General features: G+C 68.0%; 114 protein-coding genes, 2 tRNA genes and 1 pseudogene (1 of these 117 cut by a window edge). 63 read left to right on the top strand and 54 right to left on the bottom strand.

Annotated features, from left to right (window positions below; translation table 11 throughout):
* Positions 1-493: the final stretch of a S41 family peptidase gene (locus tag J2753_RS14650; RefSeq protein ID WP_209492732.1), read on the top strand. 1067 nt of this gene lie to the left of the window's left edge; 493 of the gene's 1560 nt are visible here — the last part of the coding sequence; the start codon falls outside the window, past its left edge; the stop codon is at positions 491-493.
* 13 nt (positions 494-506) lie between these two features.
* On the opposite strand, the gene J2753_RS14245 is transcribed toward J2753_RS14650, so the two are convergent.
* A complete protein-coding gene (locus J2753_RS14245) occupies positions 507-1295 on the bottom strand; it encodes a topoisomerase DNA-binding C4 zinc finger domain-containing protein (RefSeq protein ID WP_209492731.1) in 789 nt (262 codons plus the stop codon).
* A 60-nt stretch (positions 1296-1355) separates the two neighbouring features.
* On the opposite strand from J2753_RS14245, the gene J2753_RS14240 reads away from it, so the two are divergent.
* The gene (locus J2753_RS14240; RefSeq protein ID WP_209492730.1) at positions 1356-2000 is read left to right on the top strand and encodes an HAD family hydrolase; all 645 of its coding nucleotides are present in this window, start codon (positions 1356-1358) and stop codon (positions 1998-2000) included.
* Between the two features lie 16 nt (positions 2001-2016).
* Here the strand turns inward: J2753_RS14240 and msrA are convergent, their stop codons facing one another.
* Positions 2017-2556, bottom strand: coding sequence for a peptide-methionine (S)-S-oxide reductase MsrA (gene msrA / locus J2753_RS14235; RefSeq protein ID WP_209492729.1), 540 nt, complete (start codon positions 2554-2556; stop codon positions 2017-2019).
* 95 nt (positions 2557-2651) lie between these two features.
* Here msrA and J2753_RS14230 point away from each other — a divergent pair, with 95 nt between their 5' ends.
* The 4 genes from J2753_RS14230 (at position 2652) to J2753_RS14215 (ending at position 5209) form a co-directional block, all read left to right on the top strand.
* A complete protein-coding gene (locus J2753_RS14230; protein ID WP_209492728.1) occupies positions 2652-3566 on the top strand; it encodes a CPBP family intramembrane glutamic endopeptidase in 915 nt (304 codons plus the stop codon).
* A 281-nt stretch (positions 3567-3847) separates the two neighbouring features.
* Positions 3848-4099 carry a hypothetical protein gene (locus tag J2753_RS14225; protein ID WP_209492727.1) on the top strand — a complete coding sequence of 84 codons (252 nt, stop codon included), beginning with the start codon at positions 3848-3850 and terminating at the stop codon, positions 4097-4099.
* A 41-nt stretch (positions 4100-4140) separates the two neighbouring features.
* The gene (locus tag J2753_RS14220; RefSeq protein ID WP_209492726.1) at positions 4141-5016 is read left to right on the top strand and encodes a homoserine kinase; all 876 of its coding nucleotides are present in this window, start codon (positions 4141-4143) and stop codon (positions 5014-5016) included.
* A 40-nt stretch (positions 5017-5056) separates the two neighbouring features.
* Complete coding sequence (locus J2753_RS14215; RefSeq protein WP_209492725.1) at positions 5057-5209, top strand: hypothetical protein; 153 nt, start codon at positions 5057-5059, stop codon at positions 5207-5209.
* Positions 5210-5223: 14 nt separating this feature from the next.
* Here the strand turns inward: J2753_RS14215 and pyrF are convergent, their stop codons facing one another.
* The 3 genes from pyrF to J2753_RS14200 are packed head-to-tail and all read right to left on the bottom strand — an operon-like array spanning position 5224 to position 6643.
* Complete coding sequence (gene pyrF, locus J2753_RS14210; protein WP_209492724.1) at positions 5224-6084, bottom strand: orotidine-5'-phosphate decarboxylase; 861 nt, start codon at positions 6082-6084, stop codon at positions 5224-5226.
* 44 nt (positions 6085-6128) lie between these two features.
* Positions 6129-6356, bottom strand: a complete 228-nt coding sequence (locus J2753_RS14205; protein ID WP_209492723.1) for a hypothetical protein — start codon at positions 6354-6356, stop codon at positions 6129-6131.
* Positions 6353-6643, bottom strand: coding sequence for a preprotein translocase subunit TatA (locus tag J2753_RS14200; RefSeq protein ID WP_209492722.1), 291 nt, complete (start codon positions 6641-6643; stop codon positions 6353-6355). Before J2753_RS14200 ends, J2753_RS14205 begins: the two co-directional genes overlap by 4 nt.
* 238 nt (positions 6644-6881) lie before the next feature.
* On the opposite strand from J2753_RS14200, the gene J2753_RS14195 reads away from it, so the two are divergent.
* The gene (locus J2753_RS14195) at positions 6882-7304 is read left to right on the top strand and encodes an SHOCT domain-containing protein (protein WP_209492721.1); all 423 of its coding nucleotides are present in this window, start codon (positions 6882-6884) and stop codon (positions 7302-7304) included.
* On the opposite strand, the gene J2753_RS14190 is transcribed toward J2753_RS14195, so the two are convergent.
* Positions 7301-8848, bottom strand: coding sequence for an amidohydrolase (locus tag J2753_RS14190; RefSeq protein WP_209492720.1), 1548 nt, complete (start codon positions 8846-8848; stop codon positions 7301-7303). The two genes, J2753_RS14195 and J2753_RS14190, sit on opposite strands and share 4 nt — an antisense overlap.
* Before the next feature lie 138 nt (positions 8849-8986).
* On the opposite strand from J2753_RS14190, the gene hmgA reads away from it, so the two are divergent.
* The 5 genes from hmgA (at position 8987) to J2753_RS14165 (ending at position 11557) form a co-directional block, all read left to right on the top strand.
* On the top strand, positions 8987-10219 hold the full coding sequence (hmgA, locus tag J2753_RS14185; protein WP_209492719.1) for a hydroxymethylglutaryl-CoA reductase (NADPH): 1233 nt from the start codon (positions 8987-8989) through the stop codon (positions 10217-10219).
* Positions 10220-10257: 38 nt separating this feature from the next.
* Positions 10258-10533 (top strand): ribbon-helix-helix domain-containing protein, encoded by a 276-nt coding sequence (locus tag J2753_RS14180; RefSeq protein ID WP_209492718.1) that lies wholly within the window; start codon positions 10258-10260, stop codon positions 10531-10533.
* Positions 10526-10789: a type II toxin-antitoxin system RelE family toxin gene (locus J2753_RS14175; RefSeq protein WP_209492717.1), complete on the top strand. Its 264-nt coding sequence runs from the start codon at positions 10526-10528 to the stop codon at positions 10787-10789. Before J2753_RS14180 ends, J2753_RS14175 begins: the two co-directional genes overlap by 8 nt.
* Positions 10790-10892: 103 nt before the next feature.
* Entirely contained in the window at positions 10893-11207 is a 315-nt protein-coding gene (locus tag J2753_RS14170; protein ID WP_209492716.1) for a DUF433 domain-containing protein, read from the top strand.
* Positions 11208-11209: 2 nt separating this feature from the next.
* Positions 11210-11557 carry a DUF5615 family PIN-like protein gene (locus J2753_RS14165; RefSeq protein ID WP_209492715.1) on the top strand — a complete coding sequence of 116 codons (348 nt, stop codon included), beginning with the start codon at positions 11210-11212 and terminating at the stop codon, positions 11555-11557.
* A gap of 95 nt (positions 11558-11652) precedes the next feature.
* Here J2753_RS14165 and J2753_RS14160 read toward each other — a convergent pair whose 3' ends face one another.
* Positions 11653-12168, bottom strand: a complete 516-nt coding sequence (locus tag J2753_RS14160) for a DUF5817 domain-containing protein (protein ID WP_209492714.1) — start codon at positions 12166-12168, stop codon at positions 11653-11655.
* Positions 12169-12288: 120 nt separating this feature from the next.
* Here J2753_RS14160 and J2753_RS14155 point away from each other — a divergent pair, with 120 nt between their 5' ends.
* Positions 12289-13113: an NAD-dependent epimerase/dehydratase family protein gene (locus tag J2753_RS14155; protein ID WP_209492713.1), complete on the top strand. Its 825-nt coding sequence runs from the start codon at positions 12289-12291 to the stop codon at positions 13111-13113.
* 624 nt (positions 13114-13737) lie between these two features.
* On the top strand, positions 13738-14079 hold the full coding sequence (locus J2753_RS14150) for a cupin domain-containing protein (RefSeq protein WP_209492712.1): 342 nt from the start codon (positions 13738-13740) through the stop codon (positions 14077-14079).
* A gap of 55 nt (positions 14080-14134) precedes the next feature.
* On the opposite strand, the gene icd is transcribed toward J2753_RS14150, so the two are convergent.
* On the bottom strand, positions 14135-15406 hold the full coding sequence (gene icd / locus J2753_RS14145; protein WP_209492711.1) for an isocitrate dehydrogenase (NADP(+)): 1272 nt from the start codon (positions 15404-15406) through the stop codon (positions 14135-14137).
* Positions 15407-15529: 123 nt separating this feature from the next.
* On the opposite strand from icd, the gene J2753_RS14140 reads away from it, so the two are divergent.
* Entirely contained in the window at positions 15530-16378 is an 849-nt protein-coding gene (locus J2753_RS14140) for an isoaspartyl peptidase/L-asparaginase (protein ID WP_209492710.1), read from the top strand.
* A gap of 166 nt (positions 16379-16544) precedes the next feature.
* The gene (gene map, locus J2753_RS14135) at positions 16545-17450 is read left to right on the top strand and encodes a type II methionyl aminopeptidase (RefSeq protein ID WP_209492709.1); all 906 of its coding nucleotides are present in this window, start codon (positions 16545-16547) and stop codon (positions 17448-17450) included.
* 165 nt (positions 17451-17615) lie between these two features.
* On the opposite strand, the gene J2753_RS14130 is transcribed toward map, so the two are convergent.
* The gene (locus J2753_RS14130; protein ID WP_209492708.1) at positions 17616-17816 is read right to left on the bottom strand and encodes a DUF7835 family putative zinc beta-ribbon protein; all 201 of its coding nucleotides are present in this window, start codon (positions 17814-17816) and stop codon (positions 17616-17618) included.
* Positions 17817-17935: 119 nt separating this feature from the next.
* The gene (locus tag J2753_RS14125) at positions 17936-20122 is read right to left on the bottom strand and encodes an ATP-dependent DNA helicase (protein WP_209492707.1); all 2187 of its coding nucleotides are present in this window, start codon (positions 20120-20122) and stop codon (positions 17936-17938) included.
* 332 nt (positions 20123-20454) lie between these two features.
* Between J2753_RS14125 and J2753_RS14120 the strand changes: the two genes are divergently transcribed.
* Positions 20455-20775 (top strand): antibiotic biosynthesis monooxygenase family protein, encoded by a 321-nt coding sequence (locus J2753_RS14120; protein WP_209492706.1) that lies wholly within the window; start codon positions 20455-20457, stop codon positions 20773-20775.
* A gap of 99 nt (positions 20776-20874) precedes the next feature.
* Here J2753_RS14120 and J2753_RS14115 read toward each other — a convergent pair whose 3' ends face one another.
* The 4 genes from J2753_RS14115 to J2753_RS14485 all read right to left on the bottom strand — a co-directional run bounded on the left by J2753_RS14115 (position 20875) and on the right by J2753_RS14485 (position 27110).
* The gene (locus J2753_RS14115; protein WP_209492705.1) at positions 20875-21489 is read right to left on the bottom strand and encodes a dolichol kinase; all 615 of its coding nucleotides are present in this window, start codon (positions 21487-21489) and stop codon (positions 20875-20877) included.
* Positions 21486-23285 carry a glycine--tRNA ligase gene (gene glyS / locus J2753_RS14110; protein ID WP_209492704.1) on the bottom strand — a complete coding sequence of 600 codons (1800 nt, stop codon included), beginning with the start codon at positions 23283-23285 and terminating at the stop codon, positions 21486-21488. The genes J2753_RS14115 and glyS overlap by 4 nt, the downstream gene beginning before the upstream one ends.
* Complete coding sequence (locus J2753_RS14105) at positions 23285-24142, bottom strand: CBS domain-containing protein (RefSeq protein WP_209492703.1); 858 nt, start codon at positions 24140-24142, stop codon at positions 23285-23287. The genes glyS and J2753_RS14105 overlap by 1 nt, the downstream gene beginning before the upstream one ends.
* 163 nt (positions 24143-24305) lie before the next feature.
* Positions 24306-27110, bottom strand: coding sequence for a S8 family serine peptidase (locus tag J2753_RS14485; RefSeq protein WP_209492702.1), 2805 nt, complete (start codon positions 27108-27110; stop codon positions 24306-24308).
* 117 nt (positions 27111-27227) lie between these two features.
* Here J2753_RS14485 and J2753_RS14095 point away from each other — a divergent pair, with 117 nt between their 5' ends.
* The 4 genes and pseudogenes from J2753_RS14095 to J2753_RS14480 all read left to right on the top strand — a co-directional run bounded on the left by J2753_RS14095 (position 27228) and on the right by J2753_RS14480 (position 32028).
* On the top strand, positions 27228-27371 hold the full coding sequence (locus J2753_RS14095; protein ID WP_209492701.1) for a DUF7556 family protein: 144 nt from the start codon (positions 27228-27230) through the stop codon (positions 27369-27371).
* Between the two features lie 161 nt (positions 27372-27532).
* Positions 27533-27952, top strand: coding sequence for a PPC domain-containing DNA-binding protein (locus J2753_RS14090; protein ID WP_209492700.1), 420 nt, complete (start codon positions 27533-27535; stop codon positions 27950-27952).
* Positions 27953-27971: 19 nt separating this feature from the next.
* Positions 27972-31703, top strand: a complete 3732-nt coding sequence (locus J2753_RS14085) for a DNA polymerase II large subunit (RefSeq protein WP_209492699.1) — start codon at positions 27972-27974, stop codon at positions 31701-31703.
* A gap of 17 nt (positions 31704-31720) precedes the next feature.
* A pseudogene (locus J2753_RS14480) lies at positions 31721-32028 on the top strand (DUF7130 family rubredoxin-like protein).
* Positions 32029-32464: 436 nt separating this feature from the next.
* On the opposite strand, the gene J2753_RS14080 reads toward J2753_RS14480, so the two are convergent.
* Genes J2753_RS14080 through J2753_RS14060 form a run of 5 tightly spaced genes read right to left on the bottom strand, consistent with a single transcriptional unit; the run spans position 32465 to position 36840 of the window.
* Positions 32465-34021, bottom strand: a complete 1557-nt coding sequence (locus J2753_RS14080) for a sulfatase (RefSeq protein WP_209492698.1) — start codon at positions 34019-34021, stop codon at positions 32465-32467.
* Positions 34022-34079: 58 nt separating this feature from the next.
* A complete protein-coding gene (locus J2753_RS14075; protein WP_209492697.1) occupies positions 34080-35252 on the bottom strand; it encodes an NAD(P)/FAD-dependent oxidoreductase in 1173 nt (390 codons plus the stop codon).
* Positions 35253-35308: 56 nt separating this feature from the next.
* Positions 35309-35941, bottom strand: a complete 633-nt coding sequence (locus J2753_RS14070) for an IMPACT family protein (RefSeq protein ID WP_209492696.1) — start codon at positions 35939-35941, stop codon at positions 35309-35311.
* The gene (locus J2753_RS14065; protein ID WP_209492695.1) at positions 35942-36442 is read right to left on the bottom strand and encodes an amino acid-binding protein; all 501 of its coding nucleotides are present in this window, start codon (positions 36440-36442) and stop codon (positions 35942-35944) included.
* A gap of 47 nt (positions 36443-36489) precedes the next feature.
* Positions 36490-36840, bottom strand: coding sequence for a hypothetical protein (locus tag J2753_RS14060; RefSeq protein WP_209492694.1), 351 nt, complete (start codon positions 36838-36840; stop codon positions 36490-36492).
* Between the two features lie 137 nt (positions 36841-36977).
* Here J2753_RS14060 and J2753_RS14055 point away from each other — a divergent pair, with 137 nt between their 5' ends.
* Complete coding sequence (locus J2753_RS14055) at positions 36978-37607, top strand: hypothetical protein (RefSeq protein ID WP_209492693.1); 630 nt, start codon at positions 36978-36980, stop codon at positions 37605-37607.
* On the opposite strand, the gene hisB is transcribed toward J2753_RS14055, so the two are convergent.
* Both hisB and hisA read right to left on the bottom strand, forming a co-directional pair.
* The gene (gene hisB / locus J2753_RS14050) at positions 37604-38191 is read right to left on the bottom strand and encodes an imidazoleglycerol-phosphate dehydratase HisB (protein WP_209492692.1); all 588 of its coding nucleotides are present in this window, start codon (positions 38189-38191) and stop codon (positions 37604-37606) included. The genes J2753_RS14055 and hisB overlap by 4 nt on opposite strands.
* A 533-nt stretch (positions 38192-38724) precedes the next feature.
* Positions 38725-39453, bottom strand: a complete 729-nt coding sequence (gene hisA / locus J2753_RS14045; RefSeq protein WP_209492691.1) for a 1-(5-phosphoribosyl)-5-[(5-phosphoribosylamino)methylideneamino]imidazole-4-carboxamide isomerase — start codon at positions 39451-39453, stop codon at positions 38725-38727.
* 121 nt (positions 39454-39574) lie between these two features.
* Between hisA and J2753_RS14040 the strand changes: the two genes are divergently transcribed.
* Positions 39575-41281: a DNA-directed DNA polymerase II small subunit gene (locus J2753_RS14040; protein ID WP_379809954.1), complete on the top strand. Its 1707-nt coding sequence runs from the start codon at positions 39575-39577 to the stop codon at positions 41279-41281.
* Positions 41282-41341: 60 nt separating this feature from the next.
* A complete protein-coding gene (upp, locus tag J2753_RS14035) occupies positions 41342-42022 on the top strand; it encodes a uracil phosphoribosyltransferase (protein WP_209492689.1) in 681 nt (226 codons plus the stop codon).
* Between the two features lie 67 nt (positions 42023-42089).
* Here the strand turns inward: upp and J2753_RS14030 are convergent, their stop codons facing one another.
* From J2753_RS14030 to J2753_RS14020, 3 genes are all read right to left on the bottom strand, one after another.
* Positions 42090-42878, bottom strand: coding sequence for a hypothetical protein (locus J2753_RS14030; RefSeq protein WP_209492688.1), 789 nt, complete (start codon positions 42876-42878; stop codon positions 42090-42092).
* A 40-nt stretch (positions 42879-42918) separates the two neighbouring features.
* Positions 42919-43089 carry a hypothetical protein gene (locus J2753_RS14025; protein ID WP_209492687.1) on the bottom strand — a complete coding sequence of 57 codons (171 nt, stop codon included), beginning with the start codon at positions 43087-43089 and terminating at the stop codon, positions 42919-42921.
* Positions 43090-43256: 167 nt separating this feature from the next.
* Positions 43257-45434 carry a S9 family peptidase gene (locus J2753_RS14020; protein WP_209492686.1) on the bottom strand — a complete coding sequence of 726 codons (2178 nt, stop codon included), beginning with the start codon at positions 45432-45434 and terminating at the stop codon, positions 43257-43259.
* Positions 45435-45543: 109 nt separating this feature from the next.
* On the opposite strand from J2753_RS14020, the gene J2753_RS14015 reads away from it, so the two are divergent.
* Positions 45544-46368 carry a S26 family signal peptidase gene (locus J2753_RS14015; RefSeq protein WP_209492685.1) on the top strand — a complete coding sequence of 275 codons (825 nt, stop codon included), beginning with the start codon at positions 45544-45546 and terminating at the stop codon, positions 46366-46368.
* 65 nt (positions 46369-46433) lie between these two features.
* Here the strand turns inward: J2753_RS14015 and J2753_RS14010 are convergent, their stop codons facing one another.
* A complete protein-coding gene (locus J2753_RS14010; protein WP_209492684.1) occupies positions 46434-48134 on the bottom strand; it encodes a Cdc6/Cdc18 family protein in 1701 nt (566 codons plus the stop codon).
* Between the two features lie 1304 nt (positions 48135-49438).
* Between J2753_RS14010 and J2753_RS14005 the strand changes: the two genes are divergently transcribed.
* From J2753_RS14005 to J2753_RS13990, 5 genes are all read left to right on the top strand, one after another.
* Positions 49439-50080: an Era-like GTP-binding protein gene (locus J2753_RS14005; RefSeq protein ID WP_209492683.1), complete on the top strand. Its 642-nt coding sequence runs from the start codon at positions 49439-49441 to the stop codon at positions 50078-50080.
* Positions 50081-50082: 2 nt separating this feature from the next.
* Positions 50083-50502 (top strand): DUF2073 domain-containing protein, encoded by a 420-nt coding sequence (locus tag J2753_RS14000; protein ID WP_209492682.1) that lies wholly within the window; start codon positions 50083-50085, stop codon positions 50500-50502.
* A 2-nt stretch (positions 50503-50504) separates the two neighbouring features.
* Positions 50505-51431: an OapC/ArvC family zinc-ribbon domain-containing protein gene (locus tag J2753_RS13995; protein ID WP_209492681.1), complete on the top strand. Its 927-nt coding sequence runs from the start codon at positions 50505-50507 to the stop codon at positions 51429-51431.
* Positions 51432-51501: 70 nt separating this feature from the next.
* Positions 51502-51594: a hypothetical protein gene (locus tag J2753_RS14800; protein WP_449271809.1), complete on the top strand. Its 93-nt coding sequence runs from the start codon at positions 51502-51504 to the stop codon at positions 51592-51594.
* A complete protein-coding gene (locus tag J2753_RS13990) occupies positions 51594-52376 on the top strand; it encodes a DUF7089 family protein (protein ID WP_209492680.1) in 783 nt (260 codons plus the stop codon). Before J2753_RS14800 ends, J2753_RS13990 begins: the two co-directional genes overlap by 1 nt.
* 227 nt (positions 52377-52603) lie before the next feature.
* Here the strand turns inward: J2753_RS13990 and J2753_RS13985 are convergent, their stop codons facing one another.
* On the bottom strand, positions 52604-53188 hold the full coding sequence (locus J2753_RS13985; protein ID WP_209492679.1) for a DUF7090 family protein: 585 nt from the start codon (positions 53186-53188) through the stop codon (positions 52604-52606).
* Between the two features lie 162 nt (positions 53189-53350).
* Between J2753_RS13985 and J2753_RS13980 the strand changes: the two genes are divergently transcribed.
* Entirely contained in the window at positions 53351-54028 is a 678-nt protein-coding gene (locus J2753_RS13980; RefSeq protein ID WP_209492678.1) for a class I SAM-dependent methyltransferase, read from the top strand.
* 587 nt (positions 54029-54615) lie between these two features.
* Here the strand turns inward: J2753_RS13980 and J2753_RS13975 are convergent.
* The gene (locus tag J2753_RS13975) at positions 54616-55638 is read right to left on the bottom strand and encodes an LLM class flavin-dependent oxidoreductase (protein WP_209492677.1); all 1023 of its coding nucleotides are present in this window, start codon (positions 55636-55638) and stop codon (positions 54616-54618) included.
* Positions 55639-55717: 79 nt separating this feature from the next.
* Positions 55718-56854, bottom strand: a complete 1137-nt coding sequence (locus tag J2753_RS13970; protein WP_209492745.1) for a thiamine ABC transporter substrate-binding protein — start codon at positions 56852-56854, stop codon at positions 55718-55720.
* Positions 56855-56961: 107 nt separating this feature from the next.
* On the opposite strand from J2753_RS13970, the gene J2753_RS13965 reads away from it, so the two are divergent.
* Both J2753_RS13965 and J2753_RS13960 read left to right on the top strand, forming a co-directional pair.
* Complete coding sequence (locus J2753_RS13965; protein WP_209492676.1) at positions 56962-57453, top strand: hypothetical protein; 492 nt, start codon at positions 56962-56964, stop codon at positions 57451-57453.
* 4 nt (positions 57454-57457) lie between these two features.
* On the top strand, positions 57458-58264 hold the full coding sequence (locus J2753_RS13960) for a DUF72 domain-containing protein (RefSeq protein ID WP_209492675.1): 807 nt from the start codon (positions 57458-57460) through the stop codon (positions 58262-58264).
* Positions 58265-58516: 252 nt separating this feature from the next.
* On the opposite strand, the gene J2753_RS13955 is transcribed toward J2753_RS13960, so the two are convergent.
* Positions 58517-59299: a sulfurtransferase gene (locus tag J2753_RS13955; protein WP_209492674.1), complete on the bottom strand. Its 783-nt coding sequence runs from the start codon at positions 59297-59299 to the stop codon at positions 58517-58519.
* A 161-nt stretch (positions 59300-59460) separates the two neighbouring features.
* Between J2753_RS13955 and J2753_RS13950 the strand changes: the two genes are divergently transcribed.
* Positions 59461-60324: a sulfurtransferase gene (locus tag J2753_RS13950; protein WP_209492673.1), complete on the top strand. Its 864-nt coding sequence runs from the start codon at positions 59461-59463 to the stop codon at positions 60322-60324.
* A 62-nt stretch (positions 60325-60386) separates the two neighbouring features.
* Positions 60387-61010, top strand: coding sequence for a transcription antitermination protein (locus J2753_RS13945; RefSeq protein ID WP_209492672.1), 624 nt, complete (start codon positions 60387-60389; stop codon positions 61008-61010).
* Positions 61011-61055: 45 nt separating this feature from the next.
* On the opposite strand, the gene J2753_RS13940 is transcribed toward J2753_RS13945, so the two are convergent.
* Entirely contained in the window at positions 61056-61328 is a 273-nt protein-coding gene (locus J2753_RS13940) for a DUF7553 family protein (protein WP_209492671.1), read from the bottom strand.
* Between the two features lie 109 nt (positions 61329-61437).
* Between J2753_RS13940 and uvrB the strand changes: the two genes are divergently transcribed.
* The gene (gene uvrB / locus J2753_RS13935) at positions 61438-63501 is read left to right on the top strand and encodes an excinuclease ABC subunit UvrB (RefSeq protein WP_209492670.1); all 2064 of its coding nucleotides are present in this window, start codon (positions 61438-61440) and stop codon (positions 63499-63501) included.
* Between the two features lie 35 nt (positions 63502-63536).
* Here the strand turns inward: uvrB and J2753_RS13930 are convergent, their stop codons facing one another.
* Together J2753_RS13930 and J2753_RS13925 are read right to left on the bottom strand one after the other, a co-directional pair.
* The gene (locus tag J2753_RS13930; RefSeq protein WP_209492669.1) at positions 63537-64598 is read right to left on the bottom strand and encodes a DUF7096 domain-containing protein; all 1062 of its coding nucleotides are present in this window, start codon (positions 64596-64598) and stop codon (positions 63537-63539) included.
* A 94-nt stretch (positions 64599-64692) separates the two neighbouring features.
* On the bottom strand, positions 64693-65826 hold the full coding sequence (locus J2753_RS13925) for a helix-turn-helix transcriptional regulator (protein ID WP_209492668.1): 1134 nt from the start codon (positions 65824-65826) through the stop codon (positions 64693-64695).
* 132 nt (positions 65827-65958) lie between these two features.
* Here J2753_RS13925 and J2753_RS13920 point away from each other — a divergent pair, with 132 nt between their 5' ends.
* The 3 genes from J2753_RS13920 (at position 65959) to fer (ending at position 67254) form a co-directional block, all read left to right on the top strand.
* Positions 65959-66150, top strand: a complete 192-nt coding sequence (locus J2753_RS13920; RefSeq protein WP_209492667.1) for a DUF7554 family protein — start codon at positions 65959-65961, stop codon at positions 66148-66150.
* Positions 66151-66235: 85 nt separating this feature from the next.
* Entirely contained in the window at positions 66236-66736 is a 501-nt protein-coding gene (locus tag J2753_RS13915; RefSeq protein ID WP_209492666.1) for a 2'-5' RNA ligase family protein, read from the top strand.
* Positions 66737-66864: 128 nt separating this feature from the next.
* The gene (fer, locus tag J2753_RS13910; protein WP_209492665.1) at positions 66865-67254 is read left to right on the top strand and encodes a ferredoxin Fer; all 390 of its coding nucleotides are present in this window, start codon (positions 66865-66867) and stop codon (positions 67252-67254) included.
* 40 nt (positions 67255-67294) lie between these two features.
* Here the strand turns inward: fer and J2753_RS13905 are convergent, their stop codons facing one another.
* Positions 67295-68050 (bottom strand): hypothetical protein, encoded by a 756-nt coding sequence (locus tag J2753_RS13905; RefSeq protein ID WP_209492664.1) that lies wholly within the window; start codon positions 68048-68050, stop codon positions 67295-67297.
* Positions 68051-68134: 84 nt separating this feature from the next.
* On the opposite strand from J2753_RS13905, the gene J2753_RS13900 reads away from it, so the two are divergent.
* Genes J2753_RS13900 through J2753_RS13890 form a run of 3 tightly spaced genes read left to right on the top strand, consistent with a single transcriptional unit; the run spans position 68135 to position 71763 of the window.
* A complete protein-coding gene (locus J2753_RS13900) occupies positions 68135-70261 on the top strand; it encodes a PAS domain-containing sensor histidine kinase (protein WP_209492663.1) in 2127 nt (708 codons plus the stop codon).
* Positions 70254-70697: a response regulator gene (locus J2753_RS13895; RefSeq protein ID WP_209492662.1), complete on the top strand. Its 444-nt coding sequence runs from the start codon at positions 70254-70256 to the stop codon at positions 70695-70697. Before J2753_RS13900 ends, J2753_RS13895 begins: the two co-directional genes overlap by 8 nt.
* A gap of 43 nt (positions 70698-70740) precedes the next feature.
* A complete protein-coding gene (locus J2753_RS13890) occupies positions 70741-71763 on the top strand; it encodes an A24 family peptidase (RefSeq protein WP_209492661.1) in 1023 nt (340 codons plus the stop codon).
* Here the strand turns inward: J2753_RS13890 and J2753_RS13885 are convergent.
* On the bottom strand, positions 71760-72236 hold the full coding sequence (locus J2753_RS13885) for a phosphate-starvation-inducible PsiE family protein (RefSeq protein ID WP_209492660.1): 477 nt from the start codon (positions 72234-72236) through the stop codon (positions 71760-71762). The genes J2753_RS13890 and J2753_RS13885 overlap by 4 nt on opposite strands.
* Before the next feature lie 84 nt (positions 72237-72320).
* Here J2753_RS13885 and hisI point away from each other — a divergent pair, with 84 nt between their 5' ends.
* Both hisI and J2753_RS13875 read left to right on the top strand, forming a co-directional pair.
* Positions 72321-72722, top strand: coding sequence for a phosphoribosyl-AMP cyclohydrolase (hisI, locus tag J2753_RS13880; protein ID WP_209492659.1), 402 nt, complete (start codon positions 72321-72323; stop codon positions 72720-72722).
* A complete protein-coding gene (locus tag J2753_RS13875) occupies positions 72719-73855 on the top strand; it encodes a DUF7118 family protein (protein WP_209492658.1) in 1137 nt (378 codons plus the stop codon). Before hisI ends, J2753_RS13875 begins: the two co-directional genes overlap by 4 nt.
* A 90-nt stretch (positions 73856-73945) precedes the next feature.
* Here the strand turns inward: J2753_RS13875 and glmM are convergent, their stop codons facing one another.
* From glmM to lipA, 10 genes are all read right to left on the bottom strand, one after another.
* Positions 73946-75316 (bottom strand): phosphoglucosamine mutase, encoded by a 1371-nt coding sequence (gene glmM / locus J2753_RS13870; protein ID WP_209492657.1) that lies wholly within the window; start codon positions 75314-75316, stop codon positions 73946-73948.
* 117 nt (positions 75317-75433) lie between these two features.
* Positions 75434-75982 (bottom strand): SprT-like domain-containing protein, encoded by a 549-nt coding sequence (locus tag J2753_RS13865; RefSeq protein WP_209492656.1) that lies wholly within the window; start codon positions 75980-75982, stop codon positions 75434-75436.
* 104 nt (positions 75983-76086) lie between these two features.
* Positions 76087-78033: an ABC transporter ATP-binding protein gene (locus J2753_RS13860; protein ID WP_209492655.1), complete on the bottom strand. Its 1947-nt coding sequence runs from the start codon at positions 78031-78033 to the stop codon at positions 76087-76089.
* Positions 78034-78119: 86 nt separating this feature from the next.
* A complete protein-coding gene (locus tag J2753_RS13855; protein ID WP_209492654.1) occupies positions 78120-78632 on the bottom strand; it encodes a hypothetical protein in 513 nt (170 codons plus the stop codon).
* Positions 78629-78925, bottom strand: a complete 297-nt coding sequence (locus J2753_RS13850) for a hypothetical protein (RefSeq protein ID WP_209492653.1) — start codon at positions 78923-78925, stop codon at positions 78629-78631. Before J2753_RS13850 ends, J2753_RS13855 begins: the two co-directional genes overlap by 4 nt.
* Before the next feature lie 40 nt (positions 78926-78965).
* Positions 78966-80390, bottom strand: coding sequence for a dihydrolipoyl dehydrogenase (gene lpdA / locus J2753_RS13845; protein ID WP_209492652.1), 1425 nt, complete (start codon positions 80388-80390; stop codon positions 78966-78968).
* A 2-nt stretch (positions 80391-80392) separates the two neighbouring features.
* Entirely contained in the window at positions 80393-81889 is a 1497-nt protein-coding gene (locus J2753_RS13840) for a dihydrolipoamide acetyltransferase family protein (protein WP_209492651.1), read from the bottom strand.
* A gap of 1 nt (position 81890) precedes the next feature.
* Positions 81891-82877 (bottom strand): alpha-ketoacid dehydrogenase subunit beta, encoded by a 987-nt coding sequence (locus J2753_RS13835; protein ID WP_209492650.1) that lies wholly within the window; start codon positions 82875-82877, stop codon positions 81891-81893.
* On the bottom strand, positions 82874-84016 hold the full coding sequence (gene pdhA / locus J2753_RS13830; protein ID WP_209492649.1) for a pyruvate dehydrogenase (acetyl-transferring) E1 component subunit alpha: 1143 nt from the start codon (positions 84014-84016) through the stop codon (positions 82874-82876). Before pdhA ends, J2753_RS13835 begins: the two co-directional genes overlap by 4 nt.
* A 276-nt stretch (positions 84017-84292) precedes the next feature.
* Positions 84293-85243 carry a lipoyl synthase gene (lipA, locus tag J2753_RS13825; protein WP_209492648.1) on the bottom strand — a complete coding sequence of 317 codons (951 nt, stop codon included), beginning with the start codon at positions 85241-85243 and terminating at the stop codon, positions 84293-84295.
* A gap of 115 nt (positions 85244-85358) precedes the next feature.
* Here lipA and J2753_RS13820 point away from each other — a divergent pair, with 115 nt between their 5' ends.
* From J2753_RS13820 to J2753_RS13800, 5 genes are all read left to right on the top strand, one after another.
* The gene (locus J2753_RS13820; protein ID WP_209492647.1) at positions 85359-86792 is read left to right on the top strand and encodes an MATE family efflux transporter; all 1434 of its coding nucleotides are present in this window, start codon (positions 85359-85361) and stop codon (positions 86790-86792) included.
* A gap of 561 nt (positions 86793-87353) precedes the next feature.
* Positions 87354-88103, top strand: coding sequence for a hypothetical protein (locus J2753_RS13815; RefSeq protein WP_209492646.1), 750 nt, complete (start codon positions 87354-87356; stop codon positions 88101-88103).
* On the top strand, positions 88103-90472 hold the full coding sequence (locus J2753_RS13810; RefSeq protein ID WP_321168826.1) for a DEAD/DEAH box helicase: 2370 nt from the start codon (positions 88103-88105) through the stop codon (positions 90470-90472). Before J2753_RS13815 ends, J2753_RS13810 begins: the two co-directional genes overlap by 1 nt.
* A 248-nt stretch (positions 90473-90720) precedes the next feature.
* On the top strand, positions 90721-91740 hold the full coding sequence (locus J2753_RS13805; protein ID WP_209492645.1) for a hypothetical protein: 1020 nt from the start codon (positions 90721-90723) through the stop codon (positions 91738-91740).
* Position 91741: 1 nt separating this feature from the next.
* A complete protein-coding gene (locus J2753_RS13800; RefSeq protein ID WP_209492644.1) occupies positions 91742-92494 on the top strand; it encodes a hypothetical protein in 753 nt (250 codons plus the stop codon).
* 178 nt (positions 92495-92672) lie between these two features.
* Here the strand turns inward: J2753_RS13800 and J2753_RS13795 are convergent.
* Both J2753_RS13795 and J2753_RS13790 read right to left on the bottom strand, forming a co-directional pair.
* Positions 92673-92746, bottom strand: a tRNA-Ile gene (locus J2753_RS13795).
* An 82-nt stretch (positions 92747-92828) separates the two neighbouring features.
* On the bottom strand, positions 92829-93434 hold the full coding sequence (locus tag J2753_RS13790) for an FxsA family protein (RefSeq protein ID WP_209492643.1): 606 nt from the start codon (positions 93432-93434) through the stop codon (positions 92829-92831).
* 166 nt (positions 93435-93600) lie between these two features.
* On the opposite strand from J2753_RS13790, the gene J2753_RS13785 reads away from it, so the two are divergent.
* The 5 genes from J2753_RS13785 to J2753_RS13765 all read left to right on the top strand — a co-directional run bounded on the left by J2753_RS13785 (position 93601) and on the right by J2753_RS13765 (position 96793).
* Positions 93601-93999: a DUF5778 family protein gene (locus J2753_RS13785; RefSeq protein WP_209492642.1), complete on the top strand. Its 399-nt coding sequence runs from the start codon at positions 93601-93603 to the stop codon at positions 93997-93999.
* A gap of 81 nt (positions 94000-94080) precedes the next feature.
* The gene (gene hemA, locus J2753_RS13780) at positions 94081-95367 is read left to right on the top strand and encodes a glutamyl-tRNA reductase (RefSeq protein ID WP_209492641.1); all 1287 of its coding nucleotides are present in this window, start codon (positions 94081-94083) and stop codon (positions 95365-95367) included.
* A gap of 45 nt (positions 95368-95412) precedes the next feature.
* Positions 95413-95688 carry a 4a-hydroxytetrahydrobiopterin dehydratase gene (locus J2753_RS13775; protein ID WP_209492640.1) on the top strand — a complete coding sequence of 92 codons (276 nt, stop codon included), beginning with the start codon at positions 95413-95415 and terminating at the stop codon, positions 95686-95688.
* Between the two features lie 18 nt (positions 95689-95706).
* Positions 95707-96102: an LWR-salt protein gene (gene lwrS / locus J2753_RS13770; RefSeq protein ID WP_209492639.1), complete on the top strand. Its 396-nt coding sequence runs from the start codon at positions 95707-95709 to the stop codon at positions 96100-96102.
* Positions 96103-96142: 40 nt separating this feature from the next.
* Positions 96143-96793: an HAD family hydrolase gene (locus tag J2753_RS13765; protein WP_209492638.1), complete on the top strand. Its 651-nt coding sequence runs from the start codon at positions 96143-96145 to the stop codon at positions 96791-96793.
* Here J2753_RS13765 and J2753_RS13760 read toward each other — a convergent pair.
* The 5 genes from J2753_RS13760 to J2753_RS13740 form a co-directional block, all read right to left on the bottom strand.
* Positions 96790-97506 carry an SGNH/GDSL hydrolase family protein gene (locus J2753_RS13760; RefSeq protein ID WP_209492637.1) on the bottom strand — a complete coding sequence of 239 codons (717 nt, stop codon included), beginning with the start codon at positions 97504-97506 and terminating at the stop codon, positions 96790-96792. The genes J2753_RS13765 and J2753_RS13760 overlap by 4 nt on opposite strands.
* Positions 97503-99398: a molybdopterin biosynthesis protein gene (locus tag J2753_RS13755; RefSeq protein WP_209492636.1), complete on the bottom strand. Its 1896-nt coding sequence runs from the start codon at positions 99396-99398 to the stop codon at positions 97503-97505. Before J2753_RS13755 ends, J2753_RS13760 begins: the two co-directional genes overlap by 4 nt.
* A complete protein-coding gene (locus tag J2753_RS13750; protein WP_209492635.1) occupies positions 99395-100633 on the bottom strand; it encodes a molybdopterin molybdotransferase MoeA in 1239 nt (412 codons plus the stop codon). Before J2753_RS13750 ends, J2753_RS13755 begins: the two co-directional genes overlap by 4 nt.
* A 90-nt stretch (positions 100634-100723) precedes the next feature.
* Positions 100724-101437: a class I SAM-dependent methyltransferase gene (locus J2753_RS13745; protein WP_209492634.1), complete on the bottom strand. Its 714-nt coding sequence runs from the start codon at positions 101435-101437 to the stop codon at positions 100724-100726.
* Between the two features lie 53 nt (positions 101438-101490).
* Positions 101491-101862, bottom strand: a complete 372-nt coding sequence (locus J2753_RS13740) for a DUF2267 domain-containing protein (RefSeq protein WP_209492633.1) — start codon at positions 101860-101862, stop codon at positions 101491-101493.
* Between the two features lie 135 nt (positions 101863-101997).
* Here J2753_RS13740 and cmk point away from each other — a divergent pair, with 135 nt between their 5' ends.
* The 5 genes from cmk (at position 101998) to J2753_RS13715 (ending at position 105070) form a co-directional block, all read left to right on the top strand.
* The gene (gene cmk, locus J2753_RS13735) at positions 101998-102576 is read left to right on the top strand and encodes a (d)CMP kinase (RefSeq protein ID WP_209492632.1); all 579 of its coding nucleotides are present in this window, start codon (positions 101998-102000) and stop codon (positions 102574-102576) included.
* A complete protein-coding gene (locus J2753_RS13730) occupies positions 102573-103511 on the top strand; it encodes an RNA-guided pseudouridylation complex pseudouridine synthase subunit Cbf5 (RefSeq protein ID WP_209492743.1) in 939 nt (312 codons plus the stop codon). Before cmk ends, J2753_RS13730 begins: the two co-directional genes overlap by 4 nt.
* A 40-nt stretch (positions 103512-103551) precedes the next feature.
* On the top strand, positions 103552-103722 hold the full coding sequence (locus tag J2753_RS13725) for a hypothetical protein (protein WP_209492631.1): 171 nt from the start codon (positions 103552-103554) through the stop codon (positions 103720-103722).
* A gap of 64 nt (positions 103723-103786) precedes the next feature.
* Entirely contained in the window at positions 103787-104893 is a 1107-nt protein-coding gene (locus J2753_RS13720; protein ID WP_209492630.1) for a succinylglutamate desuccinylase/aspartoacylase family protein, read from the top strand.
* A 106-nt stretch (positions 104894-104999) separates the two neighbouring features.
* Positions 105000-105070, top strand: a tRNA-Pro gene (locus J2753_RS13715).
* A 248-nt stretch (positions 105071-105318) separates the two neighbouring features.
* On the opposite strand, the gene J2753_RS13710 is transcribed toward J2753_RS13715, so the two are convergent.
* Entirely contained in the window at positions 105319-105705 is a 387-nt protein-coding gene (locus tag J2753_RS13710; RefSeq protein WP_209492629.1) for a DUF192 domain-containing protein, read from the bottom strand.
* A 74-nt stretch (positions 105706-105779) separates the two neighbouring features.
* Here J2753_RS13710 and J2753_RS13705 point away from each other — a divergent pair, with 74 nt between their 5' ends.
* From J2753_RS13705 to J2753_RS13690, 4 genes are all read left to right on the top strand, one after another.
* Positions 105780-106367, top strand: coding sequence for a DUF7097 family protein (locus tag J2753_RS13705; protein ID WP_209492628.1), 588 nt, complete (start codon positions 105780-105782; stop codon positions 106365-106367).
* Between the two features lie 47 nt (positions 106368-106414).
* Positions 106415-106867, top strand: a complete 453-nt coding sequence (locus J2753_RS13700; protein WP_209492627.1) for a VOC family protein — start codon at positions 106415-106417, stop codon at positions 106865-106867.
* Between the two features lie 90 nt (positions 106868-106957).
* A complete protein-coding gene (locus J2753_RS13695) occupies positions 106958-107512 on the top strand; it encodes a GMP synthase subunit A (protein ID WP_209492626.1) in 555 nt (184 codons plus the stop codon).
* 54 nt (positions 107513-107566) lie between these two features.
* Positions 107567-109477: a DUF2070 family protein gene (locus J2753_RS13690; RefSeq protein WP_209492625.1), complete on the top strand. Its 1911-nt coding sequence runs from the start codon at positions 107567-107569 to the stop codon at positions 109475-109477.
* Positions 109478-109574: 97 nt separating this feature from the next.
* Here J2753_RS13690 and J2753_RS13685 read toward each other — a convergent pair whose 3' ends face one another.
* Positions 109575-109823 carry a DUF3194 domain-containing protein gene (locus J2753_RS13685; protein WP_209492624.1) on the bottom strand — a complete coding sequence of 83 codons (249 nt, stop codon included), beginning with the start codon at positions 109821-109823 and terminating at the stop codon, positions 109575-109577.
* The gene (locus J2753_RS13680) at positions 109824-110213 is read right to left on the bottom strand and encodes a prefoldin subunit beta (protein ID WP_209492623.1); all 390 of its coding nucleotides are present in this window, start codon (positions 110211-110213) and stop codon (positions 109824-109826) included. It lies immediately after the preceding gene.
* Positions 110214-110464 lie beyond the last annotated feature (251 nt).

The raw sequence follows: 110464 nt of genomic DNA, 5'->3' as shown, positions 1-110464 counted from the left end.
CACGGCCGCCGAGAACCACGCGGACTACGACCTCGGTGGCTTCCTCGCCGGAGGAGAAGATTCGGAGACGCTCCGGAAGTTGCTCACCCGCGCCGAGGGGTTCGCTGACCTCGTCGACGCGAACGACGACGATGGGAGGTACGACCCCGACCGGATCGTCGTCGCCACCTCCGCGGGGACGATGAGTTCGGGCTTCGCGGTGGCCGCACAGCTAACCGCCCTCGGCGCCGAGGTGGTCGGGGTCCCCTCCGGGCAGGCGCCGATATCCTTCGGCGAAGCCGTGACCCGGGAACTGTCGAACACCGGGCTCACCGCCCGGGTCGCCTGCTCGATGTACCATTGGGTACCCGACCCGGACGGCCGCGTGCTCGAGCCGGACGCCGAACTCACCCCCGAGCGCTTCGAGCGCTACGACCGGGCGGCCGACGCCGGCCTGCGTCTCGCGTTCGACCACGCCGGCCACACGAACGGCGAGCCGCCGACCCCCCATTAACGACTGACCCCACTCAGGGGCCGCTGTAGCTCTCGGCTACCGCCCCCTCGTAGCGGTCACACGTTCCGTCGAGACAGCGCCGGCCCGCGGCCGTCTCGAACACCGGCAGTCCACAGGGACACTCCTCCACGGCTTCTCCCGCCGGAATCGAGAACGTCGTCTCGCAGTCCGGATACGCCTCGCAGCCGAGGAACGGCCGGTTCCCCCGCGAAACGACACCCAGCGGCTCCCCACAGTCCGGGCAGTTCCAGCGCCCGTCCAGCGCGTCGGCAACCGCATCCGCGAGCGAGTCACAGCGCCAGTCCACGCAGAGTTCGAACGTCTCGCCGCGCTCGACGCGCATCTTCGGGAGCCCGCAGTCCGGACAGGTCTCGTCGAGCACCGTCGCCCCCGCCGGCAGTCCGTACGCGGCGTCGCAGCCGAGACAGGCCACCTCCCCGCCCGCACGCACGAGCGCGTCGCCGCAGTCCGGGCAGTCACCTACCGGTACCCCGGCCTCCGTCGCCGGGAACTCCCGCCGCCCCGTCGGCGCCTCCGAGACCACTCGGAGTTCCTGGTTCCCGCTTCGGGCGACGACTGAGAAGGAGTCGCCTTCGGTCTCGGTCGTGAGCTCGTCAGCGCGCGTGAGCCACGCGACTGGCTGGTAGCCCCCGGAGTCATGCACCAGCACGGTGCAGTCGGGTTTGACCACGACCACCACGTAGCCGCGCTGGGTGCGCTCGTGGTCGCCCTCGAACGTCACGGTACAGTCGCCCGCGAACAGTCGGATCGTCTCTGTCACGCGCGGGAGTGGTCCCGGCATCGGCCTTGAGCGTCGGCGCGAAACCCCAAACGCGATGACGGGGCCAACAGTACGGCGACCATGGACGCCCTCCTGTTCGACATGGACGGGGTCGTGGTCGACTCCGAGGACTACTGGCACGAGGCGGAGCGCGAGGAACTACTGCCGGCGGTGCTGGACGGCGAACAGCCGGATCTGGACGAGATCACGGGGATGCCGTACCGCGAGATCTACGAGTATCTCGACGCCCACTACGAGACCACCGTCTCGGAGGCCGAGTTCGTCGACCTGTACGACGAGACGGCCGAGACGGTCTACCGCGAACGGGTCGAACTGCTCGACGGCTTCTCGGAGATTCGGGCGTCGGCCCGCGACGCCGGGGTTCCAGTGGGGCTGGTCTCCTCGTCGCCGCCGACGTGGATGGGCTACGTGCTCGACCGCTTCGACCTGGAGTTCGACCTCGTGCTCTCGGACGACGACGTGGCGGGTCCGGGCAAGCCCGAACCCCACATCTACGAGGCCGCCGCCGAGCGCCTCGGCGTCGATCCGGGCGGCTGCGTGGCTGTCGAAGACTCCGAAAACGGCTCGCTCGCGGCTGAGCGGGCGGGGATGACGGTAATCGGCTACCGCGTCACTCACAACGCCGAGACGGACCTCTCGGCGTGCGACGTGGTCTGTGACGGGTCCGAAGAACTGCGTGAAGAACTGCGAGGTCGGCTGGAGTGATCCGGCTCGGCCCTGCTCAGGTCTGCACGTTCTGCTCGAACTTCTCGCGGACCTTCTCGATTTTCGGCTGGGCGTTCATCGTGCAGTAGGCGTCGTCGGGGTTCTTCGCGAAGTAGTTCTGGTGTTTCTCCCCGGCGCGGTGGAACGTCTCGAGGGGCTGGACCTCGGTGACCACCTCGCCGTCGTAGCCGCCCTCCTCGTCCAGCGCCTCGACGTACGCCTCGGCGGTCTCCTGTTGCCCCTCGTCGTGGGGAAGGATGATCGAGCGGTACTGCGAGCCCACGTCCGGCCCCTGCCGGTTGAGTTGGGTCGGGTCGTGGACGGTGAAGAACACTTCCAGCACGTCCTCGTAGTCGAGTTCGGCCTCGTCGTACTCGATCTGGACGACTTCCGCGTGGCCGGTGTCGCCCGAGCAGACTGCACGGTAGGTCGGGTTCTCGGCGTGGCCCCCGGCGTAGCCGGAGGTCACGTCCTTGACGCCCGAGAGCTCCTCGAAGGCCGCCTCCACGCACCAGAAGCAGCCGCCACCGACTGTCGCTGTCTCGGTCATACACATAGGTAGGGCTCGAGAGCGTATGTATGTGGCGCGAGCGGCAGTTCGGCCGGCGTGGACCGCCAGGATTTATCACCTATCGAACTACTTCGGTCCGTATGCGCATCGTTCGTGAGCGAGACTCCGGTCGAGTCCGCGCGAGCATTCGGGCTGTCCTCCCCGCAGTCGTGGCGCTCGTCCTGTTTGTCGGAGCTAGCACGCTCGTCGGCGGGCTGCTCGGGGCCGGGATGGCCACGGCGACTGCGGGCCTCGTCTTCGTGTTGCTGGCGTTCAACAGCGCGCTGTACGCCGCGCTGACCGCCGGCGCCCTCCGCGGAGCCGCCTGGCTCGACCGACGGCCGTGGCGCGCGTTCGGCTTCCACGTCGACCGTCGCTGGCTCCGGAACGTCGTCGCGGGCGGAGCAATCAGCCTCGTTGCTGTGGGCGTCTCGGTCGGGTACGGCCAGTTCCGGGGGTTCAGAGCGGTCGACCTCGGTGCCGCCGGCGTGTCGGGGCCGGGGGGGTCGCTCGTGGTCGGACTCGTCGTCGTCGGCTTCCTCGTGATGAGCCTGCTCGGGAACGTGTTCGAGGAGGTGCTCTACCGCGGAATCATGCTCCGAAACTTCGTCGACGGGCTCACCGCACGCGGGCAGTCGCTCCGGGTCGCCGCCGCCATCGCGACACTCGCCGGCACCGTCCTGTTCGGCCTGTATCACGTCCCGCTGCGCGGGAACGTCGTGGTCGCCGTCGACGCCGCGGTCGTCGGCATCACGTTCTCGCTCGCCTACCTCCTCACCGGCGAGTTGGGGCTCGCACTCGGGGTACACGCCGGCCGGTTCCCGCTGAACGTCCTGCCCGGCGCCACGCTGGGACCCTTCGAGTTCCACCAGGTGCTGACGTTCAGCCAGAACACGCTGGCTGCGAACCTCGAAATTAAACTCGTTCGGCTGGGCCTGACCTGCCTGTTGCTGCTCGGTTGGTGCTCCCTGTTCGACGGCGGGGTCCGGGTCGCCCGGAGCCTTCGTCGGGAGTGAGACGGCGACTGGACGTCGCTTTCGACACGGCACCCCGACAAGACAGAACGAACTCCGCGCCGTCAACGCCGACGACGCCGAACGTAGCTGGCTGGTCGGGGAACTGACACCGTCGTGGGCCGGCGTTGGGGCACGGTGGTGCTCGCAATCGAGGGCGACGACTTCCCAGCATCCCCTGCAGATCCGCCTGCTCGCGCTCTCGGCGGCCCGGAGGGCTGCCCCGGGCCAAGAACAGAACTTGAAAACATTAAAGCGTCGTTCGGACAGAGAACACGTAACGAATGCTCCCGATCCAGGTCATCGACAGTTTCCTGCTCAACTACGAGATCGGGCAGGCGCTGTTGCTCGTGTTCGCCCTGGGAACGCTCGGCCTGCTCGGCCTCGGGTCGAAGAAGGTGCTTAGCCTCCACTTCGCCGCGTTCGGACTGATCTTCCTCATCACGCCGCAGGCGATCAACTCCCGGATCTACCTGTTCCTCGGCCTCGCGCTGCTGGTGGTCGCGCCGATGCTGTTCACGACCGCCGACGACTAACGAGCGTCACCTTTTTCGCGCGAACCACGGTACGGACCCCCATGCGAACAGTCCGGGCGCCAGCCACCAGTGCGAACCTCGGGAGCGGCTTCGACACGTTCGGCGTCGCGCTCGAGCGTCCGGCCGACGTCGTCTCCGTCGAACGCGCCGAGCGCACCACCATCGAGGTGACCGGCGCGGGCGCGCAGTTCATCCCCGAAGACCCGAAGAAAAACACCGTCGGCGCCGTCGCCGAGGCGCTCGACGCCCCCGCCCACATCCGGATCGACAAGGGCATCAGACCCGCATCCGGCCTCGGCTCCTCGGCGGCCTCCGCTGCGGGCGCCGCGCTCGCGCTTAACGACCTCTACGACCGTGGTCTCTCCCGCGAGGAACTGGTCCCCATCGCCGCCGAGGGCGAGGCGGTCGTCTCCGGCGCCGCCCACGCGGACAACGTCGCCCCCTCCCTGCTCGGCGGCTTCACCATCGCCACCGCCGACGGCGTCCGGGCCGTCGACACGAACGTCCCGCTCGTGGCCTGTCTCCCGGAGGAACCGATCTCCACGCGCGACGCCCGGGAGGTGGTCCCCAACCACGTCACCATCGAGGAGATGGTGACCACCGTCGGCAGCGCCGCGACGCTGACTCTGGGGATGTGCCAGTCGGACCCCAAACTGGTCGGCCGTGGGATGGTCGACGAGGTGGTCACACCCAACCGCGCGGCGCTGATCACGGGGTACGAGGACGCCGCCGCGGCCGCGGTGGACGCCGGCGCCTACGGCGTCACGGTCAGTGGCTCCGGCCCGAGCGTGCTCGCGGTCTGTGCCCCCGACCGACGGCGTAACGTCGCCGGCGCGATGGTCGAGGCGTTCGAAGCGAACGGGGAGAAGGCCCGCGCCTACCGCACCTGGACCGGGGACGGCGCGGAGTTCGTGTAGGAACCGAGACCGTTTTGCCGGCCGCGGCTGGGGTCGAATCATGGACACCACCGACTGGCTGCTGCTCTCGCTGATACTCGTGGGGTTCGCGAACTGGCAGGCAACGGACGCGTACGGGGGTGTGAGGATGGCCTACGGCGGTCTTGCGCTCGCGGCGTTTGTCGTCATGCTCGACCTGTCGGACAGCGTGTGAGCGAGGAGGACCGATTACCGGTACTGGTTCAGCCGCTTTTTCAGCCGCGCGGCCGCGTCGCCGGCCGCCGCGAAGTACGCCTCCTCGTCCGGGTCCCGGCCGCCGGAGGGGCCAGACACCGTGTTCCGGCCCACGTCCTCGCCGGCGAAGATGATCCCGCGCGAGGAGTTCACGAGGCCGACATCGACGCCCCAGCCCTCGCGTTCGGCGAGGCCGTGCTCCACCGCGGCCTCGGCGTCGCCGCCCTGCGCGCCGACGCCGGGGACGAGAAACGGGATCTCCGGAACCGTCTCGCGGATCTCGGCCAGTTCCTCGGGTGCGGTGGCGCCGACGACGAGGCCCACGTTGCCGTGTTCGTTCCACGTGTCCGCCAGCGCGGCCACGCGCTCGTAGAGCGGTTCGCCCGAGGCCAGTTCGAGGTCCTGTAGGTCAGCGCCGCCGGGGTTGGAGGTCCGACAGAGCACGAACACGCCCGACTCAGTCCGGGAGAGGAACGGCTGGAGCGAGTCGCCGCCCATGTAGGGGTTGACGGTGATAGCGTCCACCTCGTCCAGCACTTCGGCGTACTGGCGTGCCGTGTTGCCGATATCCCCCCGTTTCGCGTCCAGCAGAACCGGGACGCCCTTCCCGTGGGCGTAGGCGATAGTCTCGCGCAGGGAACGCCAGCCGTCGGCGTCCTCGTAGAACGCGGCGTTGGGTTTGTAGCAGGCGGCGTGCTCGTGGGTGGCGTCGATGATCCGGCGGTTGAACGCCCAGCGCGGCATGTCGTGGTCGTCGAGGAACGCGGGCAGGCGGTTCATGTCGGCGTCCAGGCCCACCGAGACGACGCTGTCGGCGTCGTCGATGCGGGCGGCGAGGTCGTCGAAGAAGGACATTACCGGGGAGGCGCGCCGCCGGAGTAAGAACCCTGCCGTTTCCGTCAGCGGTCGTCCTCGTCGGCGCGTTCGTTCGCCAGTTGGGCCTCCAACTCCGCCACCCGCGCCCTGAGCCGCTCGATCTCGGCCTCTTCAACGTCGGGTTCGCGCCACCAGCGGTAGACGAGAACCGCGATCAGCACGGGAACGGCGAGAAAGACGGCGCTCATCAGCAAGACCAGCAGGAGGATAACCAACTCCGGCCCGCCGGGGAGCGGGACCTGCAGGATCATCGTTCGGCATCGTCGTTGCTGCTCGCGGGTCGTTCGTCATCCATTTCCGCCCGTTTGTCCTCCACGGTCACCTCGTTGTGTGCGGCCTCGCTGCCGGCAGCGAGTTCGGCTTCCAGTTCGTCGATTCGGCCCTTAAGTTCGGCAATCTCGTCGCTATCGGCGCTCTCGCCGCCGATGACGCGGGTGAACAGGAACACGCCCGCGAGCACCACGGGGATACCGACCAGCAGCGCCAGCACGAGCAGGATGATCAGCAGTTCGGGGCCGCCGGGGACCTGGAGGAGCATACACGGGCAATGGGCCGTCTGGGACATGGCTCTTTCCCCCGAACGCTCTACGCGCGCTCCCGCACAGACACCGACGTGTCCCGAACGCGTCGCTTGGCCTGCCCGCGCTGCTGGACGTGCGGTTCTGTACGTGCAGGTGTGCTACCGTTCTCCGGGACGGCGACGACGCCGTCCGCGGCCCGTGTGGGGATCTGACGGGGTCAGAAGCTATTTGGCCTGATAGGAACAGTCGTCGGACATGTACGAACTGGTCCATCGGTACGCACCCTCCAGTGTCAGAGTCCGCACGGTCCTCGCGGCGCTACTGTCGGTCGTCGCCGTGCTCGGAGCGGTCGGAACGTCGATAGCGGGGACACCCCCGTCCGCGGTGCTAGCAGTGCTCGTGGCGGTCGGCGCGGCGGCGCTGGCGGTCACCCTCGGGAACGGTCTCGTGAAGCAAGCCGAGGCGGCCCCCCGAGAGGCGAACCCCGCGCGGCGACGCCGGACGACCGAGGCGGAAGCCGACACGGCGCCGGTCGAGACCCTCCAGCAGCGCTACGCCGAGGGTGAACTCACCGACGAGGAGTTCGAAGAACGGATGGATCGACTGCTCGACAGCGGCGCGCGGCCGTCCCGCACGGCCGAGTCGGACGGAAACCAGGAGTCGGCGTTCGAGCGCTAGCGCCCGTCGTACACCACGTCGCCGTCGACGACCGTCATCGCCACGTCGATGTCCTCGATCTCGTCCTCGTGGTCCCACGGCGACTGCTCGAGGACGGTGAAGTCCGCGAGCTTCTGGGTCTCGACCGTGCCAAGCCGCGCCTCGTCGAAGCCGGCGTAGGCTGCGCCGAGGGTGTAGGCCCGGAGCGCCTCAGTCACCGCGAGTCGCTGGGCGTCGACCTCGGTGTTGACGGCGTGGTGGACCCCCAGCAGCGGATCCATCGGCATGCAGTCCGAGCCAAAGGCCAGCGGCGCGCCCGCGCCGTCCAGCAGCGCGTAGCGGTTCGTCTCCGCGCGGCGCGCGCCCAGTCGGGACTCGTAGAGGCCGCCGTCTTTCGCCCACTTGAGGAAGTTCGGCTGGACGGAGGCGACGACGCCCATGTCCGCGAAGCGCTGGATCGCCTCCTCGGAGGCGAGTTCGACGTGCTCGACGCGGTGGCGCATCCCGCCGGGATCCTCGGTCTGCTCGAAGGCGTCGAGCACCTCGTCGATAGCCTCGTCGCCGATGGCGTGGGCGGTGATCTGGAAGCCGGCGTCGTCGGCCTTCTGGACGATCTCGTTCAGTTCGTCGGGATCGACGACCCACGAGCCGTACTCGTCAGTGTCGTCGTGGTACGGTTCGGAGAGCTTCGCTGTCCGACCACCGAAGGAGCCGTCGGTGTAGGTCTTGATCGCGCCCGTGCGGACCATCTCGGAGCCGTGGTTCGTCCGCAGGCCGGTCTCGATCAGCGCGTCGAGGTGGTCGGCCCAGTAGTTCAGCCGGACACGCAGCGAGAGTTCGCCCGCGAGATCCATGTCGCGGTAGATCTCCGGCGCGTAGGAGCCCCGAACCATGTCGTGGACGCCGGTGACGCCCTTCTCGTTGGCGTGGGCCTGCGCGGCCGCGACGAGGCGGCCGGTCTCCTCGGCGTCGGGCGCGACGGCGTCATAGAGCACGTCGACGGCGCCCTCGACGAGCACGCCCGTGGGCTCGCCGTCGTCGCCGTAGTGGACGTTCGCTTCCGCCATCTCCTTCTCGTAGCGGTCGAGGACGACGCTGTTGACGGAGGCGACGTGCATGTCCTCACGGAACGCGACGACCGGGCGCTGTTCGCTCACGGCGTCTAGGTCCTCGCGGTCGAGGTAGCGGTCCTCGGGCCAGCGGCTCTCGTCGTAGCCGTAGCCGCGCACCCACGCCGAGTCGGCCGGCGTGTCGGTCTCCTCTGCGCGTTCGCGTAGCGCGGCGACGGCCGAATCGAGGTCGTCGGCCGCCGACAGGTCGGCGTGGACGAGGTACTTCCCGACGGTGGTCAGGTGGGTGTGGGCGTCGATGAACCCGGGGAAGAGCACGCGGCCCTCGAGGTCGATCACGTCTGTCTCGGTGCCCGCGAGGAACTCCACGTCGTAGGTCGATCCCAGCCGGACGATCTCGCCGTCCCGGACGGCGACGGCCTCGTACGTCTCGTCGGGCGTGGTCAGCGTGTGGATCTCGCCGTCGATGAAGACGGTGTCGGCGGCCTCAGTCATTGGCGGATAGCCGGCCGGATCGGGCAAAACCGTTCGGGAAGCGGGCGAGGGGTGGCGGGCGACGGATGGCGAGGGTGGCTCCCGCGGCCGCCGTCCGGGACCGGTAACGGTTTGCCCGCGCCACCGAAAGCCCGAGCCATGACCGACCGCGTCGACGCCGACGCCGCCGCGGAGCTCGCCGACCGCGTCCGCAGCGGCGACCTCCGCCTGTACGAACTCGACGACCACGCCGACGCCGACACCGCCGCCGCGGCCCGGCGGCAGGTGGTCGAATCCCACTCGGGCGCCGATCTGGAGAGTACCGGCGAGTACACGTTCCCGGCGGAGAAGGCCGCGGGCAGCAACATCGAGAACATGATCGGCGCCGCCCAGATTCCGATGGGCGTCGCCGGCCCCGTCGAAGTCGACGGCGGCGCCTACTCGGGCGAGACGTACCTCCCGCTGGCGACCACCGAGGGCGCCCTGCTGGCCTCCGTCAACCGCGGCTGCTCCGTCATCGACGCCGCGGGCGGCGCGACGGCGCGCGTGACCAAGCAGGGGATGACCCGCGCGCCCGTCTTCCGCGTGAGTGGGATCGCCGAGGGACAGGCGCTCGCGGAGTGGGTTCGGGACAACACCGACAAACTCCGGGAGGCCGCGGAGTCGACGACCAGCCACGGGAAACTGCTGGACGTGACGCCCTACGTCGTCGGCGACAACGTCTTCCTGCGGTTCCGCTACGACACCGCCGACGCGATGGGGATGAACATGGTGACCATCGCCACCGGCGAGGCCTGTGACGTGATCGAGGCCGAAACCGACGCCTCGCTGGTCGCGGTCTCGGGCAACCTCTGTGCGGACAAGAAGCCCGCCGCCATCAACGCCGTCGAGGGGCGCGGGCGCAGCGTCACCGCGGAGGTGCTGATCCCCCGCGGCGTCGTCGAGGAGACGCTCAAAACCACCCCCGAGGCCATCGCCGAGGTCAACACCCGGAAGAACCTGATCGGCAGCGCGAAAGCCGGCAGTCTGGGGTTCAACGCGCAGGTCGCGAACGTCGTCGCCGCGATGTATCTCGCGACCGGGCAGGACGCCGCGCAGGTCGTCGAGGGGAGCAACGGCATCGTCTCGGTCGAAGCCCGCGAGGACGGCCTCTACGCCGCGGTTTCGCTGGCCTCAATCGAGGTCGGCACCGTCGGCGGCGGGACGAAACTGCCCACGCAGGCCGAGGGGCTGGACGTGCTGGGGATCCGCGGCGGCGGCGACCCGGCGGGGTCGAACGCGGATGCGCTGGCTGAGTGTGTCGCGACGGGCGCGCTCGCTGGGGAGCTTTCGCTGCTCTCGGCGCTGGCGTCGCGAAACCTCTCGAGCGCGCACGCGGAACTGGGTCGGTAGCCCGAGAACTTTTCTGTGATACAGCTGTATCACAGCGTATGAGCACCGACACCGAGGGCGGCGACGACCGGATGCGGAAGATCAACGTCCGCGTTCCCGAGACGCTACTGGAGCAGGTCGAGGAGGAATGGGAGCGTCGCGGCTACTCCAGCAAGTCCGAAGCGGTCCGGGACGCGCTCCGGGACTGGGTCCAGCCGCCGGCCGAACTGAGCGAGGAGACGCTCGACGACCTCGAACGAAGCCGCGAACAGCGGGAACGCGGCGAGACGCTATCGGCGGAGGAAGCGCGCGAACGGCTCGACCTCGATGACTGAGGTCGAGTACACCGAACAGGCGCTGGACCACCTCGACGCGCTCGATCCACAAGTCGCCGACCGCGTGCTCAACAAGGTCGACGAGGCAACCGAGTGGACGGACCACCGACTCGAACCACTGTCGGGCTACCCAGACTACAAACTCCGAGTCGGTGACTACCGGGTGATCGTGGACTGGGACCGTGGGAACGACGTGCTCGTCGTCGAAGCCGTCGGGCATCGACGGAACGGCTACGACCGACACCAGTCTCCTTGAAACTTCGAGACGGCAGAGTCAGTCCAGCTTTCCGCGGTTCCTTGTCTCGTCGCGGTAGCGCGTCGGCAGTACGCTTTTCACCTTCTCCAACCAATGAACAACTGTGAGCGAGACCGTGTCGGGAGACGGCGAAAGCGCGTCTCGAATAGTGAAAACTACGGACGTACTCGGGGGACAGCCCCGGATCGCCGGCAGCCGGATCAGCGTTCTGTTCGTCTACGAGCGGGTAGAGGGCCGCGGCCTCGATCCACAGACCGTGGCCGACCGGCACGGTCTCGACGTGGCGGATGTCTACCGGGCGCTGGCGTACTACCACGAGCACCCCCGGGAGATGGAGGAAGTTCGCCGTGAGCGCGAAGGGGCGTTCGAGTCCTTCTCCGAGGATATCGACCGTCCGGACGGAGTTTCCCCCGAATAGCGATGTCCGGGCGTGAATGGACGTTCCTCCTTGACGAGAACATGGAGCCACAGGTGGAGTCCTTCTTGGCTTCGGAGGGCTACGACGCCGAACACGTACAGGACGCACTTTCGAAGGGTGCCCGCGACAAGCCCGACGTGCTACCGTACGCGAGGGAAACGGACCGTATCGTTATCACGTCCGACGTGCAGGACTTCGCCGGCCTCGACCCTTCGGAGCACCCGGGGCTGATGCTGCTCTACGAACAGCGCGTCTCTGCGTACGAAGTCGCAAATGCTGTTCTCGACATCGTCGAAGCCTACGGTGATCGCGGGCCGTTCGTCGCCGAGCCGCTCGACGAGTGGATGTAGCCACGGCCAGCCCACCTCATCTCGTGCTCGCCGCTTCGCCGCCGGTGTGGGAGAAAGTTCCTGCCCAGTCTGGGCGTACCATCTATCTACTGAACCTACACTAGCCGCAACTCACCGCCGGACTGGATCACTTCTCCCTGCCGGCGCAGTTTCTCCAGTAGCTTCTCGGCGGCGCCGCGCGGGACGCCGTCGTCGACGGCACGGGCGAGGATTTCCTCCTCGGTCCCACCCTCCCGAACCGCGTCGCGGACCTTCTCGTCGCGGCTGCGCGAGGACTGCTTCGAGGTGTCGCCAGCGACCGCGACTTCGTCGGCGTCGAGGCCCGACTGTTCGAGGTACTCCCGTTCGGAGAGGCCGCTCTCCTCGACTTCGGCTTCGAGTTCGGAGACGTGTGCGACTTCGTCGAACGCCTCGCTGTTGCCGTGTTTCTTCGCGAGGAGTGCCGCACGGGCCTCGCGGGCGGCTTCGCGATCCTCGGTCTCGTAGAAGCGTTTGAGCTTCTTCGTCTGGTGGCGCCGGCCGCACTTGGGGCAGGTGGCCGAGTCGCTCGCCTCCGGGTCCGTGAGCAGCCAGTAGGTGCCACACTCGGTGCAGCCGACGACCGCGTACATGGACGGGAGTGGTGCGCTTTCGGCCATGAATCCTCCGTTCGCTGTGGCGGCGCGGCGGTGCGGCCCTCCACAGGCGCCGCGCATCCCCGGGCTTATGCCCGCTTCCACCCACCTCAGAGTATGCGCGTGCTGGTCACCGGTTCGGAGGGTCGCGTCGCCTCGGGAATCAAGCAGCATCTCGGTGAGGACCACGAGTTCGTCTACCTCGACCGCGAGGACGCCCCGGACGTTGACTACGTCGCCGACATCGCCGACTACGAGGCCATCCGACCGGCGTTCGACGGCGTCGATGCGGTGGTCCACCTCGCCGCGAACCCGACGACGGAGGCGTCGTGGGAGTCGGTCCAGCAGAGCAACCTCGCTGGGACACGGAACGTGCTCGAAGCCGCCTCGGACGCCGAGGTGGAGCGGTTCATCTTCGCCTCCTCGATCCACGCCGCCGGGATGTGGGAGGAGGAGGGCAAGCCCGACGTGTACGAACTGGACGACGACACGAACGTCACGGTCGACGACGACGAGCGCCCCGATTCCTACTACGGCGTCTCGAAGGCCTACGGCGAGGACATGGGCCGGTTCTACATCGAGACCCGGGAGTATCCCAAGCGGTTCTACGCCGCCCGGATCGCCAGCGTCCGCGGCGGCCTCTACGACAACCCCTACGGCGACGCCGAGAAGGGCGTCGAGGAGGGCGAGTGGGAGCGCGGGAGCGAGAAGTACACCGAGCAGGTGAAGCGGCTGAAGGGGACGTGGCTCTCGCTGCGGGACTGGGCGCAGTTGGTCGAGCTTTGTTTGACGGACGAGGAGACGGAGTTCGGGATCTTCTTCGCGACCAGCGACAACCCGCGGAGCTGGTTCGATCTGGAGCACACGAAAGAGTTGCTGGGGTACGAGCCGGAGGATTCGGCGAGTGATTGGCAGTCCCCGCCCCAGGAGTTGTTGGAGTAAGGCGTTTCTGAATTGGTTTTTGGGTTGGAGGTGGGTGTCGTCGATACTGCACAGCGACCGCGAACACGACCGCGGAGTTCCCATGACCTCTTGTGACCGCACAGCCCGCACTGCAGCCACAGCCTCCCCAGCCGATTCAGTCGCTTCGCTCCCTCATCCCTCGCGCTTGCTCCCGCCCATCGGCGCTCACGTCGCGCGCCACCGCGCGGCGGTGCGGATGCGGTGGACGCCTCGCGGGCGTCGGCCGTCGACGCCCGCGGGGGGAGGGTGCGTGGCCGACCGGAGGGAGGCCACGGTAGACCGAGCGGGGAGCGTCAGCGACCCGCGAGGAGTGGGGAATCGGGACTGCGACGTTAACGAGAGCGAAGCTCTCGTTTGCCAGCAGGAAGGCGGCGCCTTCCTGCGACGTTGACGAGAATCTCCGATTCTCGTCTGCCAACCAGAAATCTCCGATTTCTGATGACCGGACCTCGTGTCCGGCGCCCTGCGGTCACAAGTTGCCAACGATAGAGATGCTGTTGCCGTCGCTGTTCAAGAGCCCCAATTTCGCGAGCCCATCACATCATCACACACCAAATAACCGCGAACTCAGGAACTATACGCCTCCCCGCGCCACACATCCGCATGGATCACTACGAACCCAACGAATCGGACTTCGTCGAGGCCGTCGACGATGTCCACCTCACCGTCGGCGCCAGCGGCAAGGAAACGAGCGTCCAGCACTTCCAGATCGAACCCGGCGCGGCGGTGCCGTCCCACAGCCACCACCACGAGCAGGCCGGCCTGATCACGCAGGGCGAACTCACGTTCGTCCTCGAAGACGGCGAGGAGATCACCGTCGGCGCCGGCGAGTCCTACACCCTACTGGGCGAGGAGGTCCACGCCGCCGAGAACCGCGGCGACGAAGTCGTCGAGGGCATCGACGTGTTTTCGCCGCCACGGACCAACCCCGACTGGGCGGAGTAGCGACTAGCGAGCAGGGGAGAAAGAAAAACGGATCGGAGAACCGTAGACGGCTGGCTTACGCCAGTTCGTGAATATTCTCCACGACCTTCTCCGCGTACTCCGTCGTGGAGACCTTCTCGGCGTCCTCACGCTGGCGCGCGAGGTCGTAGGTCACCGTCCCCTCGTCGATGGTCTTCTCGACGGCGTCCCGGATCAACTGGCCGGCGTCCTCCCAGCCGATGTACTCGAACATCAGCCGACCCGAGAGGATCAGCGCGCTGGGGTTGGCCTGGTCCTGCCCGGCGCGCTTGGGCGCGGAGCCGTGGACCGGTTCGGCGAGACAGCGGCCGTGGCCGAAGTTGGCGCCCGGCGCGATGCCGAGACCGCCGATCTGGGCGCCCGCGGCGTCGCTGAGGTAGTCGCCGTTGAGGTTCGGCATCGCGAGCACGTCGAACTCGTCGGTGCGAAGCTGCATCCACTGGAGCATCGCGTCGGCGAGGCGCTCCTCGACCATGACGGCGTCCTCCGGGATGTCGACCTCGTCCTGCTCCTCCCAGAGCGAATCGGGCGCGGCGAAGACCTCGTCGTCGGGGTACTCCTCCTCGGCGACCTCCATCCCCCAGTCGCCGAACTGCCCCTCGGTGAACTTCATGATGTTCCCCTTGTGGACCAGCGTGACCGTGTCGCGGTCGTTCTCGATGGCGTAGTCGATGGCCTCACGCACCAGGCGCTTGGAGCCCTTCTCCGAGATGGGCTTGAGTCCGAGGCCGATCTGGCCCTCGTGCATCGTGTCGTCGAAGCCCATTTCGTCCTCGACGAACTCGCGGACCTGCTCGGCCTCGTCGGTGCCGGCCTCCCACTCGATGCCGGCGTAGACGTCCTCGGTGTTCTCCCGGAACGTCACCATATCCATCTCCTCGGGCGCCTTCATCGGCGACGGGACGCCGTCGAGGTAGTAGGTCGGGCGGACGTTCGCGTAGAGGTCGAGCGTCTGGCGCAGCGCGACGTTGAGGCTGCGGAAGCCGGCGCCGACGGGGGTCGTCAGCGGGCCCTTGATCGCGACGCGATGCTCGCGGATGGCGTCGACGGTCTCCTCGGGGAGGTTCTCGTCGTACATGTCGCGGGCCGACTGCCCGGCGTAGACCTCCATCCAGTTGATCTCGTGGCCCGTCGCCTCGGCGGCGGCGGTCAGGACGGTCTGGGCGGCCGGACCGACGTCCTTGCCGATCCCGTCGCCGTGGATGATGGGGATGATCGGGTCGTCCGGCACGGAGAGTTCGCCGGTCTCCTCGTCGGCGAGAGTGATCTTCGACCCCGACTCGGGGGGTTCGATCTTGTCGTAGCTCATAGCAGGAAAGATGTCTCAGACCGACCCCATATGCTTGCCGTTCTCCACTGCGCCGATCCCCCTGTCCCGGCGCCTGCCACCGCTTCCCGTGGATTGATGGGTGCGCCCGACCCGAATCGGGCCATGCGAATCATCGTCCACGGCGGCGCCGGCTCCACCCCCGACGAACCCGAACCCCGACAGGCAGTGCTCGACGACGCGGCGCAGGCGGGCGTCGCGGAATCGGATCCCGTCGACGCCGTCGAGGCCGCGGTGAACGTGCTCGAAGCCTCCGACCGCTTCAACGCGGGCTACGGCGGCGCGGTCCAGTCCGACGGTCGGGTCCGGACCGACGCCGGCCTGATGACCTCCGACCGCGAGACGGGCGCCGTCGCCAGCATGGACGCTGTCCAGGAGGCCATCTCGGCCGCACGGGTCGTGATGGAGGAGACGCCCCACATCTTCGTCAGCGGCGAGCACGCCGTCGATCTGGCGGCCGAGTTCGGCATCGAGACCGATGTGGACCTGCTCACCCCCGAGAAACGCGAGGAGTACGAGGAGGAGAACCCCCCGACAGAAGGACCGAAAGCTCACCTCGAGTGGCTCGAAGAACGATTCGGCGGCCACGACACCGTCGGCGCGGTCGCGTTCGAGGACGGCGAGTTCGCCGCAGCCACCTCCACGGGCGGGCGCTCGTGGGCGCTCGCCGGCCGCGTGGGCGACGTGCCGCAGGTCGGGTCGGGCTTCTACTGCACGCCCGCCGGCGGCGCCTCGGCGACGGGCGCCGGCGAGGACATCGCGAAAGTGACGCTGAGCCAGCGGGCGGTCGATAAGCTGGAGCACGGCACCGACGCCCAGACCGCCGCCGCCGACGCTATCGCCGAGTTCGACGAGATAACGGGCTCCTCGGCGGGCGTCATCGTCTGCGGCGAGGAGGGGACGGGTGCCGCGTTCAACTCCGAGGGGATGCAGACGAGTACGGCGACGCGGTAGCTTCGGCGACCACGTCAGCGCTGGAACGGAGTCGGCGACGCCGCGCTGGTCCCGGCGCGGCTGACTGTTGCCGCGCGCGGACCCGCGTCCCGGCACGGCTGACTGTTGCCGCGCGCGGACCCTTGTGCCGGAACCTCTTTGCCGCCGACAGGCCAACCGAGTACTCATGACCGACGGCGATCTGAGCGAGGAGGCAGTCGAGAAGCATCAGGAGGCCGGCGAGATTCTCGTCGAGGTAGTCGAGGAGGCCAAAGAGCTGGTCGAACCCGGCGCAACCCACCTCGAAGTCGCCGAGGCCGCCGAGGCCCGCATCGTCGAACTCGGCGGCGAGCCCGCGTTCCCGGTCAACATCAGCATCGACCACGAGGCGTCCCACGCGACGCCCGAGGCCGACGACGAGACCGAGTTCGGCGAGGACGACATGGTCTGTCTGGACGTCGGCGTCCACGTCGACGGCTACATCGCTGACGCGGCAGTCACCGTCGACTTCTCCGGCAGCGACGAACTGGTCGAGGCCGCCGAGCAGGCCCTCGACGCCGCCCTGAGCGAGGTCGAGGCCGGCGCCGAGGTCGGCACCGTCGGCCAGGCCATCGAGGACGTGATCGACGGCTACGGCTTCTCGCCCGTGCTGAACCTCTCGGGCCACGGGCTCCAGCGCTACGACGCCCACACCGGGCCGTCGATCCCGAACCGGGGCGTGGATCGCTCCGCGGAACTGGAGGCCGGGCAGGTCGTCGCTATCGAGCCGTTCGCCACCGACGGGACGGGGAAGGTCGGCGAGGGGAGCCACGAGCAGATCTTCGAACTCCAGGAGGAACGCTCGGTGCGTGACCGCGCCGCGCGGCAGGCGATGGAGCAGATCACCTCGGAGTTCGACGGCCTGCCGTTCGCGCAGCGATGGCTCGACACGCCGCGGCCGGGGATGGCGCTGCGCCGACTCAAGGCCGACGGCGCCATCACGGGCTACCCCGTGCTGCAGGAAAGCGAGGGACGGCTGGTCTCGCAGGCCGAACACAGCCTGATCGTGACCGAGGACGGCTACGAACTGCTGACCGAGGGCCTGTTCGGGTAACGAGCGAGCGGCGCGCCGATCGCGCCGCAGTTCTCGCGGTGTCGTTGCCACTCAGAGAGTAGAAAAACGGCGCCCAGCGGCGCCGTTCCGACGCATTACCACAGCCGGCATCGGGTACTCGTCGTCGGGCCCCCACGCCCGGACGACGGCCACTCCGCCGGGAGTTTACGCGTTGTTCATCCGCGTCGCCGTCTCCGAATCGCACGTCTGGCAGACGGCAACCCGGTAGGGCTCACGTGAGAACTCGGAGTTCTCCTCGTTGTCGCTCTCGGTCCGGATCTCGACCCGGACGTCGTGGAGCGTCTCCCCGCCACAGTCCGTACAGGGTTCCCGAACGCTGTCGGGGTCGGAGGGTTGAGTGGCCATGCGGCCCGTAATACTCACAGTAACGGCATAAAGACGGGGGCTAAACGAAATGACAGGAAGCGCCGCGCGCCCGGAGAGCGGTCGAGGGGGGTTGAGACTGGTGTCCCGGCTCTCGGCAGTCAGGGGCGCGGCGGCGGGCCGTCGTACGCGTCCATGTCGCCGTAGAAGTTCAGGATCCCGAACTTCAGCTTCTCGGGGTTCATGTCGATGAGTTCGTCGCGTTCCTCCTCGGGGAACGTGTCACGAACCGAGTACCGGCCCATGTCCGCGCGGGTGTAGCGTTTGTCCGCGAGCACGCGGACGCCGAAGTCGTCGGGCGAGCGGATCACCCGACCCAGCGCCTGCCGGGTCTTCCGGATCGTCGGGATCTCGACCGCGTAGCGCCAACCAGCGTCCTTCTGGTGATCGTACGCCCGGTCGTAGGCGTCCTGGACCGCCTCGAGTCGGTCGTCGATGTGGGGGTACGGGACGCCGACGACGGCGACGGTTCGGGCGTCGTCGCCGTCGAAGCTCACCCCCTCCGCGAGCGTGCCCCAGAGCGACGTGAACAGCGCGGCGCTCTCACTGCCGACGAACCGCTCGCGCAGGTCCTCGGTGTCGACATCGGAGCTATCGAGCATCAGTGTCGCCTCACCGGGGTCGACGCCGCCGACCGGGGCACCCGTCCCGCCGAGTCGCTCGTAGTAGCGCTCGGCCTCCGCGTAGGAGGGGAAAAAGAGGAGCGTGTTCCCCGGCGTGAACTCCACGAGGTCCGAGACCAGATTGGAGACGCTCTCCTGTACCTCGGGGTCGCCGCGGTCGCTGGCGAACAGCGCCGGCGTGCCGGCGGCGTAGGTCCGGCGGCGGTCCTCGGGGTACTCGAGGCCGTAGGCCATCGTCACGGGGTCCTCGATGCCCAGCACGTCGGCGGCGACGTCGAACGGGCGGAGCGTCGCGGACATGAGGACGCTGGCGTACACCTCGTCGAACAGCGTCTTGGTCACGCGCCGTGGGATGCAGGTGTACAGTTCCGCGCGGCCGTAGATTTCGTCGGTTCCCCCGTCTCTGCGCACCGAAACCACCGGGTACTGGCCGAGTTCGGCGTTCTCCTCCATCCACGTCCCGAGGAAGCGCGCGGCCGCGAGCGTCGACGACTCGGCACGGGAGGTGGCGTCGCCCTCCTTGTACGCTTCCTCGTACTCCTCGTCGATGGTCTCGCCCAACTGGACCGCCAACTCGATCTCGGTGTCGATCCCCTGGCCCTCGTAGTTCCGGAGGAACGATAGCGTCAGGTCGTCACGGGCGTCGTCGTTGGCGATGGCCACGTCGTGCCAGTGCTCGTCGACCTGCTCGCGCTCGCCGTAGGCGAAGCCGTCCTCATACGTGCCGGCCAGCGCGTCCCGGAACGCCCGTATCACGTTCGCTGCGGGGTCTGCACGGGAGTCCTCCCGGCCGTCGAGTTCGTCGATGGCGCTGTCGAGGGTGTTCTCGGTGAGGCTTCGGCTGGCGTGGTCCCGCGCGGCGGACTCGATGTTGTGGGCCTCGTCAAAGACGGTGACGACGCGCTCTGGCTCCCGGTCGAGCCACCGGAAGAACTGCTCGCGGATGTTGGGGTCGAGCAGGTGGTGGTAGTTACAGACCACCAGATCGACCGCCTCCATCCCCTCCTTCAGGAGTTCGTAGCCACAGAGGTTCTCCCGGTCGGCGTACTCGTAGATTTCCTCAGGGGTGCGGACGCCGTCGTAGAGCCACTGGTAGAACTCGTCGTTGTCGCCCAGCAGGTTGTTGCGGTAGTGCTCGCAGACGTTGGCGCCCTCGACGTCCTCGATGCGGTCCTCGACCTCCTCCAACTCCTCCATGATCGCTTCACGGCGCTGGGCCGCCGACGCGTCGCCCTCGCGACTGGCGTCGAGGAGTTCGCGCTGCTGCTGTTCGAGTTCGCGCTTCTCGGCCTCGTCCTCGACGAGTTCGCGGGTGGTGTCACGCAGCGTCTGGCACTCCTGGTAGTCGACGCCGATGTGACACATCGAGGATTTGCCTTTGAACACCACCGCGCGGATGTCCTCCTTGTCGTTGATAGCGCGGGCCTCCTCGACGAACTGGCGCATCTGCTGGTGGACGTTGGTCGTGATGACGACGGTGCGGTCCTCCTCGCGGGCGTGCTCCAGCGCGGGGACGAGCGCCGAGAGCGTCTTGCCAGTCCCGGGGGCACCCTCGAACAGCACGTCGTCGCCGTCGTCCAGCGCGGCGGCGATGCGAGTCATCGCCTCGCCCTGATTGGGGTAGGGGCTGTCGTACGGGAAGAACCGGCGCGTCGTCTCTGCCACTACCGGGGATGGGGCGTTCGTAGTCAAAAACTCTCGGTCGGGAGGTGGGAAAACGCGAGCGACCGGCGGGAGCGAGCGGTAAACCGCCTCCAAAAGCGAACGGCGAGCGACGCGGGACCGAAGGTCCCGCGGGCAGCCGGCGGCGGAGCCGCCGGCGACGAAGCGAGCCGTGAGCGGGGCGAGACTGGGAAACGTGAGGGAGCGAAGCGACCGAACGGCAAACAGTCTCGAAAGCGAGCGGGGAGTGAAACGACCCGCGAGCAGGGGCGAGGTCGGAAAACGTCGACCGCTCAGGGAGAGCGTCTTCCTCGCGGCAGAGAGATTCCGGAAGCATGTATCTCGTCACGTTCCGCCTCGATCCGGGGGAGTACAACGCGGAGTTCCACGACCTGAACGACGCGATTCAGGCCGCTGCCGAGGACACGGAGGGGTATCTCGGGAAGCGGACGTGGCACGCCCCGGAGGGTGAGGAACTGCTCGTCGTCTACTACCGGGAGTCGCTCGACGGACTCGAGACGTTCGGCGCGGACGCCGACCACGAGGAGGCGAAACAGCGCTGGACGGTGTGGTACGATGCGTACGAAATCACGGTTACCGAAGTCATCGAGTCGTACGGCAGCGGGTTCGGCGACGACGCGGACCCGCCCGCGTAAGTCGCTCCACGTCGCCGCCACAGGTTCAAAAAGCCAACAGGAAAACCACCCGTGGGCGGCGTTCTCACACCCCTCCGTTTCGACTGGAGATCGCGGGACTCAGAAGCCGAGCACGGCGTTCAGCCCCGGGCCGGCGACGGCGAACACGGCCGCGATCCCCAGCGCGGCCGCCGGCGGGATGGAGGCGTTGTCGTCGACGACGTAGCCGGCGATGACCGGTTTGAACCCGTCGGCCAGCGTCGCGCCCGCGGCGCCCGCGGCGGCGGCCGCGAGGCCGACCGGGAGCGCAGCGACCGCGGTCGTGAACGGCGCCGCCAGCGCGAAGCAGACGAGGAACATCACGCCCAGCACGCCCGCCTGCTTGGCCGTGCCGGCGTCGTTGGAGCCGAGATAGCCCGAAACCGGGTCGCCGATGGTGAGCATCAACATTCCGGGCAGCGCGGCGACGGGGCCGAACACGAGCGCCACCGCGGCCTGCGAGTAGGCGTAGAGTGCGTAGCCAGCGACGTTCTCGCGTTCGTACTCGCGGGCCAGCGTGTCGAACAGCGGCCACTCGTAGTCGAGCACCAGACGGACGAACTCGAGTGCCGTGACGGCCAGCGAGAGCGCGAGCAACAGCAGGCGGACGCCCGGCCAGTCGACCAGACCCAGCAGGTACAGCGCCGGGATGCCCGTCCCCGAGGCGTGGACCGCCCGGCGCCCGAGTTCGCTCATTCGTCGGCGGTCTCGACGGTCTCGTAGCGACTCAGCAGCGCCTCGAAGTCGGCCTCGCCGTCGCGCAGCGCCTCGAGTTGGCCGACCAGTTCGCCGGTCGGGATGCGGGCCTGCGCGCCCGTGTCCCGGTCACGCAGCGTGATCGTCTCGGGGTCGTCCTCGAGACCGTCGCGGTCGACGGTGACACAGAACGGCGTGCCGACCTCGTCCTGCCGGCGGTAGCGCCGGCCGATGGAGCCAGAGTCGTCCCGCGTGGCGTCGAAGCCGGCGGCCCGGAGCGTCGAGACCACCTCCGCGGCGGACTCGAGCAGTGGTTCGTGGTTGCTCACGAGCGGGAACACTGCCACGTCCGTCGGCGCCATCTCGGCAGCCAGCGAGAGGTAGTCCCGCGTCTCGCCGCCGAGTTCATCGCGCTCGAGGCCGTGGTCGATCAGGGCGTAGACGGTGCGGTCGACGCCGAAGGAGGGCTCGATCACGTGGGGCGTGATGTGCACGCCGGCCTCGGTTTTCTCGACGACTTCGAAGTTCGCGATGTCGGTGTCGACATCGTACCGCTCGCCGTCGACGGTGACGGTGACGACCTCCTGTTCGAACGCGTCGGGGTCGTGCGCCGCGAGGTCCTCCAGCGCCTCGGCGACGGCGCCGGCGTCGCCGCCGAACTCGGGGCCGAGCACCGACATGTCGGGATCGACCGTCGGCTCCAGCACCGACTGGGGCTCGTCGTACTGCTTGAACACGGTGAAGTTCTCACCGCTGCCGTCGGCGTGTTTTGAGAGATCGTAGTCGCCACGCGAGGAGATGCCCGCGATCTCGATCCAGTCACCGCCGGCGCTCTCGACTTTGGCCTCGGCGTCCCAGCAGTCCGAGGCGTAGTGGGCGCGCTCGCCCGGGAGATGCTGGCGGAACCGGAGCTTCTCGGTGTCGAGGCCGATGCGCTCGTACCACTCCTGGGCGACGCCGAGGTAGTAGGCGATCCAGTCCGAGGCGACGACCTCCTCGTCGACGGCCTCGCGGACGGTGACCTCTCGATAGCCCTCGGCGGCGGGTGCGCTTTCTTCCTGGTCCGGGACGGCGTAGAGCCGGAGCGCCACGTCCGCGACCGTCTCGAGCGGTGGCTCGTCGTCCTCGGGGTCGATGAACTGCTCCAGTTCGGCCTGCGTGAGTTCACGCACCCGGATCAGGCCGCGCCGGGGCGAGATCTCGTTGCGGTAGGCCGGCCCGATCTGGGTGACGCCGAACGGCAGTTTGCCGCGGGCGTACTCCTTCAGCCGCGGGAACTCCACGAAGATGCCCTGTGCGGTCTCGGGACGGAGGTAGCCGGGCTGCCCCGAACCGGGGCCGATGCTCGTCTGGAACATGAGGTTGAACTCCTCGACTTCCTGGCCCGCGAGCGCGGCGCCGCAGTCCGGGCAGTCGATCTCGTGTTCCTCGAGGATCGTGGCGATCTCGGCGGGTTCGAGCGCCTCGGCGTCCTCCAGCGCGGTCGCACCCTCGACGAGGTGGTCCGCGCGGTGGGACTCGCCACACTCGGCGCACTCGACGAGCATGTCGTCGAACGTGTCGAGGTGGCCCGACGCCTCGAAGACGGGTTCGGGCATGATCGTCGGCGCCGCGATCTCCTCGTTGTCCTCCTTGAGCGCGAAGCGGTCGCGCCACGCGCTCTCGACGTTGCGCTTGAGCGCCGCGCCCTCCGGGCCGAACGTGTAGAAGCCGGCGGCCCCGCCGTAGGCTTCCGCGGCCGCGAAGAAGAACCCGCGGCGCTTGGCGAGTTCGACGACATCAGCGCGCTCGCCCATCAGACGGCCTCCAGCAGATGCACGTCCCGGAGCACGCCGGCGAGGTCGCCGCTGCCGACGACCGGGATCTGCTCGACATCGTTCGAGATCATCAGCTGTGCGGCGTCGACGGCGGACTTGCGCTTCGAGACGGTGACCACGTCCGCGGTCATGAACGCGGAGACGGGTTCGGCGGGGATCTCGACGTTCCGCGTCGGGATGTAGCGGTTGCCGACCGCCTTGATGCTCTCCCACTTCCAGTCCTCGTCGTCGCCGGCCATCGAGGCGCCGGTGTCCTCCTCACCCTCGACGACTTCGGCGACGGCGACGATGTCGACCTCGGTGAGTACGCCCGCCATCTCCGCCTCGTCGTCGAGTACGACGGTGTAGGGCACGTCAGCGAGACCGATCTCGCGCTCGGCGACCGGCAGCGGCGTGCCGGCGTAGGTGGTGTTGATCCCCGACGCACAGAGGTCGCCGACGGCGGCCTCGGCGCCGACCTCCTCGCGGGCGAGCGCGCGGATCACGTCGGTGATGGTGACGATACCCGCGAGCGACTCGCCGTTGTCTTCCTCGACGACCGGGACGCGCCGGGTGCCGGCTTCGAGCATCAGTTCGCCGAGTTCGTGGAGCGTCGCGTCGGCCGTCGTCGTCGGCACCTCACGCAGCAGCATCGCGAGGTCGTCCTCGTCGGGGTGTTCGATCAGGTCGTCGCGGGAGACCAGCCCCCGGTAGCGTTCGCCCTCCTCGGTCGTGCTGACGACCGGAACCGAGGAGAACTTCCGTTCCTGCAGGTACTCGAGGGCATCGTCGCGCGAGCCCGGGAGCGAGACGGTCACGAGCTCGGACGCGGGCGTCATGGCGTCGGCTACCTTCATGGCCTCGTGTTCAGTTGGCCCCCTCTTGTACTCTGCGAAGGTGTGCGCGGTACTGGCAACCGCGATCTGCGAAGGTGTGCGCGGTACTGGCAACCGCGATCTACGAAGGTGTGCGGGAACGGCACAGTGCGCCGAACGAGCCGGAAACCGGGCGTCGGCGCGCTCAGTTCCCGTCGACGCGCTTCGTCCCGGTGGTGCCGGCGACGCCCGCGAACCCGGAGCCGTCGTCGATCCGAATCGGGCCGAACGTATGCTCGGTCGCGAAGTCGAGCGTCTTCGTGGGTGTCTCTACCTCGTAGGTGAAGGTGGTCTCCTCGCCCGCCGGGGCGGTGCCGAGGTCGACGTAGGTGACCCCGGTCTCGTCGTCGGTCACCACGCTGAGCAGGTCCGAGACGACGCTGAAGCCGTCCGGAACCACGTCACGGACCTGTACCTCGGCGTCCGGGTCAACGGTGACCTCGACGGTTTCGAGTACACCCGTACCGAGGAGGCTGTCCTCCTCTTGGGCCTTCCGTCGCCCGCGAGCGCGAACGCCCGGCGTCTTGTCGACGGTGAGATCGACGTTCACCTGCACGTCGTCGCCGTTGGTCGCGCCCGGCACGTCGACCAGTTTGGCGGCCACGAGGTACGTCGATCCGCCGCCGCCCTTCTCCTCGCTGGCGGCCACCGACGCCGATCCACCAACGCCGGCCGCCCGGTCGACGATGTTGGGTTCGCCGTACTTGGCGGGGCTGCCGCCGTCATAGACGAACAGGTCGATGTGGGGCGCCGCGGTGGCGAGATCCGCGTCGTCACCCTCGTAGCCCGTGAACGCCACCGAGGCGTCGAGTTCGCCGACGCCGAGGTCGACGTAGCCCGCGACCGCGCGCTCGTCGAAGGGAACGTTCAGGCCCACCTGCTCGCTCGTGGTGCCGTTTAGCTCCTCGGTCGCCGCGTCGACGGCCGCGCCGGGGTTGAGGCGGCCGTACCCCTCGAACGGGTCGCGCCCGCCGAAGTCGTACGTCGGCGCCTTCGCGCGGTGCTGGCCCGCGGCGGTGAACACCGACTCCGAGGCGGTCGCGAGCAGGAGCTGTTTCTGTCGGTACACGTCGTCGATAATCGTGTCGACCGGATCCGGCAGCCCCAGCCGCGGGCCGCCGTCCTCCTCCATCGCCTGCGCGAGCAGGCCGGCTGCGCCGGTAGTGAACGGCGTCGCCATCGACGTGCCGGCTTTCCCGGTGAAGTCGGCGATGGGCGCCTGTTCGGACTCGGGCGTGTCCGCGACGCCGTTCTCCGCAGCGACGATGGTGTCGTCGACCAGCCCACCCGGCGCGGTCACGTCGGGCTTCATGTAGGACTCCGTCTCGTCCTCGTCGACGCCGCCGACGCCGCCCGAGGAGTAGCCCGAGATGCCGTCGAGCGGGCCGGTCGCGACCACAGAGACACACTCGTCGGCGATGGCGGGCGAGCCGTTGCCGTTGATCGGCGTCGCGGCGTTGCCCGCGGCCGCGAGCGTGAGGATGCCGCCCTGCGCGATGTCCTTGATCGTCGCCGGAATCCGGTCGAAGGTGCCTGCTGCGGCGCCAAGCGGGAGGCCGCCGGTGTAGCCCCAGGACATGTTGACCGCGCGCATGTTGAACGTCTCCGCGAACTGTGCTGCGTACGTGCCGAGGTCCGCCGTCGGCGCCGAGAGCCCCTGCATGCAGATGATGCTCTCGTCGGGCGCGACGCCGGTGTGGAGACCGTCGGCGCCGCCGGCGACCCGGTCGCCCGCCGTCGAGGCCGGATCGAGGAACGGCCCGTAGCCCACGCGGTCGACGTACGCCGCCGAGGCGTCCTCGCCGTCGGCTGGCGCGACCTCAAGCGTGTACGCGCCGGCAGTTTGGGCCGGCTGTTCGACCGTCTGCACGTCGAACGCCGAGGAGTCGCTGGTCGCGCCGGCGCTGTCGATCTGGGTCCCCGATGGGTCGTACAGTCGGAGTTCCGTGAGATCGCCATAGACGGCGCCGAACACGCCCGTTCCCGCGTCGGCGTCGATTTCGTAGCGCAGCGTGGCGCCCGTGACCGCCGAGAGCGCCGTCTGTGGCGCCTCGTCGGTGAAGGCGTCGGCGTCGATGGCGCTGGCCCGGCCGCTGCCGGCCATGATGCTCGAACAGTGGCTCCCGTGGCCGTTGGGGTCCCGCGGCTGGTCGTACAGGCCGTATCGGCTCCCCTCGTCGTACCAGCCGACGGCTTTCGGCGTGTCCGCGGTCGAGGTACTTCCTACGTCCTCGAACACGACCGAGTCGTCGTACGTCTGGATCGTCCCCTCGATGTCGAAGTAGGTGCCGCTGATCTCGTACTCCGTCGACGTGTTGACGTAGAGTTCGACGACGAACCGGTACTGGCTATCGCTCTCGACGGCGACGCCGCCGAGCGTCTCGGGCGTCGACCCCGTCGCGGTTCTGGCGCGGGTCTGCCACTGCTCGCCCGTCCAGTGGTCGATGCGGAACTCCAGATCGTTCGAGGCGTCGGCGTTGGGCGTCCACGAGAGGCTGGCGTCGAGTTCGTCGACGTCGGCCGGCGTCGTGAACTCGTGGGAGATCTCGTCGCCAGTCGCGAACGTGCCCGGGCCCGCCGTGCCCGAGAAGGACTCCGTCTCGCCGGATTCGACGCGGGAGACGTCGTTCTCGGCAGGCTTGGTGAGTTCGAGGGTGTCGCCGTCCGGGAACGCCGTCACGCCGTTCCACGGCCCCAGCGCCGGGTGTCGCGCGTCCTGCCCGGAGTCTGTCAGGCCGATCACGCGGTCTGCCTGCCCGCGATAGCCGCGGTCCCAGACGTGGCCCGCCTCGATGGCCCGCCAGTTCCGGAAGCCGCCGGTGTCGGCGTCCGCCGCCGCCGCGACATCGGCGCCCGCACCGAGTCCGGCCACCCCGGCCGCGACCCCGATCGCCTGCAAGAAGCTTCGCCGGTCGATACTTCCCCCCGCATTACCGTCGGATTTTGTCACGGGCCATGAGAACAATAGCCAGAGGGATAAACCTTGTCGCCGTTCCAGCGAGTTGATCCAGTGACATCGACTCAACGTTTCGACGGGTTTATGAGTGTGTGCGTGAGAGAGTATACCATGGCACCGGGCACGGTTCACGGCGGCGACGACGTGATGGGCTCGCTGGACGACACGGAGTTCGTTATCGCCGACCTCGGGCGGGAGGAGGCGTGGATCTCCGTACCGGAAGCCGACGCGCCGGTAGTCGCCGAGTGGGCCTGAGGCCCGCTCGCGCCGACAGCTTCTCCACATATTTTGCCGAACCCCGACAGACGAGGGGCCGACAGTCCCCGGGCGACCGCTCGTTCGACCGCGCCGGAGCGGCGGCGCCGACCCCGCAGTGGTACTGAAGGTTTTTGTCCTCGTCCCCGCTCTACTCGGGTATGGATTACCGCGAACTCTCGCCCGACCGCGAGTTCCTCGCCCGCCTCGAGACCGGCGCCGACTGGCGCGAGGAGATCGAGTCGCTGGCGGTCGAGGAGGACATCGACGCCGCGTGGTTCAACGCGATGGGCGCGGTACAGGACGCCGTCGTCTGGTTCTACGACCAGCAGGAGGGTGAGTACGAGGCCGTGGAGTTCGAGGAGCCACTCGAAGTCGCGGCCTGTATGGGCAACATCTCCTACCTCGACGGCGAGCCGTTCGCCCACACGCACGCGGTGCTCTCGCGGCCCAGCGGGCAGGCGCTCGCGGGCCATCTCGACGCCGCCACGGTGTTCGCGGGCGAACTGTACGTGCAGACGTTCGAGGAGCCACTGGAGCGGGAACACGACGCGGAGACGGATCTGGACCTCTGGCTGTGAGCCGACCCCGGGGTGAACGATGAGGGAGGACGACGAGCGCTACTTCGAGCGCATGGAGGAGCGCCTCGACGAGGCGTTCGACCGCGCCGAGGCCGCCCGCGCGCAGGGGTACGACCCCCAGACCGAGATCGAGATCCCGGTCGCGCGGGACATGGCCGACCGCGTCGAGAACATCCTCGGCATCCCCGGCGTCGCCGAACGCGTCCGCGAACTCGAAGGCCAGATGAGCCGCGAGGAGGCCGCACTCGAACTCGTGGAGGACTTCGTCGACGGCAGCGTCGGCGACTACGACAGCCGCGAGGGGAAGATCGAGGGCGCGGTCCGGACCGCCGTCGCCCTCCTCACCGAGGGTGTCGTCGCCGCCCCCATCGAGGGGATCGACCGAGCGGAACTGCTTGAGAACGACGACGGGACGGAGTTCGTCAACGTCTACTACGCCGGCCCGATCCGCTCGGCGGGTGGGACCGCACAGGCACTCTCGGTGCTCGTCGCCGACTACGCGCGCTCCCTCCTCGGAATCGAGGAGTTCCACGCCCGCGACGACGAGATCGAACGCTACGCCGAGGAGGTCGCGCTGTACGAGAAGGAGACTGGTCTCCAGTACACCCCGAAGGACAAGGAGACGAAGTTCATCGCCGAGCACCTGCCGATCATGCTCGACGGCGAGGCCACCGGCGACGACGAGGTTTCCGGGTTCCGGGACCTCGAACGCGTCGACACCAACTCGGCCCGCGGGGGGATGTGTCTCGTTCTCGCGGAGGGGATCGCGCTCAAGGCGCCCAAGATCCAGCGCTACACCCGCCAACTCGACGAAGTCGACTGGCCGTGGCTGCAGGACCTCATCGACGGCACGTACTACGACAGCGGCGGCGACGCCGACGAGGACGCTGACGACGAGGCCGAAACGGACGACGGCGAAGAAGCCGACGGCGAACCGAGCGAACCCGAGGGACCCGTCCGTGCCGACCCCGCAAGCAAGTACCTCCGGGATCTGATCGCCGGGCGGCCCGTATTCGGCCACCCCTCCGAGTCAGGCGGATTCAGGCTCCGGTACGGCCGGTCCAGAAACCACGGCTTCGCGACCGCCGGGGTTCATCCGGCGACGATGCATCTCGTCGACGACTTCCTCGCGACGGGGACCCAGATCAAGACCGAGCGCCCGGGGAAAGCCGCGGGCGTGGTGCCCGTCGACTCCATCGAGGGGCCGACGGTCCGCCTCGCGAACGGTGACGTGCGGCGCATCGACGACCCCGCGGAGGCGCTGGAGATCCGCAACGGCGTCGACGAGATTCTGGACCTCGGCGAGTACCTCGTCAACTTCGGGGAGTTCATCGAGAACAACCACCCGCTCGTCCCGGCCTCCTACGCCGTCGAGTGGTGGGAACAGGAGTTCGCCGACGCCGGCGCCGACGTGCAGGCGCTCCGGGACGACCCCCACGTCGATCTGGACACGCCAGACCCCCGGACGGCGCTGGACTGGGCCGACCGCTACGACTGCCCGATCCACCCCGAGTACACCTATCTCTGGCACGACGTGACCGTCGCGGAATACGACGCGCTGGCGGCCGCCGCGGCCGGCGGTGAGATCGGCGACGATGGTCTGCTGCTGAACCGGACCGACGACGTGCAGCGTGCGCTCGAACGCCTGCTGATCGAGCACACTACTGTAGACGATGGTGAGGCGCTACTGATCCCCGAGTTCCGCCCGCTGCTGCGCTCGCTGGGCGTGACCGAGGATCTGGAGCGCCAGTGGACCCCCGCGGACCTGAGCGAGCGCGCGCGGACGTGGGGCGCCGAGGCCGGCGACGCCGACGACGCCGCAGTTGCCGACGGCGGCCGACCGTCGCCGCCGTCCGCCGACCCCGACGGCGGTATGGCGATCCGGGACGAGGAGGGCGACTCGCCCGACTCCTCGGACTCGGCGGACCCGGACGCCGCCGTCGACGACGCCATCACCGTCGAGGGCCGCGACGACGACCACGCGGCGCCAAGCGTCGCACTCCCGGGGACGAACGCCATCGAGGCCGTGAACGAAGTCACGCCGTTCGAGGTCCGGGAGCGCGCCCCTACCCGGATCGGGAACCGGATGGGCCGGCCCGAGAAGTCCGAGAGCCGGGACCTCTCGCCGGCGGTCCACACGATGTTCCCCATCGGCGAGGCCGGTGGGAGCCAGCGCGACGTGGCGAAGGCGGCGAAGGACCGCACCGACGCCGGCCGCGGGGTCATCGAGGTGAGTCTGGGCGAGCGCGAGTGCCCGGACTGTGGCGAGCACACCTACAAGAACCGCTGTGAGAACTGTGGCGGCCACACCGAGCCGTACTTCGAGTGCGACGACTGCGGCATCGAGGTCGAACCCGACGAGTCCGGCCGGGTGGTCTGCCCCCGCTGTGAGTGGGAGGTCGAGAGCCCCGAGGAGCGCGTCGTCGACCTCAACGCGGAGTACCACGACGCCCTCGACTCCATCGGCGAACGCGAGGGGAGTTTCTCCATCCTGAAAGGGGTGCAGGGCCTGATGTCGGCCAACGAGACCCCCGAGCCGATGGAGAAGGGGATCCTCCGGGCGAAACACGACGTCTCCTCGTTCAAGGACGGCACCGTGCGCTACGACATGACCGACCTGCCGGTCACGTCGGTTCGGCCGGAGGAGCTAGACACCACCGCCGCGGAGTTCCGCCGACTCGGCTACGAGAGCGACATCGACGGCGAGCCGCTGCAGCACGACGATCAGCTGGTCGAACTGAAAGTGCAGGACATCGTGCTCCCGGACGGCGCCGCCGAGCACATGATGCGCACCGCGGACTTCGTCGACGACCTGCTCGAACGGTTCTACGGGCTAGACCCGTTCTACGAGGTCGAGGAGCGTGAGGACCTCGTCGGCGAACTCGTGTTCGGGATGGCGCCCCACACCTCCGCAGCGGTGGTGGGACGGGTGGTCGGGTTCACGAGCGCGGCTGTCGGGTACGCACACCCTTATTTTCACGCAGCCAAGAGGCGCAACTGCGACGGCGACGAAGACTGCGTGATGCTCCTCCTAGACGGCCTCCTCAACTTCTCGAAGGAGTTCCTCCCCGACCAGCGTGGCGGTCGGATGGACGCGCCGCTGGTGATGTCCTCCCGGATCGATCCCTCCGAAATCGACGACGAGGCCCACAACATGGACATCGTCCGGCAGTACCCCACAGAGTTCTACGAGGCCAGTCTCGAAATGGCCGACCCCGGCGAGGTCGAGGACCTGATCCAGATCGGCGAGGACACGCTGGGCACCGACGACGAGTACCACGGGTTCGACCACACCCACGACACCGGTGACCTGGCGCTCGGGCCGGACCTCTCGGCGTACAAGACGCTCGGCGACATGGAGACGAAGATGGACGCCCAACTCGAACTCTCCCGAAAGCTCCGGGCCGTCGACGAGACAGACGTCGCCGAACGGGTGATCGAGAACCACTTCCTGCCGGACCTGATCGGGAACCTCCGGGCGTTCTCCAGTCAGGAGACGCGCTGTCTGGACTGCGGCGAGAAGTACCGCCGCGTGCCCCTCACCGGCGACTGCCGGGAGTGTGGCGGCCGGATGACGCTGACGGTCCACCGCGGGTCGGTGAACAAGTACATGGACATCGCCATTCAGGTGGCCGAGGAGTTCGGCTGCCGCGACTACACGAAACAGCGCCTGGAGGTGCTGGAACGGTCGCTCGAGTCCGTTTTCGAGAACGACAAAAACAAACAGAGCGGGATTGCGGACTTCATGTAGGCCGCGGCGTCGCGGATTTGCCGTCGTCGCCGACCGCCGTCGCCTTTCTCGTCTCAGTAACTCTCGGGACCGACGTGTACGGCGAAGACGGGGCGGAACTCGGTGAAGTCCGTGCGATTACCGGGGACGGGTTCGCCGTCAGCACGCAGGGGGGATCCGTGCGCTCTCGGTCGAACACGACCGCGCGGGCCACGAGTTCGGCGAGGCGGAACTGCTCTGGCGGTGTGCGGACTGCGGCGAACTCGGCGAGGTGGCGGACATCCCCGACGAGTGCCCCTCGTGTGGCGCCGATCGGACCGCGCTGTACTACTGGACTGAGGACTGATCAGGGGAGTTCTTTTTTGAGTGGGGTCGTATCGCTTCTTGTGCGGCGTTTCGTGACGGCGACAGCATCTCGATCGTTGACCACTTGCGACCGCACCCGCACCGCGGCCACAGCCTCCCCAGCCGATTCGCTCCCGTATGGTCGCTCATCCCTCGCGCTCGCGTCGCGCACAGAGGCGCGACCGCCTCGCGCCACCGCCGGCAGCGGTGGACGCCTCGCGGCCGGCAACGATTGCCGGCCGCGGGGGGAGGGGTGGGGAGCCGGCGCTGTGCCGTCGCCGAGAATCTGTGATTCTCGGCTGCCAACCAGAAATCTCCGATTTCTGGTGACCGGGCCTCGTGCCCGACACCCTGCGGTCGCAATTGGTCATGCTCACTCCGCTGTCGTGTTCGCGGTCGCCGTACAGATAGCCACAGATCCACAAAAGAACCGTCGACTACTCCATATAGCCGAGATCCTGCAGCCGATCCTGAATCTCCTCGTCCATCTCCTCGACGGCCTCGTCAGTCACCTCACTCGCCGCGGCGCTGGTCCACGCGCCGCCGATTTCGGACTCGAACACCGCGAGTTCGGACTCGACTTCCTCAACCGTCTCGTCGCCCTCCCCGACGAGGTTCTCCGTCTCGTCGGGGTCCTCGTCCAGTCGATACGCCTCGTCCTCGATCCGGTCGATGCGGACGTACTTCGCGTCCGCGCGGCGCGCCGCGCGCATCCGCGCGTAGAACCGCGAGTCCTCGTCGAGTTCGATGCCCGCATCGGCGGCTTTCTCCTCTAACTGCTTGAGTTCGACCACCGGCCGGGAGTACTCGATGAACCCCGTCTCGCCGTCCGGCGCGGCCTGCTGGGCCGGGTCGGGGTCGTCTACCTCGTCGAAGTCTCGGTAGGACTCCGAGAGCAGCGAGCGCATGGGGTCGAGCGAAACGGCCTCCTCGTCGGCCGCCATCGGCGTCGCGTCGGTGTCGAACGTGTCCAGTACGGTGTGGTAGAGGTCCAGCAGTTCGACGGTGTCCTCGCGGCGCTCGGCGTCGAGGGACGGGTGCTTGACCAGCAGCGGGACGTTGACAATCGGGTCGTAGAGGCCGAACTCGTGGCCGTAGAGGTCGTGCTCGCCGTGGAGTTCGCCGTGGTCCGCACAGACCACGACCGCGGTATCCTCCCAGCGGTCGGTCTCCTTCAGCCAGTCGAACAGGCGGGTGAGTTGGCTGTCGATGTGGGCGATTTCGGCGTCGTAGAGCGACTTGATGTCGTCCCACTCCGCGTCGTCGATGTCGCGGGCGCCGCTGTTGAACTCCTTGGAGTTCTGGCAGACCTCACTGGAGTCGACGCCCGGCGCGAACTCCTCCTGGAACTCCTCTGGCGGGTGGTACGGCAGGTGGGCGTCCATGAGGTTGATGAAGGAGAACCAGTCCTCGCCGTCGGCTTCGGACTCTTCGATGAACTGCTTCGTCCGGTCCATCACGCGCGGCGTCTTCGAGTCGGCGCCCTCGCCGGAGCTGAGGTACTCGTGAGCGGTGTTGCCGGCGCTGACGATCATGTCCGCCAGTTTCCGGAGTCGGGGGTTGTCGTTGAGCACCTGCCACATGCGCGCGAGCGGACCCGAGAGCAGGTCGCCGGGCATCACCTCGAAGAAGTTGTCCTGATCGTCGAAGCCGTCGGTCAGATGGGTGTAGGGGGTGATCCAGGCGTTCGAGGAGTAGCAGGCAGTCCGTGTGCCGTCGGCCGAGAGCGACTGGGCGAGCGTCGTCGCCCCCTCGAGGTAGGGGTTCTCCTGGTCGGCGCCGTGGCGCGAGGGGTACATCCCGGTGAAGATGGAGGTGTGGACCGGGAGCGTCCACGGCGCGGGCGCGACGGCGTTCTCGAAGACGGTGGCTTCGTCGGCGAACCCGTCGAGGCCGGGGGTGGTGTCCCGGTCGTAGCCGTAGGGGCCGAGACGGTCCTTCCGGACGGTGTCCATCACCACGAAGAGGACGTTCGACGGCGAGCCGCTGGTCATACCCCGAGTAGCGGTGGTGGGGCGGATAAGTTTCCTGTTCCGCGCCGGCGCGCGGCCGTTAGAACCGCGCCGGATCGAACGCCGAGAGGTCGACCGCTGGCGCCTCCCCCTCGATCAACTGGGCGATCACCTCGCCCGAGTAGGGGCCGAGTGTCAGCCCCGTCGGGCCGTGGCCCGTGGCGACGTAGGCGCCCGCTACGTCCGGAACAGGCCCCAGCATCGGGAGGCCGTCCGGACTTCCCGGACGCAGGCCCACGCGAACCTCGTGGAGCGTCGCGTCGTCCAGGCCGGGGGCGAGTCGGAGCCCCGAGTGCAGCACCTCGTGGACGCCGCTAGCGGTGGTTCGGGCGTCGAAGCCGGCGTCCGCCTCCCGGGTGGCGCCGACGACGATCCGGTCGTCGTCCCACGGGACCATGTAGTTGTCCGCGACGCTGCCGACGATAGGGAGGTCCGCGGTGTCGTCGAACACGTCGCTCTCGCCCGCATCGAGATGGACGATCTGACCCCGCGTGGGGCCGACCGGCAGTGAGAGGTTGAGGTCCTCGCCGAACCCACTGGACCACGCACCGCCGGCGACGACCACCTGATTCGCGTCGATGCGCTCGGTCTCGCCGGGGGTTCGTTGCTGCTGGCGGGAGGTCCGCCCCGTAGGGTCGACCGCGACACCCTCGACGGCGCCGTCCTCGACGACGATCTCCTCGACGACGCCGTCGAGCGTCGCGAGACCGGATCGCTTGGCCGCGCGCCGGATGCCCGAGGTGAGCGTTGCGCCGTCGACCCGGGCCGCCCCGGGGAAGCGCAGCGCCTTCTCCACGTCGGCCAGTGCGGGGAACGCCGCCTTGGCGGCCTCGGGGGAGATCGCTTCCACGTCCGCGTCCCGGCGCTCGGCGCGCTCCCGGTCGTTTTCGAGCGTCCGGGCCTCCTGCTCGGTGAGCGCGACCGAGAGCAGATCCGTCTCGAGATAGCTGTGGTCGTCGATCCCCTGGTCCTCGAGTCGGCGGATCAGCTTCGGGTAGTGAGCGGCGGCCTCGACGGCGAACGCGAACCAGTCGTCGTCGGCACGCCGGCTACTCGTGGGCGGGGAGATGATCCCCGCGCCCGCGGCCGTCGCGCTGCCCTCGCGCCCGTCGTCGATCAGCAGCGTCTCGACGCCCCGTTCAGCGAGGTGGAACGCGGTCGCCGTGCCGACGATCCCCCCGCCGACGACCGCAACGTCCGTCTGTTCGACCATGGAGAGTGTGTCGGCGGAGCGCGGCAAAACCGTTGTGCCCGGTACTCAGAAAGAAGCTACTCGACGCGGGCGCGGCCGCTGGTCGCCGACTGGATGCGGTCCCGCAGGCCGTCGCTCTCGGTGACGGGCGCCGACACCTCGAACACGACCTCCGCCTCGTACTCGGCGTCGAACTCGCAGTCCGCGCCGTCGAGAATCCCCCGGACGGTGCCGGAGTCGTCGTAGTCGACGGTGACGGTGAAGCGGTGGCGCGGCCGGACCGCCTCGACGCCGGCGTCGTCGACGCCCTGCTTCACGGCCCGGGAGTAGGCACGGGCGAGGCCGCCGACGCCGAGGTTCGTGCCGCCGTAGTAGCGCGTGACGACGGCGACCACGTTCCGGATCTCGCGCTGCTGGAGGACGTTCAGCGCCGGCTTGCCCGAGGAGCCTGTCGGCTCGCCGTCGTCGCTCTGGTACTCCCGGATCATGACCTCGTTCACGCGGTCCGGGGAGGTCTCACCCGCGGGAACGCGATACGCTGGGACGTTGTGGGTCGCGTCATCGTACTCCTCGCCCACGGCCTCGACGAACGCCTCCGCCGCCTCGACGGTGTCGGCGCGGGCGACGTGGCCGATGAACTCCGAGCCACGGATCTCGAAACGGGCCTCGCCGCGGCCGGCGACGGTGCGGAACGGCTCCGGGTCGGCCATTCAGAACCTCACGGCGCGGACGTGGGGCAGGTCCCGGATCGCCTTGAGGAGATCGCCCGAGGGCTCGGTGTCGAGGACGATGTAGAGTGTCGGCTCGTCGGCGAACTCCGGGTCGTCGGAGAGCACCTGCCGGATCGAGACGCCCTCGTCGGCGACGAGGCTCGTGACCCGGGCGACGATGCCGTCGGCGTCGGCGTCGGTGGGTTCGACCCGGACGACGGTGAAGTCGAGGACGGGTGCGAGGTCCATCAGGCTCGGCACCGCCGAGATGTTCTGGAAGATGCGCCGTAGCTCCTCGTCCTCCAGCAGCGCCTCGGTGGTGGAGTCGACGACCCGGCGGTCGACGCCGATCTCGCGGGCGATCTGGGTGTCGGGGATTTCGATCCCGCCGGAGACCACCCGGCCCTCGTCGTTGATCGAGAAGCCGCGTTCGAGCAGCAGGCGCACCACCGTCTGCTGGGAGGGCGACCCCTCGAACTTCTCCATGATCTCGTCGAACACGTTAGCGGAAGGAGACAGTCATCGGGGTTAAACCCCCGCTTCGCGGCTCATCGCCCGTCGGTCCGGCCGGCCGCGCGGTCGATCTGGCAGTCGATACAGCGGTCGTCCGCGTAGCAGAACTCGGTGCCGTGCGGGCAGTCCCACGTCGATTTCTCGGCGGAGAGCCGGCGCTTCTCGCGTTCCCACTCGCGCTCCCAGTTCTCGATGGTGCCGTTGCGCTCGGAGGCGTACACCACCTCGTCGTTCTGGAGGATCTTCGCCTCGTCGAGGTCAGAGGCGTCCTTCACGGTCGCGATAGCGTCGCCGATGGAGTCGGCCTGCTCGGTGTCGACGCCGTGCCGGTGGAACAGTTTCACGCTGATCGTCCGGCCGGTCGTCTCGGTTGGCTGGATGTCCATTGGGCGGTTCGTACGGGAACTGGGCCGCGCGCGGACTTAAGCGCCGGGCCGGCGGCGCGCCCGCGACACGTCGGGGGACGCACCGGCCAAGCGAGTCGGGGGGCGGGCTTTTTGCTCGCCCGGGGCGACCGCAGACCATGGCCGACCTCCAGTCGTGTTACTTCTGTGCCAGCCCCGACGACGTGGGCGAGTACGCCGTGGTCCCGCCACGCCTCGGCGGCGGCGACCGCTCGGTGGCGCTCTGTCCGGACTGCAAAACGAAACTCCTGCGCGTGATGGAGCCACTGATCGAACGCGCCGAGCAGGGCACCGACGCGTCGACTGACGCCGGCGGATCATCGGCGGAACAGCCGTCGACGCCGACGGACTCGGCCACGGACGGGATCACGATGGATTCGGGCGGTGCAGGCGCGAGTGCGAACTCGGGCGGTGCCGGCGCGAGTGCGGATTCGGGCGGTGCCGGCGCGAGTGCGGACTCGGGTGGGAACGGGAGTGAGAGCCCCACGAACGACGGCGGAGCCGCCAGCGACGCCGGAACGACCGACGACACGGTCTCCCCGGCCGCCGCTGGCGACGACGCGCCGCCGCAGTACCGTCGGGCGATGCGGATGCTCTCGAACCGGCCGTTCCCCATCGAACTGGGAGAGGTGGAGTCGATGCTCGCGAACGCCTACGACCTGGAGCGCGAGGAGATCGACGCGGTGCTCGACCGCGCGGAGGCGGAGGGCCGACTCGTCGCCGAGGACGGGCAGATCCGGGAGCCCTAGAGGCTGCCTTTCGTGCTCGGCGTGTCGCTCCGGCGCTCGTCGAGGCGGGTGGCGTCGTCGAGCGCGCGGGCGAACCCCTTGAACAGCGCCTCGACCTCGTGGTGGGCGTTCTCGCCCTCGACTTCGCAGTGCAGCGTGAGGCCGGCGTGCTGGCCCAGCGAGCGCGCGAAGTGCCGCGCGAGCACGCTGGTGAACTCCCCGATCCGTTCCTGGGAGAACTCCCCGTCGAACCGGAAGTAGGGGCGGCCCGACAGATCGACGACGACGCCCGCCTGCGCCTCATCCATCGGGATCCGACGGTCGGCGAACCGGCGGATGCCCGCACGGTCCCCCAGTGCCTCGTCGAACGCCTGCCCGAGGACGATGCCCACGTCCTCGATGGTGTGGTGGTCGTCGACCGCGAGGTCGCCGTCGCAGGCCAGTTCGAGGTCGAACAGGCCGTGCCGGGCGAAGGAGTCGAGCATGTGGTCGAGGAAGCCGATGCCCGTGTCGACCGCCGACTCGCCGTCGCCGTCGACGACGAGCGTGCAGTCGATTTCGGTTTCGGCGGTCTCGCGGCTGACGCTCGCTCGACGGTCGGTCATACTTGGGTGAGTGGGCCGGGGGAGCAAAGCGGTTGTGGAAGTTTTGGGGATGATTGGGGGTTGTTGGGAGTGGAACATCTGCTGGAGTCGCAACAGCGACCGCGAACAGCACCGCGGAGTTCCCAAGGACACTTGCGACCGCGACGCACCGCAGCCACAGCCTCCCCAGCCGACTCGTTCGCTATCGCTCACTCGTCCCTCGCGCGCTCGTTCGCGTCCGTCGACGCTCACGTTGCGCGCCACCGCCGGCAGCGGAGCGGTGGACGCCTCGCGCCGGCGAATCGTCGCCGGCGCGGGGGGAGGGTGCGTGGCCGATCGAAGGGAGGCCACGGAAGACCGAGCGGGGAGCGTCAGCGACCCGCGAGGGGTGGGGAGTCGGCGCTGTGCCGTCGCCGAGAATCGCAGATTCTCGGCTGCCAACCAGAAATCTCCGATTTCTGGTGACCGGGATTCATCCCCGGCGCCCTGCGGTCACAAGTTGTCAACGATAGAGCTGCTGTTGCTGTCGCCGTCATAATACCCGGAAAACCGTATCAGACGTCCATCGCTTCACGAAGCGAGAACCGACCCTCGTACAGCGCCGTCCCCACGACCACCGCAGCCGCGCCAGCATCCCGCAGCGCCGCCACGTCGTCCAGATCCGTTACGCCGCCGCTCGCCACGACCGGGATCTCCACCGCGTCGACCACCCGCTCGACGGCCTCGCGGTCGATCCCCGAAAGCTGTCCCTCCACGTCGACGTTGGTGAACAGGATCGACCCAGCGCCCAGTTCCTCGTAGCGCGCTGCGGCCTCCGCAGGGTCGAGTCCGGTCCCCTCGGTCCAGCCCGAGACCACGACCTCGCCCTCCTTCGCGTCGAGGCTCACCATCACACTCTCGGGATGGCTCTCCGAGATCCGCTCGACGATTTCGGGCTCCTCGACGGCTGCTGTCCCGAGAATCACGCGGTCGACGCCCGCGTCGAGCAGCGAAGTAGCGTCCTCGACCGTCCGAATGCCGCCGCCGACCTGCACGTCGATGTCCTCGCCGGTGGCGTCAACGATGGCCGCGATGGCGTCGGCGTTCTCTCGCTCGCCCTCGAACGCGCCGTCGAGGTCCACGAGGTGGAGCGTTTCCGCGCCCTCGTCCAGCCAGCGCTCCGCGGCGGCGACCGGGTCGCCGTAGCGTTTCCCGGAGTCGCGCTCGCCGGCGACCAACTGGACCGCCTCGCCGTCCTGTACGTCGACTGCGGGGATCACCTCGAACGTGGGAAAATCGGTCATGCGGGAGGCTGGGGCCGCCGCTCGCTTAGCCGTGCCGGACCCGGAACGGCGCCGCGTCGGTATGCTTTTCCGCCGCCCTCGCTGAGAGAGTGGCGTGCCACAGGAGTCCCATCGACGGCTCGTGGAGGAACTCACGAGCCGGGGGTACAACGCCGAACGCGAGGCTGTCACCCTCCTCGCGAACGCCGGTGACCCCGAACTCGCCGCGGAAGCGGCCGCCGACGCCGCGGGCGACGCGTTCGTCGTCACGAGCGAGCACGCCCGCGAGGCCATCGACGGCGGCCTGCTCGACCGCGCCCCCGAGAGCGAGGCGACTCCTGACGAACCGAGCTACCCCGAATCCGCCGAAGGGGCTGCCGACATCGCCGAGAAGGCGCCGACGGACATGGGCGGCGCTGACGACCCGACCCCCGCCGACGAACTGCTCGCCGGCGAGGACGGGAGCGGCCATCCCGACGTTTCGAGTGGAGCAGAAATTTCGAAAAGTCAGCAGACAGCGTCGGGAAGTGGAGTCGAAGGGAAGGGGTCTGGAGGTGAGGACTCATCGCCGTCGTCCACTACTGCCGACGACGGCCGACCATCGCCGTCGTCCACTACTGCCGACGCCGTCGGCTCCCGCTCCCCACCCGCGCCCGAGATCCGCAACGACGTAACCGGCCAGAGTACGGGGACCGGCGAGTACGAGGAGTTCGTCGGGACCTTCCAGGACCGCTACGACCGCCTCGCCGGCCTCCTGCGCGGGCGGGTGAACCACCGACCCGCAGAAGCGATCCAGTCGATGCCCGGCGGCAGCGACGCCGAGATGATCGGTCTCGTCGACGACATCCGGTCGACCGCCTCGGGTCACTGGATCGTCGAACTGGAGGACACGACGGGGACCTTCCCCTGCCTGATCATGAAGGACCGGGCCTTTGCCCCCCTCGTCGACGACCTGCTGCTGGACGAGTGTCTGGCGGTGCAGGGGACCCTCGCCGACGACGGCGGGATCATGTTCGTCGACTCGCTGCACTTCCCCGACGTCCCCCGGACCCACAAGCCGAACACGGCCGACCGGCACGTCCAGGCAGCCCTCATCTCGGACGTCCACGTCGGCTCACAGGAGTTCGCACAGGAGGCGTGGGACCGGTTCGCCGAGTGGCTCCACACGCCCGAGGCCGAGGCCGTCGAGTACCTCCTCATCGGCGGCGACATGGTCGAGGGCGTCGGCGTCTACCCCGATCAGGACGAGGAACTGGACATCGTCGACATCTACGACCAGTACCGGGCGTTCGCGGAGGAGCTGAAGAAGGTGCCCGGCGATATGGAGATCGTGATGATCCCCGGGAACCACGATGCTGTCCGACTGGCCGAGCCCCAGCCGGCCTTTACCGAGGAGCTCCGGGACATCATGAGCGCCCACGACGCCCGGTTTACCGGGAATCCGTCGACGGTCACCGTCGAGGGCGTCTCGGTGCTGATGTACCACGGCTTCTCGCTGGACGAGGTGATCGCGGAACTCCCCGAAGAGAAAGCCAGCTACGACCACCCCCACAAGGCGATGTACCAGCTCCTCAAGAAGCGCCACGTCGCCCCGCAGTACGGTGGGCACACCCGCGTCGCGCCCGAGGAGAAGGACTACCTCGTCATCGACGAGGTGCCCGACGTGTTCCACACCGGCCACGTCCACAAACTCGGCTGGGGGAAGTACCACAACGTCCTCGCGGTGAACTCCGGCTGCTGGCAGGAGCAGACCGACTTCCAGAAATCCGTCAACATCGATCCCGACTACGGCTACGCGCCGATTCTGGACCTCGACACGCTGGACATGACCGTCCGGAAGTTCGTGTAGGCCCGGTATCGGCGACCTGAATCGGCCGAGTTTATCAGGCTCGCCGCGTCAGTTCCGTCAATGCCAATCGAGGATCGCGACCAGGCCAAACTGGTCACGCACGCGCTGGCGAAAGACACCCTCTCCCAGATCCGGGACGTCGAGACCGAGCAGGTCGGCTTCCGCAAGGGGCTGGTCAAACTCGGCCGTATCTGTGGCTACGAAATCATCGACGGCGCGATGGAGACGGAGTACGTCCCCGTCGAGACGCCGCTGACCGAGACCACCGGCGAGCGCGTCAAAGGGCTCGACGACGTGGTGATCATCAACGTCCTGCGCGCGGCGACGCCGTTCGTCGAGGGCCTGCTCAAGGCGTTCCCCCGCGCCAAGCAGGGCGTCATCTCCGCCGGCCGCGACGAGGAGGCCGGGATGGACGAGGAGGGGGCGTTCCCCATCAGCGTCGACTACAAGAAGCTCCCCGAAATCACCGACGACGACACCGTCGTCGTCGCCGACCCGATGCTCGCGACGGGGTCGACGATGTGTACCGTGCTGGAGCACGTGCTCGAGGCCGCTATCGAGGATCCGGAAGACCTGTTCGTGCTCTCGGCTGTCTCCGCGCCGGAGGGGCTGGTCCGGGTCAACGAGGAGTACCCCGAGGCCGACCTGCTGACGGTCTCCATCGACGACGAACTCAACGAGGAGGGGTTCATCGTCCCGGGTCTCGGGGACGCCGGCGACCGCTCGTTCCGAACGAACTGAACGAGTCCGCAACCGCGGCGGTCAATCACCGCGCTACGACAGTTCGACGACGAGAGAACGACAACGGCTACCCCCCGGCTGAGTCGGTCCGACGCTCGGAGAGATAGACCACGGCCGCGAGGAACAGCAACACGAGGCCGACCGCCGCCACAGCGATACCCGCGACGAAGCCGCCGAGCCCGGGCCCGAAGTCGTCGACGTGCCCGTAGACGGAGATACTGTACAGCGTCTCACCCCTCCAGACCGGCGTGGGAAGCTGATCGACGAACGGCTCGTTCACTAGGGGGCGGTAGCCCAAGTCGTTGCCGCTGGAGTTGTCGATGATCCGGTCGATGGTGCGCTGCTCGCCCGCAGAGAGCTCCTCGTAGCGCGGGGCCTGCTCCGCGGTGGCGTTGGCGACGACATCCAGCGAGCCGTTCTCCGCCCGGACCAGCGAGCCGTTCTCCTCGACGGAGAGCCGGTAGTAGCCCGCGATGTCGCCGTAGGCGTCACGGACGAACTCGTCGTCGGCCGCGATCTCCCGCAGATCCGCGCGGGCACCGGCGTCGTCGACGGTCACCGAACCCTCACGCATCGCGGTTTTCAGCGCGGCGCGGGTGACGTTGGGCGAGCGGTACTCGCCGGCGCTGTAGCGCTCGGAGGCCTGGTGGGCCGAGAACGTCACCTCGGAACCGTGGGCGTCGACGAACTGCTTCTGGTCGGAGATGGTGCCGAGGTCGACTGGCTCGGCGGCGTATATCTGGGAAGACTGTGCGGGCGGGGCCGTGGCGTCGGCTGCCCAGCCGAGATACAGCGGGGCCGGCAGGCAGAGGGCGCCGACGACGGCGAGCAGGAGGGCGACGCGGCGGCGATCCATCGTCCGAAGGTTTCCCGACGCGCTGTAAGTGTTTTCTGGGCTACTCGGGCGACCAGTTGCAGGCGGCGCCATCGGCCAGCCCTCGCTCGTCGACGTAGGCCGTCAGGCAGGCGAAGTTACAGAACGCCATCGGGTCGGCGTCGACGGCACCCTCAGCGACGTACACCGGATCGTGCTCCTCCGCGGCCGAGCCACAGTAGACACAGTCCATACGCCTGATTGGGGCGCGACCGGAATGGGTGTTTCGGCGAACCCCCTCGCTTCAGTTCGAAACCGGGCGAAGGGAGTCCGTCTGACGGGCAGCGGAAGCAGGCCCCCGGAGCGCTCCGGAGGAGTATGGAGCGCTACACAGCCACGGTTTCGCTCGCCGTGGCTGGCTTACTCTTCGCTCTCCTCGTCGCCGTGCTCGTCGTCCTCGTCGCCCGCCGAGAGGCCGTCGTTGCGGTCGCGGTCGAGCGCGCGCGGCGCGTCCTGATAGTCGCTGTAGCCGTCGAACCACCGGGCGATGCGCTCGATGCGGTCGACGATGTGGCCCGGCTCACCCGAACGGGAGAGTTCGTGGCCCTCGCGCGGGTAGCGCACGAACCGGGTGTCGGTGCCCTGCTTGCGGACCATCCGGTACCAGAGTTCGGCCGTGCAGGCCGGGGTTCGATAGTCGTCGTCGGAGTGGATCACCAGCGTCGGCGTCTCTACCTTGTGGGCGTGGCCCGCCGGCGATTTCTCCCAGAGGAACTCTGGCTCTTCCCACGGCGTCGCGTCGAAGTCGCCCTCGACGAGGCTGTAGGCGCCGTCGGTGGAGCCGTAGAAGCTGGTGAGGTCGTAGACGCCGCGCTGGGACACCGCGGAGGTGAAGAAGTCCGACTGGCCGACCGCCCACGAGGTCATGAAGCCGCCGAAGGAGCCACCCGTGAGGTGGACCTCGTCCTCGTCGACGTAGTCGCGGTCGGTCATGAGGTCGACGCCGGCCATCACGTCCGTGAGGGTCACGTCGCCCCAGTCGCGCTCGATGGCCTGCATGTAGTCCTTGCCGTAGCCCGTCGACCCGCGGGGGTTCGACCAGAACACGACGTAGCCACGGGCCGCGAGCGTCTGGAACTCGTGCCACATCGTACCCGCGGTGGTCCACATCGCGTGGGGGCCGCCGTGGACTTCGACGGCGAGGGGGTAGGTGCCGTCCTTCTCGAACCCTTCGGGGGTGATCGCCCAGCCGTGGACCTCGCCCTGCTCGGACTCGAAGTGGAGCTCTTCGGGCTCCTGTACCGAAGTCTCGTCGAGGTAGTCGGCGTTGAGTTCGGTCAGGCGGACGCAGCCGTCGCGCTCAACGCCGACACCGCCCTCGAGTCCCGGCTCGTCGGCCTCGTCGAGCACGCAGACGAACACGTCGCCGGGGTGGTCCCACTCGCTCATCGCGAAGGCGAAGCGCTCCTCGCCGACGTGACCCGTGCTGACGGCGCCGGGACGGACGATGCGGCTGGGTGCCTCGCTGGCGTCGCCAGAACGCTTTGCGTTCTGGCTGCCTCCCGAATCGCCGTGCGATTCGGGAACGTCGCCGGGCGCCGACCAGACGCTCGTCTTGCCCTCGTCGGGCGTGGAGAAGTAGACCCGCTCGCCGTCGGGGCCCCACTGCGGGGCGGACTCGTAGCCGAGGCCGCGGTCGAGGTCCTCGGTGATCCAGGCGACCTCGCCCGATTCCACGTCGAGCACCTTGAGTTCGGTCGGCTGGATGCTGACCTGCTCTTCCTCGCTGTAGAGGAACGCGACCTCGCCGTCGGCGTTGGCGGCGACGCCCGCACCCCAGCCGCTGGACTCGTGGATCTTCTCGGATTCCTCGCTGTCGGTGTCGTAGGCGTAGATGGAGTAGCGGTTCGAGTCGTCGGGGTCCTCGCCCACGTCCTGTCCGGTGTAGTAGAGCGTCGACGCGTCGCCCCACTCAGGGCCGTTGTAGTCGAACTCGCCGTCGGTGACGCGCTCGACCTCCACGTCCTCGGCGTCGCTGAGCCCCTCGCCCACGTGGGCGACGTAGACGTGCGAGCGCGCGCCGTCGAAGTACTGCTGACCCGTGCGGTAGACGGTCCGGTCGACGACCCGTGGATCGGGCGTCTCGCGCTCGTACTCCTCCTCGTCGCTGATGTCGACGTCGAGGCCCTCCTCGCGCTCATCGGCGGTGGTGGACTGCGTGAACGCGATGCGGGTGCCGTCTGGCGACCACGAGATGGCCTGCACGCCGGAGGGAACCTCCGTCACGGGGCGGGCCTCGCCGCCGTCGACGGGGATGAGCCAGAGCTGGGGGCGGTCGTCGTCCTTCCCGCGGTTCGAGACGAACGCGAGGCGGTCGCCGGACGGGGACCAGCGCGGCTGGCTGTCGCTTCCCTCGGCGACGGTGAACTGCCGGGGCTCCTCGCTCCCGTCACTGTGGACGAGATGGATGGTGGACTCGTAGCTCTCGTCGTCGTCCGGGGTCTGCCGGACGAACGCGACCTGCTCGCCGTCGGGCGAGAGTCGGACCTCGCCGGGCTTGGCGATATCGTGGAAGTCGACGGCCTCAATGCGTGCCATAGACACACGGGGGACCTACGGACCGAAAGGGTATCGGTTGCGGCCAGCGGCGCCGGGGCGGTGCCCCAGACAGAAGGACTATGGCCGCGCCCCGACAATCCTGGCACAGATGAGCGCTGGTGAGGGTCCCCCGCCGAGGTCGCCGGACGGCGACGACGAACCGGACGGCCTGTTCTACCGGTTCCGCCACGCCGAGAGCGGCCCGCTGATGTTCGCCCGGGAGATGCTGACCAGCATTGCGACCGTCGCGCTGGTCGGCCTGCTGCTGTTCGCGATCAGCGGCGTCTGGCCGCCGATGGTCGCCGTCGAGAGCCCCAGCATGAGCCCGAATATGCAGACAGGTGATCTCGTTTTCGTCACCGAACCCGGCCGGTTCGCGCCCGACGCCGCCCACGGCGATACCGGCGTCGTGACCCACGCGGTGGGCGAGGAGGTCAGCTACAAGACGTTCAACGACTACGGGACGGTGATGGTCTACGACCACGCGGGCAACGTCGGCCCGCCGATCATCCACCGGGCGCGGTTCTGGGTCGAAGAAGGCGAGAACTGGTACGACCGCGCGAACCCGGCGTGGGTCCGGGGCGCCGAGAACTGCGAGCAGATGGAGTACTGCCCCGCACCCCACGCGGGGTTCATCACGAAGGGCGACAACAACGGCTACTACGACCAAACTGGCGACATCAGCCCGCCGGTGAAAGCTGAGTGGGTCGTCGGCACCGCCCGCCTCCGGATCCCGTATCTCGGCTGGGTCCGTCTGGGCGTCTCCGGCGCGGCGACGAGCGGTCCGGGCGTCGCCGAGGCGACCGGCGAGAGTTCGGCACCCGCGAACGAGTCCATCGAGATGGTGACTGATCCGACCGGCAACGCCACTGTTTCGGGTGGAGTCGACGGGACAGCAGCGTTCGGCACGTCGGCGGCGCCCGCGGCGGCCTGAACGGGAACGGTTCGACTCGACGCGGTTCTACTGGAACAGCGAAACGAGGAGTGGCGAGACGGCGATCAGTTGTCGAAGCGCGCCTGCACGAACGGCTGGGCGTTCTCGATGTCGCCGAGTCGGGAGTCCGAGAGCAGGACGTGTTCGGTCTCCTCAATAGGGACCGACAGCGAGATCTCCTTCGTGCGGCCGTAGCGACCCTTCGAGACGACCACGGCGTTGACGATGCCCAGCATGTCGAGTTCGCTGATGAGGTCGGTGACGCGGCGCTGGGTCAGCACGTCGGCGTCGATCTCCTCGCAGAGGCGCTTGTAGATGTTGAACACCTCGCCGGTGTTGATGTTGTGGACACCGTTTTTCTCCAGCAGGATGGTCGCGAACAGGACGATCTTGCTCTGGGTCGGGAGGGTGCGGACGACCTCGACGACCCGGTCGAGTTCGATCTTGTCCTGGGCCTGCCGGACGTGCTGTTCCTCGACGGTTTCGGCCTGACTGCGCTCGGCGAGTTCGCCGGCGGTGCGGAGTAGGTCCAGCGCGCGCCGGGCGTCGCCGTGTTCCTGTGCGGCGAAGGCAGCACACAGCGGAATCACGTCGTCGGTCAGCGCGTCGTCTTTGAACGCCACGTCCGAGCGGTGTTGGAGGATGTCCCGGAGTTGGTTGGCGTCGTAGGGCGGGAACACGATCTCTTCCTCGCCCAGACTCGACTTGACGCGGGGGTCGAGGAAGTCGGTGAACTTCAGGTCGTTGGAGATGCCCATGATCGAGATCCGGGAGTTTTCCAACTCGGAGTTCATCCGGGAGAGGTTGTACAGCGTGTCGTCGCCGGATTTCTCGACGAGTTTGTCGATCTCGTCGAGCATGATCACGACCACGCGCTCGTGGTAGTCGATGGCGTCGAAGAACTTGGTGTAGACGCGGTCGGTCGGCCACCCGGTCATGGGCACCTCCTCCATCTCCTCGCGATCCTCCTCGAGTTCGGCGATGCGGTCGTCGATGGCGGCGACGTCTTCGAACTCCGAGTCGGCGAGGGCGTCGGTGTCGCTGCCGCCGTCGGTCACGGCCGAGCGGAGTTCGCGGAGGTCCTCGAGTTTCTCGGCGACGACCTCGGTGTTCTTCTCGATGAACTTGTTCGCGAGTTGGGCGAGCACGCGGTACTGCGTGTCGGTGATCTCGCAGTTGATGTACTCCACCTCACAGGGGACGTCGTACTTCTGGGAGGTGGACTCGAGTTCCTGGCTCACGAACTTCGCGCTCGCGGTTTTTCCCGTGCCGGTTTTCCCGTAGATCAGGATGTTCGAGGGGGTGTCCCCGCGCAGCGCGGAGACGAGGATGGTCGCCATCTGGTTGATCTGGTCGGTACGGTGGGGGAGTTCGTGGGGCGTATACGACGGTCTGAGGACCTCCTTGTTGCGGAAGATCGGTTCGCCGGCCATCAGGTCGTCGAACAGGCCCTGACTGTCGCCGTCGTCGTCCTCGAGCATGCGGTCGATGTCGACGCCGCCCGTGTCGAGGTCGACCGAGGTGCCGACGCTGGACGTGTCGGTGTTCAGCCCTTCGGCGTCCTCGACGTCGGGGATGTCCGTCACGTCGTCCTCGCTAGTGGCGTCATCGGTCACGTCGTCCTCGCTAGTGACATCATCGGCGTCATCGCCGTCGTCGGCCGCGTCGGGAGGCTCGTCGTCGGCAGCCTCGTCGGAGACGGGCCAGCCGTCGCTCTGCCCGCCCGCGCTCTCCTCCGCGTTCGTGTCGTCGTCTGTTTCGTTCATTGTGTACCCCTACGTTTCAGGTGGAAGACAGCGCGCGGGACCGGCATATCCGGCGTGAAACGCGCTCCACGGCCCGATTCGGGCCGGGACGTTCCACGGCGCCGTCCAGTTGATGCAGTCGAACCAAAAGAATAGGGGTCCCAAAAACCTGTCCCTGTGCGGGCGCTAGTGAAGCGGCGTTCACGCAATCGAAATCGGTGAACAGGTCGGCACCCTCGTCAACACCGCAGTCCCGTCCAGCGATTGCGACCCCCCAACCCCTCCGTTTCGACTGGACAGCGACAGAATGGCAGCCCCCCGTCCAGCTTGGACCTGAAACGGACGGGGGTGGTTTCCCGTCCGCAACGTTGGCGGCGTCGATGCGGGAGGACGACGGAGTCGAAACGGCGGACGAACAGCAGGAAACGCTGCCGATCTGTGCGCGAAAAATTTTGTTTGAGTGGTCGCTCCGTTGGGCTTGAGCGGTCGCTCCGCCCGAAGTTCTATCGGAAACATCGAGCGAATGAGCTCTCGACGGGAAGCGGTCCTGATCCGGGGTTGCTTGAGCTGGTGGGTTCTGAGCTGGTGGATTCTGAGCTGGTGGATTCGAACCGCTTGACTCGTAACCTCGGCTGCAGCTGGAGCGATAGATCGATCGGGGATAGATCGACCGGGTCAGTTCGAGTCGAACGGAGGGGCCCATCGCGACCGTCGACATCGACCGGAACCGCGCTGCACGTGAACCGCTCCCCGGCGCCAACCCCCCCACCCCTTCGTTTCGCGTGGAACGGCGAAAACAGCGGGGTGGGGGTCGGAGATGCGGCAGAAACCGCCCTATCTCGGTCGGTAGTTTTACTACACAAGACGATAGATTAGTCCGTACTGCAATAGCCGTTTTTCGTTTCGGGTTGTAGGTGTGTGGTTAGTTGTACGTTTCAGCGTCGATCCGGGACCCAGCCCCTCCAACGTGGCGGCGTTCCACGGGAAGCAAGGGGGAAGGGGTCGGGTAACGGTTCCCGAGAACCTGAGACCCCCGATTGTTTCGCCTCCAGCCGACCTACTGCCGAATCCGCTCGATGTTCTCGACTGGATCCAGCAGGGACACCTCTGTTTCAACTCGAGACGGCGACCTCTCGACCACGGGGTTTTCCTGTCGAGTACGGCCACCGATTTACAGCCGACCACCACTCAACACCAACTCATCCAAGGACGGCCGTGTCGGCGCTCCTACCGGACCGTTCCACCGCGTCTGACGCCATTCTTAAGTGTGTAGCCGGCGGTACTGAGAACAACGGTCTCTCCCCAGGGAGAGACAGGAGATAAGGATGGGTCTGCTCACGAGTCTGAAAGACAGCATTACGCGGGTCACCGACGGCCTGTTTACCTCAGAGGAGCCGAAGCGAATCGGGATCTACGGCCCGCCGAACGCCGGGAAAACCACGCTGGCGAACCGGATCGCCCGCGACTGGACCGGCGACGCGGTGGGCCCGGAGAGTCACATCCCCCACGAGACGCGTCGGGCCCGCCGCAAGGAGGGGGTGACAATCGAACGCAACGGCAGGGAGGTCACCATCGACATCGTCGACACCCCGGGGGTGACGACGAAAGTCGACTACGAGGAGTTCCTCGAACACGACATGGAGAAGGAGGACGCCGTCCGGCGCTCCCGCGAGGCCACCGAGGGCGTCGCGGAGGCGATGCACTGGCTCCGTGAGGATGTCGACGGCGTCATCTACGTGCTCGACAGCACCGAGGACCCGTTCACGCAGGTCAACACGATGCTGATCGGCATCATCGAGAGCCAGGAACTCCCCGTCCTAATCCTCGCGAACAAGATCGACAAGGAGGAATCGGACATCCAGCGGATCGCGAACGCCTTCCCGCAACACGAGACGATCCCGCTGTCGGCCCTCGAGGGGCAGAACATGGACGAAGTGTACGAGAAAATCGCGGAGTACTTCGCCTGACCATGGCTGAAGCAACGAGCGGCGACGGCGACGGCTCGCCCCCCGAGGAGGAGGGCGCCGACGACGGTGTCCGGGTCGACATGATCAGCGGCGCCCGGATGGAGGGGCTCACCAGCATGGAGAAGATCCGCCTCATCCTCGACGGCGTCCGCGAGGGCAACATCGTCATCCTCGAAGAGGGGCTCACCCCCGACGAGGAGTCGAAACTGATCGAGGTCACGATGACCGAGATCAGCCCCGACGAGTTCAGCGGCATCGAGATCGAGACCTACCCCAAGTCCAGTTCGAAGGATCCGGGGCTGTTCGACCGGCTGATGGGCAACGAGACGACCCAGAAGCTCACGGTGATCGGCCCGGCGAACCAGATCGAGACGCTCCACAAGGACGAGAACCTCATCAGCGCGCTCGTCTCGCGCAAGTAGCCGTGCCCCACGAGTGTACCACCTGCGGCCAGACGTTCGACGACGGCTCGAAGGAGATGCTGTCGGGCTGTCCGAACTGCGGCGGGAACAAGTTCCAGTTCCAGCCGGCCGGCCGCGGGTCGGGTGGGGACGACTCCGCCGAGGAGAAACGGTCCCCCTCGGCGGAGCAGCCATCGTCCCCAGCGGCGGACCGGGGCCCCGCTGTCACGGCTGACGAACCCGCCTCGGCGGTCGACGCCGACGATCACACTTCGACTGCCGATGCTGCAGACCCGACAACGGACCCAACAACGACTGCAGACCCGACGAGTTCCGCCGCTCAAACCCCGACCGCCGACCCGTCTGCAGACGACGCCGCGGGCGCGACCGCTTGTTCGGGGGCCGACGACGAGTTCGATGACGCCGGGATCGCCGACGACCTCGACGAGGGGAACGCCGCCCAGAACGACGCGCGTACCTCGCAGGCGACCCTCGACGAGATCGCCGAGGCCCGCCGGGAGATCGAGGAGGCTTCCGACGAACGGCTCCCGGACGCCGACGAACGGCTCTCGGATGTCGACGAGCGCGTCGAGGAAGGCGGCCGCGGTACGCCCCAGGGGCCGCCCCGGGATCCCCCCTCGGGCAAGGAGAGCGAGGCGTTCGACATCTCCGGCGCTGTCGGGCCCGATGAGGGGGATCCCGTCGAGAAACAGCCCGTCGGCGGGTCGACCGGCGAGCCGGCGGAGCCGGTGACCGACGAGGACACCGACCTCTCGGCGCTCAGAGAGGAGCTGAACGACCAGTTCGAGAGCATCAAGATCACCGCACCTGGGCAGTACGAACTCAACCTCATGGAGCTGTACGACCGCAAGGAGTACATCATCTCGCTCCAGGAGGACGGCCGCTACGTGATCGAGATGTCTGACGACTACGGCATCGACGAGGACTGACTCGCGGTCGCGAGGTTTTCGACGCCGACTGACAGCAACTGTTAACAGCAGCGGGGCCGCAGTCGGAGGTATGAGCACGGCGACGAAGATCGTCACCAGCACAGTCGGCCTCTCGGCGGTTCTCGCGATCGCCCTGGTCTTCCAGATCGTCCTCTCGGCCTGATGTTCAGCCAGCGGACGCTCTCGCCCCCGGTCCAGCGACTGCACCGCGAGATCACTCCCGAGCCCCTCGTCCTCGATGTGGCGCAGGACTTCGAGACGCTGCCGCCGCAGGTCGCGGAGGAACTCGGCCTGCTGGTAGACGCGCTCGATCCGGCTGCCTACCCCGAGTCGTGGCTCCCGGCGAACGCGCCAGCCCAGCTGGACGCCTACGCCGGCACGAAGTTCACTATCGGCCTCCCGGGCGACGGGACCGTCGTCTGGACTCGACAGACCGAGCCACCGACGGTGCTCGTGAAAGCCCGCGCCGAAGGCACTCCCGAGGGGTTCCGCTCGTTCCTGTTGGCCGAGGCGTTCGTCGAAATCGACGAGGGCGTTCCGGAAAGCTTCCTCCCCTTCTTCGGCGAGCGGTACCACGAACTCGACGACGCGCTGGGCCTCGGTGGCGCCGGCACCTATCAGGTCGCGATGGCGCTCTACGACGCCTGGGTTGGTCTCCATACCCGCGACCGGTTCCGCGCGTGGGAGAGTGAGCACGATGAACTCCACCACGCCTGGGCCGACGCCGGCGAGCGACTCGTCGGCCGCATCGACGACCTGCCCGGCGAGGTGGCTCGCGGGGAGACGGAGTTCCCGGCGGCGACGGAGTTGGCTTGTTCGGCGATCAAACACGGCCTCGACCTGCCGGCGCCGTTCGCGGCGCTCGATACGCTGACCTACCGCGACCACGGCGCCGAGTACGCGGTCCAGTGGGCCGAGAAGACGATGGACGCGCTGGTGGAGTAGCAGCGGTTCGGCTGCCGGCCGCTGTTTCGACTACCCTCCACCGTTTCCACACCAACCACTGTTTCAACACCCCACCACCCTTTCTACTGCACGAACCGTTTCGACTGGAACGAACCTTTCCACTCCGCCACTATACCCCCGAATTTCGGATGGAAACGAAAAAATCCGTACCAAGCGGGCGAAAAAACTGTGGCGGCGCCGACGCCCACAGCGCGTTCGGGAGTCGACTACTCGCGAGGTTCGTAGCTCACGGACCCGTCGTCGTCGAGGCGGACCGTCGCGTCGAACAGTTCCGCGAACGCGCCGACGGTGTCCTCGTCGTGGACCTCGCTGGAGAGGTGGAACATGCAGACAGCGTCGTGATCCTCGACCAACTCGATCAGTCGTTCGGCGGTCTCCAGCGCCGCGGCCTCGTCGCCGTAGTAGGCGAGTTCGCTGAGCGAGTCGAGCGTGATGCGGCGACGGCCATCGGTCGACTCGAGGAACGACTCGACCTGGTCGACGATTCCCTCGACATCGTCCGGGCCGGCAGCGTAGTGGATGTTCGGCGCCGAGCGCCGGGAGTAGCCCCGTTCGACCGAGAGCGTGTCCAGGATCACCGCCTTCGACTCGTCGACCTCGTAGTAGTCGAGTTTCTGTTCGACCTCGCGGGCGGTGGTTCTGGTCGAGACGACGAAGAACCGGTCGGTGTCAGCGCTCAGGAACTCCGTGTCGACGCGGTCGGTCTCCCCGATGCTCGGGTGCAGCAGCAGTAGCGCTGTCCCGGCCGGGACCGTCTCGGGTGCGCCGTCGATGGCGAGATCGTACTCCATAGACAGTGGTGCGCGGGCGTGGACTTCAAACACGCGGCGATTCTGCCGTCCAGCAGTGCCGAACCGGAGCCGAACTGGAGCCGAACAGGAGTCGAACAGGAGTCGAACTGGAGCTGAACCGGAGCCGAATCGGTTTTGCCCGCCGCGGCCAAACCCCGGGGTATGAGCGTTCGCGAGGAGTTCGACGCGTGGGCCGCCGCGGGCCGTGAACAGGGGATGGAGGAGCGCCACTGGCACACCGCGCGGCCGATTCTCGCGCGCATACCCGTCGAGGCGGGCGATTCGGTCCTCGACCTCGGCACCGGCAGCGGCTACGCGCTGCGGGCGCTGCGCGAGCGCGGCATCGGCGCCGGCTACGGCCTCGACGGCTCCCCCGAGATGGCCAAGAAAGCGGCGGGCTACACCGACGACGACGCCGTCGGTTTCCTCGTCGGCGACTTCGATCACCTGCCGTTCGCCGACGACTCGCTCGACCACGTGTTCTCGATGGAAGCGTTCTACTACGCCACCGACCCGAACCACACCTTAGCGGAGGTCCAGCGCGTGCTCAAGCCCGGCGGGACGTTCTACTGTGCGGTGAACTACTACGAGGAGAACGTCGCCTCGCACGGGTGGCAGGAGAACATCTCGGTGGAGATGACCCGCTGGGACCGGGAGCAGTACCGCGAGGCGTTCCGCGACGCCGGCTTCCACGTCGCCGAACAGGACACCGTTCCGGACCGAGAGATCGAGATCCCGCCGGAGGAGGAGTTCCCGCACGAAGGGTTTGGCTCTCGAGAGGCGATGGTCGAGCGCTACCGGACGTGGGGCACGCTGCTGACGGTCGGCGTCGCGCCCTGATTAGCTGGGTTTCTGCCTTTTCGGGTCGGCTATTTGTTGTGTTAGTCGCGTAGACGGTACTTCGATCGGTGCCTACCGGGACAGCGACAGCGTCTCGATGCTTGACTACTTGCGACCGCAGGGCGCCGGGCCTGAAGCCCGGTCACCAGAAATCATAGATTTCTGGTTGGCAGACGAGAGCTTCGCTCTCGTCAACGTCGCCGGACTACGTCCGGCTGGCGAACGGGAGCTTCGCTCCCGTTAACGGCGCAGCGCCGATTCCCCACTCCTCGCGGGTCGCTGACGCTCCCCGCTCGGTCTACCGTGGCCTCCCTCCGGTCGGCCACGCACCCTCCCCCCGCGGGCGTCGACGGCCGACGCCCGCGAGGCGTCCACCGCAACCGCACCGCGGCGGCGGTGGCGCGAAGCGCTCGCGCCTCCGTGCGCGAGGCGAGCGCGAGGGACAAGCGAGGGTTTAGCCCGAGCGAGTCGGTTGGGGAGGTTGTGGCCGCGGTACGGCTCCAGAGTCCATGCTTACTCCGCGGTGGTGTCGCCGACGGAGCCGAGCCACACAAACTCTCGTCGGTTCGTAGGGCGCGCCTCGCCAGTTACTCGATACCCACACCCTCGGCGATCAGTTCGTGGGAGCGTAGCGCGGCATCGTGCTCCGGCACCACGTGCTGGATCATCATCTCGTCGACGCCCACGCGGTCGGCTAACTGGTCCAGCAGGCCCGAAATCGTCTCGGGACTCCCCGAAATCGCGCGGGGCCACTCGTCCTCGTCGAGCGTCGCCGGCGTCGGTTCCGGAACCCCGCCAAGCTCCTCGATCGCCTCCTCGACGGACGGCGTCGTCCCGATTTCGCCGCGCTGCATCCGCTTGAACGACGCCTCCGCGACGGCGCGCAGGCGTGCAGCTTCCTCGTCGGTCTCGGCGGCGACAGCGTTCAGCGCGACCATCCCCTCGGGCTCGTCGATACCCCCTGCGAGCGACGAGGGTTCGAACTCCTCGCGGTAGGCCTCGAAGGCGGGCACCGCGAACTGCGGGCGGATGAACGCCGCAAAGCAGAACCGGAGGCCGAGCTGTCCGGCGATCTTCGCGCTGGAGGCGCTGGAGCCCAGCACCCACGGAACGGGCTCCTCGGCGTCGGAGCTCGGAATCTCGATGTCCGCGTACTGGTGGGTGTCCGGGAAATCGTCGTAGAGGTGGTTCACGACGGCCGTGATCTTCTGGCGGTGGTCCTCGTCGGGGTTCGTCTTCCGGCGGCTGGTGCCGAGCGCGCGGTCGACGGCCGGCGAGCCGTTCGCGCGACCCAGCCCGGCGTCGACGCGTCCGGGCGCGAGCCCGTCGAGCACGCCGAACTGCTCGGCGACTTTGAACGGGCTGTAATGGTTCAGCAGCACCGCCCCCGACCCCAGCCGGATCGACTCGGTTTCGGCGGCGAGATGGCCCAGCAGCACCTCGGGACTCGTGCCCGCGAGGCGCTCGGCCATTCCGTGGTGTTCGGCGACCCAGAACCGCTCGAAGCCCAGCCGTTCGGCCTGCTGGGCGGCGTCGACGGTCTGCTCGTAGGCCTCGACTGCGCTGCCGCCTTCGGGGACCGGGGAGAGGTCGACGACGGAGAGATCCATACCGAGGGTCGGGGACTGCGGGAGAAAACGGTTCGGCTAGCGGCCTTTGGGCGCTACCGAACCCCGATGCGCCCCGGCCTCAGTTGCTCGCGACCTGACGGCTCCAGTCCTCGATCCAGCCCTGGACGTTCCCCTTGAGTTCGTCGTAGGTGAAGCTGACCGCCTCGGGGGGCGCCTGCGCGTACTGCTCGTACTCGGCGTTCTCCCCCCCGAACTCGGCGTTGGTGACCGCCGGGAACGCGACGTTTCGGACCGCGATCTGTGCCTGTACTTCGGGCCGGAGCATGAACTCCATGAACGACGCCGCCAGCGTGGGGCTGTCGGTGCCGGCGAACTGGGCCATCCCCTCGGGGTTGGCGTACCCCTGATCGTTCAGGAACCGGATCTGGTGTTCCGCCATCGGTTCGCCGGCGCGGTTGGCGAACACCTGATCGGTCGAGTAGGAGACCACCATCGGCGCCTCGCCCCCGCCGTAGGCGCCGTAGGCGGCGTCCCAGCCCTCGAGTACGCGCACGCCGTTGTCCTGCAGGTTCTGCCAGTAGTCGAGGTAGCCGTCCTCGCCTTTGGCCTTGATCGAGTGGAGCAGGAACGCCCGCCCGGTCACCGACGTGGAGGGGTTCTGGGCCAGCAGGTCGCCCTCGTACGCGGGGTCGAGCAGGCCGTCAAACGTCTCGGGGGCGGCGAACTCGCCGCTGTCGGCGGTCGCGTTCCAGACGAGGCTGATGTAGCCCGTGTCGTAGGGGACTGCCCGGCCCTGTGGGTCGAAGCCGAGCCCTTCCTTCACGTTCGACTGGCCGTCGAGACTCGGCGCCTCGGCGAACAGCGGGCCGCCTTCGAGGTTCTCGTCGAGGCGGATCAGGCCGTCGACGCTCAGGCCGACGTAGACGTCGGCGTCGATTTCGGCGTCGGCGTTGGCCCGCTGGACGTACTGATCGAGTTCGTTGGGCGGCGTCTGCCAGACCAGATCGGCGTCGAACTCCGACTCGAACTGCTGTTTGATCCAGTCGCCGGGACTGCTGCTCACGGCGTCGATGAACGAACCGTACGTCGCGACGACCAGCGTGTCGCTCCCCTCTGTGGGGGTTCCGACGGTCGTCCCCGCCCCGTCGGTCGCGGTGGTGTCGGTCGGCGAGTCGCCGGTCTGTTCGGCTGAACAGCCCGCAAGCAGTGTCACGCCTGCCGCGCCCGCCGTCTGAATGAACCGCCGTCTATCGATCCGGTCTCTACTCATTACTTGGTTGTTTCTCTGGATGGTAGATAAGCGGCGTGGTCTGATCGGCGAGTAGATTTTTCCGCTGATCGGCCGAACAGACGGCCGTAACAATGGCATACGAACCCCACGAGCCGACGTTCTACGACACGACCGCCGAGCGATGGGAGGAACCGTCTCGACAGGCGTTCGACGACTCCCGCGTCGTGGCCGTCGACGACCACTTCCTGCTCTCGGCGACCGGGTTCCCGCCGGAGAGCTACGAGGACCTGGAACTCCCGGTCGTCGACGAGGACGGCCGACTCAACCGGAACGCGCTGGCCGACGCTGGCTACGGCCCGGGCAGCGTCGAGACCCTCGACGTCTCCGAGGATCTCGAAGAGGCGGTCAAGGAGCTGATCCACGACCTGCTGGAGTCGGAGTTCGACTCGCTGCCCCAGACGATGAGCCGCGGCGAGCAGCGCGACCGAATGCTCGGGTGGCTCGAGGAGCAGCGCGAGGACCGCCACGAGGCCGAACAGAAGCTCCACACCGACGACGAGGCACGCGAACTCGAAGCCGAGGTCGATCAGGACGAGGAGGAGCGCCCGGAGCAGGGCCGGTAGGCCGATGGCCGACGGCGAGGTCCGGATCGGCACCTGTGGCTACCGCTGGTACGACCCGGAGTCGGGCTGGAAGGAGCGCTACGAGAGCAAACTCGCGGCTTACGCCGACGACCCGGCGTTCGACCTCGTCGAACTCAACACCACCTTCTACTCGCTGCCCCAGCAGTCCACGGCCGAGCGCTGGCGCGAGGAAGCCGGCGAAGGGTTCGAGTTCTCGGCGAAGGGCTGGCAGGCGCTGACTCACGAGTGGCGTAGCCCGACGTGGAACGGCGAGCGCGAGGACGTCGAGGACGACGATGCACTCGACAGCGACGAGGTTGGCGGCCTCAGACCGACTGAATCAGTACGGGAGGCCTGGCGTCGCACGGCCGAGCGCGCGGCCGCACTCGACGCCGGCGTGGCTCTGCTCCAGACGCCGCCGAGTTTCGGCGCCACCGACGAGCACGGGACGGCGATGCGGGAGTTCCTCGGCGACATCGACCGCGAGGGGCTCACGCTCGCGTGGGAGCCCCGGGGTAGCTGGCTGGCCGAGACCGAGCGGGTCGCCGAGATCTGTACCGACCTCGATCTGGTCCACGTCGTCGATCCCCTGCGGGACTACCCGGTATCCAGCCACTCGACGGCGTATCTCCGTCTCCACGGCCTCAACGCGGACCGCTACGACTACGCGTACGACTACGACGCCGGCGAACTCGACACGCTGGCGGAACGCGTCGACGACCTCCGGGCCGACCACGAGACGGTGTACGTGCTGTTCAACAACGACGCGAGGTTCGAAAACGCCCGAGCGCTCGGCCGGCGGTTCGACTGACCCCGCTGGTACGGTTTTGCCGGTACGCGCGCTCGAGGGGGTACGAAGCGCGAGTTCGCCCGGACGCGCACGCTCGTGGTGGGGATACTGGTCGAGACGGTCGAACTGCTCTCGGCGGCACCGGGTGTCGAGGCGGCCCACGACCCGGACGACGTGATCGACTCCGACTACGAGACAGGGATTGAGTAGGCGGCATCGACGAGTAGGCGGCCTCGATGAGTTGAGGTCGTCGACAAGTAGGGATCGTCGACGCTACTCCGAGGCGAGTTCGCCGCCGCGCTCGCGCCACTCGGTCAGGCTCCCCTCGTACAGTTCGACGCGCTCGTAGCCCAACTCCCGGAGCACGAGGTAGGTGTGGCTTACTCGCCGGGCCGTGTTGCAGTAGAGCACCGTTCGTTTCTCCGGAACGATCCCGCGACCCTCGAGCAGGTCCCGAAGCTCATCCTCGGGCTTCAGACCCCGCGTCTCCTCGTCCACTACCTCCCGCCAGTCCAACTGCACCGCGCCGGGGAGGTGGCCCTCCGCGAACTCCCAGTCCTCGCGGGTGTCGACCAGCGTCACGTCGCCGGCCTCGGCGGCCGGGAGCAGGCCCTGCACCGTCTCGAAGTCGACTAACGGGGTCTCTGCGTCGGGGTCGCTCTCGTACTCGGTCGGGGTCGGATCGACGGTTTCGGTCGTCGTCTCGTGGTCGCGCTGCCACGAACTGAAGTCGCCGTCGAGCAGGTGGACCTTCTTGGGGTCGTGGCCCAGCAGCAGCGCGGTGACGACGAACCGGGCGGCGAACACGCCCTGCGTGTCGTCGTAGGCGACGATTTCGGCGTCGGTCGCGACACCGGACTCTGAGAGGAGAGCTTCCCAGTCCTTGCGAGGGGGGAGCTTTCCGGCCTCGCCCTCGTCGGAGCGGAAACGGTCGAACGGGACGTTCACCGCGCCCGGGACGTGGCCGATGCTGTCGTACTCCCACGCGTCGCGCACGTCGACGACGGCGACGCCGTCGCGCCCGTGGAGCCACGACGCGGAGACGAACGGATTCATGCGCGGACCGAGGGCCCGAGCCGACTTAGCCGCCGGGGTCTCGACACCGGGATTCCCGCGGAATCCGCAGCGTCGAGGGCGAGAGTGGCCGTCCGAGAGCCCGGCGAACCCCGCCGGTGGGTTGGCGTTTAAGTGGGCTCCGAACATATATCGGCGTGACTATGTCTTCAGAGTACGCGACCGACGCGCTCGTCTCCGCCGACTGGGTGGAGCAGCGCTTAGACGAGTTCGAGAGCGACGACCCCGACCTGCGGCTGGTCGAGGTCAGCGTCGACACCGAGGCCTACGAGGAGGCCCACGCGCCCGGCGCCATCGGCCTCAACTGGGAGTCCCAGCTACAGGACCAGACCACCCGCGACATCCTCGATAAGGAGGCGTTCGAGTCGTTGCTGGGCGAGCACGGTATCGCCAACGACTCGACGGTCGTGTTCTACGGCGACAACTCCAACTGGTTCGCCGCCTACGCCTACTGGCAGTTCAACTACTACGGCCACGAGGACGTGCGCCTGCTCAACGGCGGCCGGGACTACTGGGTCGAGAACGACTATCCGACGACGACCGAGGAGCCCGACTTCTCCGAACAGGACTATACGGCTCGCGGTCCCTTCGAGGACATCCGCGCGTACCGCGAGGACGTCGAGAACGCCATCGACCGCGGCGTTCCCCTCGTCGACGTTCGTTCGCCCGAGGAGTTCTCCGGCGAGGTGCTCGCACCGCCGGGACTCAACGAGACGGCCCAGCGCGGCGGCCACATCCCGGGCGCGAAGAACATCTCGTGGGCCGCGACGGTCAACGACGACGGGACGTTCAAGACCGCCGACGAACTCCGTGACCTCTACGGCGCGGAGGGGATCGACGGCGACGAGTCGGTCGTCGCCTACTGCCGCATCGGCGAGCGCTCCTCCATCGCGTGGTTCGCGCTCCACGAACTGTTGGGCTACGAGGCGACCGTGAACTACGACGGCTCGTGGACCGAGTGGGGCAACCTCGTCGGCGCGCCCGTCGAGACCGGCGACGCGGAATAAGCCCTCCAATCGGGGCCGTCGCTTCCGTGGGCTACAAGCGCCTGCTCGCCCACCGTCGGCGTATGGACGCCGACAGCTTCCGCGACGACCTCCGTGCTGCCCACCAAACCGAACTCTCGCGGCTCGGTTCCTCGAAAGCCGTCTACGCACTCACCGGCGGCGAGATGGAAGGCGACGCAGTCCGAACCGGGACTGCCCGCGAACTCCACGCGCTCGCACCGGTGCTGAACGAGTGGGCCGAAGACGCGCAGGGCGAGCACGCGGACCTCTTCGACGCGGCTGCCGATTTTGCGGCAACATACGCCGATAACTTCGACAGCGAGGCGGCTTCTGGGGACGACACAGCCGCTACGGACGTCGTCGCCGATTCGCTCGCGCCAGTCGATCCGGCAGACCGCCAGGCCGCGATGACCGCGGCGTTCCTGGTCCTCGAGGAGATCGCGGGCCAACTGGTCGGCTTCTTCGTCGGCGACGCCGACCGCAAGAGCGCCGACGAGTTCCGCGAGTTCCGGGCCGAACTCGGCGACTATCGCGACGACGCGGCCGAGCTACTTGCCGACCACGCCGAGGACGAGGCCGACTGGGAAGCAGCCCGGGCGGCCGGCGCCGACGTGGTAGCGGGTGCCTACGACTGGTACGTCGACACGCTGGAGGCGATGGGCGTCGAACCCAAGAACGTCTGCTGACCTCTCTGATTCTCCATACGAAATAGAGGGGTCTGTGGGAGTGCGCTACACGCCGTCGACCGTCTCGCGGTAGGCGGTGATCGCTTCCTCGGCGGCGTCGATGTGGGCGGTCACGTCCTCGCCGGCGCCGTCGCGGAGTTCGTTCAGCGCGTTCAGGTGCCGAGCGAGGCGGCCGTGGTCGGGGCCGCTGTCGGCGGACGCCAGCGTGGCGAACTGGTCGGAGAGGTCGTAGAGGCGACGCTGGGCCTCATCGTCGGCCGCGGCGGCACTGGCCTGTCGTAACTCCTCGCTCGCGGTTCGGAGTCTGTCGTCGGGCATGGATGGTCCTGTGGCCGCCGGGCAGAAAGCCGTTACTGCGCTGGCGGCCACATCGTGAACTGTTCACACGACCGGGCTGCTCAAGTCCGTTGATACCCTGTTTCCGGTAATGAGCGACTCACAGAGCGGTCCGCTCTCGCCGGACCGACCGGAGGCCGAGCGCCCGTTCCGCGTCGACGCCCCCTTCGAGCCGGCGGGCGACCAGCCCGAGGCCATCGAGCAGTTGGCGTCGGGGTTCCGCGAGGGGATGGACACCCAGACGCTCCTGGGCGTGACCGGGTCAGGGAAGACCAACACCGTCTCCTGGACCGTCGAGGAGATCCAGCAGCCGACGCTGGTCATCGCGCACAACAAAACCCTCGCAGCACAGCTCTACGAGGAGTTCCGGGAGCTGTTCCCGGACAACGCCGTCGAGTACTTCGTCTCCTACTACGACTACTACCAGCCCGAGGCGTACGTCGAGCAGTCAGACACGTTCATCGAGAAGGACGCGTCGATCAACGACGAGATCGACCGCCTGCGCCACTCCGCGACCCGGTCGCTGCTCACGCGCGACGACGTGATCGTCGTCGCCTCCGTCTCGGCCATCTACGGCCTCGGTGACCCGCGCAACTACGTCGACATGTCCCTGGGGATCGAGCAGGGCGAGGAGATCGGCCGCGACGAACTGCTCGGCCAACTGGTCGACCTCAACTACGAGCGCAACGACGTGGACTTCACGCAGGGCACGTTCCGCGTCCGTGGCGACACGGTCGAAATCTTCCCGATGTACGGCCGCTACGCCGTGCGTGTGGAGTTCTGGGGCGACGAAGTCGACCGGATCCGGAAGGTGAACACCCTCGAAGGCGAGGTGGTCAGCGAGGAGCCAGCCGTCCTGCTCCACCCGGCGGAGCACTACTCGATCCCGGAGGGGCGACTCCAGAACGCGATGGCCGAAATCGAGGACCTGATGACGGAGCGCGTGCGTCACTTCGAGCGACAGGGCGACCTCGTCGCCGCCCAGCGCATCGAGGAGCGCACGACGTTCGACCTCGAGATGCTGCAGGAGACGGGCTACTGCTCGGGGATCGAGAACTACTCGGTCCACCTCTCGGACCGCGAGCAGGGCGAGGCGCCCTACACCCTGCTCGACTACTTCCCGGACGACTTCCTCACCGTCGTCGACGAGTCCCACCAGACGCTCCCGCAGATCAAGGGGCAGTTCGCGGGCGACAAGTCCCGCAAGGACTCGCTGGTCGAGAACGGCTTTCGCCTCCCGACGGCCTACGACAACCGCCCACTGACGTTCGAGGAGTTCCAGGAGAAGACCGACGAGACGCTGTACGTCTCGGCGACGCCGGGCGACTACGAGCGCGAGAACTCCGACCAGATCGTTGAACAGATCGTTCGGCCGACGCACCTCGTCGACCCCGCCATCGAGATTACGAGCGCCGAAGGGCAGGTCGAGGACCTGATGGGCCGCATCGACGAGCGTATCGAGCGCGACGAGCGAACGCTCGTCACCACCCTGACCAAGCGCATGGCCGAGGACCTCACGGAGTATCTGGAGGAGGCCGGCGTGAACGTCGCGTACATGCACGACGAGACCGACACGCTGGAGCGCCACGAGATCATCCGCTCGCTCCGCCTCGGCGAGATCGACGTGCTCGTCGGCATCAATCTCCTCCGTGAGGGGTTGGACATCCCCGAGGTCAGCCTCGTGGCCATCCTCGACGCCGACCAGGAGGGGTTCCTGCGCTCGACGACCACGCTGGTCCAGACGATGGGCCGTGCGGCCCGGAACGTCAACGGCGAGGTCGTGCTCTACGCCGACGAGCGCACCGACGCGATGCAGGACGCCATCGAGGAGACCCGGCGCCGCCGGGCGATCCAACAGCGATACAACCAGGAGCACGGCTTCGAACCCCGCACCATCGAGAAGGATATCGGGGAGACGAACCTCCCCGGCAGCAAGACCGATACGTCCGGAACGACCGGCGGCGAGGTGAGCGACGCCGACGACGCCGCCCGCCAGATCGAGCAGTTAGAGGACCGCATGGAGGCCGCGGCGGACAATCTGGAGTTCGAACTCGCGGCCGACATCCGCGACCGCATCCGCGAACTCAGACAGGAGTTCGACCTCGACAGTGGCGACGAGGAGGGCGTCGTCCCGGAACCGGATCCGGAGTTCTAAGCGCCACGAACTGCTGGGGTCAGCGAAAAGAGCTTCTACCCCGACTCGGTCTCGGTGCCGTCAGTGGTCGGTTGCGCACCGTCCGTCCCGTCGGCGTCGTCGTTCGTGCCGCCGGTCGTGTCGCTGTCGCCGGCCGAGTCGTTGTCGCCGGTGTTGCCGTCAGTACTGTTCCCGGCCTCGGCGCCGGTGGTGTCCGGCTGATCGGTGGTCGCATCGTCGCCGCCCCCGGGCGAGGACTCGTTCCCGGCCGTGTCCGTCGCGTTGCTGTCCTGTCCGGCGGTTTCGTTCCCGTCGGGCAGCTCGGACGTGTTGCCGGGGGCTCCGTTCTCGGAGTCGTTCTTGCCCGGCGCGTCCTCGCCGTTCCCGCGGTCGGTCTCGTTCTCGGGCGGGCCAGTGGTCACGTTCTGCTGGCCGTCTCCCTGGCCAGCATCGTTCCCGTTATCAGGCCTGCTTGACCGTTCTGTCTCGTTCTCCGTGTCGTCGGGGCGCTCATCGACCTCGTCCGCCGGGCCGCGCTCGCTGGCGTTGGACGGGCCGCGGAGCCCCTCATCGGCGTCCTCGCCGGCGATCGAGCGTGCTGCTTCGGCGACTTCGCCGCCGCTGGTGCGGTTGGCCTGCTGGGCCAGTGTGCGGACCTCGCTGACGTTCGCGCCGTTGCTTCGCAGCGACTCCTCGGGCAGCGACTCGGCGGCCTCGGCGGTCCGGTTCGCGCGCTTCTCGAGGGCCTGCAGTTCGGCACCGAGCGCGGCGAGGCGCGCCTGGTACTCGCCGCGGCTCATGGTGCCGTTCTCGTGGGCCTGCGTGATCCGTTCTTTCTCGGCCTCCAGCGCGTCGAGACGACCGGAGAGCTGTTGGGACTGATCAGCGACGACGCGGGCCTTCGAGGCGTTGGACTCGGCGGCCGAGAACTGTTGGTTCAGGGTCCGTTCGGCCACTTCGTTGTCGATTTCGGCCTCTTGGACGCCGACGACGCCGGCGAGCGACGCACCCGGCGCGGGCCCGTCGCTCTCGGTCTGGGTGTCTGCCAGCGCGGCGGCCGCTGGCACGCTGCCGGCGAGCACCACCAGCGCGACGACGACCGCGACGGCTCGGTTCATACTCGACACGTGGCGGTACATCCCTAAAAACCGTCCACTCGCTCCACCCGCCTTCACCGGGATTAACCCAGCTTAACGCCCCGAAGGCGGGCCGTTACTCCGGTTCGTCCGTCTCGGGGAACTTCAGGACGTTCTCCCGGCCCAGCCGGAACGATTCGACTTTCCCCTCGTCCCGGAGGCTGCCGACGACCTGGCTGGTGCGCGCGGCGCTCCAGTCCAGTTCCTCGGTGACGGTCTTTTGTTTCATCCGCCCGCCCTGCTGCTCTAGCAGCCCCAGCACGCGCTCCTCGGGGCTGAGAAGCTCTTCCGGGGTTTCTTTGCCCGCGTTCGGGCCGAGGGCGCCGGTGGCGTCCTCGCCAGCCGCGGTTTGCTCGGCCGATGCAGGCGCTCCCTCGCCGGCGGACTCCTCGGCCGTGGGGCTCGACGCCGATGGGCTCTCGGCTGCTGGCTGCTCGCTCTGGCCTGCTGCCGGGCTCCCGCCGCCGGATCCCGACTCGTCGGCCATCTCGCCCGGCGGCCGGCCAGTCCGGCGGCGGTAGTACCACACGGCGCCGGCCCCAGCGAACAGCAGCACGCCGACGACCGGTCCCCACGGCGGCAGCGAGTTGGCCGGCCGGACCACGAGTCGTGGCTGGCCCACGTCGAACTCCTGGGGGCCGTTCCACGTCGCCGAGCGGTCGCCCTCGCTGTCCGGCCGGGGGTCGACGACGTCGATGACGTACCCCTCGGGCCAACTCAGCGTGAGTCGGGTGTCGGCGTCGAGGAAGATGCCCGCGATAGCGTCGCCGGCCGCGATCCGGTCGTCCGAAACCTCGGCGAAGCCGACCCAGTCGAAGCTGTAGCGGACGACGCCGTACTCGCCGCTGAGCGGGCTGGTACTGGCCTTGACGGTGACGTTCTCGACGGCCATCTCCCGACCTGTCGCGTTCTCGGCGGCGGCGACGGTGTTGCGCATCCGGGAGGCGAACTGTGTCCGGTAGTCGCTGGTGTTCTGCTCGATGTCGCGCTGGAGGCTCTCGAACGCCTCGGTGGTGTTCTCGTCGTCGAGGGCCACCCGGTACTCGATGCTCCATCGCGCGTCGCCGTTCTCCTCAACGGCGGCTTCGAGCACCACGGTGTCGCTCTCCACGTCGCCGGTCTGCAGCGCGGGGAGCTCCGCGGCCGCGCCGACGCCCGAACTGCACAGCAGTAGCGTCAGCGCGATCCCGATCACGGTCCGTCGATCCATTCGCCCGAACCTCCGGCGTCGTGGAGTAAAGGCGTTGCCGTCCGGGCCGCTCCGGCCAGATCCCCCGAATGACTGCCCCATGCGATCGATTCGGCCGCAGACCTTTTGCGGGTGCCCCGTGGAGAAGCCCGTATGAATCGACGAGGCAACATCGGCGCCGAGGACCTGTTGAAGCTGATCCTGGTGCTCGTGGTGGTGTGGCTGGTCATCGAGCTACTGGGCGAGGTGCTCGAACTGTTCACCGGCCTGCTCGGCCTGCTCCCGGACCTGCTGGGCTTCCTGATCATCGTGCTGGTGATCCTCTGGCTGCTCGACCGCATCTGAGCCGCGCCGACGCGTTTTTGCCCCGTGACCGCCCAGTTCTCGCCGTGAACCGTCGTCTCGATAGCGCCGTCTCCCCCGTCCAGTCGTGAACCTTCGCATCCCGCCCGCGGTCGAACGGCTGGCCGACCGCCTCCACCCCGGCCTCACGCCCTTCGAGCAGGTGCGCGAGCGCCATACGCTGGTGGTCAAACGCATCGAGGCCGGCACGTGGAGCCAGGGTGGCGGCGGCGTGCGCGAGCGCCTCCGCCGCGTGCTCGACGAGACCGAACCGTTCCCGGTCCGGATCGACGGCATCGACTACTTCGCGGACCCGCCGGACGGCCGCGGGCCGGTGGTGTATCTCCGCGTGGAGAGCGAGGGGATCCAGCAGCTCCACCGCCGGCTCTGTCAGGAGTTCCCGGTCGTCGACGCGCTGGAGGGTGGGAACTACGTCCCGCACGTCACGCTCGCCCGCGGGGGGAGCGTCGCCGACGCCGAGCGCGTCGCCGCCACCGAGATCGAACCGGTGGAGTGGACCGCCAAACGGGCGCTGACGTGGGACCGGGAACACCGCGAGGCGGTCGACCGCTTCCGTCTACGCGGCTGAACCCGGAATTAGGCCCGCGGCCGGCAAAGGCGTTTCGGGCCTTTCGGCCGGCCTAATCCGCCGGATTTGGCCGTTTTTCTCGACGCGAACCACAAAACCCTATACGGTGGCAGGTGAACTGCGGCGTGATGCCAACCGTCGAATACCTCAACTACGAAGTGCTTGACGACCACGGCTGGTCGATGGACGACGACGACCTGTTCGAGCAGGCCGCCGACGCGGGCCTCGACGCCGAGGACTACGGCACGCTCGAAGTGAACCAGGGCGAGTACATCCTCGAGGCGGCGGAGGCCCAGGGTTACGACTGGCCGTTCTCCTGCCGCGCCGGCGCGTGTGCGAACTGCGCTGCCATCGTGAAGCAGGGCGAGATCGACATGGACATGCAGCAGATCCTCAGCGACGAGGAGGTCGAGGATAAGGACGTCCGCCTGACCTGCATCGGCTCGCCGGCCGCCGACGAGGTCAAGATCGTCTACAACGCCAAGCACCTCGACTACCTCCAGAACCGCGTCATCTGATCGGGCCGGCTGACACCGTTTTCCCCGTTCGTGCCGGCGCTCAGACCACGCTCCAGCGCAGCGACACCATCAGCCCGATCAGCAGTAGCTGCATCACGCCCTGCAGGCCGCCGAGTTTGGCGTTCCGCGCGCCGATCCGGGCGATAACCCCCGAGTCGGGGTCCGCCGAGGTCATCTCCTGATACATCCGGATCTCGCCGGGCAGCAGGAAGCCAAACCCCAGCACGGAGAGCAGCGTCACGATGCCCAGCGAGAGGGCGACCACCAGCGGGATGGACGCCAGATCGCCGACCGCCGTCGCCACCCACGCGAGCGACCCGACGGCGGCGACGCCGAACAGTGCCTGCCAGCGCCGGTCGCCGAAGACGTTCAGTCGCCAGCCAGCCAGCAGCAGCGCCGGGATCAGGTTCGCGGCGGTGAACAGCGCCAGCCACGGCTCGCTGTTCGGGAAGTAGCCCAGTCGCTGGGCGAGCGTGATGCCGCCGGCGATGGTGAGCAGCGCCATCGCGGGCAGGAAAAAGGTCGTCTTCGGCGTCAGCCGCGTGAACACCGCGGCGCTCTCCTCCTTGTCCAGCCCGCCGATCACGGGGCCCAGAACCGTGCCGATGAACAGGTCGGTCCCGGTCCAGAGCAGCCCCGCCATCACGTGGACGTACGTGTGAACCTCCACGGAGGCCTCCCCGGAGAGCACGTAGCCCAGCGCGAGCAGCGAGACACCGACGACGCCGCCCGCGAACGCCGGGTTGGCTCGCTTCCCGAGACCGCGGATCGTACCACTGACCGAACGTGTTGACATAGTCGTCAGTCTGGTCCGTTCGGGATAAGGCTACCCCCCGCGGCCGAAATGCCCTTTACCGTGATAGCCCCACGTAGAGGCAGCATGGGGACTTGGACGCGCTTCCTCGCCCGCGTCGGGGAAGGCCGCGTAATCAGTGCTATCGGGGGGATGTACGTGGTACTCGTGAGCGGGTGGGCGGTGGACCACTTCAGCCGGGGGGTGCCGGTGGTCAGCCTGCTGCTCGTGAGCGCCATGATCGCGGTCCCCGGCACGCTGCTCGTCTCCGGCGGCTCTCGCCTTTCTGACACGGATCTCGATCCAGACCTCTACGCCGGCGTCGTCGGCTGGTGTCTGCTCGGCTTCGCGACGACGGGAGCGCTGCTCGTGCTCTATCACCTCCAGCCGGCAAGCGACCTGATGATGCCCATCGTCTCCTCGCCGCTGTTGACCGCTTTCGGCGCCGTTTCGGGGCTTGCGGTCGGCATCTACGACGGCCAGGCGAAGATGCGCTCGCGCGAACTCGACCGCCGGAGCACGGAGCTCCGGGACGCACAGGACGAGTTGGCCGACGGGGTCGACCGACTGGAGCACTCGAACGAGCGGCTGGAGCGCCACACCGAGTACACTGAACACGTGCTCGACGGCGTCGACGACATCTTCTACGTGGTCGGCGCCGACGGCGACGTGCGGCGCTGGAACGACAGCCTCCGGAAGGTAACTGGCTACGCCGACGAGCAGATCGAATCGATGACGGCCGCGGAGTTTTTCGCGGCCGACGAGGCCGACCGGATCGCCGACGGCATCGAGGCGGGGTTCGAGACCGGCAGCATCCAGATCCAGATCGACCTCCGGAGCGCCGACGGCGAGACGATCCCTTACGAGTTCGCGGCCTCGATCCTCGAGCACCCCGGCGGTGAGACGGTGCTGGCGGGGATCGGACGCGACGTCTCCGACCGGATCGAGCGCGAGCGCGAACTCGAGCGCCGCGCGCGCCAGCAGCAGGTCGTCGCGGATCTGGGCCAGTCGGCGCTCGAAACTGAGGATATCGACGCGCTCATGGCCGAGGCCGTCCGGGCGGTGGCGGACGCGCTCGGCGTGACCAACGCCGAAGTGCTCGATCTCGACGCCGGCGCCGACGAACTCCTGCTCCGGCAGGGGGTGGGCTGGGACGACGGCATCGTCGGCACGGGCACTGTTTCCGCGGTCGATGCCGACTCCCAGGCGGCCTACACGCTGGAGAACGACTGCCCGATCGTCGTCGAGGAGTTAGCGACCGACGACCGCTTCGACGGCCCGGAACTGCTGACCGATCACGGGCTCACGAGCGGCATCAGCACCGTGATCGGCCCGTTCGACGAGCCATGGGGGATCCTCGGCGCCCACGATACCGAGCGCCGGACGTTCACCGAGGAGGACGTTAGCTTCGTCCAGAGCGTCACCAACATCCTCGCTGAGGTCATCGAGCGCCGCCGCTACCAGCGCGAACTCGAGGGACTGGTGGCGGATCTGGAGGCCTCGAACGAGCGCCTCGAACAGTTCGCCTACGCGGCCTCCCACGACCTGCAGGAGCCCCTCCGGATGGTCTCCTCGTACCTCCAGTTGATCGAGGCCCGCTACGCCGAGGAGTTCGACGAGGACGGGCGGGAGTTCCTCTCGTTCGCCGTCGACGGCGCCGACCGGATGCGCGAGATGATCGAGCGCCTCCTGAGCTACTCCCGGGTCGAAACCCAGGGGAGCCCGATGAAGCCCGTCTCGCTCCGGGACGTGCTCGCGGACGTGCGCGCGGACCTCCAGGTCGCGATCCGGGAACACGACGCCGAGATCGTGGCCGAGGAGCTCCCGACCGTCAACGGCGACCCGAACCAGCTCCACCAGCTGTTCCAGAACCTGCTGGACAACGCCATCGAGTACGGCGGCGAGGACCCGCCGACGGTCCGGATCGACGCCGAGCGCGTGGACGACCGCTGGCGCATCCGGGTGAGCGACGACGGCATCGGCATCGACCCGGCCGAGCAGGACCGCGTGTTCGAGGTGTTCGAGCGGGGCTACGGCCACCGCGAGACCGATGGTGCCGGCATCGGTCTGGCGCTCTGCCAGCGCATCGTGGAGCGCCACGGCGGCCAGATCCACGTCGACTCCGAATCCGGCGAGTGGACGACGTTCAGCTTCTCGCTCCCGGCGGTCGCCGAGGCGACCGAACCGTCGATCCGGGGTGGGTACGATGAGTGACCCCGAGGAGGCCGACGTCCTGCTCGTCGAGGACAACCCTGGCGACGTGCGTCTGACCCAGGAGGCGTTCCGTCAGGGCGACGCCGACAGCACGCTCCACGTCGTCGACGACGGCGTCGAGGCGCTCGACTTCTGCTACCGGCGCGAGGCGCACGCCGACGCCCCGCGGCCCGACATCGTCCTGCTCGACCTGAACCTCCCCCGGAAGGACGGCCGCGAGGTGCTGGCGGCGCTGAAGCAGGACCCCGATCTGTGCCGGATCCCCGTGATCGTGCTCACCAGTTCGGCGGCCCGAACCGACGTGGCCGAGTCCTACGACCACAGCGCGAACGCCTATCTCACCAAACCAGTCGATCCGGAAGAGTTCATCAGCACCATCGACGCGTTCACCGAGTTCTGGCTCTCGACGGCACGACTGCCGAACCGGGCGGAGTGATCGGTTCCCAAAACGCTTTGGCTGTCGCCGCAGGCTTCGGTGTATGTTCGGCACGGTCGCCTCGCTCGGCGACGGCCTGCGCCTGCTCGCGGTCCCCCTGCTTGGCTGGGCGGCGCTCCGGGACGTGCGCACGCGCCGGGTTCCCAACTGGATCTGGTACGCCATCGGCGGCCTCGGCCTCGCGCTGCTGGCCGCGGATCTGTACGCGCTGGCGCCGTTCACGAGCGCGTTCGCCCGCCTCCAGCTGTTCCGCGTCCTCGTGAGTGTCGGCTTCGTCATCCCGCTTGCGTACGTGTTCTGGCGGCTGGGCGGCTTCGGCGGCGCCGACGCCAAGGCGCTGATGGCGCTGGCTGTGCTGTTCCCGACCTACCCCGCCTACTACCCGCCGGTCAGCGTGTTCGGCACCGCCCTACCGCCGGTGCTTCCGGCCGAACCCACCCTCGTCGGCGTGTTCTCGCTGACGGTGCTGACAAACACCGTGCTCGTCGGCGCGCTGTTCCCGGTGGCGCTGGCGGCCCGGAACGCGCTGGCGGGCCGGCTCTCGCCCGTGATGTTCCTCGCCCGCGTCGTCCCCGTGGAGGAACTCACGGATCACCACGGGCGGCTGTTCGAGGACCGATCGGGGATCACCCGCTCGGGACTGGACGTCGACGCGCTCCGGATGTATCTCCGCTGGCGCGGCGTCTCGCTTGCGGACCTGCGCGCGAACCCCGAGCGCTACCGCGACCCGGCGAGCGTCGCGAAGACGTTCGACCCGACCGACGGCGCCGTCGACGCCGAGGGCGTGGAACACGGACCGGTAGATGGGGAATCCTCCGATTTCGAACCGAACGACGACTACGACGACCCCTGGGCCGCCGCGCGCTTCCTCGAGGAACTCGAGGGGCCGTCGTACGGCACCGACGCCGAGACGCTGCACGAGGGGCTGGACACCGTCGTTTCCGAGGACGAGGTCTGGCTCTCCCCGGGGATGCCCTTTATCGTCCCCATGTTCGTCGGCCTCGTGATCGCGTTGACCTACGGCGACCTGCTGTACAGCGTGCTGACGGCGCTCGGGACGGCCTAACTGCGCCGCTCGACCACCAGCAGCGTGGCGAGTCCGAGGATGATCAGCGTGTACGCGCCCGCGGCCAACAGCGCGGCCGACTCGGTGGCGTACTCGCCAGTGCGGAAGATGATCGCCTTCCGGACCATCGCGATGACGCCCGTATAGATCACGAGGCGGACGATCCGCCGGGTGTCGGACTCGTGGGTGTACGCGAGCACGGTCTGGTACACTTCCACGATGATGAGCAGCAGCAGGGCGGTGTCGATGAAGCCGACCACGACCAGCGGGTCGGTGATGGCGCCGGCGACTGCGCTCTGGACGATCTGTAGCGCGAGGTCGAACACGCCGACCGCGAACAGCACCCCCAGCACCACCGCCGCGATCACCTCCGTATAGCGGATGAGCGTCTCGCTGAACGCGAGCAGGCGGTCGTCGAGGCTGTCGCCGAGTTCGGGCCGACTCCCGACCGGGTCCCGGTTGTCGTCCGTCATACCCCACCCGTTCGGCCCCACCGTGATGACTCTATGGTCGGAGCCGCCCGCGCACTCTTTACGCGGGAGGGCCAACCCTCCCCTATGTCCGACCTCCAGACGGTCGACGTGGACTTCGGCGACGACGGCCTCGTCCCCGCGGTGGCACAGGACGCCGACACCGGCGAGGTGCTGATGCTCGCCTACGTCTCGCCCGAGGCGCTCCAGCGCACCGTTGACTCCGGCCGCGCGCACTACTACTCCCGCTCCCGTGACGAACTCTGGGAGAAAGGCGCTTCCAGCGGCCACACCCAGTCGGTCGTCGACGTTCGGGTCGACTGCGACGCCGACACCCTGCTGTACGTCGTCGAGCAGGCTGGCGGCGCCTGCCACACCGGCCACCACTCCTGCTTCCACCGCTCGGTCGAGTCGGCCGAGGGCGGCGAGACCGTCCAAGTGGCCAACACCGGCGAGAAACTGTTCGACCCCGACGCAGTCTACGAATGACGATTGCCGATGAGCCGCTCCCCACGACGCCAAGCACCGACGACCTGCTCGCGGAACTCCGCGAGGCCCGGGCCCAGCGCGACGAGATCGCCGCGGAGATCGAGCGCGACGGCGAGCAGTCGGTGCAGGCCGTCGCCGACGCGGTCGGCGAGGCGACCCGGCTGTTCCATCGCTACGAGGACTCCGCGACCGGAACCGGGGATTTCGAGGCGTATCTGGAGTTCCAGAGCCAGTTCGCCGAACTGGTCGAGAGCCTCCCCGAGGACCTCCCCGAACGCGAGGGGTTCGAGACGGCCAACGAGGCGGTCGATCAGCGCACCATCTCCGAGAGCGACTTCGAGCGCGCCCGCGAGGCTATCGCGCCGGCCGGGGAGATCGCGGACCTGCTCGACCGCCGCGAGGCCGCCCGCGAGCGCGTCGACGACGCCGAACGGGCGGTCACCACTCGCCTCTCCGCCATCGACCGACGGCTCGACGAACTCGCGGACCTCCGGCGGCTGGGTGACGCCGACCTCTCGGCGCCGACCGAGGATCTCACCGACCCCATCGAGCGCTACGACGACGCGGTCCGCGAGGCGTTCGACGACTACGCCGAGTCGACGCCGGTCCGTGATCTACTCGATCTGATCGAGACCACGCGGCTCTACCCGCTGGTCGAGTTTGAGCGACCGCCGGATGACCTGCTGGAGTACGTCCGGACCCAGGCCGTCGGCGAGGAGCCGTTGCCGACGCTGCTCTCCTACGCGCAGTACTCCGGGTCGAAGCTCTCACACTACGTCGAGGACCCGACAGCGTTCGAGACGACGGTGCCGGTCCACCGCACCTACCTCGACCGCATCGACGCCGAGCCGTTGACCGTCGGGTCGCCGCCGCCGGCCGACCGGCTGGAGCATCTCGCGGCGGAGTTGGTGGCCGTCGTCGGCCGCTTCGCCGACGAGGAGACGGTCGCGCTGGCCCGGGATCTCGAGTCGCTGGCTCGCCGTGAGGGGTACGACCGGATCCGCGACGCCGTCGTCGCCGAGGAAGAACTCACGCCCGAACAGCGCGAGGCGCTCAAGAACGGCGAGTACGCGGCCGAGGAAGAACGGCTCCGCGAGGACCGCGCCCGGTTGGAGCAGGCACTCGAAGATTAAGCACGTGTCACGCCGAAAAGGGCGGATGCGATCAGAACCCACCGGGGGCGAATCGACGGACGGCAGTAGCGAAAATCGCGTCGGCGCCGGTCAGTCGTCCCCGATTGCGGCGCGGAGTTCGCCCTCCACGGCGTCCGCGAGGTCGGCCGCGCGGGCGGCGTCGCGGGCCTCGGCGTAGATCCGGACCTTGGGTTCGGTGCCGCTAGGGCGGACCAGCACCCACGCGTCGCCGTAGTCGAGTCGGTAACCGTCGACGGTGCTGGCCTCCACGTCGGCATCCTCGGCGTACTGCTCGGCGGCGCCCAGCATCGCGCTGAGTTCGGACTCCGCGTCGTAGCTGAGGTTCCGCCGGACGTTCTCGTAGGCGGTGTAGGGTTCGACGACCGCGCTGGCGGTCGCACCCGTGGTCGCCAGCAGTTCGAGGAACTTCGCGCCGATGAACGCGCCGTCCCGCACCAGCCGGAAGTCCGGGAAGAAGATCCCCCCGTTGCCCTCGCCGGCGATGGGGACTCGGTGGTCCGCGGCCTGTAGTTCCTGAATCCGGGTGATGATGTTCGTCGCGCCGATGGGGGTGAGTTCGAGATCCGCGCCCACGTCGTCACAGACATCGACGAGGCGTTGGGAGACGTTGACTGCGGCGACGGTGGCGTCGCCCGGTTCCAGGGCTTTGGCGGCCAGCGCGGCCAGCGAGGCGTCGCCCTCGATGTACTCGCCGTGTTCGTCGAAGAAGATGGCGCGGTCGGCGTCGCCGTCGTGGGCGATACCCACGTCGGCGTCGGTCGCCCGGACCAGCCGACCCAGATCGTCGAGGTTCTCCGGGACCGGCTCGGGATCCCGACCCGGGAAGTGGCCGTCGGCGTTGCCGTTGACGGTCACCACGTCACAGCCGATCCGGCGGAAGAACTCGGGGCTGGTGAGCGCGCCGGCGCCGTGGCCGGGGTCAAGCGCGACGGTGAGGTCGGCGTCGGCGACGGCCTCGCGGTCGACGCCGGCGACCAGTTCGTCGACGTAGTCGTCGCGGGCGCCGTCGATCCGGGTGGACTCGCCCACCTCGGCCCAGCCGGCTTCGTCGAACGTCTCGCCGAGCAGGCAGTCCTCGACGCGTTCGAGTTCGGCGACCGGGAGTTCGACGCCGTCGGCGCCGACGAGTTTGATGCCGTTGTACTCCGGGGGGTTGTGGGAGGCCGTGACGACGACGGCCGGGATCTCCTCGACCTCGGCGTAGCGGACGGCCGCGGGCGTGGGGAGCACGCCCAGTCGGTCGGCGTCGACGCCGACGGCGGTGAGGCCGGCGTCGGCCGCGTTGGCGAACTGTTCGCCGGTGGTTCGGGTGTCCCGGGCGATGGCGGCGCGGTCGGTGTCCCAGACCGTCCCCGCGGCTTTCGCGACCCGGAGCACGAACTCGGCGGTGAGCTGTTCCCCGGCGACCCCGCGGGTGCCGCTGGAGCCGAAGACCTTCATTCAGGTGGGGATTGTGTGCTGGGGGTCAAAGCCGTTCCGAAGGCCGCAGGAGTGTGGTTTCTCGGTTGGCGTCGATGACCGCTGTTCAGGAACGTTCGACTCTCAACGGGCTAGGTCTCACCCGGACAGTTCTGCGCCGCCACTCACGACGCTGAACCGACCGCCGCAGTCACCGCATCGGTACTGGTCCGCCTGCTTGACCAACTTCGACTTCCTGTACCGAGCGATCTCCCGACCGCAGTCGTCACAGCGGACCCAGTATTTCGGCTCGGTAAACCGCTCGCAGTGGACGCTGGTGTCCAGCGTTTCGGCGAACCGCTTGAACGTCTCCCCGTGGCCGGATCCCTCTCCGGTGGTCACGAGATGGGCGTGGATGAGTTCGTGTCGGACCGTGCTGGCGACTGCGAGCCACCCGCTGTTGTCGAAGTGGCGTCGGGCGATTTGGATCCTCTCAGGCTGCCCATCCGCGTGGTATAGTGCGCCTGCCCGTCGTTTCGCGCGGTGGCTGATATCCCACTCTACGGAACTGACCGCGACCGCGAGGTCGTGGGCGTCGACGACCTCCCGGGCGTAGATTTTCACGACCGAGAGGAGTTCCCGGTCGGTGCAGTCGCTGGACAGCGAGTAGCGCTCTTCAGTGCCCAGGTGCTGCACCGGTCCACTCATTGCGTCGCTACCCTCTGGGAGGAGGGAGCATCTATAGTTACTGGAGCCGGCGGTAGCCCCTTGGCGAGCGTCGCAGCGCCGGTCCGAAAACCCACTCCCGAGAGCTAGTCGTCCGCCGAAGCGACCCCGGCCGACCCGCTGCCGCCGGCCTGCATCCCCCAGAGCTTCGCGTAGTCGCCGTCCTGGCGGAGTAGCTCGTCGTGGCTCCCGGTCTCGGCGACCTGCCCTTCCTCCATCACCACGATTCGGTCGGCGTCCTTGATGGTCGAGAGCCGGTGGGCGATGACGAACGCCGTCCGGTCCTCGGTCAGGCGATCCAGACTCTGCTGGATCTGTTCCTCGGTCTCGGTGTCGACGTCGGAGGTCGCCTCGTCCAGAATCACGATCTCCGGGTCGTTCAGCAGCGCGCGGGCGATGGCCAGCCGCTGGCGCTGCCCGCCCGAGAGCTTCACCCCGCGCTCGCCGATCTGGGTCTCGTAGCCCTCCGGCAGGTCGGTGATGAACTGGTGGGCCTCCGCGGCCTTCGCGGCGTCGACGACGGCGTCGCTCACGCCCTCATCTTCGCCCGAGAGCACCGAGAGGTCGCCGTAGGCGATGTTCTCCTCCGCGGTCCCGGAGAACATGTAGGGGTTCTGCTCGACGATGCCCACGTGCTCGCGCAGGCTCGCGAGGTCCCACTCGCGCACGTCGATGTCGTCGACGCGCACCGCGCCGGAGTCCACATCGTAGAACCGCGGCAGGAGTTTCAGTAGGGTCGATTTCCCCGCGCCGGTCGTGCCGGCGAGGCCGACCGTCTGGCCCGCCTCGACGTCGAGGTCGACGCCGTCGAGAATCGCCTCGCTGCCGTCGTAGCTGAACGTCACGTCGTCGAACTCGACGTGGCCCTCGACGTCATCAGACTGCGTCTGATTGGCAGACGAGCGTGGCTCGTCGACGTCCTCGGGGACGTAGGCGTCCGCCGGCGTGGTGACTTCTGGCTCGTGACCGAGGATTCCGAACACGCGCTCGGAGGAGGATTTCGCGAGCTGATACTTGTTCGCGGTCTTCCCGACCCGGCGCATCGGCGCGTAGAGCCGTCGCAGCAGCATAAAGAAGACGGCGACCGACCCGACCTTGAGCGCGGCGTCGGAGCCGATGACGATGTCGCTCCCGACGACCCAGAGCATCGCGACGAACACCAGCCCCGTGATCACCCGGAGCGAGGAGAAGAACGCTCGACGGATCTTGATCGCGCCGACCTTCTCGTCGTGGTACGTCTCGCTCTGGTCGGAGACCCGGTCGAGTTCGAAGTCATATCGATTGAACGTCTTGATCACTCGCGCGCCGCCGAGGTTGTTCTCCAGCCGTGAGTTCAGCCGCGACACCGTCTCGCGGATGCCCCGGTACTTGGGTTCGATCCACGTCAGGAACTTCCCCGAGGCGAGGCCGATGATCGGAACCGGCGCCAGCGCGATCACCGCAACTTTCGGCGAGAGGTAGAACATGATCGCCGCGATGCCGCCGACGGTGGCAACGACGCGGATTGCCTGCCGGATCTCAGTGTTGAGGAACTGCTCCAGTCGATTCACGTCCTGATTCAGCACGGACATCATCGCGCCCGTCTGGTGTGTCGCGAAGAAGCCCAGCGAGAGCCGCTGAATGTGGTCGTACGTGTCGTTCCGGAGGTCGCGCTGGACCTTCTGGGCGGTGGACATGAACAGGTACCGCGAGGCGAACCGGGCCACCGACCGGACGACGTAGGCCGCGCCGGCGATGATTACCAACTGCTGGAGGAACTCGATTCGTGCGGCCTCGCCGGTGATCCGGCCTGCCGGAATCAGGCCGGCGTCGACGAGGAGGCTTCCTTCCCCGGTTCCCTGATTGATGACGCGGTTGATGGCGACCCCGACCAACAGCGGTGGGATGAGTCTGGACAACCGAACCGCGAACGCGGCGACGGTGCCCACGCTCAGGCGCCGCCAGTAGGGGATGCAGTAGCGCAGGAGCCCCTTCATCGAGTGGCCGTCGACCGACTGACGGATCTCGGAGAAGCTCCCATGTTCGTCGCTCATTACGGTTCGAAACACGCCCCAGCCGGAAAGATGTGGGGCTGCCGGAAGGGGGAGCCGGTTCGAACGTCGGCGTTACCCGGGTAGCGTCACCGATCCCGGTCGACGTCGAACCCGCGTTCTTCGAACGCCGCGACGGCCCGCTCGAACGCCTCGTCGCCGTCGACGGCGAACCGTGAGGGGAGTAGCAGCCGTCGTTTTCGGGTTTTGCCGTCGGCCTGAAACCGGAGCACCAGTCGCGGCCGAGTGAAGCCTTTCGACCCGCGTGTCGCGGTCACCGACTCGATCCGGTCGAGATCGAGGGAATCGACCGAGCGATAGCCTCGCGCGCGGCCGATCAGCGCCCCGACGACAACCACGCCGACCACGAGGCCTGGCAGGCGCCACCGGGCGTGGCCGAGTTCCCACGCGAGAACGCCCAGCCCGTAGAGTATCGCGAAAAAGTAGGCGCCCACGATCCCGCGTTGACCGAGACTGCCGCCGTGCCAGTAGTCCCGGATTAGCGCGCGGACGTAGCCGGCGATGGACTCCTGGAACCGGACGGTGCCGTCGACGAACGATGCTTGGCCGCGCTTCGTCCGGATCTCCGTTGGCGGCGTCACTCGTTTTTGGACGCGAGGTCGGTCTCCGAGAGCGGCACCGTCGACAGGCCGCCGGCGTTGCCGTTCTTGTAGGCGTAGATGACCACGCCCGCCTCGCGGTCGATAGCGCGCTTGAGCATGCCGTTCGGGTCGCCGCGGCTCAGCGACGCGGCGTCGAGATCGGAGAGCGGAGCCGGGTCGGATTGATCGGTGCCGCCCCCAGAGGATCGTCGTTCCCCGTCAACGCCCCAGCTATCGCTCTCGGTCTCAGTGTCGTCGGCGGACTGCTCGTCATCGTCGTCGGAGAGGGCCATGGCGGCTGTGTGGCCCGCGGCGTAGAAAATCTACCGCCGACTACCGGTTCAGCGTGTGGATCGCCTGATCGTCGGCGTTCTCGGCGGCCTCCATCACCGCCTCCGCGAGCGTGGGGTGGGTGTGGACCGTCGACGCCACGTCCTCTAAGGTCGCGCCCATCTCGATGGCGAGTGCGAGTTCGGCGATGAGTTCGCTGGCCTCGGGGCCGACGATCTGGGCACCGAGGATGAAGCCGGCGTCTTCCTCGGCGACGATGCGGACGAACCCTTCGTCCTCGCCTGTCGAGAGCGAGCGCCCGGAGGCACGGAACGGGAACTCGCCGATTTTGGGCGTGAAGCCGGCCTCCTCGGCCTCTTCCTCGGTCATCCCCACGGTGGCGATTTCCGGGTCGGTGAAGACGGCCGCCGGGATGGCCTGCTGGTCGAGCGCTGCTGGCTCGCCGGCGATCACTTCGGCGGCGACGATACCCTCCTTGCTGGCCTTGTGGGCCAGCATCGGCTCGCCGGCCACGTCGCCGACAGCGAAGACGTTCTCGACGTTGGTGCGGGCCTGATCGTCGGTGGGGATGAACCCCTGCTCGTCGACTTCGACGCCCGCGGCTTCGGGGTCGAGGCTGTCGGAAACCGGCTGGCGGCCGACCGCGACGAGCACCTTGTCGGCGTCGTAGGTCGACTCCTCGCCGTCCTCGTTTTCGGTGGTGACCACCACGCCGTCGCCTGTCTCCTCCCATTCGTTGGCGGCCTCACCGAAGTTGAAGTCGATGCCGAGGTCGTCGGCGCGCTGCTTGACGACGCGGCTCACGTCGTCCTCGTAGCCCGGGAGGATCCCGTCGAGCATCTCCACGACGGTCACGTCGACGCCCATCTTCGCGAACACCGTCGAGAGTTCCATCCCGATGTAGCCCGCGCCGACCACGAGCAGTTTCTCGGGTGGCTCCTCGACTTCCAGCGCGTCCCGCGAGGACCAGATCGGGTCGTGCTCGAACTCGAAGCCGGGCACCTGAATCGGCCGGGAGCCCGTGGCGACGATGGCGTGTTCGAAGTCGATGGTCTCCGAACCCTGCCCCTCGCCGCCGTGGGCGATGCGGGCCGTCGAGTCGTCGACGAACGTCGCCTCGCCCTCGATCAGATTGACGCCGTTTGCCTTACAGAGCTTCTCGACGCCGCTCGTGAGTTGGTCGACGACGCCCTCCTTCCACTCCTGCATCTCGTCGGTATGGATGACGGGGTCGGCGTGGACGCCCATCTCCGTCGCGTTGCGGGCGTCGTGGGCCACGTCCGTCGCGCTGATCAGCGCCTTCGAGGGGATGCAGCCGTAGTTCAGGCAGGTCCCGCCGTACGCGTCGCGGTCGACCAGCGTCGTGTCCAGTCCGTTCTGTGCGGCGCGGATGGCGGCGACGTAGCCGCCCGGCCCCGCGCCGACCACCAGTACCTCCGTTCCCGTCGTAACGTCTCCTACGACCATTGTTAGAGTAGTAGTTTGGTCGGCTCAGCCAGGTATTCTTTCACGGTGTTCGTGAACTTCGCGGCCTCCGCGCCGTCGATCACGCGGTGGTCGATGGCCAGCGAGAGCGGCAGCGTGTGGGCTGGCACGACCTCGCTGTCCTCGACGACCGGGCGCTGTTCGATGGCGCCCAGCCCGATGATCGCGGTCTCGGGGTGGTTGATGATCGGCGTGGCGTACTCGCCGCCGAACGCCCCGAAGTTGGTGACGGTGAACGTGCCGCCCTGCATCTCTTCGGGCGAGATGGAGCGCTCGCGCGCACGGGTGGCCAGATCGTTGATCTCGTCGGCCAGTTCGAGCAGCCCCTTCTCGTCGACGTTCTTCACCACCGGCACCATCAGCCCCGCGTCCGTCGCGACGGCGATGCCGATGTTGTAGTAGTTCTTCAGCCGAATGACGCCCTCCTCCTCGTCCAGTTCGGAGTTGAGGATGGGGTACTCCTTCAGCCCCGCCACGACGGCCTTGAGGACGAACGCCATGTAGGTCAGGCGCGTGCCCTTCTCCTCGGCGGTCTCCTTGAGGTCTGCGCGGGTCTCGACCAGTTCGTCGATGACCGCGGTATCGTGGTGGGTGACGTGGGGCGCGGTGTACTTCGACGCCGCCATCTGCTCGCCGATGGTCCGGCGCACGCCGCGGTAGGGGACCGTCTCCTCGCGGGCCCCCTCGCCGGTCGCCGACGCGGACGCGGTCGCCGCCTCGGCTGCCTCGCCGCCGGACTGGGCGAACGCGCGCACGTCCTCCCGCTCGACGAACGGCTGCCCGTCGCGGGTCTTCTCGGTCGGCACGGCGTCGATGTCGACGCCGAGTTCCTCCGCGAGCGCGCGCGTCGCGGGCACCGCGAGGGTTTTCTCGCGTGCCGCCTCGCCGCTCGTTGCGGTCGTCGACGCCGCGGCGCCGGCGCTCGCCCCTGCGGACTCGTCCTCAGCGGCCGGGTTCACGGGGGTCTCGGCGGCGGTCTCGTCGTGCTCCTCGGCTTTCTCGTGGTGGGCGCGCACGTCGGCCTCGCTGACCCGGCCGCCGGGACCGCTCCCCTCCACGTCGCTGATGTCGACGCCGAGTTCGCGGGCCAGCCGTCGGGCGGCCGGCGGCGCGAACACGCGACCATCGGGGGTCTCGGCGCTCGCGGCCTCCTCGGTGTCGGTCTTGGCCTCCTCCGTACTCTCGCCGGGTTTGTTCTCGGTGTCGGGTGCCTCAGCCTCGGCGTCGCCGGCCTCGGGTTCCTCGACGTTGAACGAGATGATGACGTCGCCGACGGGGACCATCTCGCCCTCCTCGGCGAATAGCTCCTTCACAGTGCCGTCGTAGCTCGATGGCACCTCGACGAGCGCCTTGTCCGTCTCCACTTCGGCGACGATGTCGCCCTCGCTGACGGTGTCGCCGGGCGACACCTGCCACGAGACCAGTTCCCCTTCGGCGATACCTTCACCGACGTCCGGGAGTTCGAACTCTTTGACAGTCATCTCAGAACTCCACCGTCTCTCGGATGCCGTCTTCGACTCTGGCAGCGTTGGGCAGGTAGTAGTCCTCCATCGCGTACAGCGGCACGGGCACGTCGAAGCCCGTGACGCGCTTGACCGGCGCCTCCTGGTAGTAGAGGGCCTCCTCCTGGATCAACGCGGTGATCTCGCCGGCGAGGCCGCCCGATTTGGGCGCCTCGTGGACGACGACCGCACGGCCGGTCTTCTTGAACGACTCGACGATGGCTTCTCGATCCATCGGCGAGACGCTCCGGAGGTCGACGACTTCGGCGTCGATGCCCTCCTCGGCGAGGTTCTCGGCCGCTTCGAGGGTGGGCCGAGTCATCGCGCCGTAGGTGAACACCGACACGTCGGAGCCCTCGCGGCGGGTCGCGGCCTCGCCGATTGGCACCTCGTAGTCCTCTTCGGGCACCTCGCCGCGGAACGCCCGGTAGATGAGTTTGGGTTCGAGGAAGACCACCGGATCCGGGTCGCGGATCGCGGAGATCAGCAGGCCCTTCGTGTCGTACGGCGTCGACGGCACGACGACTTTGAGGCCGGCTTCGTGGGCGTAGAACGCCTCCTTCGAGTCCGAGTGGTGTTCGGGCGCGCGGATGCCGCCGCCGTAGGGGGCCCGCAGCACCATCGGGAGGTTGAACCGCGACCGACTCCGGGTCCGGTAGCGCGCCATGTGGGAGACGATCTGGTCGAACCCGGGGTACATGAACCCGGAGAACTGGATCTCCGACACCGGCTTCATCCCGCCGGTCGCGAGGCCGACGGCGCTGCCGACGATGCCCGACTCCGCCAGCGGCGTGTCGACCACGCGCTGGTCGCCGAACTCGTCTTGCAGACCCTGCGTGGCCCGGAACACGCCGCCGTTGGCGCCGATGTCCTGGCCCAGCGCCACGACATCGTCGTCGAGTGCCATCTCGGTCGCGAGACCGTCCCGGACCGCCTGTACGATTGTGAGGTTCTGTGTCTCGCTCATTCTTCCAAGAACGCGTCCTTCCCGTGTCGCTCGACGCTCTCGACGAACGCGTCGCGCTGTGCCTGTAGCTCCGGGGGTAGCTCCGCGTAGACGTGTTCGAACATCTCCGTGGGCTCCGGCCGGGGCTCGCTCTCGGCGGCGTCGATGGCCTCGTCGACCTGCTGCTCGACGCTCGCCTCGATCTCGGCGACCGTGTCGTCGTCGAGGATCCCCTCGTCGCGAAGGTACGTCTCGAGTCGCGGGATGGGGTCCTTGGCCTTCCAGCGCTCGACTTCCTCGTCCTCGCGGTACACCGTCGGGTCGTCCGCGGTGGTGTGGGCGCCAAAGCGATACTGGACCGCCTCGATCATCGTCGGCCGGGGCTGGTCCTCGTCGGGGTTCCGGGCCTTCTCGAGGGCCTCCTGTGTGACCTTGTACACTGCCAGCGGGTCCATCCCGTCGACCTGCACGCCCTCGAAGCCGTACGCCTGAGCCTTCTGGGCCAGCGTCTCGGAGGCGGTCTGGCGCTCGCGGGGCACGGAGATGGCCCACTGGTTGTTGTTACAGAAAAACACCATCGGCACGTCGTAGACGCCGGCGAAGTTCAGCCCCTCGTGGAAGTCACCCTCGCTGGTGGCGCCGTCGCCGAAGTAACAGATGCCGGCCGTGTCGGTATCGCCCGACGCGGCGTCGCCAGCCGCGTCAGTGTCCTGGCCCTGCAGTTTCCAGGACCACGCCAGCCCCGCGGCGTGGGGGATCTGGCTGGCGATGGGCACCGCCACCGGCAGGATGTTCACGTCCTCGTCGACCTCGTTGCCCTTCTCGTAGCCCATCCAGTAGAGCAGCGTCTGCTCCAGGGGCAGGCCACGGACGACGGCGGCGCCGTGCTCGCGGTAGGACGGCACCATCCAGTCGTCCTCGGCGAGCGCGTGTGCCGAGGCGATCTGGGCGCCCTCCTGTCCGGATAGTGGCGGGTAGGTCCCCATCCGCCCCTGTCGCTGGAGGCTGACGGCCCGCTCGTCGAAGTGCCGGGAGAGCTTCATGTCCCGGTAGATGTCCAGCAGCGTCGCCTCGTCGAGCTCCGGCGGCTCACCGACGACGTTGCCCTCCTCGTCGAGCACCTGTACGCGGTTCTCGGGGTCGCGCTGTATCGTGCTCACGGCTTGATCCTCCGCTCCATTAGTTCGCTCTTCCGCCGCCGTCGGTATAGTGTTTTCGTAAAAGGTTTACTATGAGCAGAAATCACCCTCGCTCGGTTGTGTTCTTTCGGGAAGGGCGACTATACTTCGAAGATTTCTAATTTTGGGCGAGAATTCCGTCGTTCCCCCGGTCATCACCCGGTGGTTCGTTCGGAATTGGACGAACGTTCGGGAAGGATTCCGTTTGACATGATCGGTGCCGACGGGGCTCGGTCAGACTAGACGACGGCGCCGGAATCAGTCACTCGCCGCCGCACGCGCCTCCTCACGGGCGCGCTCGGGGCTCTTGCCGTCGCGGACGAGGGCGTCGACGAACAGTTCGCCCGCCTTGTAGGAGGAGCGGACCATCGGACCCGAGGCACAGTAGAGGAAGCCGAGTTCCACCTCGGCGACCTGCCGCCACGTCTCGAACGCGTCGGGGTGGACGTACTCGAACACGTCGAGGTGTGAGCGGGAGGGCTGGAGATACTGGCCGAACGTCACCACGTCGACGCCGACCTCCCGGAGGTCCGAGAGCGTCCGATAGATCTCGTGGTCGTACTCGCCCAGTCCCAGCATCAGGCTGGTCTTGGTGTAGATGTCGGACTCGCGGTCGACCTGTTCGAGCACATCGAGGGTCTGCTCGTAGTTCGCGCGGCGGTCCCGAACGGGCCACTGGAGGCGCTCGACGGTCTCGACGTTGTGGGCGATCACGTCCGGTTCGGCGTCGATGATCTTTCGGACGGCGTCCTCGTCGCCGTCGAAGTCCGGGATCAGCACTTCGACGAGCGTCCCGGGGTTGCGCTGCTTACACTCCCGGATCGTCTCCGCGAAGTGGGCGGCGCCGCCGTCGTCGAGGTCGTCGCGGTCGACGGAAGTGAGGACGACGTAGTCGAGGCCGATCTCGCCGACGGCCTCGGCGACGTTTTCGGGCTCGTCGGGGTCGAGTGGCTCCATCCCGCCGGTGGCCACGTCACAGAAGTTACAGCCACGGGAACAGCGCTCGCCCATCAGCATGAACGTCGCCGTCCCCGGGCCGGTGCCGGGCCCGTCGCGGCCGGACCAGCACTCCCCCATGTTGGGGCAGTTGGCCTCCTCACAGACGGTGTGGAGGTCCCGGTCCCGGAGCGTCTGCTTGATGTCGGCGAAGCGCTGCCCAGTCGGGGGCTGGCTCTTGAGCCAGTCGGGCTTCCGCCTGCGGCTGCTCATGGCTCTGGATGGGGCGGCGCTCGTGAAAAGCATGCGGTTCGTTCCCTCGCGTGCAAGGTTTGTTACCGCACCGGTAGGTATTTGTTCCCCCTCCATAATGTCCGTACGATACTGAATGTTCGACCTCGACCCCGGCGACATCACGGAGGGGTCCATCTCCCGTGCGCTCGTACTTCTCGCGGCGCCGCTGGTGGCACAGAACCTCGTGCAGGTGGCCAACTCCGCGGCCGACGTGTTCTGGCTGGGCCGCCTCGGCGACGGCGCCGTCGGCGCCGTCGGCCTGAACCAACCCATCATGGCGCTGCTGTTCGTCCCGCTGACGGCGGCAATGGTCGGGACGCAGGTGCTCGTCTCCCAGCGTATCGGCGCCGAGGACGGCGACGGCGCCCGGAAGGCGGTGTTCCACGGCATCTGTCTGGCGTTCGTCGCCGCGGTACTCCTGGCGCTGCTGGTCGCACCCAACGCGGGCGTGCTCGTCCGCCTGCTCGGCGCCGGCCCCGAGGTGGCGCCCCAGGCCGCGGCGTACCTCTCGACGTACCTGCTGCTGTTCCCGTTTACCTCCGTCAGCGACACCGTCGAGATGGGGTTCGTCGGCGCCGGCGACTCCAAGACGGCGATGTACCTCAACTTCCTCGCCATCGGCGGCAACCTCGTACTCGACCCGCTGCTCATCTTCGGCGTCGGCCCGTTCCCTGAACTCGAGGTCGCAGGCGCGGCGCTGGCGACGGTGCTTGGCTACACGATGGCGATGCTGCTCGGCCTCTACTGGCTGACCGGCGACCACGGCTCCATCTCGCTGTCGCTGGCGGACGCCGGCTTCGACATTGAGGAGTTCCGCGAGATGGTCGACATCGGCCTCCCGGCGGGCGGGCAGCGACTCGCCGCCCAGTCGGTTCGGCTGGTCGTCGTCGCCATCGTCACCATCGTCGGCGGTGCCGCGGGGCTGGCAGCCTACACCGTCGGCGCCCGCATCGCCACCATTGCCTTCGTCCCGGCACAGGGACTCCAGCAGGCCGGCCAGAGCGTCGTCGGCCAGAACCTCGGCGCCGACCGCCCGCTCCGCGCCCGGCGGGCGACGTGGCTCGGTGTCGGCATCGCGACGGGCGCGCTGGCGCTGATCGGCGGCATCCAACTGCTGATTCCCGACCTGCTCACGTCGGTGTTCGTCCCCGGCGTCTCCGAGCAGGGTCGCGCGTACGCGATCCAGTACCTCGAGATTCTGGCGTACGGCTACTGGGCTATCGGCGCGACGTACATGCTGCTCGCGGGGCTCAACGGCGCCCGCCGCACCAAGACCAGCCTGATCGTCGATCTGGTGAAGTACTGGGGCGTCCGGCTCCCCATCGCGGTGCTCGCACTGCCCACGGGGTTCGCCGTCGGGGCGTTCGGGCTCTCAATCGCCCCCGGACTCGACTGGGGGATGGCGGCCATCTTCTGGGCGGTCACGGGGTCGAACGTCGCCGCCGCGCTGGGGCTGGGGGTGTACTTCCGGTACGCGACCAGCGAGGGGATGATGCGCCACGCGGCGGACGTGGCGGCCGCGGACTGACCTGATACTCCACTAATGAGGAAATCCTTGTCGCGTCGAGCGTTCCTCGCTGTTTCCGCCGGGTTCTTCGCGGGCTGTCTCGGCGACGACGGCGGGACGGAAACCGAGCCACCGACGATGCCGCCGCCCCCCTGGCTCCGAGAGGGGGCAGAACCCGATATCCTGGTCTCGTCTCCCACCGATCAGTCGGTCGAAGTCACGGTTTCTGCCGGGGAGTGGAGTCGAACAGTCTCCCTCGCCCCGGGTGAACGATGGCAATCCCCGGATGTGATCGCCCCCAATCAAGAGACAGTCGTACGGATTCGGGGTGCGGACACGAGTCTGCGTGTCGACTGGCCGCCGGAAGGTGAAGATCAACACGTACTGACCGCTTACGTCGACCCGGCTGACGGCCTGATCCGAGCATCCTTGCTAAACAGAGATGAAGTACTGAAACGGAGGCGTTCGACCGCTGGAACCGCGACGGAATAGGTGGTTTCGGCGTCCTCCTCGGATCCTTGCTCTCCGACCGACTGTCAGTTTTATTGCGCTCTGCTGTCGTAGCACGGCAACTCACGCGCCATGTTGGAGAACGTCGTCGGTACGGTCAGCGAGAACCCCATCCGCTACGCAGCGCCGGTGGTCGCCGCGGTGTTCCTCGGCATCACCTACTACCAGGCCCAGCGCGGGCGCCGCGGCCCCGAGGCGGGGTTCTGGGAGTTCGTCCGCGGCACCGCCATCCCCACGCTGGACAAGGTGGGCCGAGCGATGGACATCGGCTATGCCGCCTACACGGTGGGCTATCAGGAGTACGCGGGTACGCTGGAGATGCCCCCCGAGCAGGCCGAGTCGTTCCTCTACGAACACGGCTTCCGGCGCAACCCCCTGTCGGCGTACAAGACCCTCCCCGACGGCCGGGAGGAGCAGGGCTCGTGGGTCTGGCGGGAGAACTTGTTGGCGAAGAAACAGCTCCACGTCATGATGTTCGAGCGCCGCAACGGCGAGACTGACTGCTTCGCCCACCGGGAGTACTCCGCGATCAACCCCCTGACGGCGCTCAAACATTACCGCGGCGTCGACTACTCGCCGAAGAAAGGCGAGCGCCTGCTGGTGCAGAAACTGCCCGCGGGCAGCCTCGTGAGGAAGCCGCCCAAGCCTGCCGAGACGAAATCCGACGGCTCGCCAACCGAGGACACGAGCACGTCGTCGACGACCGCCTCGGCGGCCGAATCCGGCGATGACGCCGCCGCGGGCGCCGTTGCGGGATCGCACACACCCGCCCGCGCGACCGAGAGAAACTCCTTTGTCCGTGGCCGCCCCGACTCCGGGTAGTGTCTCAGCGCCCCGACGCCACGGCCCGCGTCGCCGACGTCGTCCCCGAGTTCGCCGACGCCTTCGCGTTCGAGTCGTTCAACGCGATGCAGCGGGAGGCGCTGCCCGCCCTGCTCGACAGCGACGAGAACGTCGTCGCGAGCGCGCCGACCGCCTCCGGCAAGACCGCGCTCGCGGAGTTGGCGATCTGTAAGACCCTGAAGGAGGGCGGTACCGCGCTGTTTATCGCCCCGATGCGGGCGCTGACCAACGAGAAGGAAGCCGAGTGGGACCGATTCGAGGAACTCGGCTACTCCGTCTACGTCGTCACGGGGGAGCGCGACCTCGACCCGCGCCGGGCCGAGCGCGCGGACATCCTCGTGATGACTCCCGAGAAGACCGACTCCGCGACGCGGAAACACGAGTCGGCGCGCTACGGCTTCATCACCGACGTGGACTGCGTCGTCATCGACGAGGTCCACCTGCTCGACTCCGAGAAGCGCGGGTCGGTGCTCGAAGTCACCGTCTCGCGGCTCCGACGGCTCTGTGATCCCCGGATCATCGCGCTCTCGGCGACGATGCCCAACGTCGAGGACGTCGCCGAGTGGCTCGACGCGCCGCCGACGAACACGTTCGCCTTCGGCGACGAGTACCGCCCGGTCGACCTCGAAACCGGCGTGAAGACGTACAGCCACGGCGAGAACTCCTTTGCGGACAAGTACCGCCGGCTCTACCGCGCGCTCGACCTCGCGAAACCCCGCATCCGCGAGGAGGGCCAGTCACTCGTCTTCGTCTCCTCCAGACAGGACACCGTCCGCGCCGCCGAGAAAGCCCGCGACGAGACCACGGAGTGGGATATCGACATGGGCTCGCGGGGTAACTACGACTTCCACACCGCCGCCAAGGAACTCGAAAACGAGACGCTCCGGCACTCGGTCGTCGACGGCGTCGCGTTCCACCACGCCGGCCTCTCGCGCAACGACAAGGACCTCGTCGAGCAGTGGTTCAAGGAGGGGAAGATCCAGTTGCTGTTCTCGACCTCGACGCTCGCGTGGGGGGTGAACCTCCCCGCCCGCTGTGTGGTGATTCGGGACACGAAGTACCACGACCCGCTGGAGGGCGAGGTCGACATCTCGCCGCTGGACGTGCTCCAGATGCTCGGGCGCGCGGGGCGACCCGGCTACGACGACGTGGGCTACGGCTGGGTGATCAGCGACGCCGAGGAGGCTGACAAGTACCGCCGCCTGCTCCGGGAGGGCAAGGAGATCGAGTCGACGCTGGCCGGCGAGATCGAGACCCACCTCAACGCCGAGGTGGCGATGGGCACCATCCGGGACCTGGAGGACGTGCTCACGTGGGTCGAAACGACGTTCTACTACGTCCGCGCGCAGTCGAAACCCGAGGAGTACGAGTTCGAGAGCCTGCGCGAGCGCATCCGCGCCGTCGTCGAGAGCCTCGTCGACTCCGGGTTCGTCGAGACCGACTCGGATCTCGGCGTCGAGGCGACGACGCTCGGCCGATTGGCCTCGAACTACTACCTCCGCCTCGACACGGCCGAGCGGTTCCGCGAGACCTGCGAGCGCGAGCGCCTGAGCGGCGACGACGTGCTCGAAGCCGTCGCCGCCGCCGGGGAGTTCGACTCCGTCTCGGCCCGCCAGTCCGAGACCGACGCCATCGACCGGGCGCTCGAGGGCGCCGGCGTCGATACTGATCTCGAGAACGGCAACCGCAAGGTGCTCGCCATTCTCCACGCCGCGACCGACGGGCGCACGCCCAGCGAACTCCGCTCGGACGCGTGGATCATCCGACAGAACGCGCTGCGACTGCTCGCGGCGCTCCGGGAGTTCGCCGAGGCGTTCGCGGGCCCGCGGGCGGCCAACCTCGTGCGCCGGGTGGAGGCCCGCGTCGAGCACGGCGTACCACGGGAAGCGGTCGGCCTCACGGCCATCGAGGGGGTCGGGGCCGGCCGCGCGGAGACGCTCGCCGGGGCGGGCTTTCCCTCTCCGGCGCAGGTGGTCGACGCCGGCGCCGCGGCGCTCACGAACGCGGGACTCTCCGAGAGCGTCGCCGAACGCGTCGTCGACGCCGCGCGGGACCTGCCACGAATCTCGGTCGACTGGGGGGCGTTCCCGGACGCCATCGCGATGGGCAAAAACGAGATGTGCGAACTCACCGTCCGGAACGCCGGGGGCGGCGCCCGGGTCGGCGTCCGGGTGACGGTCAACGGGACGGAGATGACCGAGACGGCGACGTATCTGGGCGACTCCGACACCGTGCCGGCGCCGGTGTTCGGCGCCGACGCCGACGAACTCCGGTTCGTGGTCGAGGTGACGTACCCGGAACTGCCGCTGGCGCCCGTGCGTGAGGACCGGACGGTTCGGGTGGAGTGAGGAACGACGGAGAAACGCCTCAAAGTAACGTGGGATTTATAATAATATATTGGGGTATTGATCCAGATAGCTTATGCCGGTTATCGGTGCTTGGTTTTGGTGTCGAAACCTCCTTGGTAAGATGCGACTGGCGGGGTACTCTTCACCAGGAGAAAATCCACAGTATAGGCCCATTAGGTACCGAATCTGAGAAATGCGGGGGTTTATACATAGGTAAGACAGTTATACGATAACGAAGCAGTCCCGCGGTGCCCACCATGAGCAGATACAGTCTGATTCAAGAAGGCCCGATCCTCAGTAAAATTGAGCAGGGTCTAGAGCATGCTGTCACTAGCCGCGGATTGACATGGAGGGATCGAGGACAATCCACTAAGAAGCAGAAGTATCTCGATCTGATCATCAATCACTACACCCCTGAGGGTGAGGAACCGGCGGTAACGAGAAGTTGGTTCCTGTTTGGGAAATCTACTCCAGCAGCACCTTCAGGCCATGGTGCATTTGAGAATAGCAGGATTAGTGATGAGTTCCCGGTGGAGAATCTACGGCAGGCATCAAAGCTAGAGATCGCCGATGTTGTGGGCAGTATCGAGCACCCAGAGCTGAACGAGAACAACTGGACTGCTAACACCTACGACTTCTTGGAGGAATATTACACCCATCATGCCCCTCCAGAGTATAGAGATGCCTATTTGGCAAATCTAGAACTGAGGCGAATGTTGGAAGAAGTCCAAGAGGAGATCCAGTCTCAGAGGGTTGGGCAAGCTATGAGTGAGCATGATCCAGGCAGCGATAATGGCAGCGCTCCACTCGATTACTACGAAGACTTGGGCCAAGCCAGCTCGAAGCTGTTGATGGCTGTGGCAAACAAGGACGACCTTGATCCAGCAAGAGATCTTGTGAGGGAGTTCTCGATGCTGTCGATTAAATTTGCCAAAGGTATTTCGAGTATTGGCAGGGGAGATATAGAGGAGTCTCACCAAGACTGTGCTGAGAGTATGGCCGAATTGTACACCGAGTACATCTGGAAATATATCGCATCCCACATGTCGATGGCCTCGGCAGAAGGGCCTAAGTCGGACCGCCTTGCAGAATTTGCGGAGAACAATATTGACGAAATTGATAAGGAAATCGAACGTCAATTTGAGGCCCGACGAAGGCTGTTCAAGGAAAACGGCCTGATACCGGATGTCTCTGAATATCCTGTTAGAGACGACGACGCAAACCGAGCGCTTACAGGACATCTTCGGTCGGTAAAGGGGGCAGAGTAGAGTGGCAGATATAGAAGTATCTGCGGTTGAGGGGGTCTTCTCTGACACTTGTGTTCTTCTTCGCTATGTTTTGGATGATGACAAAGGGAAGCCCTCTGAAAAGGTACTTCTAAATGATCCTTGCCAAGTCTACGTGAGTGGGAAAGTAAAGGCGGAGTTTGAATCGATATACCGCGGCCGAGAGCACATTCTAGATGGACTCGTTGACGCCGCCGAACAAGGAAACATACTTGATTATTCTCCTTCTGGAGAAGTTCATATCGGTGATGGGAACCAAGAGTGGATGAATCGATTCAGGGAGGAGATGGGACAGTTGCCAGAATCAATGGCTGTGATGCGGATGTTAGAGAAGCAAGCCCGGCTTAACGAGGGCAAGAAACGCTTGTTTGAGGATGATGATCCCATCGTGACTGTAACTCCCGCACTGGGGCGGGATGCGACCCTTGTGGGCTATCTAGAAGCAGTTACTCGGAATGATGACGACGCGCAGGTGATTGCTGACGCGGTAGAGTGGAACCGTGAAGGTGGCTCAGGCGTTATGCTGACCACTGATGAAGATGACATTCTGGGGGACGAGGAGGAATCTGACGATGCAGCAGTTCCGGTAGACGATGATGGGCTACCTACGTTTGAGGGATTATTTGAATCGGATCGGCCTCTCCCTGAGCAGATCAACGACGAAATTCGGAGTTGGTACAACGAAGATTCGACTTTGTTATTTTTGCTACCCCAAGCTTTCCTCGAACAACGGTAGTGGAATAGTACTGGGGCTGGTAGGAAGGACTCTCCCCTAGCAAACGTGGCCTCTGGATACAGTCTTCGCTAACGGTTGCAGACACTAACAGAAACACTACGACACAATCGCTCTTCGAGAATTTGTGTCGACCGAAGTTAGATGGCTGGGGAGTTCAGCCCAATTCGCGTGAATTGGATGGGCCAACGCGGATTTGAACCGCGGACCTCCCGGTTATCAGCCGAGCGCTCAACCTAACTGAGCTATTGGCCCAGGTGAGCGCATTCCTCAGTTGGCCGCCGCATCTGTTAAGGCTTTCTCTTCGCCATCCCGACGCCCGCGGCCGGTTCTTCCCCTACTCGTCTTTCGTCCGGTAGTCGTCCGGATCCACGTCGTACACGTCGTCGTCCGACGTGTCGCTGCTGCCGCCGTCATCCCCGAACGGTCCAGCGTCGCCGCCAGACCCGCCGAATGGGCCGGCATCGCCGCCGTCGAAGGGGCCGCCCGCGTTCCCGCCGTCGAAGCCCGAATCGCCCTGATCCGGGAAGCCGCTGGTCCAGACGCCGCCGGTGACGAACCCGCCCGTGCGCTCGTCGAGTTTCGGCACGACGACGTAGCGCTTGAGCAGCATCCGGATCGGGTAGCGCGTCGGCGGGATGGTTAGGAGAAAGCCGATGGCGTCGGTGACGACGCCGGGGGTGAGCAGGAACGCGCCGGCGGCGATCAGCAGCGCGCCGTCCAGCAGTTCGTCGGTGGGTGGCTCCCCCCGAGCGGCTTTCTGCTGGATCCGGGCGAGCGTGTGGCGTCCCTCCGCGCGCACGAGGAGCATGCCGATCAGGCCCGTCAGCACCACCAGCAACACGGTTGGGACCGGACCGATCTCGCCCGCCACGAACACCAGCAGGACGGCGTCGGACAGCGGGATCAGCAGTAGCGCCGGGATGACGTACCGGAGTCGCATTGTTCATCGTTCCGGCGGCGGCCGGATAGCCCTTTCGCGTGGTCACGTCCGGCGCCCCGGACGGCCGACCGTCGCCGGTTTCCTCTCAATCCCGCGCGGCCGACCGTCGCCGCGCGGACTCGGTGCGAACCGCCACCGGTAAAGCGCCGCCGCTCACAGTCCAAACATGGCCGACGCCGTCGACGACGACCTCTACGAGCGGGCCACGCGCCTGCTCGAGCCCGGGGAGATCGAACTGGCGGGCTGTATCGTTCACACCGACCTCGGCGGGGAGGAGGATCTGGAGATGCACGAACTCACTGTCGCCGCCAACGACGTGATCGCCGAGCACGCCGGCAACGGCGAGAGCTACATCTACGCCGGCAACGACACCGATCAGTTCGCCTCGAACCAGTTCCAGGGCAAGACCCTCGCGGACGACGAGTTCGTCTGGGAGTGCCAACAGCTCCTCCGGTCTGGCACGTTCGACCTGGTGTTCTACTACGAGGCCGGCGTCGATCAGCCGAGCCTGGCCGACGACCTCCGATCCCTCGATCACGTTGACCGCGTCACTACCGTCCCGTAACCCGAATACGTTCGGCGTGCCCCCTCGCCGTATTCGGAAGGTTTTACCCGAACGGCGGGGTATCTCCGCCGAGAGAAACCCGTGACCGGAGTGATCTCTGGCGTGAGCGTCTCCCACTCGCTCGCGACCGTCGAGGAGGTGGAGTCGGCAGCGCCGGCCGACGCGAGCGCGGCCACAGAGCGGCTCGCGTCCCGTCCCGGCGTGAGCGAGAGCGTCGTGCTCGCCACCTGCAACCGCGCGGAGGCGTACGTCGTCACCGACGACGCCGAGGACGGCCGTGCGGCGCTCGACGACTTCGCCCCCGAGGTCCGCGAGGGGGCGGTCACTCGATTCGACCACGAGGGGACGATCCGCCACCTGATGCGGGTCGCCTCCGGGCTAGAGTCGCTCGTGCTCGGCGAGGACCAGATCATCGGCCAGGTCAAGGACGCGATGGAGCGCGCCCGCGAGGACGGCACGCTCGGCGCCGTGCTGGAGGAGGCGCTACTGAAGGCAGTCCACGTGGGCGAGCGCGCCCGCACCGAGACATCGATCAACGAGGGTACCGTCTCGATGGGCTCGGCCGCGGTCGAACTCGCGGCTCGCGAGACCCCCCTCGACGACGCGACGGCGCTCGTGCTGGGCGCCGGCGAGATGGGCACGCTCGCGGCTCGCGCATTCGCGGGAGCGGGCGTCGACCGACTGATCGTTGCCAATCGCACCGTCCCCAACGCCGCCCACGTGGCCCAAGACGTCAGCGTCGACGCCGAGGCCGTCGGACTCGAGGCGGCGGCCGACGCCGCCCGCGGCGCCTCCGTCGTCGTCGCCGCCACCGGCGCCCCCGACGCAGTGCTCACCGCCGAGGAACTCCGCGGGACGGAGGCAGTCTGTGTCGACATCGCCCGCCCGCGGGACATCGATCCCGCGGCCGACGAGCTATCCTCGGTCGTCGTCCACGACATCGACGACCTGGAGACCGTCACCGAGCAAGCCCACGAACAGCGCCGCGCGGCGGCCCGGCAGGTCGAGGCGATGATCGACGCCGAACACGAACGCCTGCTCTCCTCGTTCAAGCGCGCCCGCGCCGACGAGGCGATCCGCGGCATGTACGAGGGCGCCGAGCGGATGAAGGCCCGAGAGATCGACCGCGCGCTCACCAAACTCGAAGCGCAGGGCGGCCTGAACGAGGACCAGCGCGAGACCGTCGAGGCGCTGGCCGACTCGCTGGTCTCCCAACTGCTCGCCCCGCCCACCCAGAGCCTGCGTGAGGCCGCCGGCGAGGACGACTGGACCACCATCCGCACCGCGATGCAGCTTTTCGACCCCACGTTCGACGCCACAGAGGCCGACTCGGCCGCCGAGGCGGCCGACGAAGCCGCCGGCGAGTAGCGACCCCGGCCGAACCTTTTCCCCTCACGGGCCGTAGGCCCCGCTATGGCCGAACTACTCGAGGACGACGAGGTCGAGCGGCGAATCCCCAACGGCTGGGAGTACGACGGCGACGAGATCATCCGGACCTACGAGTTCGACGACTACCTCACCGCCGCCCAGTTCGTCTCCGACGTGGCCGAGATCGCCGAGGAGGAGTTCCACCATCCCGAGATCACGCTGCGCTACGACGAGGTGGAGGTACGCTTCACGACCCACGACGCCGGCGGCGTCACCGAGAAGGACGTCCGGCTGGCCGACTACTGCGACGGCGAATACTGATGGCGAGGTGATGGACCGATGAAGGCCGCCTACGTCTTCGAGGCGAAGTTCCGCGTCGAAGCCCCCGGCGTCGCGTTCGACCCGAACCGCTTCGAGACGACGCTCAGGCTGTTCGCCCCAGTTCCGGGCGTCGAACCCGGCGCCGAGCGGATCGACTGGCTGTTCTTCCGGGATCGGCTCTGGCGCGGCGAGATCGGCGACGAATCGTCACTGCGGGACGCCGCCAGCGACTGGCTCGGTGTCGAGGTCGTCTCGCTGTCGTTCTCTGAACTCCGGGCCGACGAGGAGTATCTCGACGCGCTGAAAGCCGAGATCGACCGGGATCTCTCGCGGTTCAATGCGGAGAACGTTGACGAGGTGCTGCACCAGTATCTCGGCTCCTCGATCCACGCGGTCGACACCGAAGCCGTCTGACCACAACGCACTTCTCCCCGAACCGGCTAGCACCGCCCAGATGGCGTACGACTTCTGGCTGCTCGACCTCGACGGCACCATCGTCGACGTGGAGCCCCAGTACCGCTACGACGTGTTCGAGGAAGTCGGCGACCGGCTCGGCCGAGAGTTCACCGACGAGGAAGTGGAGACGCTCTGGCACGGTCTCGGCGGCCCGCGCAGCGAGAAACTGGCCGCGCTGGGGCTCGACCCCGGCCGCTTCTGGCCCGCGCTCCACGAGGCCGAGGATCCCGGTGCCCGCGCCGAGGCGACGTACATCCACGACGACGCCGCCGCCCTCCTCGACGAACTCGACCGCGCCGGGCGCCCGGTGGGCGTCGTCACCCACTGCGCGCCGTTCCTCGCCGACCGCGTCGTCGACGACCTCGACCTGCGCTCGCGCTTCGACGCGTTCGTGACTTGTTCCGACGATCTGGGCTGGAAACCCGACCCCGAGCCGGTCCACCACACGATGCAGCGGCTCGGTGTCGACGCAGAAGGTGCGGGCGTGCTCGCCGGCGACGGCCCGAGCGACGTTGGCGCGGCGTGGAACGCCGGCCTCGACGCGGTTCACGTCGAGCGCCACGGCCCGGATCGCCGTGGCCAGTGCGTGCTGGCGGACCACCGCGTCGAGCAGTTCACGGACCTCGATGAGACGGTGTTCGGCGTCTAAGCCCGGAGCGCTTCTGCGGCGACCGGATAGATCCGCTCCAGCCACAGGTCGTGCTGGGCGGGCGCCGGGTGGAGGTCGTCCCCGGCGATCAGTGCTGGCTCCGCAGCAACGCGCTTCGACGGCGGAATCACGTCGACGAGCCGAACCCCCCGTTTCTCGACTGCCTCGCGGGTGATCTCCTCGTAGGCGTCCAGCCGTTCCGCGTGTTCTTCGGGGTCGTTCTCCTGCCCGACAGGGGTGAGCGTGTAGTCCGGCACGGTGATCACGACGACCGAGTCCGGATTCTCGGCGAACTCCAGCGCCCGATCCAGCATGGCCTCGAACTTCGGCGCGAACGTCTCGGGTGGCTCCTCCTGAAAGCAGTTGTTGGCGCCGATCAGCAGGGTCACGAGGTCGAACGGCCCTGCTGGCTCCGCTTTATCAATTGCCTCGTCCAGATCGTCCGTCGTCCAGCCGTTCTCCGCAATCACCACTGGATCGGCGACGGCCTCACCCTCGGCGCGCAGTCGCTCGGTGAGTTTCGTCACCCAGCGCTCGTCGGCGTCGACGCCGGTGCCGACGGTGTAGGAGTCCCCGAGCGCGAGGATCCGTTTCCCGTTCGGTGCCGGTGTGGTGCCGCTCGGCGCGGAACAGCCAGCGAGCAGCCCGAACACGCCGGAGAGCAGCCCACTGCTGCCGAGACGGAGCGCGCTGCGGCGTGACGGGAGACTCATTCGTCGACGGGTTCGAACCCCGGGAGATCGGCGAGCACCTCCTCCATCCCTGAGAGCACGGCTTTCAGGTCCTTCATGCCCTGTTTCTCCACGCGCTCGGGGTTGGCCCGCACCCGGACGGTCTGGCTGTCGACCGGGACGAATCCCAGCCCCAGTTTCTCCGCGGTCGCGCGCAGGCCGAGGCCGGCGTCGAACTCCCCTGCGAGCACCCGTCTGGCGGGGCTCTCGTGGGCCTTGAGCGTGAACCCGTAGCCGTCGATGGCGTTCTGCAGCGCGGCGGCGTCGGTGTCCCGCGCGGCAGCCAGTCGCTCCAGTTCCGCGTCGGCGCTGGCCCGGAGGCCCGTCGCCGTGTCGAGGTTCACGAACCGCAGGTCGCCGTCGATCAGATCCCCGAACCCCTCGATTCCCGCGGGGTTGCCCTCGGGCACGATCAGCCCCCACTCGCGCTTCCAGGAGCCGAGGCCGACCGACTCCACTTCGCGCCGGACCGGGCCGGCGACGACGGCGGCGTCCGGCAGGCCGTCGCGCAGGCGTCGAAGCCCCTCACGGGAGCCGACCGAGAGGAACCGACTCGACTTGAGGCGGTCCAGCAGGCGCGAGAACGCCGGGTCGTCCTCGCCGAACGCGAGCACCGCGGGGGTCCGGACGCTCGGCGAGAACAGGGTCACGCGCACCTGTTCGCCCTCAGCGAGGTACTCGGTGTCGGCATCGACTTCGACGACGCCGTCGGCTTCCACGAGGCTGGTCGTCGCGCCCGAGCCCTTGTCCACGGGGTAGACCAGCGTCTCGCCCGCCTCGTTCTCGACGAGACCCACCGGCATCATCCGGGTGCGGCCCTCGCTGTAGCGCTCCTCGGTCGCCAGTTTCCCCTCCACAGTTGCGGTTCGGGGTTCTGGCACCCCAGCGGCGCGTCGGATCGCGGGCGCGACGAAGGTCCGGAAGATGGTGAGTGCGGAGACGGGGTAGCCCGGCAGGCCGACGTAGGCGCTGTCCGCCAGTCGCCCGACGAGCATCGGCTTCCCAGGTTTCACGGAGACGCCGTGGAGCAGGAGTTCGCCGCGCTCCTCAATCACCTGATACACGACGTCGACCGCCGAGGCCGATGTAGAGCCGGAGGAGAGCACCAGATCGCACTCCTCGGCAGCGGTCGTCAGCGCCTCTTCCATCACGTCCATGTCGTCGCCGGCGTGGGGGTAGAGTTTGGCCTCGCCGCCGGCTTCCTCGACCCCGGCGGCGATGGTGTAGCTGTTCACGTCGTAGATCTGGCCGGCGTCGCTGTTGAGGTCCTCGCCGGGCCGGACCAGTTCGTCGCCCGTCGAAACGATGCCGATCGTCGGCTTCCCTCGCACCTCGATTTCGCCCTTGCCGAGCGCTGAGAGCAGACCGATCTCACGGGGGGTGAGCTCCGTGCCGGGCCCCAGCGCGCGCTGGCCGGCGGCGATGTCGGCGCCGGCGGGCATCACGTGGTCGCCGGGCGCGACCGAGGTCCGGATCTCGACGGCCTCGGTGCCGAGTTCGTCGGTTTTCTCGACCATCACCACGGCGTCGGCGCCGTCGGGCATCACCGCACCCGTGGAGATTTCGGCGCACTCGCCCTCGTCGACGAACACGTCCGGCTCGCTGCCGGCGTGGACTTCGCCCACCAGATCGAGCACCGCGGGGTCGGCCTCGTCGGCGCCGAACGTGCCCCGTGCGCGCACCGCGTAGCCGTCCATCGACGCCCGGTCGAAGCCCGGCACGTCGAGGTCGGCGTCGACGCGCTCGGCGAGGATCCGCCCGCGGGCGTCCGCGATCGCGACGGTTTCGGGCTCGGGTTCGAGATCCAGCGACGCGATGGCCTCGTGGGCTTTCGCCGGCGAGGTCAGGTCGCGGAACTCCTTCCGGTCGCTCATTGGCCCACCTCCCAGTGCTGGACCGCGACGGTCTCACCGCCGTCGATCCCCTCCGCGGCCTCTGGGACGACGACCCAGCCGTCGGCCAGCGCGACGCTGGAGAGAACCCCGGATCCGGAGACGCGAGTCGGGATCGCGGCGGGACGGGGGTCGTTCTCGTGCTCCTCCAGTCGGACCCGGGCGAACGTCCGCACGCCGGGTTCGCTGGCGATCTTTCGCTCTAACGTGGCCTCCGTGGTCGGGAACGGCGGCAGCGGCGCGTTCATCGCCCGCTTGACCGCGGGGCGGAGGAACTGCACGGCGTTGACGATGGTCGCGACCGGGTAGCCCGGCAGCATCAGCACGGGCGTGTCCTCGACGACCGCGAAGCCGAACGGGTGCCCGGGCTTGAGTGCGATGCCGTGGACGACGATCTCACCGAGATCCTCCAGCACCTCGGGAAGCAGGTCTCGCTGGCCGACGGAGGACCCGCCGGAGGTGACCACCAGTTCGCCATCGAGACCGGACTCGATGGCGCCCTTCAGCGCGTCCTCGTCGTCCTCGACGGGGGCGAGTTCGGTCGGCTCGCCGCCCCAGCGTTCGACGAATCGGGAGACGGTGAGGCCGTTGGTCTCGATGGTCTCGCCCGGACCGGGATCTTCCTGCACGAGTTCGTCGCCGGTCGGGATGACGGTCACTTCGGGCTTCTCGAAGACGGGGACCTCGGTGAAGCCGACCGACTTCAGCAGGCCGAGGTCCGAGGGTCGCAGTACGTGGCCGGGGTCGTAGAGATGCTGGCCCTCCTCCACGTCCTCGCCGGCCTCGGCGACGTTCTCGCCCTCGGCGACGGCGTCGAACAGTTCGATCTCGTCGGCGACGGGTTCGGCCTGTTCGATCTTCACGACGGCGTCGGCGCCCTCGGGGAGCGCGCTGCCGGTGTGGACCCGCAGGGTCTGATTCGGATCGACGACGCCCTCGGTGGGGTCCTCGTCGACGGCGCGGAGGACTTCCGGCGAGCGGTCCGACGCGCCGAACGTGTCGCCCGCACGGACCGCGTAGCCGTCCATCGCCGCCCGGGGCGCCGAGGGGACGTTCGCGGGCGCGGCCATCGTCGCCGCGAGGGTGCGGCCGTCGGCCTCGGCGATGGGGAGCTCCGCCGCGCGGCCATGGGGATCGACGGCGTCTCTGAGCGCCGCGAGCGCGTCGTCGACCCGGGTTCGCTGCTTGAAGCCGGACTGCTTCCGGTCGCTGGTCATTATCGGGGGGTGGGTCTCCGTGGTGAAAAAGGGGGCCGACGACGGACGACGGCACGCGACCGGCGCGGCGCGTCGACTTCGCGCTCGGAGCTACGCCGGCAGCCGCATCGCCACGCTGTACATCCGCCCCTCGTCGCTGCTCCCGGTCGATTTCGCCAGCAGTTCGGCCTCGGTGATCAGCTGTTGGCCCAGCGACTCCGGGAGCGCGTTCGCGTGGCCCCGGACCTCGGCGACGTGGGCGGTCAGATGGCTCTCGGACCACGGAACCGGCTCCAGAATCCCGCGCGTGCGGTCGTGTTCCCAGCCGTGCCCGCCGAACAGGCGTCGCAGGCCGTCGGCGGGGTAGAACGTCAGCGCCGCCCGCGCGTTCGCCAACTCGGCGGCAGCGTTCTCCACGGCGAATAGCTGCCGGACCGGCGACTCGGGCGGCATCGGGTCGTAGTCGTCGACGATCAGTTCCGCACCCGGCGCGGCGACGCGCGTGAGTTCGGCCGCGATGGGCGCCGCGGCGTCGTTCGGGAGGACGTTGAACAGCGCGTGGGCGGTGATCACCTCGACGGCGCCCTCTGGGAGCGGGAGGTCCCGGAGGTCGGCTTCGACCAGCGTGACGCGGTCGTCGCCGTCGAAGCGCTCCCGGACGCCCTCGGCGTGGTCTGCGCGGTCAGTGACTGCGTAGACGTGGTCGGCGCCCGCATCGAGCAGGCCGGCTGTGGCGTTGCCTACGCCGGCGCCCGCTTCGAGGCAGGTCCTGCCTGCCACCTCGCGGTCCGCGAGCGCAGTCGCGACGGAGTCGGGGACGTTCATGCGCGGAAGTGGTGGGGCCGTGCGAAAAGGGTTGGCCGGAACGGGTTCGGCGCTCAGATCAGCGTGTCGTACTCGTCGGGAAGCTGGCCCTCGATCCGCGAGCGCTCGAAGTGGTCGGTCTCCATCTCCAGCGCGTCGAAGGCGGCCTGTGCGCGGGTCTGGGCGGTCTCCTTGTCCACGCCGAGGCGGTCGGCGAGGCGTTCGAGGAACTCGTCGACGCCGAACGAGGCCTCGGAGTGCGAGTCCCAGTCGATGGCCCACGTCTCCATCTCCTTGGGGAGTTTGCCGGCGATGTTCTTCCCCTCTTCGCGGGAAATGCGCTCGGCGAGGAGGTCGAGGGTCTCCCGCAGCGTCTCCTCGGCGGTCTCGTCGTCGTCGACGTCGGACTGGCGCTGGACCTCGATGATCGATGCCTGGAGCGTCATTATGCCCGGATCTGGGTCCGGCTCCCTCCAAAAGCTACTGGCCGTGCCGGGGGCGCGTCGGCGTCGACGGTGCCACACATCCACCAACCGCCGACGAACGGCAACGATTTTCCCCCTCTGCGCGCTTTTGTCGCTATGTTACTCACCGTCTCCGGCCCGCCGGGCAGCGGGAAGAGCACGAACGCGGAGCTGTTGGCCCAACGGTTCGACCTCGACCACATCAGCGGCGGCGACATCTTCCGCGAACTCGCCGAGGAACGGGGCTACACCCCCGTGGAGTTCAACGAACTCGCCGAGGAGGAAGACCAGATCGACCGCGATCTCGACCGACGCCTGCGCAACATCGCCGCCACGCGCGAGGACGTGCTGCTGGAGTCCCGGCTCGCTGGCTGGCTCGCGGCCGAGCACGCCGATATGCGGTTCTGGCTCGACGCCCCGCTCGACGTGCGCGCCGAGCGCATCGCCGACCGCGAGGACAAGACCGTCGAGGAGGCCCGCGCAGTCACCGAGCGCCGCGAGCGCAGCGAGGCCAAGCGCTACGAGGAGCTCTACGACCTCGACATCACCGATCTCACTATCTACGACGCTGCGTTCAACACCGCGCGCTGGGGCGAGATGACCGTCCCCGACCTGCTCGCGCAGGCCGTCGAGCGCTACGACCCCGAGGAGGACGAGGGGAAACAGCCTGTCGAGGGCATCCGTTACGACTTCTGACCGTGAGTGACCCACTCCGCGACCCGCCGGGCGAGCGCTCCGTCGAGGCACTCCTCTCCTTCGGCGTCGTCAACCTCGACAAGCCCGCGGGCCCCTCGGCCCACCAGGTGGCGGCGTGGGTCCGGGACCTCGCGGATGTCGAGCAAGCAGCCCACGCGGGCACGCTCGACCCGAAAGTCACGGGCTGTCTGCCGACGATGCTCGGCGACGCCACTCGGCTCGCGCCCGTGTTCCTCGAAGGCGCCAAGGAGTACGTCGCCGTGCTGGAACTCCACGGGCTCCCGCCGACGGACGTCGAGGCCACCGTCGCGGCGTTCGAGGCCGAAATCTACCAGAAGCCGCCCCGGAAGAGTGCCGTCGTGCGCCGCCTGCGCTCCCGGGAGATCTACAACCTCGACCTACTGGAGCTGAAAGACCGGCAGGCGCTGCTGCGGATCCGCTGTGAGAGCGGCACCTACATCCGGAAACTCTGCCACGACCTCGGGCTGGCGCTGGGCACCGGCGGGCACATGGGGAACCTCCGCCGGGTCGGCACGGACCCGTTCGACGACACCGACCTCGTGACGCTGCAGGACCTCGCTGACGGCCTCGCGTGGGCACGCGAAGATGACCGGCGGCGCTCGCCGGCACAGGGAGCCGGCGAGGGCTACGAGGAATTCCTCCGCGAGGTGGTCTCGCCGGCCGAGCGCGCGATGGAGCACCTCCCCGCGGTCACCATCGCCCGGAGTGCGGCCGTGGAAGTCGCCGAGGGAGCGCCCGTCTACGCACCGGGCGTGATCGAGATTGATGAGGTGGCAGCGGGCCTCGACCCGGGAGCCGACGACCTGCTGGCCTGCTACACGCCCGACGGCAGCGCGGTCTGTCTCGGGAAACTGGTCGGCGACCCCGACGCCGAATCGGGCGAGGTGGTCTCGCTCGAACGGGTGCTGGTGTAGGCCGAAGGTTCTTTGCGCCGCTCGCACACCTCCCGGCGAGATGAGCGACGAAGCAGGCGGATCCCCAGGGGACGGCGACGCCGACGGGGCCCCGGGAGACGGCAACGCCGATGACGCCCCGGCGGACGCCGAGGGCGACGAACAGGGCCGACTCGGGCGCTGGGGCCAGCATCTGCTGGATCTCCTGGAGTTCGTGTTCGATCTGTTCTAGCTGACTCCCGGCAAACCCGGAGCCGTGCCGTAGCTTCTTCCCCCCGCCCGCCACAGCCTCGGGCATGGATATCGGCACCGCGAGCGCGGCACCCGGCGAACTGGACCGCGGCCATCTGGAACTCACCGAGCTCCCGACGGGGACCCCCGAGAAACTTCCCGTCATTGTCGCCAACGGGGAGAAGGGCTCGCCGGCACAGGGAGCCGGCGAGGACGAAGACGGGCCGACGCTCTGGATCACCGGCGGCGTCCACGGCGACGAGGCCACCGGCGTCGCGGTCACGCAGGACGTGATGCACGAGGACCTGCCCCAGCGGATTTCCGGGGCCGTCGTCGCCGTCCCGGTCGTCAACCCCGCGGGTCTGCGCCGGAACGCGCGACAGTCCTACTACGGCGACGACGACCCGAACCGGAAGTTCCCGGACCCCGAGAGCGACTCCTCCCGGCCCGCCGAGGTACAGGAGCGCATCGACGAACGGCTCTACGACACCATCGTCGACTCCGCCGACGCGCTGATCGACAACCACACTGCCGGCGTGAACTCCTTCCCGTTCGTCATCCGGGACCGCGTGCTCTACGGCGAGCGCCGAACCGAGGACGAAGCCGAAGAGCTCGCCGACGAACTGGACGCGTTGGTGCAGGCGACTGGCCTGCCGCTGCTGACGGAGTACCCCGCCGAGGAGTACGTCGAGATGGGGCTCCAGCGCTCGACGGCCGGCGCGGTCTGTAACGCCGCCGGAATCCCGGCCTTTACGACCGAACTCGGCGGCCACAGCGTCGTCACCGAGGGGGCTCGCGAGGCGGGTGTCGCCGCCGCCTACGGCGTGATGGACGAACTCGGGATGCTGGACGACTGGCCCGAGGAGGTCGAGGAGCCCGGAAGCTACGACGCACCGGTTGACTTCCCGGTGCGGCGCTTCCGCGGCCCGCGGACGGAGACGGCGGGGCTCGTGCGCCACCGCTTCGAGGCCGGCGACATGGTCGAGGAGGGTGAAGTCGTCGCGGACGTCGTGAGCGCGGCCGGCGAGCAGATCGACACGGTCGAAGCCGAGCACGACGGCTACGTGATCGGACGGAAGGAGGGGCTGGCGGCCTACGAGGGCGACGCGGTGCTCAGCATGGCCGCCCGCGACGAGGGGCCGCTGGTGGCGCCGCGGGACGCCGACGAGTAGGCGGCATCGGCGCCGCCGGGGTTGTGTCGCCGAGGCGGAGACGGTTCTGCGCGACGAGGGGACGAAGCGAAGTGCTTAACTGCAAGACAGCGTTCGTTCTACGTACGGGACCGTAGGGTAGTGGTATCCTCTGCGGATGGGGTCCGTAGGACCTGAGTTCGAGTCTCAGCGGTCCCATCACTTCTCCGAAACGTTCCATGGGGCACAGCGGAAGTGCCGCCCGACGGCGGCCGAACGGGGGGCACTATGATGCCTCTCCGATCTGCCCCGACCGATTCGACCGACTCCTCCACCCAGAGCGTCAGCAGTTTCGGCCTCGCTATCGTCCAGGCCCATGGCGGCGCGCTGAAAAACACCGACGCCAAGAACGGCGGCGCGCGCTTCGAGATCCGCGGCTCGACGTGGCCCCCGACTGAGTTAGCTCGTCACCCCTCCATTTCGACCGTATCTCCCGGCTCGACGCCCTCGGCGGCGCCGGCCGGAAGCTCCACCACTGTGTCCGCCAGCCCGTGGGCGAGCCCGCGGAACGGCCGCAGGCGCTCGACTTTCGTCACTTCGTCGTCCACCATCCAGAGCACGTCCAGCGCCACGAACACGAACAGCGTGTGGATGGTCCGGCTGGCTGGCTCGTCGAACGGGAACACGAGCGCGTACCCCTCGGGCAGCGAACGCCGGAACATCACGCCCAGGGCCTGCGCGAGCGGCCCCTCGGCCTCCTCGACGTTCTCGGCGAGCGTCCGGTGGTCCTCCCGTCGGCTCACGTTCTCGGCGAGGGTCCGGGTTTCGCCGTCGCTGTGGTGGACGAGTCGCACGCTCCTCGCTCCCGGCGCTGGGCTACTAAGCGTTCCCCCCGAGCGTTGAAGGCCGCGCGCGACCCACGGCGGGTATGGAGGAGACGCCCGATGGGACCCCGGTCGGCGTCGACGACCCCTACGCCGTCGCGGGCGCGTGCGATCACCTCACCAGTGACGGCCGCTGTCGCTACGCGCTGGATCAGGCCGGCGCCGATTCGTCGTTCGCGGCCGAGCGCCGCGCCGATGGCTACGCCTGCGTCGTCGCCGACACCGAGGCGGCGGCCACCGACGGCACGGAGCCAGACTGGTCGCGCTGTCCCCACTACCGCTCGACGACTGACGCTAAGGAGTGTGCCCGCTGTGGGCTGGAGGAGGTCCGGATCGCCCACGACCCCGACGCCCGGCCGCTGATCGAGGAGCACCACCTGTCGTATGCAGGTGCCGCCGGCGACGGTCGGCCGGCGGCCGATCAAGAACACGACGAGGGCGACGCGGAGCCCTCCCACGAGATCACCGTCGGCCTCTGTCGCTGGTGTCACACGAAGGTCCACCGCTCGTTCGCCCGAGTCGACGACGACGCCAGCCCGGATCCGGAGGCCATTGCGGCCCGCGAGCAACGCCGCGGCGCCGAGCAGTCCGAACTCGGGTTCCAGTCGGCCGGCGAGCGCCGCGAGGAGTGACCGCCGCCGCCGCAAATCACCCCGTGTTCGCGCACGTACTCCCGGCTATGCCCGCCGACCACCTCGGCCACGTCCACCTGAAAGTCACCGACCCCGAGCGCGCCGTCGAGTTCTACCGCGACGTTCTCGGCCTCGAGGTGACCGAACGCGTCGACCGGTACGCGTTCCTCACGTTCGGCGAGCACCACCACGACCTCGCGCTCCAGGGCATCGGCGCCCCCGAAACTGACGACGACGTGCCGGCGACCCCGCGTGGCCCCGGTGTCGGCCTCTACCACTCCGCGTGGGAAGTCGAGAGCACCGACGCGCTCCGGGAGACAGCCGAGCGCCTGCGCGAGCGCGACGTGCCGTTCTCGCCCGTCGATCACGGGATCAGTAAGGCGCTCTACTTCGACGACCCGGACGGCAACGGCGTCGAAGTGTATCTCGACACCCGCGCCGAGCGCGATATCGAGCAGTGGGACGGCCGCAACGAACAGTTCGACCCGTTCGCGATCTGAGGCCGGCGCTTGGCCGCCCGGCGATGCACGGACGTGCGTATCTCCGGCAGCTTCCGAGGTGTTTTTGGGCCTCGTCGGCCAACCCAGCCCATGACCCGCATCGTCGTCATCGACAACCACGGACAGTTCACCCACCTGGAGGGGCGCGCGCTCCGGGACATCGGCGTCGAGACCGAGATCCTCGACAACGACACCGACCCCGAGGAGATCAACGCCGACGGCATCGTGCTCTCGGGCGGCCCCTCGATGGACCGTGTCGGCCGCTGTGCGGACTATCTCGACCTCGGCGTCCCCGTGTTGGGGATCTGTCTCGGCATGCAGTTCATGGCCGTGGAACTCGACGGCAGCACCCACAGCGGCGACTACGGCGGCTACGCCGACGTGACCGTCGAGATCCTCGACGACGAGGACCCCCTGATCGGCAGCCTCGCCCCCGAGACGCGCGTCTGGGCCAGCCACGCCGACGAGGTCGACACGGTCCCCGAGGGCTTCGAGCGAACGGCCCGGAGCGACGTCTGTGAGGTCGAGGCGATGAGCAACCCCGAGCGAGGGCTCTACGGCGTCCAGTGGCATCCCGAGGTCGCCCACACTGCGGAGGGAGAGGCAGTCTTCGAGGCGTTCCGGACGATCTGCGAGTCGCGGTAGGCCGGTCGGACGGAAGTCACGGGTTTTTGAGCGTCCGGGCCGGATCCAGTAGCGATGACGGCGTCCCAGAGCAACCTCGCGGGGCTCTCACGGTTCATCTTCCGAGCCCCGAACTGGTACACCAGCCTGACGTTCGCGCTGGTGGTGGCCGCCATCGCGGGCATCGGCGCCTTCGACAGCGGCGAGGCTGACGCGGTGTTCCGGGGGATCCTCTTTCTGGGCCAGGACGCCCTCGAGGGGATCTTCTTCATCGGCCTCCCGACGGTTATCGCCGGCTTCGCCACGCCGTGGGTCGACCGCTACACGGGCGGCCGACTCACCTACAACCGGGCGTCGCTGCTCGCGCTGATCTGTGAACTGCTGATCGTCGCCGTCGTGAGCGTCGCTGCCCTGCTTGCCTACCTGGTCGCGTGGCTCGACCAGACGTTCGTCTTCGACGCGCTGATCGTCGCGCTGGCGTCGGTGTTCGCGCTGCGACTGCTGGTGGTGATGGCCGTCTCCCGAACCTCGCTCCCGGTCGCGGTCCTGCCCGCCAGCATCCAGACCGGCGCGGCGGCCGCGCTGCTGTTCGTCTACAGCGGGGCGATCCGCTATCTCGCCGACGGCGGGTCGGCCCTGCGGGCGTTTCTCACGCCGTTCTTGAACGAGTCGGCGGAGGCGCCGGGCGTGCTGAGCACCATCTCACCCACCCAGTTCGCGCTGCTGGGCGTGCTCTGTGCGATCTACGCCGTCGCCGTCTTCGTGTTCCTGGTCGCGGTCGATCAACCCTGGCGGCGCTCGATGGGCGTCTCGATGCTCGACTTCCTCCGGGGGTTCATCGGCCACGTCGCCGAGGGCACCGACGAACTGGAGGACTTCTTCGAGGAACTTGGCGAGGAGGCGGTCGTCCCCGTCACGGTGCTCGCGTTCCGTGACCCCGACGACGGCACCGAGAAGGCCCGGTTCGTGCTCCCGATGATCCACCCCGGGCCGATGGGCGAGATCGGCGGCGGCAACCTCCCCCAGCGCGTCGCCGAGAGCGCCGAGGGGCTGGCGTTCCCGCCCCACGCCACCGCCGGCCACGACTTCAACCTCGTCACCGAGCGCGAGGTCGAGCGCCTGATCGACGCCGCCGACCGCGCCCACCGGCGCATCGACTACACCGCCGACGCCACCCGGAGCGAGCGCATCCGCGCCGGCGACGCCGAGATGCTCGGCCAGGCGTTCGGCGGCGACGGCCTGCTGGTCAACACGTTCTCGCCGGTGTTCGCCGACGACGTAGAGTACGGTGTCGGCCTCACCGCGGCCACCGAGGCCCGGACCAGCGGGCTGGACGACGTGCTGCTCGTCGACGCTCACAACTGCAACAACGGCCTCGACGGCCCGGATCTGGGCCACGTCACCCCCGGCAGCGAGCGCTCGTTCGACATGATCAACGCCGCGGGCGCGGCCGGCGAGCGCCTCGGCGACGCCCCCGAGTCGGCGCTCTCGCTCGGGACTGCGTGGGAGGAGACCGAGTGGGAGCCAGCCGACGGGATCGGCCCGCTGGGCATCCGCGTCGCCGTCACCGCCGTCGACGGACAGGAAACCGCCCACGTGCTCGTCGACGGGAACAACATGGAGCCGTGGCTCCGGGACCGGACCGTCGACGAACTCCAGGCGGCGGGGTTCGAGCACGCGGAGGTGATGACCACCGACACGCACATCGTCAACACCGTCGAGGCCGACAATCAGGTGGGCGCCGAGATCGGCCACGCGGCGTTCATCGACAAAGTCGCCGACATCGCCGAGCGTGCGCGAGACGACACCGAACCGGTCGAGGCGGGGATGGCCACCGAGCGCGCGGAGGTGACGGTGTTCGGCAACGACCGCACCGAGACGCTCGCCTCCCACGCCAACGCGGTGGTCTCGCTCGGCGGCGCGTTCGCGCTCGCGGTCAGCCTCGCGGTGGTCGCGATCAGCGTGCTGCTCTTTTTCGTTACCTGAGTTCGGCCGCGGGCTACCCGGGCCGAGCAATGCAGAAAACCTTCGGCGCGAGCGGGGCGCTGGTGGATGTTGCGAACGCCGGCAGAACGGTCGCCGGCTACTCGAACAGTTCGTCGACCGCGTCCTGCGCCGCGAGCGCCGCCGCCTCGGCCACGTCTTCGGCGTCGGGGTCGGCGTCCTCGGGGGGGTTGACGTAGACGTCGACGTCGAGCACACCGTCCTCGAACGTGACTGTCACGTCGAGGTCGGTCAGCTCGGACTGCTTGTAGCGGTCCAGCACGACGCCCTCCGCGGCCGCGCTGGCGGTCTCGACGACCTCCTCGTCGGTCGGCTCCTCAGTCGTCATTTACGCGCCGGCGCCCGGGCCGCCGGGGCCCATCGGGCCGCCCTCGCCGCCCTGCAGGAGCTGCTGGAGCTCCTCCTGCAGTTCCTCGAACTGCTTCTGGGTCTTCTGCTCGCGCTTCTGGAGCTGCTCGACGCGAACTTCGAGGCTGTCGACCTTCTCCTCGAGGTTCTCCTCGGCCTCCGCGTAGTCGGTGTGGACGAGGAGCTCACCGATCTCTCGGTACATGGTCGCGTCCTCGTCGATGTCCTCGAGCGCCTCGAGGGCGGTCTGAGCCTCGTTGAGCGAGGTCTCGGCCTGCCCCTTCTGGGCGGTAAGCTGCTCGGTGGTCTCCTGAAGGTCCTGTAGCTCCTCGATCTTCTCTTGGGCTTCCGGCGGTAGACTACCCTGCATACCTCGGTCGACGGCCTTCGGCCTGAAAAAGGCCCGTATTTGGGCCCGACACGGATTTCGGCCGGCGAGGGGCGATCTGCGGCCGCCGGATCGCCGGCAGGGGGCACGGTACCAGCCGGCTGACTGGTGCGAGCGGACCCTTGGCCCCGCCCGGCCCGCCATTGCCGGACTGACCCTTGGTCCCGCCCGGCTCGCCATTGCCGGACTGACCCTTGGTCCCGCCCGGCTCGCCATTGCCGGACTGACCCTTG

This window comes from Halolamina salifodinae (assembly GCF_017874235.1).
GTDB classification, from domain to species: Archaea; Halobacteriota; Halobacteria; order Halobacteriales; family Haloferacaceae; genus Halolamina; species Halolamina salifodinae.
The sequence above is the reverse complement of the archived record's forward strand: the minus strand, read 5'-3'. Positions and strand labels throughout refer to the sequence as shown.

Coding starts and splice junctions, on each gene's coding strand:
- J2753_RS14085 (WP_209492699.1), top strand. CDS start 27,972: ATGAGGGAGGACGACGAGCGCTACTTCGAGCGCATGGAGGAGCGCCTC.
- J2753_RS13725 (WP_209492631.1), top strand. CDS start 103,552: ATGAGCGACGAAGCAGGCGGATCCCCAGGGGACGGCGACGCCGACGGG.
- J2753_RS13690 (WP_209492625.1), top strand. CDS start 107,567: ATGACGGCGTCCCAGAGCAACCTCGCGGGGCTCTCACGGTTCATCTTC.
- J2753_RS13705 (WP_209492628.1), top strand. CDS start 105,780: ATGGAGGAGACGCCCGATGGGACCCCGGTCGGCGTCGACGACCCCTAC.
- J2753_RS13755 (WP_209492636.1), bottom strand. CDS start 99,398: ATGAGCGACCGGAAGGAGTTCCGCGACCTGACCTCGCCGGCGAAAGCC.
- J2753_RS13850 (WP_209492653.1), bottom strand. CDS start 78,925: ATGGCCCTCTCCGACGACGATGACGAGCAGTCCGCCGACGACACTGAG.
- J2753_RS14095 (WP_209492701.1), top strand. CDS start 27,228: ATGGCACCGGGCACGGTTCACGGCGGCGACGACGTGATGGGCTCGCTG.
- J2753_RS13720 (WP_209492630.1), top strand. CDS start 103,787: ATGGATATCGGCACCGCGAGCGCGGCACCCGGCGAACTGGACCGCGGC.
- J2753_RS13965 (WP_209492676.1), top strand. CDS start 56,962: ATGGCATACGAACCCCACGAGCCGACGTTCTACGACACGACCGCCGAG.
- J2753_RS13950 (WP_209492673.1), top strand. CDS start 59,461: ATGTCTTCAGAGTACGCGACCGACGCGCTCGTCTCCGCCGACTGGGTG.
- J2753_RS13955 (WP_209492674.1), bottom strand. CDS start 59,299: ATGAATCCGTTCGTCTCCGCGTCGTGGCTCCACGGGCGCGACGGCGTC.
- J2753_RS13680 (WP_209492623.1), bottom strand. CDS start 110,213: ATGCAGGGTAGTCTACCGCCGGAAGCCCAAGAGAAGATCGAGGAGCTA.
- J2753_RS14015 (WP_209492685.1), top strand. CDS start 45,544: ATGAGCGCTGGTGAGGGTCCCCCGCCGAGGTCGCCGGACGGCGACGAC.
- J2753_RS13685 (WP_209492624.1), bottom strand. CDS start 109,823: ATGACGACTGAGGAGCCGACCGACGAGGAGGTCGTCGAGACCGCCAGC.
- J2753_RS14800 (WP_449271809.1), top strand. CDS start 51,502: ATGAGCACGGCGACGAAGATCGTCACCAGCACAGTCGGCCTCTCGGCG.
- J2753_RS14230 (WP_209492728.1), top strand. CDS start 2,652: ATGCGCATCGTTCGTGAGCGAGACTCCGGTCGAGTCCGCGCGAGCATT.
- J2753_RS14030 (WP_209492688.1), bottom strand. CDS start 42,878: ATGGATCGCCGCCGCGTCGCCCTCCTGCTCGCCGTCGTCGGCGCCCTC.
- J2753_RS13815 (WP_209492646.1), top strand. CDS start 87,354: ATGTTGGAGAACGTCGTCGGTACGGTCAGCGAGAACCCCATCCGCTAC.
- J2753_RS13760 (WP_209492637.1), bottom strand. CDS start 97,506: ATGAGTCTCCCGTCACGCCGCAGCGCGCTCCGTCTCGGCAGCAGTGGG.
- icd (WP_209492711.1), bottom strand. CDS start 15,406: ATGAGCTACGACAAGATCGAACCCCCCGAGTCGGGGTCGAAGATCACT.
- hisI (WP_209492659.1), top strand. CDS start 72,321: ATGTCCGACCTCCAGACGGTCGACGTGGACTTCGGCGACGACGGCCTC.
- J2753_RS14245 (WP_209492731.1), bottom strand. CDS start 1,295: ATGCCGGGACCACTCCCGCGCGTGACAGAGACGATCCGACTGTTCGCG.
- J2753_RS13835 (WP_209492650.1), bottom strand. CDS start 82,877: ATGAGCGAGACACAGAACCTCACAATCGTACAGGCGGTCCGGGACGGT.
- J2753_RS14225 (WP_209492727.1), top strand. CDS start 3,848: ATGCTCCCGATCCAGGTCATCGACAGTTTCCTGCTCAACTACGAGATC.
- J2753_RS13745 (WP_209492634.1), bottom strand. CDS start 101,437: ATGAACGTCCCCGACTCCGTCGCGACTGCGCTCGCGGACCGCGAGGTG.
- glyS (WP_209492704.1), bottom strand. CDS start 23,285: ATGGGCGAGCGCGCTGATGTCGTCGAACTCGCCAAGCGCCGCGGGTTC.
- J2753_RS13695 (WP_209492626.1), top strand. CDS start 106,958: ATGACCCGCATCGTCGTCATCGACAACCACGGACAGTTCACCCACCTG.
- J2753_RS14155 (WP_209492713.1), top strand. CDS start 12,289: ATGCGCGTGCTGGTCACCGGTTCGGAGGGTCGCGTCGCCTCGGGAATC.
- upp (WP_209492689.1), top strand. CDS start 41,342: ATGCCAATCGAGGATCGCGACCAGGCCAAACTGGTCACGCACGCGCTG.
- J2753_RS14105 (WP_209492703.1), bottom strand. CDS start 24,142: ATGAAGGTAGCCGACGCCATGACGCCCGCGTCCGAGCTCGTGACCGTC.
- J2753_RS13930 (WP_209492669.1), bottom strand. CDS start 64,598: ATGAACCGAGCCGTCGCGGTCGTCGTCGCGCTGGTGGTGCTCGCCGGC.
- lwrS (WP_209492639.1), top strand. CDS start 95,707: ATGAAGGCCGCCTACGTCTTCGAGGCGAAGTTCCGCGTCGAAGCCCCC.
- J2753_RS14150 (WP_209492712.1), top strand. CDS start 13,738: ATGGATCACTACGAACCCAACGAATCGGACTTCGTCGAGGCCGTCGAC.
- J2753_RS13890 (WP_209492661.1), top strand. CDS start 70,741: ATGTTCGGCACGGTCGCCTCGCTCGGCGACGGCCTGCGCCTGCTCGCG.
- J2753_RS14115 (WP_209492705.1), bottom strand. CDS start 21,489: ATGAGCGAACTCGGGCGCCGGGCGGTCCACGCCTCGGGGACGGGCATC.
- J2753_RS13775 (WP_209492640.1), top strand. CDS start 95,413: ATGGCCGAACTACTCGAGGACGACGAGGTCGAGCGGCGAATCCCCAAC.
- J2753_RS14060 (WP_209492694.1), bottom strand. CDS start 36,840: ATGGACATCCAGCCAACCGAGACGACCGGCCGGACGATCAGCGTGAAA.
- J2753_RS13750 (WP_209492635.1), bottom strand. CDS start 100,633: ATGACCAGCGACCGGAAGCAGTCCGGCTTCAAGCAGCGAACCCGGGTC.
- J2753_RS14175 (WP_209492717.1), top strand. CDS start 10,526: ATGACTGAGGTCGAGTACACCGAACAGGCGCTGGACCACCTCGACGCG.
- msrA (WP_209492729.1), bottom strand. CDS start 2,556: ATGTGTATGACCGAGACAGCGACAGTCGGTGGCGGCTGCTTCTGGTGC.
- J2753_RS13980 (WP_209492678.1), top strand. CDS start 53,351: ATGAGCGTTCGCGAGGAGTTCGACGCGTGGGCCGCCGCGGGCCGTGAA.
- J2753_RS14010 (WP_209492684.1), bottom strand. CDS start 48,134: ATGAACGAAACAGACGACGACACGAACGCGGAGGAGAGCGCGGGCGGG.
- hmgA (WP_209492719.1), top strand. CDS start 8,987: ATGACCGACCGCGTCGACGCCGACGCCGCCGCGGAGCTCGCCGACCGC.
- J2753_RS13700 (WP_209492627.1), top strand. CDS start 106,415: ATGCCCGCCGACCACCTCGGCCACGTCCACCTGAAAGTCACCGACCCC.
- J2753_RS14120 (WP_209492706.1), top strand. CDS start 20,455: ATGTATCTCGTCACGTTCCGCCTCGATCCGGGGGAGTACAACGCGGAG.
- J2753_RS13900 (WP_209492663.1), top strand. CDS start 68,135: ATGGGGACTTGGACGCGCTTCCTCGCCCGCGTCGGGGAAGGCCGCGTA.
- J2753_RS13960 (WP_209492675.1), top strand. CDS start 57,458: ATGGCCGACGGCGAGGTCCGGATCGGCACCTGTGGCTACCGCTGGTAC.
- J2753_RS13905 (WP_209492664.1), bottom strand. CDS start 68,050: ATGTCAACACGTTCGGTCAGTGGTACGATCCGCGGTCTCGGGAAGCGA.
- J2753_RS13925 (WP_209492668.1), bottom strand. CDS start 65,826: ATGGATCGACGGACCGTGATCGGGATCGCGCTGACGCTACTGCTGTGC.
- J2753_RS14025 (WP_209492687.1), bottom strand. CDS start 43,089: ATGGACTGTGTCTACTGTGGCTCGGCCGCGGAGGAGCACGATCCGGTG.
- J2753_RS14220 (WP_209492726.1), top strand. CDS start 4,141: ATGCGAACAGTCCGGGCGCCAGCCACCAGTGCGAACCTCGGGAGCGGC.
- J2753_RS14200 (WP_209492722.1), bottom strand. CDS start 6,643: ATGCTCCTCCAGGTCCCCGGCGGCCCCGAACTGCTGATCATCCTGCTC.
- J2753_RS13860 (WP_209492655.1), bottom strand. CDS start 78,033: ATGAGCGACGAACATGGGAGCTTCTCCGAGATCCGTCAGTCGGTCGAC.
- J2753_RS13740 (WP_209492633.1), bottom strand. CDS start 101,862: ATGACGCTCCAGGCATCGATCATCGAGGTCCAGCGCCAGTCCGACGTC.
- J2753_RS14070 (WP_209492696.1), bottom strand. CDS start 35,941: ATGGCCGACCCGGAGCCGTTCCGCACCGTCGCCGGCCGCGGCGAGGCC.
- J2753_RS14195 (WP_209492721.1), top strand. CDS start 6,882: ATGTACGAACTGGTCCATCGGTACGCACCCTCCAGTGTCAGAGTCCGC.
- lipA (WP_209492648.1), bottom strand. CDS start 85,243: ATGAGCAGCCGCAGGCGGAAGCCCGACTGGCTCAAGAGCCAGCCCCCG.
- J2753_RS13785 (WP_209492642.1), top strand. CDS start 93,601: ATGGCCGACGCCGTCGACGACGACCTCTACGAGCGGGCCACGCGCCTG.
- J2753_RS14240 (WP_209492730.1), top strand. CDS start 1,356: ATGGACGCCCTCCTGTTCGACATGGACGGGGTCGTGGTCGACTCCGAG.
- cmk (WP_209492632.1), top strand. CDS start 101,998: ATGTTACTCACCGTCTCCGGCCCGCCGGGCAGCGGGAAGAGCACGAAC.
- J2753_RS13920 (WP_209492667.1), top strand. CDS start 65,959: ATGAATCGACGAGGCAACATCGGCGCCGAGGACCTGTTGAAGCTGATC.
- J2753_RS13820 (WP_209492647.1), top strand. CDS start 85,359: ATGTTCGACCTCGACCCCGGCGACATCACGGAGGGGTCCATCTCCCGT.
- lpdA (WP_209492652.1), bottom strand. CDS start 80,390: ATGGTCGTAGGAGACGTTACGACGGGAACGGAGGTACTGGTGGTCGGC.
- J2753_RS13975 (WP_209492677.1), bottom strand. CDS start 55,638: ATGGATCTCTCCGTCGTCGACCTCTCCCCGGTCCCCGAAGGCGGCAGC.
- J2753_RS13940 (WP_209492671.1), bottom strand. CDS start 61,328: ATGCCCGACGACAGACTCCGAACCGCGAGCGAGGAGTTACGACAGGCC.
- J2753_RS14165 (WP_209492715.1), top strand. CDS start 11,210: ATGTCCGGGCGTGAATGGACGTTCCTCCTTGACGAGAACATGGAGCCA.
- J2753_RS13885 (WP_209492660.1), bottom strand. CDS start 72,236: ATGACGGACGACAACCGGGACCCGGTCGGGAGTCGGCCCGAACTCGGC.
- J2753_RS13945 (WP_209492672.1), top strand. CDS start 60,387: ATGGACGCCGACAGCTTCCGCGACGACCTCCGTGCTGCCCACCAAACC.
- J2753_RS14205 (WP_209492723.1), bottom strand. CDS start 6,356: ATGATCCTGCAGGTCCCGCTCCCCGGCGGGCCGGAGTTGGTTATCCTC.
- pyrF (WP_209492724.1), bottom strand. CDS start 6,084: ATGTCCTTCTTCGACGACCTCGCCGCCCGCATCGACGACGCCGACAGC.
- J2753_RS13765 (WP_209492638.1), top strand. CDS start 96,143: ATGGCGTACGACTTCTGGCTGCTCGACCTCGACGGCACCATCGTCGAC.
- J2753_RS14000 (WP_209492682.1), top strand. CDS start 50,083: ATGGCTGAAGCAACGAGCGGCGACGGCGACGGCTCGCCCCCCGAGGAG.
- hisA (WP_209492691.1), bottom strand. CDS start 39,453: ATGACCGATTTTCCCACGTTCGAGGTGATCCCCGCAGTCGACGTACAG.
- hisB (WP_209492692.1), bottom strand. CDS start 38,191: ATGACCGACCGTCGAGCGAGCGTCAGCCGCGAGACCGCCGAAACCGAA.
- J2753_RS13840 (WP_209492651.1), bottom strand. CDS start 81,889: ATGACTGTCAAAGAGTTCGAACTCCCGGACGTCGGTGAAGGTATCGCC.
- J2753_RS14190 (WP_209492720.1), bottom strand. CDS start 8,848: ATGACTGAGGCCGCCGACACCGTCTTCATCGACGGCGAGATCCACACG.
- J2753_RS13875 (WP_209492658.1), top strand. CDS start 72,719: ATGACGATTGCCGATGAGCCGCTCCCCACGACGCCAAGCACCGACGAC.
- J2753_RS14180 (WP_209492718.1), top strand. CDS start 10,258: ATGAGCACCGACACCGAGGGCGGCGACGACCGGATGCGGAAGATCAAC.
- J2753_RS14130 (WP_209492708.1), bottom strand. CDS start 17,816: ATGGCCACTCAACCCTCCGACCCCGACAGCGTTCGGGAACCCTGTACG.
- J2753_RS14080 (WP_209492698.1), bottom strand. CDS start 34,021: ATGACCAGCGGCTCGCCGTCGAACGTCCTCTTCGTGGTGATGGACACC.
- glmM (WP_209492657.1), bottom strand. CDS start 75,316: ATGAAGGTCTTCGGCTCCAGCGGCACCCGCGGGGTCGCCGGGGAACAG.
- J2753_RS14090 (WP_209492700.1), top strand. CDS start 27,533: ATGGATTACCGCGAACTCTCGCCCGACCGCGAGTTCCTCGCCCGCCTC.
- J2753_RS14005 (WP_209492683.1), top strand. CDS start 49,439: ATGGGTCTGCTCACGAGTCTGAAAGACAGCATTACGCGGGTCACCGAC.
- J2753_RS13985 (WP_209492679.1), bottom strand. CDS start 53,188: ATGGAGTACGATCTCGCCATCGACGGCGCACCCGAGACGGTCCCGGCC.
- uvrB (WP_209492670.1), top strand. CDS start 61,438: ATGAGCGACTCACAGAGCGGTCCGCTCTCGCCGGACCGACCGGAGGCC.
- J2753_RS13990 (WP_209492680.1), top strand. CDS start 51,594: ATGTTCAGCCAGCGGACGCTCTCGCCCCCGGTCCAGCGACTGCACCGC.
- J2753_RS13865 (WP_209492656.1), bottom strand. CDS start 75,982: ATGAGTGGACCGGTGCAGCACCTGGGCACTGAAGAGCGCTACTCGCTG.
- J2753_RS13895 (WP_209492662.1), top strand. CDS start 70,254: ATGAGTGACCCCGAGGAGGCCGACGTCCTGCTCGTCGAGGACAACCCT.
- J2753_RS14160 (WP_209492714.1), bottom strand. CDS start 12,168: ATGTACGCGGTCGTCGGCTGCACCGAGTGTGGCACCTACTGGCTGCTC.
- J2753_RS14020 (WP_209492686.1), bottom strand. CDS start 45,434: ATGGCACGCATTGAGGCCGTCGACTTCCACGATATCGCCAAGCCCGGC.
- J2753_RS14215 (WP_209492725.1), top strand. CDS start 5,057: ATGGACACCACCGACTGGCTGCTGCTCTCGCTGATACTCGTGGGGTTC.
- fer (WP_209492665.1), top strand. CDS start 66,865: ATGCCAACCGTCGAATACCTCAACTACGAAGTGCTTGACGACCACGGC.
- J2753_RS14140 (WP_209492710.1), top strand. CDS start 15,530: ATGCGAATCATCGTCCACGGCGGCGCCGGCTCCACCCCCGACGAACCC.
- J2753_RS13790 (WP_209492643.1), bottom strand. CDS start 93,434: ATGCGACTCCGGTACGTCATCCCGGCGCTACTGCTGATCCCGCTGTCC.
- J2753_RS14055 (WP_209492693.1), top strand. CDS start 36,978: ATGGCCGACCTCCAGTCGTGTTACTTCTGTGCCAGCCCCGACGACGTG.
- J2753_RS14075 (WP_209492697.1), bottom strand. CDS start 35,252: ATGGTCGAACAGACGGACGTTGCGGTCGTCGGCGGGGGGATCGTCGGC.
- map (WP_209492709.1), top strand. CDS start 16,545: ATGACCGACGGCGATCTGAGCGAGGAGGCAGTCGAGAAGCATCAGGAG.